This window comes from Flavobacterium crassostreae (assembly GCF_001831475.1).
GTDB classification, from domain to species: Bacteria; Bacteroidota; Bacteroidia; order Flavobacteriales; family Flavobacteriaceae; genus Flavobacterium; species Flavobacterium crassostreae.
In genome coordinates, this window is the sequence record NZ_CP017688.1 from 346,029 (window position 1) to 461,371 (window position 115,343).

The window sequence follows — 115,343 nt, forward strand, 5'->3', positions numbered from 1 at the left end:
CTCCTGCGTGTTTGGCCTTAAACTCTTCTTTGTATTGGTTACGGATTAGGTTGATTGGGGTCATGTTTACTTCATTGAAGGTAGTTAACATGGCCGTTTCGTTTTTTGCGGCTACTAAACGCTCTGCTACCTTACGGCGCAACATAGATAGTTTTGTGCGCTCTTGTCCACGGCTTCCTCCAGTTGGGGTTCCCATAGATGGTACGGCTTGGATTGCGTCTTGCTTGGTTACTCTACCGTCTTTACCGGTTCCGGTTATGGAGGCTGGAGTAATGTTTTTTTCGTCTAATATTTTTCTTGCCGCTGGGGATGGGGTTCCAGATGCATAGGTTGCTGCTGGAGCTACTGGAGCTGCTACTGGAGCTGCTTTGGGAGCTTCGGCGGCTGGAGCTGTTGCTGCTTCGGGTGCAGAACCACTTGGTTTTGCTGCTGCGGTGTCTATATGACATACTACTGCTCCTACTGCTACTGCGTCTCCTTCTTCTGCTTTTAGGGTGATTATTCCGCTGGCTTCTGCTGGTAATTCAAGGGTTGCTTTGTCAGAGTCTACCTCAGCTATTGCTTGGTCTTTCTCTACATAATCGCCATCTTTTACTAACCAAGTTGCTATTTCAACTTCTTTGATAGATTCCCCTGGTGATGGGACTTTCATTTCTAAAATCATCTTGTATAATTTTTAAATTATGAATTTTATTGTTTGGGTTGTGGATGCACAACTACTGTTTATTTGTTTTTTTTAGCCCTGATGGTAGCGGCATCCTTTTGCTTTTTTCTTTAAAAAGCAAAAGATATAGCGGACAGCAGGAATTAGCTTCTAATTAAATAGATTTTTGTCAAAAACCATTCGGATGGCATCTGCTTGTCGGCGTTTTGCTCTTGTGGAGCTTCCGGATGCAGGTGCTGAATAGGCTTTTAAGGAGGCTAATCTCCATTTTATTAGATTGAAATTCATTAGCATGTAGCTGTAGGCTCCCATGTTTTTTGGCTCTTCTTGTGCCCAAACGTAATCGTCGGCGTTGGGATATTGGGCTATTATTGCTTTTAGTTGTTCTACTGGTAATGGAAATAGTTGTTCTATTCTAACTACTGCTACGTCTTTTCGGCCGTTGTTTTCTCTTTCGGCTGTGATGTCATAGTAAAATTTACCGGTACAGAATACGAGTGTTTTTACGTCTGCTTTGGCTACGGTGCTGTCATCTATGGTTTCTTGAAAGCTGCCGTTGGCTAGTTCTTCAATACTGGAAACGCATCTTGGGTCCCGCAACAAACTCTTTGGGGTAAACACGATTAAGGGTTTACGGAAGTTTGTTTTCATTTGTCTACGCAAGAGGTGGAAAAAGTTGGCTGGGGTGGTACAATCTGCTACAAACATGTTGTGTCTGGCGCAAAGTTGTAGGTAACGTTCCATTCTTGCGGAGGAGTGTTCTGCTCCTTGCCCTTCGTAGCCGTGTGGTAGCAATAGTACGATTCCGTTTTGGTTGTTCCACTTGTCTTCGCCACAGGAAATGTATTGGTCAATCATGATTTGTGCGCCATTGGAGAAATCTCCAAATTGTGCTTCCCAGATGGTTAGGGTATTGGGGTTTGCTAAGGCGTATCCGTAGTCAAAACCTAGCACGCCGTATTCTGATAATAGGGAGTTATAGATGTTGAATTTTCCTTTTTTGTTTTCTAGGCTATTGATTAGAAGCACTTCTTCTTCGGAGTCTTCTACTTTTACTACGGCATGACGGTGCGAGAAGGTGCCTCGTTCTACGTCTTGCCCTGATATTCTGACATCGTAGCCTTCTTGCAATAAGGAACCGTAGGCTAGGTGTTCTGCCATTCCCCAGTCTAATTTATCGGTTTCAAAAAACATGGTTTTTCGATCGTTGATTAGTTTCTGGATTTTTTTGATAAATTTTTTGTCTGCTGGTAGGTTGCAAACTGCATTGGCTACTTGTGTTAACCCTTCTTTGGAGTAAGAGGTAACTACTTTTTGTAACATTTTTTGGTCTGAGACTTGTTCAAAACCTAACCACTCATTTTTCATAAATGGGGTAATGATGGTCAAGTCTTTTTTACGTGAAGCCTCGAGGTTTTGTTCCATGTTGGATTTGTACTCTACCTCTAGTGCGTTTACATAACTTGCGTCTATTACTCCTGCGGAGAGTAGTTTTTCTGCATAAAGATCCCTTGGGTTTTTATGCTTTGCTATAATTTTGTATAAAACGGGTTGGGTAAAACGTGGCTCGTCTCCTTCGTTATGGCCGTATTTTCGGTATCCAAGTAGGTCAATAAATACGTCTCGCCCAAATTGCATTCTAAAATCTAATGCAAAATTCATGGCGTGTACTACTGCTTCGGCATCGTCTGCGTTAACATGCAATACCGGAGATAGGGTTACTTTGGCTACATCGGTACAGTAGGTTGAGGAACGGGCATCAAGGTAGTTGGTTGTAAAACCTACTTGGTTGTTGATCACAATGTGTATGGTTCCTCCGGTTTTGTAACCGTCTAGTTGTGCCATCTGGATGATTTCGTACAAAATACCTTGTCCTGCTATGGCTGCGTCTCCGTGAACGGCTATTGGCAGTACTTTTGAAAAATCTTCTGGAAAATATTTATCTTGTTTTGCTCTTGTAATTCCTTCTATAACGGCACCTACTGTTTCTAGGTGGGAAGGATTTGGGGCAAGATTGATGTTTATTTTTTTTCCGGTGCTGGTAATTTTGTCTGCGGTTAGCCCTAGGTGGTATTTTACGTCTCCATCAAAGTATTCTTGGTCATAATCTTTGCCGTCAAACTCTCCGAAGATATCTTGCGTAGATTTGCCAAAGATGTTTGCCAGGATATTTAATCTTCCTCGGTGTGCCATTCCCATTACAAATTGCTCTACCCCTTTTTCGGCGGCATTTTCTATCAGGATGTCTAAGGCAGGAATAATGGATTCTCCACCTTCTAATGAAAATCGTTTTTGTCCTACATATTTGGTATGCAAGAAATTTTCAAAAGAAACGGCCTGATTTAATTTGTTTAAAATGGTTTTCTTTTGTACTACCGAAAAATCAGGTTGGTTGTCATTGGTGCCTACTTTTTCTTGAATCCATTTTACAATTTCTGGCTTACGGATATATGTGTACTCCACACCAATATGTTGGCAGTAGATGGCATCTAAGTGTTTGATGATATCTGCTAACGAACAAGGTGCTTTGCCTATAATTTTGGCTGCGTCAAAAATGGTATTCAAATCTGTGCTGGCAAGTCCAAAATTAGCAATATCTAAGTTTGGCTCAAAGGTTCTTCTGTCTCTCACTGGGTTTGTTTTGGTAAACAAATGCCCACGAGAACGGTAGCCTTCTATTAGTTTTAGTACATTAAACTCCTTTTGAAGTTTTTGAGAAATCTCAGCGTAGTCAACAGAGCTTAAAGACTCATTGGCTGGATGCTGTACCAGATTTTCGCTGTTATACGTTTCCATTCCAAAGTCAAAACCTTGAAAAAAACTTCTCCAGCTTGGCTCTACGCTATCTGGATTCTCTAAGTACTGATCGTATAGTTGTGCAAAAAATGCGGTATGTGCTGCGTTTAAAAATGAAAACCTATCCATAATATTTAGTGAATATACTTTTTGTTAAAATAGTTTCGCAAAAGTACAATAATCAACTATATTTACATTTATTTTAAGTTACTTTTATGTGTTAAAATGTTAAAAATATAAATACTTATGAGAAATAACCCGCTTTACACCTACTTAAGACCCTTTTTACTGGTTGCTATACTATTTATTTTTAATGGCGTAGTAGCGCAAAATAAAAGCACAACACCCAAGCCTAAAAGTGTTTTTTGGCAAAAAGTACAATTTGGAGGTGGTATTGGTCTTGGTTTGGGTACTGGATATACGGATATTTCTTTAGCTCCAAGTGCCATTTACAATCGCAACCAATATGTATCTCTAGGGGTTGGCGCACAGTACAGTTATGCAAGCCAAAAAAACGTGTATAATTCTCATTTGTATGGCGGCAGTATTATTGCCTTATGCAATCCCATCGAAAAAATACAACTTTCTGCAGAATTAGAGCAATTAAGAGTAAATGTTACGGTTAGTAATCCTGAAAAAATATCGGATAATTTTTGGAATACCGGTTTGTTTTTGGGCGCAGGATACCGCACCAATAATGTTACCGTTGGCGCACGCTATAATGTATTGCACGACAGCAGCAAGAGGGTTTATAACAATGCGTTTCTACCATTTGTTAGGGTATATTTTTAAAACTAATTTAGTAGTTGTTTTTAAACCATACTTTTTGCCATTCTCTCTTTAAAACCAAATAACAAACTTGTTCGGACAAGGCTACTAGATCCGAACCATCTAGTTTTTTAACCTCTTCTTCGGCCACATCTATAATATAGAGTAGGTTTAAATATTCGGCAAACTTGTACTGTAGCAGCCTATAGATTTTTTCGTGTAATTGAATTTTTAATTCCATTGGCGAAGTACTCGCTGGAAAATCAATAGCCTCATTGGCCAAATTAAAATCCTTATTAATTTGCGCTAACAACTTAACATACAACGACTGCGAAGTTGCTTCCTGGAGCAACAAATCCGTATTTATAGGAGCTACAAACATACTTTTTATTTGAATGAAAAATTACAATCAATTGTGCTATCTAAAGCAGCGATCTCTTTTGCATTGTATTGGGTTATACTTAGACGCTTCTTTGCATTAGGTTGGTCCCAAATGTTTTCAAAATTTCTTTTTTATCGCTACCAATATTCATTTTATCTAGCGTTTCAAAAGCTTTAAAAGTATATTCTTGTATGGCCTCTTGGGTAGCTTTGGAGGCACCAGAGTTTATAAAAATCTCTTTTACTTTGTTGATTTTTTCAGAATTAGATTCGGGCATAGATGCAAACCAATCTTGCAACTCTCTCCCAACGGAGTCCGAAGAAAATTCTAGAGCCTTGAGATACAAATAGGTTTTTTTGTTTTCAATAATATCACCACCTACTTGTTTGCCAAAGGTAGCAGGATCCCCAAAGGCGTCTAAATAATCGTCTTGTAACTGAAAAGCCAACCCTAGATTAAGTCCAAATTCGTAAATCAAAACAGCATTCTGCTCTGACGCTCCGGCAACAATAGCTCCCATTTTCATGGCTGCAGCAACTAGAACGGCTGTTTTATATTCAATCATTTTGAGATAGGCCGCAATTGTAACATCCGTACGTGTCTCAAAATCCACATCCCATTGTTGGCCTTCGCAAACTTCGAGAGCTGTTTTGCTAAACAGTTGCGCTAGTTGCATAAACACTACTGGCTCATATTGCTCAAAATATTGGTAGGCTAATATTAGCATGGCATCTCCAGACAAAATACCCGTATTGAGATCCCATTTTTCATGCACTGTGATGGACCCTCGTCGTAAAGGTGCCGCATCCATAATATCGTCATGAACTAACGAAAAGTTATGAAACACCTCTACCGCCATAGCCGCCGGAAGTGCTTTGACGCAATCCGCATCAAAAACCTCTGCTGCCATTAAGGTCAAAACGGGACGCATTCTTTTGCCTCCCAGACTTAAGATATACGTTATGGGATCATAGAGATTTTTGGGCTCTCTAACAATAGACTGTTTTTTTAGATAGCTAATAAAGAGGTTTTGGTATTGATCAATAGCCTGCATAAAATTAATTTTCGGCTAATTTACAGCATTCACCTTTGATTACAAATTACTTCTCTTAACTAAATGTTAAAAAAACGTAATAATACTGGAAACTATTTTGGTGTTAAAAGTTTCCTGCTTACTTTTGCAGCAGCATAATTCATTTTAGATTTAAACAACAATGATACACACCCTACCGATAGCGCCTACAAAATGGTGGATTGACCCCATTCAATCTGACGTTTTAATCAAAGCAAGACACAGCGTAGTTGCTTACATATCAGGATCTTTGAATAAATTTTCAGGTTACATTGACGTACAAGACAACCAAGTGCAAGATGCTTCTATAGAATTTATTTTGGATATAAAAAACCAAGCTATTGCACTAGAGAATGTAGATGGCCCAATGCTTTCAAACGACTACCTAGATACCGACGGGTTCCCGTTTGTTAGCTTTAAATCGTTGTCTTTTCAAAAAATAAACCCGCATATCAATTTTTTGAAAGGGGCTCTTACTATCAACAATACCACCAAAATAGTAGAGCTTGAAGCAGAATTGCTGGACATTAAAACCTGCAACGGCAGCCAGAAAGCTTTATTTGAGATAACAGGAAAGATTAATCGGAAAGATTTTCAACTCACAACCAATTCGTACAAACAGGCTGGAGGTATTGTTTTAGGTCCAGATGTGAAGCTTATTGCAAACTTAGAATTCACGGTTTAAACCACAGATTATGAAAGAGAAAATAATAGCCAAAGCAAGTGAATTGTTTTTAAAATTTGGTTTTAAAAGCATCACAATGGATGACATAGCAACCGAAATGTGTATTTCTAAAAAAACGATCTACAAATATTTTTGTAACAAAGAACTGCTCATTGAAGAAAGTACTAATTTTATACAAAAAGAAATTCATCAAATTATTGAGACCATCACCATTCAAAATCACAATGCCATTGAAGAGAATTTTGAAATACGAAAAATGTTTAAAGAAATGTTTAAATCTGCCGAGAATTCTCCGGTATACCAATTAAAGAAACATTATCCAGAAATTTATGAAAAAGTGATTCTCAATGAAATAAACCAATGCGATTCTATCTTTAGAAAAAACATACAAGAAGGCATCAAACAAGGATTATACAGAAACACTATAAATATTGACCATTACACCAAATTTTATTACAATCTTATTTTTAGCATCAAAGGAAGCACTAGCTCTGAAAAGGAGGGACAGCAATTAGAACTAGAAATATTAGAATACCACACTAGAGCCATGGCTACAGAAAAAGGAATAATTGAACTAGAGAAACACTTACTTAATTCTAACAAATAATGAAAAAATTAATTTTAATAGCTCTCTTAACTTTGGCACTACCAGCCCGATCCCAAGAGACAAAGTCTTTGACGCTAAAAGAGGCCATAAACTATGCTTTAGAGAACAAAGCCGATGCCCAAAAAGCCAAACTCAAAGTAGAAAATAGCACTTATCAAATCCAAGAAGTGCGCTCCAGAGCCCTACCACACATTAGCGCCAACGGAACCCTAACCTACAACCCCATATTACAAACTACCGTTATTGACGGAGCCAGTTTTGGCGCACCAGGAACCAACATTCAGGCTGCCTTTGGTCAAAAATGGAATTCAACAGCCGGAATTGGACTTACACAAACTCTATTTGACCAATCGGTATTTACTGGTTTAAAAGCTGCCCGAACCACCCGAGCATTTTATCAGATAAACGCACAACTCACCGAGGAGCAAATAATAGAACGCGTAGCCAATAATTATTACGGGGTTTATGTACAAAGACAGAATCTTACCGTAATAGATATCACTTATAAAAACACCGTAAAGGTTAAAAATATCATCCAAGGACAATATGACAACGGATTGGCCAAAAAAATTGATTTGGATCGGATTTTAGTAAAAATATCCAACATAAGTACCCAACGCCAACAGGTCCTGAACGCAGTACAACTGCAAGAAAATGCGTTAAAATTTTATATGGGTATGCCAATTGCTACTCCAATTGAAATTCCGCAGACGGAATTTGAAATCACACCACAAGCATTCACTGAAAACCCCAATACCGAAACCCGAACGGAATTTCAGTTATTAAAAAAACAAGAGCAGTTATTAGAGTTCCAGAAAAAATCCGTTCTAGCTGCCTACTACCCCACTTTGGCTCTTTCTGCAGGATATAATTATATTGGTCAAGGACCAAAAATACCTTGGGGAGCCAAACCTAGTGATGGCGTCTATTGGTCCGACTTTTCTTCTATTGGTTTAAACCTAAGAGTGCCTATATTTTCTGGTTTTGACACCCGTTCCAAAGTCCGAAAAGCAGACGTAGAATTGCGCTCCATCAAAGCAGATTTGACGGATACAAAGCTGGCGCTAGACTTAGCTTTTGCCAATGCAAAAACGCAGATCAACAATAGCATTAGTACCATCAACAATCAAAAAAGCAACGTGCAACTGGCTCAAGAAGTCTTAAGCAATACCAAAAACAATTACATCCAAGGACTAACCTCTTTGACAGACATGCTGGATGCCGAAAACGCATTCACAGAGGCTCAAAACAATTATACTGCTGCATTATTAGATTATAAACTAGCCGAAATTCAATTAATTAAATCCAAAGGAGAACTTAAAACACTTTTAAACAACTAACATGAAAAAGAATTTAACAATAGCACTTGTAATTATTGCCATTCTAGGGGTAATTGGTTTCGTTTTAACAAACAACAAGAAAGAAAACAAGGCAAAAACAGACATAGTAGCACAAAAAAATGCTGCCGTATCTGTAAAAACCACTGCCGTAAAAACAGAAGCAGTTACCACAGACTTTGTTGCCAACGGTAATTTTGAACCCACTCAAGAACTAACCCTTGCCGCCGAAAAATCCGGAAAAGTAGTACGTATTTTAGTAAAAGAAGGCGACTATGTGAATGTAGGACAAACGTTACTTATTGTTAGAAGTGACGTAATCAATGTAAATGCTCAAACTGCACAAGCAGCTTTTAGTAATGCACAAGCGGATTATTCAAGATACGAAAATGCTTACAAAACCGGTGGAGTTACAAAACAACAACTAGACCAAGCCAAATTAGCCTTAACCAATGCTGGAGCAAACCTAAAACAAGCCAACATTAGCGTAGGAGACACTAGAGTAAAAGCACCAATAAAAGGGTTTATAAACAAGCGATTTATTGAACCTGGATCTGTTTTGACTGGCATGCCTGCAACACCGATGTTTGAAATTGTAGATGTTTCTAAACTAAAACTACAGGTTGCCGTAAACGAAACCCAAGTTACTAGTCTAAAGATAGGTACGTCAGTAAAGGTAACTGCAAGTGTATTTCCGGATAAAGCATTTGACGGAAAAATTACTTTTATAGCCACAAAGGCAGATGAGCGTCTCAATTTTGTGGTAGAAATAGAAATAGAAAACAATGCTAATGCTAATTTAAAAGCAGGAATGTACGGTACTGCTAATTTTGCTTCTAAACAAAAACAAGAGCTAAAAGTAGTTCCAAGAAATGCTTTTGTAGGCAGCGTGAGTAGCAACAAAGTATTTGTGGTCGAAAATGGCAAAGCCAAATTAAAAACCGTAGTTGCTGGCAGAATACTAGGCAATCAAGTAGAAATTGTAGATGGATTAGCCAATGGAGAACTAGTAATTACCACCGGGCAAATCAACCTACAAGATGGTAGCTCAGTAGAAATTATAAAATAATTTAAGCGCACTCAAAACACCGCATTTTGGAGAATGCCTTAAATTAAACAAAACAAAAATATATGAAATTAGCAGAAATATCCATAAAGCGTCCGTCGTTGATAATTGTACTGTTTACAATTTTAATTCTGGGCGGACTATTCAGTTATAGCCAACTAGGCTATGAATTGATTCCAAAATTTGAACAAAATGTAATCACCATTTCAACAATTTATCCAGGAGCCTCTCCTAGTGAAATAGAAAACACGGTTACTAAAAAGATTGAAGATGGCATTGCTTCGCTAGAAAACATCAAAAAAATTGATTCCAAATCTTACGAAAGCCTATCCATTGTATCCATCACATTAACATCTAATGCCAAAATAGATGTATCGATGAATGATGCACAACGAAAGATAAATGCCCTAATTAGTGACCTACCAGAAGATGCAGAAACACCAGCATTAACAAAATTTTCCCTAAGTGATTTACCAATCATGACCATTGGGGCTAATGGCAAAATGGACGAAGCTGCTTTTTATGATTTAATTGACAAGAAGATTAGCCCAGTATTGTCCCGAGTAGAAGGAGTTGCACAAGTAAATATTATTGGAGGACAAGAACGAGAAATACAAGTAAACCTGGATGCCAACAAAATGCAAGGGTATAATCTTTCTATACCAATGGTACAACAAAGTATTTTAGCCTCCAATTTAGATTTTCCTACCGGAAATATCCAAACTCGAGAACAGAAAATTTTGATTCGTTTAGCAGGTAAGTACAAAAGCGTCGAAGAATTAAGAAACCTAGTTATTTCGTCCAAAAATGGTGTTGAAATCCGTCTAAAAGATATCGCAGACGTACAAGATGCTCAAAAAACAGCCGAAAAAATCTCTAGGATAAATCAAAAAAGTGCTATAATACTACAGATCATAAAACAATCCGATGCAAATGCGGTTGCAGTAAGTGAAGAATTAGTAAAAAGCATTCAAGAACTAGAGACAGATTACAAAGGCAGTGAGTTAAAATTAGAAATTGCAAAAGACAGCACGGTCTACACCCTAGAGGCAGCAGATTCTGTACTACATGATTTACTAATAGCAGTAATATTAGTTGCATTAGTAATGTTGTTTTTCTTGCACAGTATCCGAAACTCCTTGATTGTAATGGTAACCATACCAGCATCTTTGATTTCCACCTTTATAGGAATTTATCTTTTAGGATACACGCTAAACTTAATGAGTTTGCTAGGATTATCTCTGGTTGTAGGTATTCTGGTAGATGATGCCATTGTGGTACTAGAGAACATTTACAGGCACATGGAAATGGGCAAAAATCGCGTACGTGCAGCATACGAGGGTACCGCCGAAATTGGAGGAACCGTAACCTCTATTACTTTAGTAATTGTGGTCGTATTTTTACCTATTGCTATGAGTTCTGGATTGGTTTCTAACATTATCACCCAGTTTTGCGTTACCGTAATTATATCTACCTTGTTCTCCCTTTTGGCTTCCTTTACCATCATTCCTTGGTTGTCTTCTAGATTTGGAAAACTAGAACATATTGAAGGCAACAATTTATTTGGAAAAATAATCCTTGGCTTTGAAAGCTACCTTACGCGCTTTACCAATTGGATTTCTGAATTATTAACTTGGTGTTTAAACCATTATCTTAAAACCATTGCAGTAGTATTGATCTTGTTTTTTGGTTCTACCATAGGCTTATTGGGCGGCGGATTTATTGGAGGCGAATTTTTTGCTACCTCAGATAGTGGCGAATTTCTGGTACAGATAGAGATGCCTAAAGACGCCTCTTTGGAACAAACCAACTTCATGACCCAAAAGGCCGAAGCTTTCTTAAAAAACGAAGACTATGTACAAACCCAGATAACCACCGTTGGACAAACCAGCGAAGGATTTGGCGCCTCACAAGCTACAGCCTACAAAGCAGAAATCAACGTCAAAATGATTGAACAAAGCCAACGTTCGGACGCTGCATCTGTATATGCTGCAAAAATAAAACGCAAATTAGAAAAAGTTTTAGTGGGTGCCAAAGTAAAAACGGTGCCAGTAGGAATTTTAGGAACTGCCGAAAATGCTACCTTGGGTCTAATTGTTACAGGACCATCTGTAGAGAGCGCCATGAAATTTGCTAAACAAGCAGAAGCAGAATTGCGGACTATTGCAGGTGCAACAGAGATTAAATTGACCGTAGAGGATGGAAACCCAGAGATAAACGTACAAGTAGACCGAGATAAAATGTCTGCATTAGGATTGTCACTGCAAACTGTAGGAATGACCATGCAAACGGCCTATAGCGGAAACACCGATGGAAAGTTTAGAGCAGGAGAATACGAATACGACATCAACATTAAGTATAATGCTTATGATAGAAAAAGTATTACAGATGTTAGCAATTTGATTTTTATAAACAACCAAGGCCAACAAATTAAGTTATCCCAATTTGCCAAGATAACCGAAGGCTCTGGTCCAAGCCAATTGGAACGTAGAGACAAAACATCCTCTGTAACCGTACAAGGACAAAACGTAGGGGTTGCCTCTGGAACGATTGTTACACAGTGGAAAGAAAAAATTGAAAAAATTGAAAGACCAGTAGGAGTAAATTATATCTGGGGTGGAGATCAAGAAAATCAAAGCGAAGGTTTTGGAACACTCGGAATTGCCTTATTAGCCGCCATTGTATTAGTGTATCTAGTTATGGTCGGACTATACGATAGTTTTGTACACCCATTTGTAGTTTTATTTTCTATTCCGCTTTCGTTTATCGGAGCATTATTAGCCTTAGCATTAACCAATAATACCCTAAATATATTTACCATCTTGGGGATTATTATGCTAATTGGTCTGGTTTGTAAAAATGCCATCATGCTTGTGGATTATACCAACCAAAGAAGAGCCGCCGGCGAATCTATCCGAACCGCATTAATACAAGCCAATCATGCCAGATTACGTCCTATTTTAATGACCACCATTGCCATGGTATTTGGTATGTTTCCTATAGCATTAGCCTCTGGAGCTGGTGCCGAATGGAAAAATGGATTGGCTTGGGTAATTATTGGAGGTCTAATCAGTTCTTTGTTCTTAACATTGATCATAGTACCGGTTATCTATGAAATCATGGAAAAATTAATCCATAAATTCTCTAAGGCAGACAAAACGGACTACGAAGCAGAAATGGTTGCCGCCTACGAACCCAAAAAGCTCAGTGAAGATGGTTTTAATCCAGAACACAACCATTAAGGATCACTAAGAACACCTTTATAAACAACCAAAACCTCTCTAGTAACTCAGAGAGGTTTTTATTTTTAAAGCTACAAAAGCCCAGCATACTATTGCGATGGATTTTGTTATAAAAAGCATTCGCGTAACGTTTCCACAAAAAGACAATTACAGCAGCTCTTTTTAATGAAATAAAACCGGTTAGCTAATTCTATTGAAACAACTATTTTGATCCACTAAAAAAGGCTTTCCTAAAATTTAGGAAAGCCTTTTTGTATCAAAAAAAATAAAAAAAAACGAATTATTCTACATTTACAATTGGATCTTGTTGTTTCCAGTTTTTAACTATTGCAACACGGTTATCTGCATAATCTACTTCTGTCAAAGCGGTGTTATTCCAAAAAAACCATTTTCCTATCTTCTCTCCTTTATTATATTCTGCAACAGCAATTTTGTTACCTTTATCGTCAAAAGAAACCCATTTTCCTTGTAGTTCTCCATTTTCATAAAAACCTTGTTGTTGTACTGCACCATTTTCATGTAGGTACGTTACTTTTACCATATTTCCTATGGCTTCCAATTTTGGTTTGTTGTTTTGTGCAAATAGCATTCCTGAAACAAGTACGGCGGCAATCATTATATATTTTTTCATGGCTTAAAGTTTTTAGATTATTAAAAGTTCTATCACAAATATAAAACATATTTTTACAATTAAAAAACTATTTGATAACAATTTAGTAACATTGAAGCAAAATTTAACATTGGAGTTTCTCAAATGCAGATTTTTGAGACACTAAAAAAATCCAATTAGACAATTCATTGTTCATAAATAGTCCTAAATTTGCATCTATGTTCCTTACACGAACCAAACATCCATTTTAAAACAAATACAATGTATAGAAGTCATAATTGCGGCCAATTGAATGCCTCACATATAAATACCGAAGTAACCTTGGCAGGTTGGGTTCAAAAATCAAGAGACAAAGGATTCATGAACTGGGTAGATTTAAGAGACCGCTACGGCATCACCCAATTAGTATTTGATGAAGGCCGCACCGACACGACTGTTTTTGAACAAGCTAAAACCCTTGGTCGCGAATTTGTAATTCAAGTCCAAGGAACTGTTATTGAGCGCGAAGCCAAAAACAAAAACATACCAACGGGCGAAATTGAAATTTTGGTAACTCAATTGACTATCTTAAACACCGCATTAACACCGCCTTTTACAATAGAAGACGAAACCGATGGCGGAGAAGACATCCGAATGAAATACCGTTACTTAGACATCCGAAGAAATCCTGTCAAAAATAGCCTACTCTTTCGTCACAAAGTTGCCATGGAAGTACGCAAGTATCTTTCGGATTTGGATTTTTGCGAAGTAGAAACTCCTTATTTAATCAAGTCTACACCCGAAGGAGCCCGCGATTTTGTGGTACCATCTAGGATGAATCCAGGGCAATTCTATGCCTTACCGCAATCTCCGCAAACTTTTAAACAATTATTAATGGTAGGCGGAATGGATAAATATTTTCAGATTGTAAAATGTTTCCGTGATGAAGACCTTCGTGCAGACAGACAGCCCGAATTTACACAAATTGATTGCGAAATGGCATTTGTAGACCAAGAAGACATCTTGACTGTTTTTGAAGGATTAACACGCCATTTACTAAAAGAAATAAAAGGAGTTGAGGTAGCTAAATTTCCGCGCATGACCTATGAGCACGCCATGAAAACCTACGGAAATGACAAACCAGATATCCGCTTTGGGATGGAGTTTGCCGAATTAAATACCCTAGCGCAGCACAAAGAATTTTCCGTATTCAATAACGCAGAACTGGTAGTTGCATTAGCAGTACCAAACGGCGGAAACTACACCCGAAAAGAAATTGACGCCTTAATAGAATGGGTAAAACGCCCACAAGTAGGAGCCAACGGTATGGTGTATGTTAAATGCAATCCAGACGGAAGCTTCAAATCTTCGGTAGATAAATTTTATGATTCGGAAGATTTAGCCAATTGGGCACAAGCAACAGGAGCAAAACCAGGAGACATGATTTTTGTACTCTCTGGACCTGCCAACAAAACCAGAGCACAATTAAGTGCGCTGCGTATGGAATTAGCAACGCAATTAGGGTTAAGAAACCCCGCTGAGTTTGCCCCATTATGGGTAGTCGACTTTCCGTTGTTAGAATTTGACTCCGAAACCAGCAGATACCATGCCATGCACCACCCATTTACTTCTCCAAAACCAGAAGACATGCCTTTGCTAGAAACCGATCCAGCAAAAGTAAGAGCCAATGCCTACGACATGGTCTTGAACGGAAACGAAATTGGAGGCGGTTCTATTCGTATTCATGACAAAGCCACCCAACAATTAATGTTTAAATATTTAGGTTTCACAGAAGAGGAGGCTAAAGCACAATTTGGATTTTTAATGGATGCTTTTCAATACGGAGCTCCACCACATGGCGGCTTGGCATTTGGTCTAGACAGACTTGTGGCCATACTTGGAGGACAAGAAACCATTAGAGACTTTATTGCTTTTCCAAAAAATAATTCTGGTAGAGACGTGATGATAGACGCCCCTTCGGCAATAGATTCGGCGCAATTAAAAGAGCTACACATCCAATTAAATTAACCGAAAACACTGAAAATCAATATTTTTTATAAAAAAACGCACAATAATACCGTTCGTATGATATTAAATATTACATTTGTGTTATTATAAATTATTATTACTATTACAATGCGTACAGGTACAGTTAAATTTTTCAATGAATCAAAAGGTTACGGATTCATCACAGACGAAGAAACAGGAAAAGACATTTTTGTTCACGCTTCAGGAATCAACGCGGAAGAATTACGCGAAGGTGACAGAGTTAGCTATGAAGAAGAAGAAGGAAGAAAAGGGAAAGTTGCTGCGAAAGTAGCAGTGATCTAAGCAAAATATTTTTTGCCTAAATGTGTAAAACGTTTCGATTTATTTCGGAACGTTTTTTTTTGCTCTATATTGAAATTATATACAAAAAAATGAAAAAAAATTACACTTATTTATAATCATTAAAAATTGACGTTTATTTAGAAACCCAAAAGAACTAAATTGAACATTTGGCTTGTGTTTTAAATCCTTGAAACCTATCTTTGTTACTTATTTTAGCACCCAAAAAATAATAATTATGCAATCCGATCAATTAAGTTACATCCCAATCTTGATGCAGTCTTTGTTAGCTGTAGGATTTGTTGTAGGAACCATCCTTGTTTCTGGCAAATTGGGACCCAAAAGAAAATCTGCAACAAAAGGCAAAAATTTTGAATGCGGTATTGAATCCGTTGGTAATGCACGTATCCCATTTTCTGTAAAATATTTCTTAGTAGCTATCTTGTTTGTATTGTTTGACATAGAGGTTATCTTTTTATACCCATGGGCTGTCAACTTCAAAGAATTAGGCTTAGAAGGTATGGTTAAAATGGTAGTCTTCATGACGTTACTACTAATTGGATTTTTCTATATTATCAAAAAGAAAGCCCTAGAATGGGAATAAATTTTTATTCTAAAAAGAACAGAATTAAAAATTGTAACACAAAGGTACTTGTAATTTATAATTGAAAATTATAATTCAAAACAACAAAAAATGAGTGATTCTAATATAAATATGGTTGCCCCTCCAGAAGGTGTTGTTGGCGAAGGTTTTTTTGCAACCAAATTAAACGACGTTGTAGGACTTGCAAGAGCAAATTCTTTATGGCCGTTGCCTTTTGCGACTTCTTGTTGTGGGATTGAATTTATGGCAACCATGGCTTCTCATTATGATTTAGCCCGTTTTGGATCCGAACGCGTGAGTTTTTCTCCACGTCAGGCCGATATGCTAATGGTGATGGGAACAATTTCCAAAAAAATGGCCCCTATATTGCGTCAAGTCTATGAGCAAATGTCTGAGCCTCGTTGGGTGATAGCAGTTGGAGCATGTGCCTCTTCGGGAGGTATTTTTGACACCTATTCCGTATTGCAAGGCATCGACAAAGTAATTCCTGTGGATGTTTATGTCCCTGGATGCCCGCCAAGACCAGAACAAATAGTAGATGGCGTAATGAAATTGCAAGAATTAGTAAAAACAGAATCTGTAAGAAGAAGAAGTTCTCCAGAGTACCAAGAGTTACTCGCTTCCTATAATATCAAATAACTCAGATGGCAGTAGAAAACACCGATATACAAGAAAAATTACTTGCAACATTTAATTCTGATGTGTTTAATTTTCAACAAGAAAGAGATATTTTTTCGTTAGAAATTAATCCAGCAGTAAATACGGCCGTAATTTTATTTCTAAAAAACGACCCAAGTTTGCGTTTTCATTTTTTAACGGATTTATGTGCAGTACACTATCCCCAGAATGAAATACACAGACAATTTGCCATTGTGTACCACTTACATAATTGGTATGACAACAAACGTATCAAAATAAAAACCTTTATCCACGGACAAACCCCAGAGATAAAAACGGTATCCAACATATTCTTAAGCTCCAATTGGATGGAAAGAGAAACCTATGATTTTTACGGGGTGAATTTTATTGGACATCCACAACTAAAACGTATTTTAAACATGGATGAAATGATTTCTTTTCCAATGCGAAAAGAATTTCCGCTAGAAGATGGCGGACGTACCGATAAAGATGACCGTTTCTTTGGAAGAACAATCGATAATTGCTAAAAAGAATCTATAATTTTTCACATTCTATAAATGTCAGAACTATTATTACCACCAGAACACCGCTATGCTAAAATAGTAAAAGAGAAGCTAAATGAAGATGGAAGCGAACTTTCCATATTAAATTTAGGTCCTACTCATCCCGCCACTCATGGTATCTTTCAAAACATACTTTTGATGGATGGAGAACGAATTTTAGAAGCCGAACCAACCATTGGTTACATACATCGTGCCTTTGAAAAAATTGCCGAAAACCGTCCTTTTTACCAAATTACGCCACTTACAGATCGTATGAACTATTGCTCCTCCCCTATCAACAACATGGGATGGTGGATGACACTAGAAAAACTACTAAATATTGAAGTACCCAAGCGGGCTCAATATTTAAGAGTTATAGTAATGGAACTAGCCAGAATAACAGACCATATTATTTGCAACTCCATTTTGGGTGTAGATACAGGGGCTTATACTGGATTTTTATACGTTTTTCAATTTAGAGAAAAAGTATACGAAATTTATGAAGAAATTTGTGGAGCCCGTCTAACGACCAACATGGGAAGAATTGGTGGCTTTGAAAGAGATTGGTCTGCAGAAGCATTCCGAAAACTAGATGTGTTTTTAGAAGAATTTCCGGTGGCTTGGAAAGAATTTGAAAATTTATTTGAAAGAAACCGAATTTTTATAGATCGTACCGTAAATGTCGGTGCTATATCTGCCGAAAAAGCGGTTTCCTACGGTTTTACAGGACCTAACTTACGTGCTGCAGGAGTAGATTATGATGTCCGAGTAGCACAACCTTACAGTTCCTACGAAGATTTTGATTTCATTGTTCCTGTAGGAAAATCAGGAGACACCTACGACCGTTTTTGTGTACGTAATGCCGAGGTTTGGGAAAGCTTAAGTATTATCCGTCAAGCATTAGCCAAAATGCCCGAAGGAAACGAGTACCATGCCGATGTACCAGATTACTACCTACCCCCAAAAGAAGACGTATACACGAATATGGAATCGTTAATTTACCATTTCAAAATTGTAATGGGTGAAGTTCCTGTTCCAGTGGCCGAAATTTACCATCCTGTTGAAGGTGGAAATGGAGAATTAGGTTTTTATTTAGTTACCGACGGAAGCAGAACCCCTTACAGGCTACATTTTAGAAGACCTTGTTTTATTTACTATCAAGCATATCCAGAAATGATAAAAGGAGCACTATTATCGGATGCTATTGTTATCTTATCGAGTTTAAATGTAATTGCTGGAGAATTAGACGCATAAAGATTTCAGATTCAGAAAAAAAAATGGAAAGAACACATTACAAACAAGAAATAAATATGACTGAAGCTTTGATGTCACGCATCAATGAGTTAATCCGTCATTATCCCGAAGATAAAAGAAAATCAGCATTATTGCCTGTATTGCACGAGGTTCAAGACGCCCATGAAAATTGGTTGAGCTATGAATTAATGGATAAGGTGGCTGAAATTCTTCATATTTTACCTGTTGAAGTATACGAAGTGGTTACTTTTTATACCATGTATAATACAAAACCTGTTGGGAAATATATGTTTGAATTCTGTCAAACATCTCCTTGTTGTTTAAAAGGAACCGAAGATTTAATGGATTACACCTGTGAAAAATTAGGCGTGAAAGTAGGTGAAACAACTGCAGACGGACTTTTTGAAGTACGTGGCGTAGAATGTTTAGGTGCTTGTGGATATGCTCCTATGATGCAATTAGGTGATTTTTACAAAGAACACCTTAATGAAGACAAGATTGATCAGTTAATCACGGATTGTAGAGATAATAAAATAATATTACACGATAAATAAGATGTCAAAAAAAATATTATTAGATAAAATAAACGTACCAGGAATTAAAACCTACGAAGTATACCGCAAAGAAGGTGGCTATGCCTCTGTAGAGAAAGCTATGAAAGCAATGACTCCTGACGATGTTGTTGAAGAGGTAAAAAAATCCGGCCTTCGTGGTCGTGGAGGCGCTGGATTTCCAGCTGGATTGAAATGGAGTTTTATTGACAAAAAATCCGGAAAACCAAGGCATCTAGTTTGTAATGCCGATGAATCTGAACCAGGAACTTTTAAAGATCGGTATTTGATGGAATTTATTCCGCATTTATTGATCGAAGGAATGATTACTTCTAGTTTTGCATTGGGTGCAAACCTATCGTATATCTACATTCGTGGAGAATACATGTGGGTATACAAAATTCTAGAAAGAGCCATTGCCGAAGCCAAAGCAGCAGGTTGGTTAGGGAAAAATATATTAGGCACTGGCTATGACTTAGAACTTTATGTTCATTGTGGTGCTGGCGCTTACATCTGTGGTGAAGAAACAGCACTTATTGAATCCTTAGAAGGAAAAAGAGGCAACCCACGTATTAAGCCACCATTTCCGGCAGTTTCTGGTTTGTGGGCTAATCCAACTGTGGTAAATAATGTAGAAACTATTGCTTCGGTGCCATGGATTGTAAATAATTCTGGCGATGAGTATGCCGCAATAGGAATAGGAAGATCTACTGGAACCAAATTAATTTCGGCATCAGGACATGTAAAAAACCCTGGTGTTTATGAAATTGAATTGGGATTATCCGTGTATGAATTCATGAATTCTGACGAATATTTAGGCGGAATGAGCTCCGATAGGCCCTTGAAAGCCTTAGTACCCGGAGGATCATCGGTGCCAATTTTACCAGCCGATTTGATTTACAAAACTGCAAACGGTGAAGATCGTCTAATGACGTATGAATCTTTGAGTGATGGCGGATTTGCAACCGGATCTATGTTGGGTTCAGGAGGTTTTATTGTTTACAATGACACTTCTTGTATCGTAAGAAACACATGGAACTTTTCTCGCTTTTACCACCACGAGAGTTGTGGTCAATGTACCCCTTGTCGGGAAGGAACCGGTTGGTTAGAAAAAGTATTGTGGCGTATTGAAAATGGCCAAGGACGTGAAGAAGACATTGATTTGCTTTGGAGTATCCAGAGTAAAATTGAAGGAAACACCATTTGCCCACTTGGAGATGCGGCTTCATGGCCAGTAGCAGCTGCTATTCGTCATTTTAGAGACGAATTTGAATACCATGTTCGTTTTCCAGAAAAAATAAAAAACAGAAACCATTTTGTTGCAGAACCATTTGCTCAAGTAAAGCATTTAGTAACCAAACAAACAGTTTAAATTAGTTTCAGGTTTTAGGTTTTTTAAGTTTCAGTTGTAACAAACAGAAACTTAAAACTAAAAACTAACAAAACAAAAGTAAGAAATGAAAGTAACAATAGACGGTCAAGAAATTGAAGTGGAAGCAGGAACAACCATCTTGCAAGCAGCACGTAAGATTGGCGGAGAATCCGTACCACCAGCAATGTGTTATTACTCAAAACTAGAAGGGAGCGGCGGTAAATGCCGTTGTTGCTTAGTAGAAGTAGCCAAAGGTAGTGATGCCGACCCAAGACCAATGCCAAAGTTAATGGCTTCGTGCGTAACCGGCTGTATGGACGGAATGGAGATAAACAGCAAATCTTCGGAGAGAGTCCGCGAAGCGAGACAATCTGTAACAGAGTTTTTGCTAATCAACCACCCGTTGGACTGCCCTGTTTGTGATCAAGCCGGAGAATGCGATTTGCAGGATTTGAGTTTTGAACACGGTAAATCCAAAACCCGTTTTATTGAAGAAAAAAGAACCTTTGAACCCGAAGATATTGGTCCAAATATTCAATTGCACATGAACCGTTGTATTTTATGTCAAAGATGTGTGCAAGTTGCAGATCAACTGACCGACAACCGTGTACATGGAGTAATGGACAGAGGAGATCATGCAAACATTTCTACTTGCATATCTAAGGCAATTGACAATGAGTTTTCTGGAAACATGATTGATGTATGCCCTGTTGGTGCCTTGACAGACAAAACGTTTCGTTTTAAATCTAGAGTTTGGTTTAACAAACCATACAATGCACACCGAGAATGTACTACTCCAGGGTGTTGTGGTAAAACTACGGTTTGGATGTTTGGTGACGAGATACAACGAGTTACCGGACGTAAGGATGTGTACCATGAGGTAGAAGAATTTATTTGTAACAAATGTCGTTTTGACCATAAAGATCCTGCGGATTGGGTTATTGAAGGACCTAGAGAATTTGATAAAGATTCTGTAATCAATCAAAACAATTACACACAAAAATTAGACACTGTTCATATAGCCACCGAAGAAGGAATTCTAAAAGGGAGAGCGCAAGATCGTAAAAAAATCAGCATGCCAGACATCCCTTTGGACAAAGAGCAAGAAGAAATTTTTAAACAGGGTAATCTTTAAAAAATGGATAGTACAATTATTATAGAAAAAAGTGTGATTATCTTGGTTGTTTTTGCAATTACAATGCTAATGGCCATGTATTCTACTCTTGCAGAACGTAAAGTTGCTGCTTGGCTACAGGACCGTATAGGGCCTAACAGAGCCGGAAAAGGAGGTCTTTTGCAACCGCTAGCCGATGGTTTAAAATTATTCTCAAAAGAAGAGTTTGAACCCGATACTCCTAATCGGTTTTTGTTTTTTGTAGGGCCTGCAGTAGCCATGAGCACTGCTTTGATGGCTAGTGCGGTGATTCCGTGGGGAGATCGTTTGCACCTATTTGGCAGGGATATTATTTTGCAAGCTGCGGATATTGATGTGGCATTATTATATGTATTTGGGGTTATCTCTGTTGGAGTTTATGGAATTATGATTGGTGGATGGGCTTCTAACAATAAGTTCTCGTTGATTGGTGCCATACGTGCTGCTTCGCAAATGGTATCTTATGAAGTAGCTATGGGATTGTCTATAATTGCTTTGTTGATGATGACCGGTACGCTAAGTTTGAGAGAAATCTCTGCGCAACAACCTGGCATGCACTGGAATGTTTTTTACCAACCGCTTTCGTTTTTGATCTTTTTGATTTGCGCTTTTGCAGAAACCAATAGAACGCCTTTTGATTTGGCGGAGTGCGAAACCGAATTAATTGGAGGTTACCACACGGAATATTCGTCTATGAAAATGGGGTTTTACTTGTTTGCAGAATATGCAAATATGTTTATCTCTTCTACTATTTTGGCGGTATTGTTCTTTGGTGGATACAACTACCCAGGGATGGCTTGGGCGGTAGAAAACTGGGGAATCAATCTTGCTAACGTTATTGGAATTGCGGTTTTATTTGTAAAAATATGTGGCTTTATTTTCTTTTATATGTGGGTAAGATGGACTATTCCGAGGTTTCGATACGATCAATTGATGCATTTGGGATGGCGAATTTTAATTCCGTTGTCTATTATCAATATTATTATTACCGGAATTGTAATTCTTAGAGCAGAAATAGCCGTTTATTTGGGTTTCTAGATGGTCATAAATCTAAAATCAGAATAAATTAGGAACAAAATGTAATGTATTTAAAATTGCCTAGCCCTGATAGTAGTGAAAATCCTTTTTGTTTTTTCTTTAAAAACAAAAAGATTGTAACGGATAGCAGGAATAAGCTTCGAATAAAAATAAAAAAATGTCTATAGAAACCATATCCTTATCAGGTAGAAAAAAAGTAGTCTCTAATAAAGAGATGACTTTTTGGGAACGCATGTATCTTATTGCAATTGTCAAGGGATTGCTCATTACGATAAAGCATTTATTTAGTAGAAAAGTAACCATTCAATATCCAGAACAAGTTAGAGAGATGAGCCCGGTTTATAGAGGGCAACATCAATTGAAACGGGATGAATTGGGTCGCGAAAATTGTACTGCTTGTGGTCTTTGTGCATTGTCTTGCCCTGCGGAGGCTATCACCATGAAGGCCGAAGAGCGTAAGGCAGATGAAAAACATCTTTACAGAGAAGAAAAATATGCGTCTATATATGAGATCAATATGTTGCGTTGTATTTTTTGTGGATTGTGTGAAGAGGCTTGCCCGAAGGATGCGATTTATTTGACTAACTCTAAGGTGTTGGTGCCATCTAGTTATGAAAGGGAAGATTTTATTTTTGGAAAAGATAAACTCGTGATGCCATTAGATGTGGCAATGAAAAATGCTCAACTTAAAAACGCGAACTAATGTCTGCTACACTTATTATATTTTCTGTTTTGGCTGCCATTACTTTGGCAACAGCATTTTTGGCTATTTTTAGTAGAAATCCTATTCATAGCGCTTTGTATCTTGTGATTAGTTTTTTCTCTATTGCAGGGCATTATTTGTTGTTAAATGCACAATTTTTGGCCTTGGTACATATCATCGTATATTCGGGAGCAATTATGATTTTGTTTTTGTTTACCATTATGTTAATGAATTTGAATAAAGAGAATGAGGTTCATAAACCTAGAATTACTCGTTTGGGGGCTATTGTTTCTTTTGGTTTAATTGGGGTGGTTTTAATCTTGGTTTTTATTAATTCAAAACCTATTGTGGGAGAATATGTGGTCACTGGCGAGGATTACCAATCTATTAAAGTGTTGGGTAAGGTGCTATTGAATGAATATATGGTGCCTTTTGAATTTGCGTCTATACTATTATTGGTTGCCATGATTGGTACGGTATTATTGTCTAAAAAAGAAAAAACAGAGAAATAAAATGAACAATATTTTAAATGAAATAGGCATTGAAAACTACATCTTCTTATCGGTGATACTTTTTAGTATTGGGGTTTTTGGAGTTTTGTACCGACGCAATGCAATTATCGTATTTATGTCTATAGAAATCATGTTGAATGCTGTCAACCTTTTGTTTGTGGCTTTTTCAACTTACCATCAAGATGCACAAGGCCAGGTTTTTGTGTTTTTCTCTATGGCTGTGGCTGCCGCCGAAGTTGCTGTGGGTCTGGCTATTTTGGTTTCTATTTTTAGAAACTTGGGCTCGATTGATATCAATAATTTAAAAAACTTAAAAGGATAAATTATAATGAATACGAATTTAGCTTTACTCTTATTATTGGCTCCTTTTATAGGGTTTTTATTTAATATTTTCTTTGGAAAAAATATCGGAAAGACTGCCTCCGGAATTATAGGTACGCTTACGGTTTTGGTTTCTTTTGCGCTTTCGCTGGTTTTTTTCTTACAAATCAATCAAACGCAACTGGCTCTTAGGGTTTCAGTATTGGATTGGATACAAATTAGTACGTTTCAGGTAGACTTTGGGTTTTTATTGGACCAATTATCGGTCCTTTGGTTGCTTTTTGTTACTGGTATTGGGTCTTTGATCCATATCTATTCTATTAGTTACATGCACGATGATGAGAATATGCACAAATTTTTTGCTTACCTAAACTTGTTTATCTTCTTTATGATAACGCTTGTGATGGGTAGTAATTTGTTAGTATTGTTTATTGGCTGGGAAGGGGTTGGTTTGTGTTCGTACTTACTTATTGGGTTTTGGTACAAAAACCAAGATTTTAATGATGCGGCCAAAAAAGCCTTTATAATGAACCGTATTGGAGATTTGGGCCTATTAATTGGAATTTTTATTCTGGGCTCTATGTTTAATACTTTGGATTATACTGCCTTAAAAACAGCTATATCTGGAGCAAGTAACTTGGATCTGGGCTTGTTATCTCTGGCGGCTTTTTGCTTGTTTGTTGGTGCTTGTGGTAAATCTGCTCAAATACCGTTGTATACTTGGTTGCCAGACGCTATGGCGGGACCGACACCGGTGTCTGCTTTAATTCATGCTGCTACAATGGTTACTGCGGGTGTTTTTATGATAACCAGACTTCACTATGTATTTGATTTGGCTCCTGAGGTGCAAAATATAATTGCTATTGTAGGGGCTGTAACGTCTTTGGTGGCTGCTACCATTGCTTTGGTTCAGACGGATATTAAAAAAGTATTGGCTTACTCTACGGTTTCGCAACTGGGTTTAATGTTTTTGGCATTGGGTTTAGGCGCTTATGAGGTGGCGGTTTTTCATGTAATTACGCATGCTTTTTTTAAGGCGTGTTTGTTTTTGGGTTCTGGCTCGGTTATCCATGCGTTGCACGGAGAGCAAGATATGCGCAATATGGGTGGTTTGAAGAAAGTAATGGGAATTACCTTTGTTACCTTTCTGTTGTCTTCGTTGGCAATTTCAGGAATACCTCCTTTTTCGGGGTTTTTCTCTAAAGATGAAATATTAATGGTTGCCTTTGAGCACAATAAAGTGCTTTGGTTTATTGCTTCGTTGGCTTCCTTGCTTACTGCTTTTTATATGTTTCGGTTGTTGTATCTTACTTTTTTTAAAGAATTTAGAGGTACTGCTGAGCAAGATAAAAACCTACACGAAAGCGATGCTTTCATTACAATCCCGTTAGTAATATTGGCTGTTTTGGCTACTATTGGTGGCTTGATTAGTTTGCCATCTTCTAGTTGGTTACAAGGATATTTAGCCCCTTTGTTTGCTACAAAAGCAGCTCAAGCACATCATTTTGGCACCGTAGAATATACCTTAATGGCGGTGGCAGTATTGGCTGGTTTAGTTGGTATAGCCGTAGCATACACCAAATATATCAAGCAAAATCAAGTACCCGGCGCAGATAACGAAATTACCGGATTTTCTAAAATAGTGTATAACAAATACTATGTAGACGAGATCTATACTCTTTTGTTTGTAGATACTACCAACAACTTATCTAAGTTTTTTAGAGATTATGTAGAGACTGGTTTGTCTGCATTGGTTTTTGGTTTAGAAAAAATAACCAACGAAATAGGTTTTCAAGGAAAAAAATTACAAAGCGGAAGTGTTGGTTTTTATCTTTTTGTTTTTGTTTTAGGTCTTTGTGCCATTATAACCTATTTATTTTTAGCTCAATAATTTTATATTATGAATGTATCTCTATTACTGATTATACTTTTAGTTGGCGCAGTAGCAACGTATCTAGCTGGTAACAAATTAGCCTCGAAAGTAGCCTTGCTATTTAGCCTTGCATCTCTAGGATGTACGGTGGTTTTATTAAATCATTTCAACCTTGGTCAAAACATTAGTTTTATAAGCCAATGGATCACACAGCCTAAGGTCTCTTTTGCTTTGCAAGCAGATGGTTTAGCAATAGCAATGCTCTTGCTAACTACGGCACTAACTCCAATTATTATTTATGCCTCGTTTGCAAATACCTACAAAAATGCCAAAGCCTTTTATGCTTTGGTTTTGTTTATGGCTTTTGCAATGTGCGGCACTTTCTTGGCTTCTGATGGTCTTTTGTACTACATATTTTGGGAATTAGCATTAATACCGATTTATTTTATTGCACTAATTTGGGGCAACGCAGATCTGGAAGAACGACGAAAAGCAGTAGTAAAATTCTTTATTTATACTCTAGCTGGCTCTTTATTTATGCTAGTAGCCTTTGTGTATATGTACCAAAAAGCTGGCAGTTTTTTAATCCAAGATTTATATGCTTTGGATCTTTCGGCCACAGAACAATTATGGATTTTCTTGGCTTTTTTCTTGGCCTATGCTATTAAGATTCCGATCATACCTTTTCATACCTGGCAAGCAAATGTATACCAAAAAGCTCCTACAGTAGGCACAATGTTGCTATCCGGGATTATGCTCAAAATGGGATTGTACAGCATTATCCGTTGGCAGCTACCAATTGCGCCCTTGGCCGCCAAAGAATACCAAACTATTTTTATTAGTTTAGGAATAGCAGGAGTAATCTATGGATCTATTGTTGCTTTAAGACAAAAAGATTTAAAGAAACTATTAGCCTACTCTTCTTTAGCGCACGTTGGTCTGATTGCTGCCGGAACCTACGCACTGAATTTAGATGGTCTACGAGGTGCTGTTTTGCAAATGATAGCACACGGATTTGTGGTAGTAGGTTTGTTTTTTATAGCCGAAATAATTTTTAGAAGATACCAAACAAACGTAATTTCTGAAATGGGCGGCATCCGTTCTCAGGCAACCGGTTTTGCTTCGTTATTTTTGATCTTGGTCTTGGCATCCGTGGCATTGCCAACAACCTTTAATTTTGTTGGAGAATTTATGGTACTCTATGGCTTGTCTCAAATAAACATCTGGTTTGCCTTGCTTGGAGGAACAACCATTATTTTAGGCGCTTATTATATGTTAAAAATGTACCAGTATGTAATGCTTGGAGAAACCAATACCAAAAAATTTGCAGAGGTTTCTGTTAATGAAGCGGTAACTTTGGTTATTATTGTAGCTGTTTTGTTCTTTTTTGGAATGTATCCAAAACCAATTACAGACTTGATTACACCAAGTTTAGAAAATATTATCACTCAAATAAATAGAATTAACTAGTCAAATAAAAAAAATGAATACATTAATAGCTATAATAGGATTGGGTGTTTTATGCCTTTTATTTGAAATCTTTGAAGCAAGAAAGGCGCTTATTCCAGCAACCGTTATTGGATTGTTGGGCGTGCTTGGGCTTACCATATCCGAATTTAATACGCCACAGGCCTATTATAACAACATGATTGTAGTGAGTAAATTTTCTGCTGCTTTCTCTGCGTTGTTTATCGTTCTAACTATATTTTTAGTTACACTCGGACATAAATTTTATCAAAACAACCAATCCAAACTATCTGATTTTATTGCCATAAAAATATTTTTACTCGCTGGAGCAGTCGCAATGGTTTCTTTTGGAAATTTAGCCATGTTCTTTTTGGGGATTGAAGTGTTATCTATTGCCCTTTATATTTTGGCTTCTAGCAACCGATTGAGCATAAAAAGCAACGAGGCGGGACTAAAATATTTTCTTATGGGATCTTTTGCATCTGGAATTATTCTTTTTGGAATTTGTTTGATTTATGGCGCAATGGGAAGTTTTGATGTTATCGAAATCAGTGAATTGTCCCGATCTGCAGAGTTACCAATTTGGTTTCCTATCGGAATTGTACTGGTTTTTATAGGGATGTTATTTAAAATTGCTGCGGTACCATTTCATTTTTGGGCACCAGATGTTTATGAAGGTTCTCCGGCGTTGACTACTGCTTTAATGAGCACTTTAGCAAAAGTGGTTGCTATAGCCTCTTTGTACAAATTAGTAACTGCCATGAATGCGGATATTTCAGAGAGTTTTCAGTTAGTAATTGTTATTATTTCTATGGCTTCGATGACCGTTGGTAATATTATGGCACTGCGTCAGGTTAACGTAAAACGTATGCTTGCATTTTCGGGCATATCCCATGCAGGATTTATGCTAATGACGCTCTTGAGCACCACCAATGCTGCAGCTACACTATTGTATTATACCTCGGCGTATGCCCTAGCGGGTATTGCTGCATTTAGTGTTATATTGTATGTTTGTAAAAACCATGAAAATGAAGATATTACTAATTTTCATGGTTTAGGAAAAACCAACGCCTTATTGGCGGCCATTCTTACAGCATCCTTATTATCTATGGCGGGTATTCCTATATTTTCGGGATTTTTTGCTAAATTATTTTTATTCAATCAAACCATACAGGCTGGATATTTAGCCCTAGTAATTGTTGCGATACTGAACTCTATTATCAGTGTAGGATATTACTTTAAATTAATCCTAGCCATGTACACCAAAGAACCTAATGAAGCCCGAACTGCAACTCCTGTTGTTATTTATGCTGTGGCAATAGTTGCTATTGTATTGAATATTGCATTAGGATTGTTTCCGTCATTAGTTATGGATTTATTACCTTAAAATTCTTTTTGTTTGTATACCAAAACCCATCAAATACCTTTTTTGATGGGTTTTTTGTTTACAGATAGCTGAGGATCTCTAAGGGTTGTTTTGCCAATAAATCCTTAAAACCTATTTTAACTACTTTTTTTTGAATACATTTGTATATACAAATTTTTAAATTAATTCCTTAAAAAATGGCTACAAAACTAAAAATACAAATTTGGTCCGATGTAATGTGTCCATATTGTTATATCGGAAAAAGAAGAATCGAAGCTGCGCTTGCGCAATTTGAGCATAGGGATAATGTAGAAATAGAATGGAAGAGTTTTCAATTGGACGCCAATTTTATAGCCTCTGCTGAAGACAGTATTGTGGAGCATTTGGCCGAAAAATATCGTAAAGATGTGCACTGGGCGCAAGAAATGATGCAGAGCATGACTCAAAATGCAAAGAGTGCAGGTCTAGACTTTAGACTGGAAAAGGCTATTATGGCAAACTCCTTTAATGCCCACCGCCTATTGCATCTAGCCAAAAAATACCAGCTATCCAATACAATGGAAGAAATCCTGTTTAAAGCCTATTTGACGGATGGCAAAAATGTAAATGATTTGGTAACTCTTAAAGAGTTAGCGCTACAAGTGGGTTTGCCAGAACAGGAGGTGGATGCGGTTTTAGAAACGGATGCTTACGCGAAAGAGGTGCATGCGGATCTTGAAATGGCGCAAAACATAGGGGTAAAAGGGGTTCCATTTTTTGTGTTTGACTCTAAATATGCGGTCTCTGGTGCACAAGAAGTAGATACTTTTGTGAAAACGCTAGAAAAAGTTTGGGAAGATGGCCATTACAATATTCCACTAGAGGACTTAAGTGCTCAGGATGGTGCTTCTTGTGGTACGCAAGGCTGTAATTAAACCACTATACTCCTAGCCCCGATAGTAGCGGCATCCTTTTTATCCTGATTTTTTTCAGGATAAAAAGATATAGCGGATAGCGGGATGAAGCTCCTTAGAAAGACTATTTGTTAACAAATAAAATAATTTCAGGCTTTGTAACTAGGGCTTTGTTGGTAATTGGTTAATTTTGCAATATGTATGCTTTAGTAGATTGTAATAATTTTTATGCCTCTTGTGAACGTGTATTTCAACCAGAATACAACGGCAGGCCTATTGCCGTATTGTCTAACAATGATGGCTGCGTGATTTCGAGGAGTTATGAGGCTAAGGCGGTTGGCGTTCCGATGGGGGCGCCTGCTTTTAGAATAAAAGAGTTGGTTAAGGAGCAGGATGTTACACTATTTTCGTCCAATTATGCACTCTATGGGGATTTGAGTAATCGGGTTATGGGGATATTGGCTCAATTTACGCCGCACGTAGAGATTTATAGTATTGATGAGGCTTTTTTGGATTTGGAAGGCATATCGGTTACTAATTATTCTCAATATGGTGCTTTGATCAAAGAAAGGATTCAAAAATGGGTCGGAATTCCGGTGTGTATTGGCTTTGCAGAAACGAAAGTTTTGGCTAAACTGGCCAATAAAATAGCCAAAAAATTTCCGGAAAGAACTGCTGGTGTTTATGTTATAGATACCGACCAAAAAAGATACAAGGCGCTAAAATGGGCTGCTATTGAAGAGGTCTGGGGCATTGGGCATCGCACGGCGCAAAAGGCTCGGCTGCGCAAAATAAACACGGCTCTTGATTTTATACAGCCCCAACATGAGTCTTGGATTAAAAAAGAACTTGGGGTGGTAGGAATGCGCCTTAAATATGAGCTGGAAGGAAAGTCTGTTTTGGATTTAGAACCAGAGATGGAGCAAAAAAAGAGCATTTCTATTAGTCGAAGTTTTCCGATACAAATTGCAGATTATGATTTACTACGCGAGCGTGTTGCTACTTTTGCAGCAGTATGCGCCGAAAAACTACGCAAACAAAACTCCTGTTGTCATACTATAATGGTGTTTTTGGTGGTGGACAAACACCGTATAATAACTTCTAAATATTATTTTAATAGTGCTCTAACTCTGCCGTATGCAACAAATTCTACTCTGACAATTGCCGATGCTGCGGTAACAATTTTAAAAAGGCTGCACCAAGGCAATGCCCATTTAAAATTTAAAAAAGCAGGTGTTGTACTTACAGAACTGGTAGATGAAGATGCCAAACAATGGCAACTCTTTGAAGAAGAAAATCCAAAACACCAAGCGCTGATGAAAGCCATGGATGCCATAAATACAAAAATTGGGACTACAAAAGTAAAACTAGCCTCACAAGATTTAGGCCTAACTTGGAATATGAATCAAAACCATTTGTCGTCAAAATACACTACTAACTTTAAGGAAATACTACAAATAAATTGTTTGTGATGAAAGACCAGAAACTGACGATGTTTTGTCCGGATTTAAATAGCGCGCTAAAAATTCCATTTATTGCAGATGGGGTTTCGGCAGGGTTTCCGTCTCCGGCTACCGATTTTTTAGAAAATAATATTGATCTAAATAAGGAACTATCCCAAAATCCTTTGGCTACTTTTTACATAAAAGTGAAAGGGAACTCTATGATGGATGCGGGGATAAATGACAAAGATGTATTGGTGGTAGATCGAAGTCTGGAACCTCAAAACAACAAAGTTGCGGTTTGTTATGTTGATGGGGCTTTTACGGTCAAACGTATTTTGTTAGAAAAAGACTGTTTGTATTTGATGCCCGAAAACAAAGAATATTCTCCTATAAAAATAACCAAAGATATGGAGTTGATTATTTGGGGAATTGTTACCTATGTGATAAAAAAAATCTGAAATTAAACGTATTTAATTTCAGATTTTTAGATTTAGTAGTCTTTTATTTCCAAAAAACGGCGTAAACCACTACCAACACTAGCATAATCACAAAAGAACCAATGGTAAAAAGAGGACTGGTTTTAAAGAGTTCTTTGGTCAAAGGAATTCCTTTAGAATCGGCTTTGCCTTTATTTTGCAACAAACTAACTACAACAATCAACAACATGGTGAGTACTGCGGTATATCCCATTTGGTCCATCCATGGCAAATCCGGAAAAAATGAGCCTATACTACTTTGTGCAAGCCATTGTTTTGGTCCTATTTTAAAGAACATAGCAATAGGGATCGATAGCAAAGCTCCCCAGATGGCTGCCTTGTTGGTAGTTTTTTTCCAAAATAATCCTAAAATAAATACTGCCAAAATACCTGGACTTACAATACCGGTATATTCTTGTATAAATTGAAAAGCCTGATCGATACCTCCCAAAAGTGGCGCCATGATTACTGCTATTAGTAATGCCCCGGCTGCGGATAAACGCCCTACGTTTACGGTGGTTTTATCATCCGCGTTTTTATGGATATATTGCTTATAAATATCCATAGTAAAAATAGTAGAAGTGGAGTTCAACATAGATGCTAAAGACGATACAATTGCAGCTGCTAATGCCGCAAATGCCAACCCTTTTAAACCTGCTGGTAAAAAATGTAGTAACCAAGGATACGCCCTATCTGCGGTGGCCATTCCGGGTAAATTTTCTATGGCAGAAACACCTAACCTAGCCATTATCTCAGGATCATTAACAATTACATAAGCAGCAATCCCTGGAACTACTACAATTAATGGGATAATTAGTTTTAAAAATGCTGCAAGTAAAATTCCTTTTTGAGCCTCTTGTAAGGATTTAGCTGCTAAGGTACGTTGGATAATATACTGGTTGAATCCCCAATAATAAATATTAGCAACCCAAAGTCCTCCAACTAAAACGCCTATTCCTGGAAGGTTCTTGTATTCGGGATTGCTTTGGTCTAAAATCATAACAAAACGATCTGGCGCAGCATGGTATATTTTTTGGAGACCTTGCCACATTCCTGCTCCATTAGAAACCGTATCTAAGGCCAAATAAGTAGTAACCAATCCTCCTAACACCAAAAAAACAACCTGAATTACATCTGTCCAAGCTACTGCAGATAAACCACCATATAAAGAATACGCCGCAGAAAACAGTGCTAAACCTATAATGGCATACATCATGTCAATGCCCAAAATAGTTTCGATGGCCAAACCTCCTAAATACAACACCGTAGTTAGGTTAACAAATACATATAGAGCAATTCAAAATACGGCTAATATTGTTTTTAGGTTGGTAGAAAAGCGTTTTTCTACAAATTCAGGAATGGTATAAATTCCTTTTTCAATAAAAATCGGCAAAAAATATTTTCCGACAATTAATAACGTAAAAGCAGCCATCCATTCGTAGGAGGCAATAGCTAATCCAAGTGCAAAACCAGAACCAGACATTCCGATAAATTGTTCTGCAGATATATTGGCTGCTATCAATGACGACCCAATAGCCCACCAAGGCAACGATTTGCTAGCCAAAAAATAATCTTCTGCATTTTTTTGATGGCCATCTTTTTCGCGAGAAACCCATAAACCTACACCCAAAATCAAGACTGCATAGGCTGTAAATACAAAATAATCTAAAAACCCGAATTCTGTTATCATTTTTTTATTGTTGTTTGTAATGAATAATTGATTGTTCTTTTAAAATTTGTGCACTTCGTTCTGGGGTAATATCCCTTTGAGATTCTCCCAACATTTCATAACCTACCATAAATTTCTTTACTGTAGCAGATCGTAATAAAGGCGGGTAAAAGTGCATATGAAACTGCCATTCTGGATGTGCCAAACCATCTGTGGGCGCTTGATGAATACCCGAGGAATAAGGAAAGGAAGTTTCAAAAAGGTTGTCATATTTAATGGTCAAATGCTGTAGTAGTAATGCAAAATCGGTTACTTCATCTGCTGTAAACTCTGTGATTGTAGTCAAATGCCGTTTGCTTATAACCATGGTCTCGTAGGGCCAAATAGCCCAAAAAGGAACCAATGCCACAAAATGATCGGTTTGCATCACAATCCGCTGGTCTAAAAGGAGTTCTTGCTTTAAATAGTCTTGTAATAAATTACTGCCTTTTGTTTTAAAATAAGAAGTCAAACTAGCATGGGTTTTTTGCACCTGAGTAGGTAACGAAGATTGTGCCCAAATTTGTCCGTGTGGATGGGGATTGCTGCACCCCATTACGCTGCCTTTGTTCTCAAAAATCTGAACATGTTGGATGTAATCTATGTTTCCCAAATTAGCATATTCTTGTTGCCAGGCACGAATAATAGCTGCAATAGCTTCGAGAGACATTTCTGGCAAAGTCAAATTATGTTTGGGTGAAAAACAAACTACTCTCGAAATCCCCCTTTCGGGTTGTGCTTTAAAGAACGATTCCGTTTGGGTTTCTAAAAAAGAAAGCTCTTCTGTCTTTAAAGCCGCAAAATCATTCTCAAAAACAAATGGTCCCTCATATAAAGGATTGACAGCTCCATTTGCTCTACTATTTCCGGGACACAAGTAACAGTTTTTATCCAATTCTGGCAATGTGTCTAAAGCAATGGTTTCGTTTTGGCCTTGCCACGGTCTTTTGGATCTATGTGGAGAGACCAAAACCCACTCTTCCAGCAAGGGGTTATAGCGTCTGTGTGGGTCTTGACTGATATCAAATTTTTTCATAATTAGAGTTCGTGCAATGAAGTGCCATTGCCAATTTTTACATCATATATTTTTAATTCTATTCCAAATTGATCTAGATAGGCCTTGGAGAGCTCTTCCTTAATTTTGTCCTGAGACCCTTTTTTAATAAGATTAAGGGTGCAACCGCCAAAACCACCTCCCATAACACGGGCACCCACTACGGCGGGATTTTTTTTGACAGTAGCTACTAAAAAATCCAGTTCATCACAGCTTACCTCGTACTCTTTAGATAGTCCTTCATGGGTAGCAAACAGCAATTCTCCTAGAGTTGTAATGGCACCAGTATCTAGTGCTTCGCATGCCTTGTTCACTCTATCGATTTCTTTAATCACAAAAAAACAACGTTTATAAACAGGCTCAGGCATTTTTGTTTTTAAACTTAGTAGTTGCTCTAGGGTACAATCCCTAAAGGTATGGACTGCTGCAAAATGGTTTTTAATAATAGCCAAGCCTTCTTCGCATTCTTGTCTTCGTTGGTTGTATGCAGAGGTCATTAAGGCATGTTTGACATTAGAATCAAATAAAACCAGTACATAATCCTTAAAATCTGCATCGTGGTAGGTATACTCTAAAGTAGTGCAATCTAACTTAATTACTTTGTCTTTTCTACCCATCACACTAGCAAACTGGTCCATGATACCGCAATGAATCCCTACCCAATGTTCCGCTTTTTGTCCCATCAAAGCAATGTCTAATGGCTTTATATTTAAACCAAATAGTTCGTTTATTCCAAACAAAAAACCACATTCTAGAGCAGCCGAAGAAGACAATCCAGAACCAACCGGGATATTGCTACTAAAGACACAGTTAAATCCTTCCAATACAAAACCATTACTTTTTAATAGCTGGATTATACCCCGAAAATAATTAGTCCAAACGGTTGCCTCAAGTTGCACTTCTTGAGTAAGGTCTATTTCAAATTCTTCATCTAGATCTAAGGCTATAATTTTGCATTTTTGGCTATTGTTTTTTTCAAAAGCAAAGCAAATAATCTTATCTATGGCCGCGGGTAGAACAAAACCATCATTATAATCAATATGTTCTCCGAGTATATTTATCCTACCTGGTGAAAGAACCATTTTTTCTACTTTAGAATTAAATGTGTTCTCAAAGTGATTTTTTGTTTTAGTTATTAAATCAGTAGTCTGCATAGCTTAAGTGTTATAGCGGTTTATTTAATTGGTATTACTCGTTCTTTGGAATTAGAGCAACGGAACTCAAAATAAAAAACAAAAAGTATCCCATTAGGTATTTCAAATTTCATAAAAATTCCAGTTTATAAGTACACGTATGTTGGTACTTGTCGGATTTACGCAACACAGCATCCGGAAAATGACTCTGGTTGGGTGCGTCTGGAAAATTTTGGGTTTCAAAACAAATACCACTTAAAGCTGTATAAGCAGCCCCTTCTTTTCCTTCAATCCGATTAAAACAATTGCCCCCAACATAAATATGAACCCCAGGTTGGTTGGTATAGACACTCATTTTTAAATGGTTTTTTTTACTAAATAAGCAAGCTGCCAATACTTCATCTTGTGGCAAAACAAACGTAGTATCGATACGCTCTGGGCAAGCAGAAGGTTTTTTGTAATCCAAATTTGTACCTTGGCTATTTAAAAAACGTCCTGTGGGTATGCCATCTTTTTTAATTTCTAAAACCTTAGTAGCATTTACCATTAGCTCTTGGTTGGTAATCTCGGTAGTATGACCATCTAAATTAAAATAACTATGATGGGTCAAATTTACAACCGTATCCGCCGTGGTGGTAGCCTGATAGGTTACCACTACTTCATTCTCTTCTGTCAAACAATACGTTACGGTTACAGATAAATCTCCCGGAAAATTCTCCTCTCCAGAGGGGCTAAAATAATGCAAACTAACCGAAGGATTTGTTCCAGTATCGTTAATACTTTCAAATTGCCAAATTGCTTCACTAAAGCCTTTGTTGCCACCATGAAGGCAATTGCCTTGGTTGTTTTTATTTAAAAAAAAAGTATTTCCGTTCAAAACAAAAGTACCATCTTGTATCCTTCCTGCATACCTACCAATGGTAGCTCCAAAATAGGGAGCCCCATGTAAATCAAAAGACTGCAGATAATTCTTTAAACTAGCAAATCCCAAAACAACATCTACTACTTCTCCATTTTTTAAAGGAATTTTCAAAGATTGTAATGTAGCGCCATAATTAATAATTCGAAGTTCTAAACCGTTTTTGTTTACTAATTTAGAGCAGTACACCTCTTGACCATCTGGCATAATACCAAATAATTCTAACTCTTTTTGGTTTTTAAAATGAGAGATGTGTTTTTTTTTCATTATTTTATTACAAAAAGTGAAATTCAAAAATAAAGTAATTAAGCAACAAAACATACTAGTACCTACCAGTTTTTGTATCTTGCCAAAAAAGGTATTCTATGAAACTTATAACCATTCAAAATAATCTAGGCGTTGCTAAATACACCCAAATCATACATGCAATCGAAAAAGCAATACAACACAATAAAATACAGCTAGGAGAAAAACTCCCTTCTATAAATAAAGTAAGGATGGAGCACCAAATATCCAGAGACACGGTACTACAAGCCTATGAAGAATTAAAAAAAAGAGGGTTGATTTACGCCATTCCTGGCAAAGGGTATTATTTAAAAAGCATAGAGATTGCTATTGAAAAGAAAATATTCTTATTATTTGACGAACTAAATATTTTTAAAGAAGACATCTACAATGCCTTTCTATCAAACCTAGACAAACAAACTCAAGTAGACCTCTATTTTCATCATTTCAATATAGCCGTTTTTAAAAAACTAATTACAGAAGCAAATGGCAAGTATACCAAATACATTATTATGCCTACTGCCTTAACAGAAGCTGCTACACTATTAAAAACCCTACCAGTTAATGACGTCTATATACTAGACCAAACAAATCCAAATTTAAAACACTACCCAGCAGTATACCAAAATTTCATAAAAGACATTTATGAAGCCTTAAAAAAAGAAAAGAATAGATTAGAAAACTATAGTCAATTCATACTTATTTTTCCAGGATTTAGAGAACCATTAGGCATGAAAGAAGGATTTATTAAATACTGCAGGAAAAACACTTTAAAACACGAAATAATCACCGAGTTTAAAGACCGAAAAATTTCTAAAGGAGATCTATATATAATCCCTAATGATAGAGACTTAGTCCATGTGATTGAAGCATCCAAAGAACAGAAATTAAAACTAGGAACGGATTTTGGAATCATATCGTACAATGACACCCCTCTAAAAAAAGTAGTAGAAAATGGAATCACAACCATCTCGACCAATTTTCATGCAATGGGAAAAGAAATGGCTAAAATGGTTCAAAAAAACGAAAAAAAACAAATTGAAAATGAATGCAATGTAATACTACGAAATTCATTCTAGCTAATTTTAAACAGTTATAGCCTAAAATAGGATCAAGTCTAAAAGTTGTGGGGAAATATAAAAATAGAGATATTTGTATTTCCAAATCAGATACAAATGCAAGATTCTTTTGTCGACCTTCTCAAGTTGTTACTTCCTGAAATCATAGTTGAATACTTTGAACTGACTTCCTATAAAAAAGAGGAAGAGATACTTCATCTTTACTTAAAGGAGATTAATTCAATTCCTAAAGAACATCGACAATCTAAATTAAGTTCAAAAGGGTTCTTTGATGAAATAACAGTTCAGGATTTCCCTATCCGTGGGCATCAGGTATATCTTCATATCACTCGAAGAAGATGGCTGAATGAAGATACTGGAAAAGTAGTTTTTAGAGATTGGAATTTAGTAGCAGACGGAACTCGTGTAACCCAGGAGTTTGCGTCTTTTTTAAAAGAGATCCATAGATTCCAGCCCAAATGATTGTAATGCTATCGCCTCTTTCTATGGCGTTAGCGGTAAAAATCTACAACATCAATACAAAGATTTTCTAAGTGATTTCAAAATATGGGATCAAAAACTACACGCAAAACAATGGCTTATATTTCCAGAAAACATAGGCAAACGCTTATCAATTGACGAAACCTCCTTGTCCAATGGCGAACTCTATACTATTTTGACCAACAAAGCTGGAAAGGGAAAGAAAGGAACTATAGTGGCTATGATTGCAGGAACCAAAGCTGAAACGGTAATCGCTATCATTGAAAGAATCCCTCTTAAACAACGAAATCTAGTCACCGAGATAACCCTAGATATGGCAGGAAATATGGGGCTCATTGCCAAGAAATCCTTTCCTAATGCAACTCGCGTAATCGACCGGTTCCACGTTCAAAAATTGGCTACAGAAGCTTTACAGGAAATAAGAATTAAATACCGTTGGCAAGCTATAGACCAAGAAAATCAGGCAATAGAAAAAGCGAAGAAAAACAAGAAAAGATTTGAGCCTGAAGTATTGACTAATGGAGATACTATTAAGCAGTTACTTGCTAGAAGTAGGTATTTCTTATACAAGAATAAATCAAAATGGACGGCGAATCAATTACAACGAGCATTATTGTTGTTTGAATTATATCCCGACATAAAAGAAGCTTACAATCTATCTCAAGGATTACGGAACATTTTTGAAAACACAACCGATAAAATCATTGGTTTTGCCAGACTAGCTAAATGGCATGAAAAAGTAAATCAATCAGGATTTAAGTCTTTCAATACAATATCTCGAACCATAATCAATCATTATCAAAACATATTGAACTATTTTGATAACAGAAGTACTAATGCATCAGCAGAATCCTTTAACGCCAAAATAAAAGCTTTTAGATCTCAGTTTAGAGGTGTTAGAAACATTGAGTTTTTCCTTTTTAGGCTAACTACTATTTATGCCTAATTTTTGCTGCTCCACAGGTTTTAGGATTGATCCCAAAAAACCCTTATCCGATTAGGATAAGGGTTTTTTAAAAAGAAAGGCGACGGATCGAGGCTTTTAGCCGACACGTCGTACCTATAAAAAAAAAGAACCCCAACTTTTACAAGTTGGGGTTCCATAAAGAAAGGCGACGACATACTCTCCCACATAACTGCAGTACCATCTGCGCAGGCGGGCTTAACTTCTCTGTTCGGGATGGGAAGAGGTGAGCCCCGCCGCAATAACCACCTTAAGGTCGTTTTGCAATGGGTAAATTAGCATGGTGCTAATAAACATTACAGAATATCGTAACATACTGAGATAAAGAAAAAAATATAATTAGAAAGTTTCCCCAGCCTCTTACGAAGCTGGAAAGGGTGTACATAAGCTTACGGATTATTAGTACTACTCGACTATGACATTACTGCCTTTACATCTATAGCCTATCAACGTGGTCATCTCCCACGATCCTTAAAAGAAATCTCATCTTGTGGTGGGTTTCGCGCTTATATGCTTTCAGCGCTTATCCCTTCCAAACGTAGCTACTCTGCCATGCCACTGGCGTGACAACAGATACACTAGAGGTTTGTCCAATTCGGTCCTCTCGTACTAGAATCAGATCCACTCAAATTTCTTGCGCCCACAGTAGATAGAGACCGAACTGTCTCACGACGTTCTGAACCCAGCTCGCGTGCCACTTTAATGGGCGAACAGCCCAACCCTTGGGACCTTCTCCAGCCCCAGGATGTGACGAGCCGACATCGAGGTGCCAAACCCCCCCGTCGATATGAGCTCTTGGGGGAGATCAGCCTGTTATCCCCGGCGTACCTTTTATCCTTTGAGCGATGGCCCTTCCATGCGGAACCACCGGATCACTATGCTCTACTTTCGTACCTGATCGACCTGTATGTCTCTCAGTCAAGCTCCCTTATGCCATTGCACTCTACGCACGGTTACCAAGCGTACTGAGGGAACCTTTAGAAGCCTCCGTTACTCTTTTGGAGGCGACCACCCCAGTCAAACTACCCACCAAGCAATGTCCCCCGCAATGCGGGGTTAGGCCTCAGACAAACAAAGGGTTGTATTTCAACAATGACTCCACAACGCCTAGCGACGCCACTTCATAGTCTCCAACCTATCCTACACATCATTTGTCCAAGGTCAATACTAAGCTATAGTAAAGGTGCACAGGGTCTTTTCGTCCCACTGCGGGTAAGCGGCATCTTCACCGCTACTACAATTTCACCGAGCTCATGGCTGAGACAGTGTCCAGATCGTTACACCATTCGTGCAGGTCGGAACTTACCCGACAAGGAATTTCGCTACCTTAGGACCGTTATAGTTACGGCCGCCGTTTACTGGGGCTTCAATTCAATGCTTCTCCGAAGATAACATCTCCTCTTAACCTTCCAGCACCGGGCAGGTGTCAGGCCCTATACTTCATCTTACGATTTTGCAGAGCCCTGTGTTTTTGATAAACAGTCGCCTGGACCTCTTCACTGCGGCCAGCATTGCTGCTGGCGACCCTTCTCCCGAAGTTACGGGTCTATTTTGCCTAATTCCTTAGCCATGAATCTCTCGAGCACCTTAGAATTCTCATCTCGACTACCTGTGTCGGTTTGCGGTACGGGTACTATTAACCTGAAGTTTAGAGGTTTTTCTTGGAAGCGCTTAGGTGTACTATCTCTTTGTCCGAAGACGCCGAGTACTATCGTATTTCCCCAAGCCGCGTGGATTTGCCTGCGCAGCCTATAGGTACGTACTTCAACGAACTATTCCGTCAGTTCGCGACACTTTCATTACTCCGTCACCCCATCACAGTTAAAACTAGTACGGGAATATTAACCCGTTGTCCATCGACTGTCCCTTTCGGGTTCGCCTTAGGTCCCGACTAACCCACAGCTGATTAGCATAGCTGTGGAAACCTTAGTCTTTCGGTGTGCGGGTTTCTCGCCCGCATTATCGTTACTTATGCCTACATTTTCTTTTCTAATTAGTCCAGCAACCCTTACGAATCACCTTCAACCCCATTAGAATGCTCCCCTACCACTTACGTATTATCGTAAATCCATAGCTTCGGTAATATACTTATGCCCGATTATTATCCATGCTCGTCCGCTCGACTAGTGAGCTGTTACGCACTCTTTAAATGAATGGCTGCTTCCAAGCCAACATCCTAGCTGTCTAGGCAGACAAACCGCGTTCTTTCAACTTAGTATATATTTGGGGACCTTAGCTGATGGTCTGGGTTCTTTCCCTCTCGGACTTGGACCTTAGCACCCAAGCCCTCACTGTTATGAAACATTATATAGCATTCGGAGTTTGTCAGGAATTGGTAGGCGGTGAAGCCCCCGCATCCAATCAGTAGCTCTACCTCTATATAACTTAAACATAACGCTGCACCTAAATGCATTTCGGGGAGTACGAGCTATTTCCGAGTTTGATTGGCCTTTCACCCCTACCCACAGATCATCCCAAGACTTTTCAACGTCAACGGGTTCGGTCCTCCACTTTGGGTTAACAAAGCTTCAACCTGTCCATGGGTAGATCACACGGTTTCGCGTCTAACACTACTGACTAAAGCGCCCTATTCAGACTCGCTTTCGCTACGGATCCGTGGCTTAACCACTTATCCTTGCCAGCAACGTTAACTCGTAGGCTCATTATGCAAAAGGCACGCCGTCACCCCACGAAAGGGCTCCGACCGCTTGTAAGCGTATGGTTTCAGGATCTATTTCACTCCGTTATTCACGGTTCTTTTCACCTTTCCCTCACGGTACTGGTTCACTATCGGTCTCTCAGGAGTATTTAGCCTTAGCGGATGGTCCCGCCAAATTCAGACAGGATTTCTCGTGTCCCGCCCTACTCAGGATACCACTATCCATTATAGCACTTACCTATACAGGACTATCACCCTCTTTGGTTCTACTTTCCAGTAGATTCTAGTTCGTTTTACATGGAATATCGTGGTCCTACAACCCCAAAATTGCCGTAACAACTTTGGTTTGGGCTAATCCGCGTTCGCTCGCCACTACTTACGGAATCACTTTTGTTTTCTTCTCCTCCGCCTACTTAGATGTTTCAGTTCAGCGGGTTTGCCCACCCGTAGGTGTACTATGTCTTCAACATAGTGGGTTGCCCCATTCGGGTATTTACGGATCAATCGATGTGTGCTCGTCCCCGTAACTTTTCGCAGCTTATCACGCCCTTCATCGCCTCTGAGAGCCAAGGCATCCCCCATACGCCCTTATTTTGCTTATTGTACCAATCTTAAAATTAATTAAGACCGTTTTTTTTGTCTTTTACTACTAATAGTAAAAAACGCTTTCTACTTGTAATATTTTCTTATCTCAATATGTCAATGAACTTTTTTCCTTTCGGAATTGTGGAGAATAACGGAGTCGAACCGTTGACCTCCTGCGTGCAAGGCAGGCGCTCTAGCCAGCTGAGCTAATCCCCCATTTCTAATCTTAAATTATGAATGTTGAATTTTGAATTAAGGTATTCATACTCATACTTCTAAAATTTCCTTATATATAACTAATCCTAAATTGTTGTCTCGGACAGACTCGAACTGTCGACCCCTACATTATCAGTGTAGTACTCTAACCAGCTGAGCTACGAGACACTCTTCATTCTTAAATTATTTGTTCTTTTTTTAAATTAACAGCAAGAGTAATAAAATTTTAAGCATAATGACCAACTTCTCTTTTCGTCTCTTTCCCTAGCGTGCTTGCGCTAACACTAAGGCTCTAGAAAGGAGGTGTTCCAGCCGCACCTTCCGGTACGGCTACCTTGTTACGACTTAGCCCTAGTTACCAGTTTTACCCTAGGCAGCTCCTTGCGGTCACCGACTTCAGGCACCCCCAGCTTCCATGGCTTGACGGGCGGTGTGTACAAGGCCCGGGAACGTATTCACCGGATCATGGCTGATATCCGATTACTAGCGATTCCAGCTTCACGGAGTCGAGTTGCAGACTCCGATCCGAACTGAGAACGGTTTTGTAGATTCGCTCCTATTTGCATAGTGGCTGCTCTCTGTACCGTCCATTGTAGCACGTGTGTAGCCCAAGGCGTAAGGGCCGTGATGATTTGACGTCATCCCCACCTTCCTCACAGTTTACACTGGCAGTCTTGTTAGAGTTCCCGACTTGACTCGATGGCAACTAACAACAGGGGTTGCGCTCGTTATAGGACTTAACCTGACACCTCACGGCACGAGCTGACGACAACCATGCAGCACCTTGTAAATTGTCTTGCGAAAGGTCTGTTTCCAAACCGGTCATTCTACATTTAAGCCTTGGTAAGGTTCCTCGCGTATCATCGAATTAAACCACATGCTCCACCGCTTGTGCGGGCCCCCGTCAATTCCTTTGAGTTTCAAACTTGCGTTCGTACTCCCCAGGTGGGATACTTATCACTTTCGCTTAGCCACTGAACTTGCGCCCAACAGCTAGTATCCATCGTTTACGGCGTGGACTACCAGGGTATCTAATCCTGTTCGCTACCCACGCTTTCGTCCATCAGCGTCAATCAATTAGTAGTAACCTGCCTTCGCAATTGGTATTCCATGTAATCTCTAAGCATTTCACCGCTACACTACATATTCTAGTTACTTCCTAATAATTCAAGTCAGACAGTATCAATGGCCGTTCCACCGTTGAGCGATGGGCTTTCACCACTGACTTATCTGACCGCCTACGGACCCTTTAAACCCAATGATTCCGGATAACGCTTGGATCCTCCGTATTACCGCGGCTGCTGGCACGGAGTTAGCCGATCCTTATTCTTACAGTACCGTCAAGCTGGTTCTCGAACCAGGGTTTCTTCCTGTATAAAAGCAGTTTACAATCCATAGGACCGTCATCCTGCACGCGGCATGGCTGGATCAGGCTTGCGCCCATTGTCCAATATTCCTCACTGCTGCCTCCCGTAGGAGTCTGGTCCGTGTCTCAGTACCAGTGTGGGGGATCTCCCTCTCAGGACCCCTACCCATCGTAGCCTTGGTATGCCGTTACCATACCAACTAGCTAATGGGACGCATGCTCATCTTTCACCGATAAATCTTTAATAGTGATCTCATGCGAGACTGCTATACTATGAGGTATTAATCCAAATTTCTCTGGGCTATCCCTCTGTGAAAGGTAGATTGCATACGCGTTACGCACCCGTGCGCCGGTCTCTAGTTCCGAAGAACTATACCCCTCGACTTGCATGTGTTAAGCCTGCCGCTAGCGTTCATCCTGAGCCAGGATCAAACTCTTCATCGTATATTGTTTGCTTATCTCTAAGCTATTTATTTTTGACTGAAGATCTATTGGTTCTTTTTTATTCTTGCATTTCTATTACTCTTATTCTTTGTCTTAAGATCTCTCTTAAAACGGCTGTCAATTCAATATGTCTAGGAACGTGTCTTATCTTGTTTCTCGTTTCGTCGGTCAATTTTCGTGACTCTCGAAGCGGGTGCAAAACTACAACTTGTTTTGGTAACTGGCAAGAAAATTTTGAGGTTTTTTTAAAAAATAATTTTTTAATTTTTTCTCTATTTCTCTTAGCAGTATGTCAAATAACGTCGCTTGTTTAGCGGGGTGCAAATGTAAACTTTTGCTTTAATTCTCACAAGCTTTTGAACTCTTTTTTGAAAAATAAATTTTCGCCTTGATTTCGTCTGCTTGCCAGTATTTGAAAGAACTTGTTTCTTATTGCGGGTGCAAAACTACCGCCTTTTTTCGGTTAATCAATACTTTTTTTACCTTTTATTTACCTTTTCTTAATAAGAATCGCTAACTGCTTTGTTTTTAATTCTATACAAATGCTTCTTTTGTTGCTTTTATAGGTCTTCGCTGCTGTTTTTGTGGTTATTCTGCCGGTTTTAGGGGTTTGGTGGTTGTTTTTTGCATGTGTATCTGTTGTCTTTATATATAGGTAGGCTTAACTTTGGAATGAGATTGGTTTTGAAACGCCTCGCTCCTAGCCCTGATAGTAGCGGAAATCCTGCCGAGACGGGGTTCGGCGAGGTAGATTGTAGCGGATAGCTGGAAATAGCTCCTTTATTCCTTTTGTATATAGGTAGGGTTTGTTTTGTAAAAAAAGGAACACCAAGACACAGCGACTATAAATCAGTTGTAACGAATGGCTTTTACTGGGGAGATTTTGGTGATAATATAAGACGGTATCAGCAATACCAAAAAACAGACGGTTATGGTTAGCAAATTTAGCAATGCGATATAGCCAAAATGAAGGTATACTGGAGCTTGATCTACATAGTAGTTCTCGGGGTTTAATTTTATGATTCCAAAATTATCTTGTATCAGCAGGATAGATATGCCGATTAGGTTGCCCCAAAACAATCCTCTAAGAATAAGATAGGAGGCGTTGTATAAAAATATTTTGCGGATGCTCCAATTGTTAGCTCCCAATGCTTTTAAAATTCCGATCATTTGGGTGCGTTCTAATATTAAGACTAGCAACGCTACAACCATGTTTATGGTAGCTACCAATATCATTATAACGAGTATTACTACAATATTAAAATCAAACAATTGCAACCATTCAAAAATATAACTGTATTTTTCAATGATGGTTTTAGTATCTAACGTAGAGCCGGTTTGTTGGTAAACTTGGTTTCCGAGTTGTTGAATTTGATCAAAGTCTTTAACAAAAACTTCGAAAGCTCCTACTTGGTCCGCATTCCATTTATTGATGCGCTGTAGGTGTCGTATGTCTCCTAATATATAGGTAGCGTCAAATTCTTGAAAACCGGAATTAAATATGCCTGTGATGGTAAATCTTCGGATATTGGGTAGCTTGCCCTGCCCTTCTTTCATAAAAAAGGTATTAAAAGCGTCTCCTACTTTTAAATGCAGTCTATTGGCCAAAAATTGCGACACAACTACTTCTGGATTGAGATTTTTGGAAACATCTGGTAGTCTCCCTGCGATAAGGTACTCTTGGATCCGGTTCCATTTGTAGTCTGTACCTACGCCTTTGTATATAATTCCTTCAAAAGCATTGGCGGTTCTAATTATACCTGCCTTACTAATTATTGCTTGTACGTGTTCAATCCCTGGAACGGTGGTGAATTTGGGATAAAAATCTTGTTTTTTAGAAATAGGGCTTGTGGTTGCTTGGGATTGGTTGCTATCAAAATTTGATATTAGGATGTGTCCATTAAAAGCAGCAATTTTTTCTCGTATTTTCTGTTGCAAACCAATTCCTGTGGCTACAGAAACTAGCATCATAATCATACCAATTGCTATAGCGGCTATTGCAATTTTTATAATAGGGGTAGCAATACTGCTTTTGCGTTCTTTTGCAGTAATGAGTTTTTTGGCTATAAAATATTCTAGATTCAAGGGAAATGGGTTTGTGTTTTGGTTTCAAAAATACACCTAAAACCCCAATTACACTAATTGACTCCTAATTTAACGTATTTGCAAAAGCTATTTATTTTTATAGAAAGTAACAAAGGCTCTAAATTAAAGTGCAAGTAACCGTATCTTGTTGTTAGATTAAAGGTTTTACAACGGGTTAAAGCGGTAGGTTTTTTTTCATTTCTTCTACAATAGTAAATGCTGCGGGACAAATAGGAATATTCTTTAAGGTAATATCGGTAATTTGCTGAAACTTCTTTCTATCGGTATGCGGGAACTCTCTACAGGCTTTTGGCCTAACTTCATATATAAAACAACTGTTGTCTGTATCCAAAAAAGAACAAGGTAGGCTTTGTAGTACATAATCTTGATCTTCGTCCATACGCAAATATTGAGCTATAAATTGTTGTGGCTTTTGTCTTAAATGTTTTGAAATGCGCGCTACATCTGCGGATGTAAATAACGGCCCAGTGGTTTTGCAACAGTTGGCACAATCCAAACAATTGGTTTTTTGGAATACGGCGTCATGCAGATCTTGCATTACGTAATCTAAATTTTTGGGTGTTTTCTTTTTTAGCTTATCAAAATACTTTTTGTTTTCAATATGCTTATCTTTGGCTAGTTTTCCGAGTTCGTTTAAAGAAGGTTTCAAATGGTTTATTTTTTTTGTAAAATTAATACTTTTAAAACAATGTTCTTGGATTATGTGCTTTTGAATTTTGAAACTCCCACCATGAAAGACCTTTTTGGCAAAGCCATCCTTGATTACCAAACCAATAATTCTCCGGAAGATTTGATTACAGAAACCTCTATATCTGAAGCAGATCAAATGAGCGTAGCCTATTTATTTAGAACGTTTGAAGAAATGCCAAAAATAGAACAGCAAGCTCTAGAGTTGGCACGAGGCAATGTGCTAGACATTGGTTGCGGCGCAGGGAGCCATAGTTTGTACTTACAGAACAATCCCGATTTGCAGGTTATGCCTATTGATATTTCTAAAAATGCTATTGCAGCATGCAAACTTAGAGGATTAACTCAGGCAAGGACACTGGATTTTATGGCTATTAAAACCGAGACATTTGATACTATTTTGTTGTTGATGAACGGCACGGGCATTTGTGGCAAAATCCATAAATTACCAAAATTTTTAGGAAAACTAAAATCCTTACTTAACCCTGGAGGACAAATCCTGCTAGATAGCTCAGACCTTATCTATATGTTTGATGAAGATGAGGATGGCGGCAAATGGATTCCTTCTGAAAGGGATTATTATGGCGAAATTAGCTTTACTCTTTCGTATAAAGGAGATACTGAAATTGCTTTTGACTGGCTTTATTTGGATTACAACACCCTACAAAATGCAGCTTTAGATAATGGTCTACTATGCGAATTGGTTTTAGAAGGAGAGCATTATGACTATCTCGCAAAACTAACTCTGGCAACACCCTAAAAAAATACTACAAAAAAGATTTGGTTGGGGTGTCTTTTCGGGCATACTCAAACCGATCCAATAAAACAGGCAAACAGTAGCCGTCCAATCCATTTAACGCCACTACACCGGCTTTGTCCAATTGTAACCAACCGTCTGGGTGCGCTAATTCTGGATTATAAAAAAGCTTTTCGATACGGGCAATAACCAAGATAGTATTGTTCTCTTGGATGTAATATTCGTTGGCATATTTGCAATACAGTTGTACTGGACTTCCTTTTACAAAAGGAATTGGAATAGTGGTTTTGTACTCTTCTTCTAGATTGGTTTTGCTGAATTCGGAAATGGCTGCTTCGTAGTTTGCGGAGGTATGGTGCGCATCTGCAATCATGGATTGGCTAACGTGATTTACCGTAAAGTATCCCGTGTCTTTGATGTTTTGATATGTATCTCTAGGCACCGTAGTGGGGCGAACTACAAAGGAAAGCAATGCAGGATCACTCCCTAGGTGGGTAATGCTACTAAATATGGCCACATTAGTACTGCCTTGTAGTGATTTGGTTGCTATTAAATTGGCAGATTTGTAGCCCGTGCAAGAATTAATTAAATTGAGTCTTTGCACTCGATTCATTTTATCCATTTGTTCTGTGGTGATCTCTATCATGGTAGGTGTGTTTGGATGCAAATATACTTATTTTGTTTATTAATAATTGTAAAACAATAAACAAAATACTATTTTTACCGCTTCTTGCGTGAGGGGTTGTAGTGAAAATCCTTTTGGGAGGAACGAGAAAAAGATTGTAGCGAAAAACCCGACCGAAGCTTTTGCGTAGGGCACGCCCAGAACTAAAAACCTAGTGACTGGATGTAAACTTTATGTTATTTATAATGCTTACTTTAGAATATATACTTATTTTTACCATCTTATAATTAGATTTTTTTGATGCAAACTCCACTTAAAATTGCTGTTGTAGGTTCTGGATTGGTTGGCTCCTTGCTGGCTATTTACCTCAAAAAAGCGGGTCATATTGTACATATATATGATCGAAGTCCTGATATTCGTAAAATTACCTTCTCTGGTAGATCTATTAATTTAGCCATGTCTAACCGAGGCTGGAAGGCGCTCGATGGCGTGGGGATTGGGGATGCCATCCGAGATATTGCCATACCGATGGAAAAACGAGCCATTCATTTGGTGGATAAACTCAATTTTCAGGCGTACGGACAAGAGGGCGAAGCGATATACTCTATATCCAGAGGGATTTTAAACCGAAAGATGATTGATCTTGCTGAGGCGGCTGGTGCTGTTTTTTTCTTTGATCAAAAAATATGGGATGTTACTCTCAAAGAGGCCACGCTCCATGCTGGCGAAACCGAGCGAGGTGCTTGGGAAGAGAAAAAATACGACATGGTCTTTGGGGCGGATGGTGCTTTTTCAAGAATACGACACCGAATGCAACGCCAAAGTATGTTTAATTATTCGCAAGAGTTTTTAAATATTGGATACAAAGAGCTCAATATTCCGGCTAATGCGGACGGAACCCACAAATTGGATAAAAACTCTTTTCATATCTGGCCTCGTGGCCAATACATGCTCATTGCGTTACCGAATCTGGATGGGAGTTTTACCTGTACGCTGTTTATGCCTTTTGAGGGGGAGAACTCTTTTGATTCTTTGAAAGAAATACAGGATGTGGAACGTTTTTTTGAAACCAATTTTCCGGATTCTATTGAGGTGATCCCAATGTTGACGGAAGATTTTTTTAAGAATCCTACGAGCACTTTGGTTACGATGAAATGTTTTCCGTGGACCTTTGAAGACAAAGTAGCGCTAATTGGAGATGCCTGCCATGCTATTGTTCCTTTTTATGGACAAGGCATGAATGCTGGTTTTGAAGATATTTCGGTTTTGTACGACATGATGCAGAAATACGGAGACGATTGGGAAACGATATTCTCAGAATACCAAGACTCTCGTAAACCTAATGCGGACGCTATTGCGGAACTTTCTTACCGCAATTTTATGGAAATGAGCTCAAAAACTGCAGACGACACCTTCCTTTTGCAAAAAAAAATAGAAAAACTTTTCTCAGAGAAGCATCCTGAAAAATGGATTCCTTTATATAGTAGAGTAACTTTTAGTGATCGTCCGTATGCAGAGGCTCTAGCCATTGGAGATTTGCAGAACGAAATCATGCAAAAAGTTTTGAAAACCAAAAACATTGAAGAAATATGGGATAGCGAAGAGATTGAAGCCAAAATTCTGGCCTTGCTCTCAGAGAACTAATTTATATTTAAAAAAAAGACCAACTTATTTCGGAATAAAGTTGGTCTTTTTTTTGGTTATGCAGCTGTAGTTAGGGGTATTATTTCTTTAAAAATTTATTCAATACTCCAAAAAAACCTCTAATGAATGTAGCACTAGTTAGCACTTTGATAACCGACTTACTGACCGTTGCGGTAGTACTTGCCGTTTTGGAACTAGTGCTCTTTGTAACTTTAGCTTCTGCTTGTTCCTGGGCTTGGGTTGCTTCGTGCCGTTCTGCAAGGGCTATTTTTTGGTTTAGCATTTCGTAGGCACTCTCGCGATCCAGAACTTCACTATACTTTTTGACCAATTTAGAGTGTTGGTTGATGTCTTGAATTTCCGACTCAGACAAAATATCCATTCTACTCATGGGTGCTCGTAACATGGTTGCTACAAGCGGGGTTGGTATTCCTTTTTCATTCAAGGCTGTAACTAAAGCCTCTCCAATACCCAAACTAGTTAGAACTTCGCTGGTGTTGTAATAATCCGAAAGAGGATAATTATCTGCCGTTTGTTTGATGGATTTACGATCATTTGCCGTAAAGGCTCTCAAGGCATGCTGTATTTTTAATCCCAATTGTGCCAAAACACCGCTGGGCACATCCATAGGATTTTGGGTAATGAAATAAAGACCTATTCCTTTGGAACGGATTAGTTTTACAATGATTTCAATTTGTTCTAATAATGCTTTGCTGGCTTGGTTAAACAACAAATGTGCTTCGTCAATAAAAATAACTAGTTCTGGCTGCTCCGAATCTCCTTTTTCTGGCATTTGTTGGTATATTTCGGCCAACATACTTAGCATAAAGGTAGAAAAAAGCTTGGGTTTGTCTTGTATATCTGTTAAACGAAGAATATTGATGTACCCTTGCCCATTTTGGTCTACACGCATTAGATCTTCAATTTCAAAGGACTTTTCGCCAAAAAACAAATCCCCTCCTTGTTGTTCTAATTCAATAATTTTTCGCAGAATGGTACCAGTGGTTGCTGTAGATATTCTGCCATAGCTTTGGGTGATTTCTTCTTTTCCTTCTTCAGTAATATAATTAATTACTTTTTTGATATCCTTAAGATCCAATAAAGGCATTTTGTGGTCATCACAATATTTAAAAACAATAGACACAACACCAGCTTGGGTGTCGTTTAGATCTAAAATTCTAGAAAACAAAACTGGACCAAACTCGGATACCGTAGCGCGCAAACGGACTCCATTTTGCTCCGACAACGTTAATAACTCAACCGGAAACTTTGCTATTTGGTAAGGTAGGTTTATTTGCGCATGACGCGAAGTAATAAAAGATTTTTCTTCGCCCTCTTTGGCAATACCACTAAAATCTCCTTTTATGTCCATCATAAGAACAGGTATCCCAAAAGAGGACAATTGTTCGGACAAAACCTGGATTGTTTTGGTCTTTCCGGTTCCGGTAGCCCCAGCAATCAAGCCATGTCTGTTTAGGGTTTTTAGCGGTAGCCTAACAAAGGTATCTGGTAGGGATTGCCCATCAAGAATGGCACCTCCAAGAACAATACTATCTCCCTTGGTTGCATACCCTTGGTTGATGTGCTGGACAAAATCTTCTTTACTATTCATAATTTATGGGATCTATTTCTATTTTAAATGCAAGTTATTATTATTTTTAGACAAACCATAAAAATAACAACTCCTATTTTATCTTCTTTTTATTTACATAAATTACGAAACAAAAAATTTAACATTGAAGCAACATCCTTACAATAACAGATCAAAAACAGATAAACAGTGGTTTTATTAGCAAAAAAGAAGGTTTTGAGTTCCCAAATTGACAAAAACATAATTTTGAATGTTTTTTTGAAATTTTTTAACAACAGTTAAGTTATAATAAAATTAAAAAAAGTTTTTTTATTTCAACTAAACATATAAATTTGCGGGACTACAAGTTTATTACAACTAAAATAAATTAATTAAAACTATTAAAATTAAGAAAAATGGCGAACGTTAAAAAAGAAAGCACTTCAAACGGTGGAGGAATGGTTTCAGGAATGATTATTGTTGCATGTATTGGTGTTGGTGTATTAATCTGGAAATTTATCATGGGTAATCCTTCCAACTTTGAAGGAGGAAATCCAGAAGGACATCCATTGAACACTCTAGGACAAGTTTATCATGGTGGAGCGATTGTGCCTATATTATTAGGAATGTTATTAATGGTTCTTGTTTTTTCTATAGAAAGATATTTTGTTATCTCTAAAGCAGCTGGTAAAGCTAAATTAGATGTTTTTATGACTAAAGTGCAAGCTACCATCAAAGCAGGTCAAATTGACGAAGCTATTGCTGCATGTGACAAACAACAAGGTTCAGTTGCAAATGCAATAAAATCTGCATTAGTAAAATACCAAGCAGTTAAATTAGAAGGATTCAATAGTGAAGAAGCATCAGAAACTATCCACAAAGAGATCGAAGAAGCAACTTCTTTAGAGATGCCAATGTTACAAAAAAACATGACAATTATTTCTTCATTAGTTTCATTAGGTACACTTATTGGATTGTTAGGTACCGTATCTGGTATGATTAAAGCCTTTGGTGCATTAGCAGCAGCTGGAACTCCAGATCAAGCAGCACTTGCAAGTGGTATTTCTGAAGCACTTATTAATACTGCAACAGGTATTGGAACTTCGGCAGTAGCAATTATCTCTTACAACTTCTTTACTTCTAAGATTGATGATTTAACATACTCAATTGACGAAGCTGCAGTATCTATTGTAAACACTTACAGAAGATTCAGAGGAAGTTTGAAGCAATAATTATATTGGTATTTAGTATCAATTAAAAAAAACAAAAAGAATGGCTAAAATAAAAATAAAAAAAAATGCGGGGTCAACAGATATGACCGCAATGTGTGATGTCGCATTTCTATTGCTTACCTTCTTTGTAATGACTTCAACAGCAAAATTACCGGAGGCGTTACCCGTTGACACTCCAGCTTCTACTGTAAAAATCAAACTACCTGAAAGCGATTTGGCTACAATGACTGTAGGTAAAGGGATGGTGTTCTTTGACTTAAAAGGTAGAGAAGTTCGTAAAAGAACTCTTGAGCTCATGGGCGAAAAGTACAATGTAACTTTTACTGACGATCAAAAAAACAAATTTGCTTTGATGGATGGTTTTGGAGTTCCTGTACAAAACTTATCGCAAATCATTGAGATGAAGTCTTCAGAAAGAAACAAAGCAGGTCAAACAGGTATTCCAATGGATTCTACGGATAACCAACTTAAAGAATGGATCTATAACGCCAGAATTGCAAACATTGAAGTAAACGACAAAGAACTTCAGATTGCTATAAAAGGGGATGCAAAAGAGCGATATGATGAAATTCGTAAAGTAATGGATATCTGTCAAGAGCAAAAAATCAACAGCTTTAGCTTGGTTACTGGCTTGAGAGGAGATGAATTTTAATTAATAAAAAGACACTAAAATGGCTGAATTAAATACCGACGACGGTGGAGGCAAAAAAGGTGGTAAGGTAAGAAGTAAAAAACAAAATTCAAAAGTAGATTTAACTGCTATGGTGGATTTAGCCTTCTTATTAATTACGTTCTTTATGCTTACTACAACGTTGTCTAAACCTCAATCGATGAGCTTGGGATTGCCAGATAAAGATCCAAAAGAAGACACTGCAAACATGAAGGTAGATGAAAATCGTACGATGACTTTGATGTTAGGAGAAAACAACAAACTAGTATATTACATGGGTTTGTTAGAGACTCCAATAGCAGGGCCTAAAGAGATGATTTACGGTAAAGATGGTATTCGTAAAGAAATACTAGCTAGAAAAAAAACCGTGCTGGATTATACTGGTAACAAAGACAAAGGAATGATTGTAATTATTAAACCAAGCAAAAAATCAAGTTACAAAAACATGATTGACATCTTGGACGAAATGGTTATATCTGACGTACCTACCTATACAATCGTTAACGATTTTTCGCCTGAGGAACAAAAATTGTTAGAAGGAAAACAAGAGTAATCTTGTTTTCTTAATAACCTAATAATTAAGAAAAATGAAATTAGATATATTAAAAAACCAATGGCTGGATATTGTTTTTGAAGGACGTAACAAATCTTACGGTGCTTATGTATTAAGAAAGTCTAATAGAAGCACAACAATAAAAGCGCTTATTATTGGAGCAATACTTTTTACTATAGCCTTAGCTGCACCACTTATTGCAGATTTATTACCAGAATCTGAAAAAGACGATGTAGTAAGAAATGTAAAGATTACGGCAATAAAATTACCTCCTAAAAAGATTGAAAAGCCTAAATTAAACCTGCCGCCACCTCCACCACCACCTCCAAAAGTGGATCAAGTGAAGTTTGTAAAGCCCGTAGTGGCAAAGGCAGCAGAGGTGACAGAAGAGCCACCAAAAATTGTTGAGATCAAAGAGAAGAAAATTGGAGCAACTACTATTAAAGGAGATCCAGATGCTGTTTTAACTGTTGCCCCTGTTGGTAATGGTCCTGCAAAAGTTGTAGAAGCAGACGACAACCAGATCTACAACACTGCAGGTATTGAAGTAAAACCAGAATTCCCTGGAGGTATGGAAAAATTTTACTCGTATGTAGGTAAAAATTACCGCGCACCAGACGAAGAAGGTCTAAAAGGAAAAGTTTATGTAACCTTTGTAGTTGAAAAAGATGGATCCTTAACAGATATCAAAGTATTGAGAGATATTGGTTACGGAACCGGAAAAGAAGCAATTAGAGTTTTAAGTAAATGTCCTAAATGGAATCCTGGAGTACAAAATGGCAAGCCAGTTAGGGTACTTTATTCACTCCCAATTACTATACAAACCGCATATTAATGTTAGATACTATTATTAAAAACATTCAGAAGAAATCGCCAAAAGAGCGATTTCTTCTCGTTATAGGAATTTTGTTTTTTGTACTCTATTTTGTCTTAGGATTATTTATTATATTTATGAAAAATTTTCCATTAGCAATGGCAAGACCCTATAGGATTGCTTTTGGGATTCTTCTTATTTCTTATGCCTACATTAGATTTGTAAGGCTTATTAATGACAATAAAGATTAAATCATGAAAAAAATTAGAACGCTATCTTATCTGACTTTTTTGCTGCTATTTACTATTATTTTTGCCTGCAAGAATGATTCTAAAGCCAATAAAGAAACGGTTATAAAAGGCCGTACTACCATTTTAGTAGATGCCTCTTTTCAGCCTATTATAGAGGATCAAATTGCGATCTTTGAAAGTAAGTATGATGCAAAAATTGCCATGACTGCAAAATCAGAGAAAGAGATTGTACATGATTTTCTTAATGATTCCACTGGTATTGCCATTTTGTCTAGAACTTTAAACGAAAACGAGTTAAAAAACTTCAAGTTAAAAAAGATTATCCCCAAAATAACCAAAATTGGAACCGATGCAATTGCATTTATAACCCACCAAAATAGTCAAGATACTCTAATTGCACTACAAGACGTAGTGGATTTTATGAATGGTAAAAAGGGAACTAAAATCCAGGGATTGGTGTTTGACAATCCCAATTCTAGCACTGCTCGTTATATTAACCAATTATCTGGTTTGCAAGACTTTCCTGACACTGGAGTATTTTCGTTCAATACAAATGAAGACGTTATAAAATTTGTTTCGGAAAACGAAGGAATGATTGGCATTGTTGGTCTAAATTGGCTATACCAACCTAGCCCTACAGGAAGAGAATATACACAAAAAGTAAAAACACTTTCTGTAAAAGACATAAACGGTACTAAATATATCTCGCCTAGCCAAAATAATCTTGCTGAAGAAACCTACCCTTTGGCACGTGATTTGTATATAATAAATTGTCAAGGTCGTAGCGGATTAGGAATGGGCTTTGCTTCATTTGTCTCTGGAGACATTGGACAAAGAATTATTTTAAAATCTGGATTGTACCCAGTACGCACACCAGGACGTAAAATTATATTTAAAAACAACTCGCAAAACAAAAATGAAAATGAAAATGAATAAATCAAATATAGTTACAATGAATAAATTTAAAATTCTAGGAGTTGCCTTTTTGGCCGGAATGACCGTGAGTCAGGCACAAAGCATTGATCAAGCCAAAAAAGAAATTGACGCCGAAAAATACCAAGATGCAAAAACAACCTTAAAATCAATCGTTAAATCCGACCCATCAGAAGGTAAAGCATTCTTTCTTTTAGGAAATGTCTACTTGTATCAAAATGTTGCAGACTCTGCCAAAATAACCTATACCAACGGTCTAACTGCCAAGAAAGATGCCCATTTCAACTATATTGGTCTCGGACAATTGGATTTAAATAATGCAAAAAATGCAGCAGCCAAGACCAATTTTGACTTAGCTATAAAAGAAAAAAGAAAAAAAGATTTTGAAGAGTACCAATATGTTGCAAGAGCATATATGAACGCTACAAAACCGGACTATAAAAATGCCTTAGCTACTTTAAAACTAGCTAAAGAAAGAAATGGAGAGGAGCCTCAAATTCTTTTAGCACTTGGAGATGCACATTATGGAGACAAAAATCAAAACGAAGCCTACTCTGCATACCGGAATGCTTACCAAGCAGACAACAGCTTAATTAGAGCTAAGGTACAGTTAGGAGTACTCTTAAAAGGAGCTAAAGCATATACCGAAGCAGTGAATGCATATAATGAAGTACTGGCTACAAATCCAAATTATGGTCCATTGTATCGTGAATTAGCCGAAACATATTACCTATGGGGATTAAATGTACCGGGAAGACAAGATGAGTATTTAAAAAAAGCACTCGGGTATTATGAAAAATACATGGATTTAACCGATTACTCCTTAGCATCGCGTATGCGCCATGCAGATTTTTTAATCTTAGCTAAAGATTACAAAGCCCTAGAAATAGAGGCTAACAAAATGAAGGAGTTAGACAAAGTAAATCCACGTATCTTCCGATATTTAGGATATTCTGCTTATCAAAACGGCAATGTAGATCTTGCAATCCAATCTTTGGAAGATTTTACTGCTAATCCTGACAACAAGATCATCAACTTAGATTACTTATATTTAGGACTTTCTAAAATAAAAAAAGGAACTAATGCAGACGGAACAGCCATTGACCCAGTTCTGTTTGAAAAAGGAGTTGCTAACATCCAAAAAGCAGTTGCTCTCGAAAAATCAGTTACCAATGAATTAGGAGAAGTAGGTAAAGATCTATATGAAAAGAAATTATACAAAGAAGCTGCAGCTATTTTAGAAATTGCTACTTCAAATCCGGAAACAAACGGGTTTTTGTATGACAATTATTATTTAGGAAACGCTATCTATTTTGATAATGCTGCAGCTGGTGCCGCTAAAGACACTGTTGCACTTAAAAAAGCAGATATTGCTTACGGAAATGTAATTAAAGCATCTCCAGATACGCAAGATGTGTACCTTTCGCGCGCTAGAACAAACAGCCTATTGGAAGACGACAAAGCAATGATTATGTATTACCAACAATATATTGATATTGTAACCAAAAAAGGCCCTGAAGAACTAGCAAAACCTTCTGTTCAATCTAAACTTGTGGAATGCTATAACACTATGGCTGCAGGATACGCTAATTTTGACAAAGCAAAAGCAAAAGAATTTTTTGCCAAAACTTTAACTATTGACCCTACAAATGCTTACGCAACACAATCGTTAAAAATTCTTAAATAAGAACCCATTTATTTTATGGATACCAACCCAATAGTTCTGAACTATTGGGTTTTTTTTGTAAAAATAACTCCCTACTTAGTTTTAATGAAGTCCTATTTTAATTAGTATCTTTGCACTTTAAATTAAAAAAATGCTATCAAAAGAAATACAGTTAGAAGTAAACAAAGGAGCTATGCTGCCCTTAATGGAAGAGTTTTACACCATTCAAGGCGAAGGTTACCATACCGGAACAGCGGCCTATTTTATACGAATTGGCGGATGTGACGTTGGTTGCCATTGGTGTGACGTAAAAGAAAGTTGGAATGCAGAACTACATCCTCCAACAGCAGTAGATTTGATCGTAAACAATGCTAGCAAGTATGCCGAAACTGTTGTTATAACTGGCGGCGAGCCCTTAATGTGGGATATGTCTTTACTTACTAGTAAATTAAAACAAAACAACCGAAAGGTACACATAGAAACTTCGGGGGCATACCCATTATCTGGCACCTGGGATTGGATTTGTCTTTCTCCCAAAAAAAATAAGCTTCCTACAGAGACCGTTTATCAAAATGCGCAGGAACTAAAGGTGATCATTCACAACAAACATGATTTTATTTTTGCCGAAGAGCAGGCAGAATTGGTCCAAAAAAATGCCATTTTGTTTCTACAACCAGAATGGAGCAAAAAAGAGGAAATGACCCCACTCATTGTAGATTATGTGATGAAACATCCTAAATGGAGAGTTTCTTTGCAAACGCATAAGTATTTAAATATTCCGTAAGAGTCGGTTTACTATCCTACTGTTTCGCCTTGCTTTGATCGCTTTTTTTTAATTTCTTTATAAACAAAAAAAGTTTATTGAATTGCATTTCAATAAACTTTTCGGATTGGGTTTGTATGGTTTTTAAACCTAGTACCATACCTAATTTTAGGCTCGTAACTAATTCCAATTACAGATTCTTTTAGGTACGGTTAGCACCTATTATTTGGTGATTTCTCTAAATATAGCTTCAAGGTTTTTGTTTTTTTGGTTTAATTGTAGTGTTTTTAAGCCATTTGCTGTTGCAAAATCAAACACGCTAGGACGCATATCTTGATTTGTTTTAAAAACGAGCTCCCAAGTTGTGTCATGGGTGTTTATAAAACTGACGAGATGCGGGATTTTGGCCACTGCTTGTTCTTCGATTTTGTAATCAAACGCAACCTCAATTACTTGTTCTTGGTTTTCAGCAATTAAAGAGTCTAGTTTTTTGTCGGCCACAATTTTTCCTTTATGGATAATAAGTACCCGATCACAAATAGCCTCTACCTCTTGCATGATATGTGTGGACAGAAACACCGTTTTGTCTTTTCCAACATTTTTAATTGTGTTTCTAATTTCAATTAACTGGTTTGGATCTAAACCAGTGGTAGGCTCGTCTAGAATTAAAACATCTGGATTGTGTAGTAACGCATTGGCAAGACCAACACGCTGACGGTAGCCCTTAGAGAGTTGACTAATTTTTTTATGACTTTGGGTCGTCAATCCCGTTAGGGCGATTACCTCATCGATTCTGGATTTGGGCACATCATACACCTTAGCATTGAACGCAAGATATTCTCTCACATACAAATCCAAGTACAGGGGGTTATGCTCTGGCAGATAGCCAATAGAGCGTTGTACGGCTTTAGGATTGCTAACTACGTTTTGCCCGTTTATAAAAGCAGTACCCGAATCTGCGGCAAGATAAGTGGTTAGTATCTTCATTAAAGTAGATTTTCCGGCACCGTTAGGCCCCAAGAAACCTACAATTTCTCCTTTCTGAACAGAAAACGAAATACTATCTAGCGCCAATTGCGCTCCGTAACTTTTTGAAATAGCTGTAACTTCTATGGACATGATGAATTATTTGTAGCAAAAGTAAACAGAAAACGGTTGATTTATTATTTTTTTGGCTTCAAAGTTTGCAAACTAAAGGCCAAATAAAAAATTTAGGGATGGTGTTTTATTTTTTTTGGAAGTAAGCAACCAAAATGGATGCTGTAATAAAAAATAATTACCTGATTTTTTTATTTATTATGTAATTTAAAACCAGTTTTTTAGAGAATTCTTTGTAACGGAATTAAAAACGTAATTTTTTTTTGGTGGACTAAAAATAATTTATATATTCGCATAGTAATCAACAACCAAATCATGCTAAGCATTCGATTTTATTTTAGCAACACGTATTACTTTTTCTGGAAACAGGATAGGGATTGTTGTATGGTTATTTAATTAAAAAAATTAAATTTAAATTATAAATATACAGTCCTGATGAAAATCAGGATTTTTTTTTGGAATAAATGGAAATAAAAATTGCAATACAAGGAATTAAAGGTTCTTTTCATCATCAGGTGGCTCAAGAATATTTTGACGAATCGGTTTTAATTGAAGCGTGTTTGTCTTTTGAAGAATTGGTAGATAGTTTGCTCTCTGGAAGAGCAACCCAAGCGGTTATGGCTATAGAAAATTCTATTGCAGGTCCCATTATTCCTAATTATGCCTTGATTGACAAAAACAATTTGCACATTATTGGAGAGCATTATTTGCGTATACACCAAAATCTAATGGCATTACCGGGTCAAAAAATAGAAGACATTACCGAGGTACATTCGCACCCGATGGCATTACTTCAATGTATGGATTTTTTAAAAAAACATCCGCATATTAAAATTGTAGAAGACAAAGATACTGCCGAAACAGCACGCAGAATTGAACAAAACAAGCTAAAAGGCATCGCAGCCATAGCCAGTAAGACTGCCGCAAAGATGTATAATTTAGACATCTTGGCTCCAGAGATCCAGACCATCAATGACAACATGACTCGGTTTGTGATACTTACCAAAGAAACTATTTTGGAAGCTCCAGAAGCAATCAATAGAGCTTCTTTAAAGTTTGAACTAGACCACAAGCGCGGTAGCCTTGCTGCAGTATTGAACGTAATGAGTGATTGCAACATGAATTTAACCAAGATACAATCCTTACCAAAAATAGAAACTCCGTGGAAATATTCTTTTTTTGTAGACGTTACTTTTGAACAGTATAGTGATTACCAAAAAACCAAATCTTTGGTAGAAATCATGGCCGAATATTTTAAAGTTTTAGGAGAATATAAAAACACTAAACCCTAGATTTAAAAAAACAAAAACCTAGCAACAGTACCCACAATAATCGTTTTTTCTTAAATTTAAAACCTTAAGGATTACCCACAAAAAAACATCATGATTAAAGCAGCAAAACGTTTAGATACCGTACAAGAATATTATTTTTCTTCCAAATTAAGAGAAGTTAGACAATTAGCCTCAGAGGGAAAAGCAATCATCAATATGGGTATTGGTAGCCCCGATCTTAACCCATCGCCCGAAGTAATTGCAGCCATACAAGCAGCCGTAAATGACGAAAACGCACACCAATACCAAAGCTACCAAGGGCTACCGGAACTGCGTCAAGGCATGGCTGATTTTTATAAAAACAACTATGGAGCAACCATTAATCCGCAAACAGAAATTTTGCCATTAATGGGATCCAAAGAAGGTATTATGCATATTTCTTTGGCTTTTTTGAACGAAGGAGACCAAGTCTTAATACCCAATCCGGGATATCCAACCTATACCTCCGTGACCAATTTAGTGGGCGCCGTTCCGTTATATTATGATTTGAAAGAAGAAACTAATTGGGAACCTGATTTTGAAGCTCTAGAAAAATTGGATTTATCTAAAGTAAAAATCATGTGGATGGGCTATCCGCATATGCCTACCGGTGCAAGAGGAAGTATTGCTTTATTTGAAAAATTAGTTGCTTTTGCCCACAAGCACGAACTATTATTGATCAATGACAATCCCTATAGTTTTGTTTTAAATGACAAGCCAATGAGTTTATTGCAAGTCCCTGGCGCAAAAGAAGTCGCTTTAGAGCTTAATTCTTTAAGCAAGACATTCAATATGGCAGGTTGGCGAGTAGGAATGGTCTTAGGAAATGCCGAAGCCATCGAAGCTATTTTAAAAGTCAAGAGCAATATGGATAGTGGTATGTTTTATGGCGTACAAAAAGGAGCTGTTGCAGCGCTTAACTGTGACCAATCTTGGTTTGAGGCACAAAATGCAATCTACAAAAAAAGAAGAGCCCTTACCGAAAAACTTGCTGAAAAACTGAATTGTAAAGTATACAAAGAAGGCGTAGGCTTATTTGTATGGGCAAAGTTACCCGAATCAATAGCCTCTGCAGAAGCATTTATAGACACCATTTTGTATGACAAGCATCTATTTATCACCCCAGGCACTATTTTTGGTAGTAATGGAGAAGGCTACATCCGTTTTTCGTTGTGTGTAGAAGAGAGTAAAGTACAAGAAGCAATTGATAGATTTAATTAAATGAACATATATATAATTGGAATAGGGCTAATTGGTGGATCTATGGGGCTGGATATCAAAACCGTGCACCCAGAAGCAACCGTTTATGGTATAGATACCAACCCAAAACACGTAGAAGAAGCCCTTGCACTAGGAGTGATTGATCACGAAGGTAAGATGGCAGATTTGGCAACGGCAGATTTTGTAATAGTTTCTGTACCTGTAGATGTCGCTTTAACCATTTTGCCAGAAGTTTTAGACCAAATCGGCCCCGAAACCATCGTATTTGAGGTAGGATCTACCAAAAATCCGGTTTGCGAAGTGGTAAGCAACCATCCAAAAAGAAGAAATTTTATAGCAACACATCCTATTGCTGGAACCGAATTTTCAGGACCATCCGCAGCAATTAAAGGCCTGTACCAAGGCAAAACAAATATTATTTGTGAAGTAGAACGAACAGCCTTTAAATTACAAGAAAAAGCGTTGGATTTATTCAAAGCCATCGGAATGCGTATTCGGTACATGGACCCAAAATCCCATGATAAACATATTGCCTATGTATCGCATTTATCGCACATAAGTGCATTTATGTTAGGCAAAACCGTAATTAACAAAGAAAAACACGAACAAGATATTTTTGACATGGCAGGTTCTGGTTTTGAAAGTACGGTACGTCTGGCCAAAAGTTCGCCAGCAATGTGGACTCCTATTTTTAAACAAAACAAAGCGCAAGTTGTAGAAACATTAGAAGAATACATCTCTAACTTAAATCAATTTAAAGAATTGTTGGTACAAGAAGATTACCAAGCTATTTTTGAAGAAATGGAAAGCGTCAACAAAATAAAAGAAATATTAAATGGAATGCATCCCAAAAAATAGTCCTTTTGTATCTTATAAAATTATCCCTAAATAACAACCGAATAAAAACAATAAAGTAAAAATTAGAAAACTAAAAAAGATGGAAAACAAGAAAGAAATGAGAAATTGGTTGCAAGAATTTAATTTAAACCATCCATTTGTAATCGCTGGACCTTGTAGTGCCGAAACCGAAGAGCAAGTTCTAAAAATTGCTCATGAGTTAAAAGATTCTGATGTTAGTGTTTTTAGAGCTGGTATCTGGAAACCTAGAACCCGTCCCGGAGGTTTTGAAGGAGTAGGAGAAATAGGCTTAAAATGGTTAAAAAAAGCAAAAGAAGAAACTGGATTGCTAATGGGTACTGAAGTAGCCAATGCTGCACACGTAAAATTAGCTTTAGAATATGATATAGATGTATTGTGGATTGGTGCCAGAACAACAGTTAACCCATTTGCAATGCAAGAACTTGCAGACGCCCTAAAAGGTACCAAAAAAATTGTATTGGTAAAAAACCCCGTTAATCCAGACTTGGCCTTATGGTTGGGTGGTGTAGAACGTTTGTACAATGCCGGAATTGAAAAATTAGGGGTAATACACCGAGGTTTTTCAACCTACGACAAAACCAAATACAGAAACATCCCAGAATGGCAAATAGCAATTGAACTACAAAATAAATTTCCAGATTTGCCGCTAATTATAGATCCATCGCACATTACCGGAAATCGCGAAATGATCCTTGAAGTAACCCAAGAAGCATTGGATTTAAATTATGACGGAATGATCATTGAAACCCATACCGACCCAGATAACGCTTGGAGTGATGCAGCACAACAAGTAACCCCAACAGCTTTAAAACAAATTTTTAAAGACCTAAAAGTCCGCAAATTAAACGATGCTTCGGATGAGTTTACGCAAAAAATGTCTAAATTAAGAGCAAATATTGACGTACTAGATGCTACCTTATTAGAATTATTAGGCAAACGAATGAAAGTGGCAGACGAAATTGGTTTGGTTAAAAAAGGAGCCAATGTTGCCGTACTTCAAAATTCTCGTTGGAACGAAATCCTTGGAAAAATGATCCTTGAAGGAGAGAAAAAAGGACTAACAGAAGAGTTTATCTTAAAAATGTTCAAAGCCATACACCAAGAAAGTATTGGGCACCAAGACAAAATATTAAACGCTTAGTTACAACAACTTTGGCATTAGGCAATAACTCCGTACCTTGTTTTGAGGTTACGGAGTTTTTTTTGTTAAAGATGGTATTAAAAACTTTGCCGTTTCAAGTTCAAACTTCCAACAAAGTTTTACCTTTGCACCATGACAGGAATCGTTTATAAATCTACAGGAAGCTGGTATACCGTAAAATCGGAACAAGGAGATTTCATGGAGTGCAGAATGAAAGGGAAGTTTCGAATTAAAGGAATTAAAAGCACCAACCCTATTGCCGTAGGAGATGTGGTGGATTATCAATTAGAAGAAACCTCCGACACCGTTACAGGAACTATTTTTAACATTCACGACCGAAAAAATTATATTGTTCGTAAATCCGTTAATCTATCCCATCAGATGCACATTATTGCATCCAACATAGACCGGGTATTTTTGTTAATTACCGTCTCCAATCCCCCAACTACATTCAACTTTATTGACCGTTTTTTGATTACTGCTGAGGCCTATGGTATTGAAACCGTTTTGGTTTTTAACAAAATAGACACTTTGGATTCTGTAACACTAGACGAGCAGTTGTACATGCAACACGTGTACCAACAAATTGGGTATACTTGCTTGCGTGTTTCCTCAACAGAACACCAAGGTATTGAAGCCCTAAAAGAATTAATGCTTGGCAAAGTATCCATGTTTTCAGGACACTCTGGCGTAGGAAAATCAACCTTGGTAAATGCCTTAGAACCTTCTTTGCATTTAAAAACAAAAAACATATCCGAAGCCAGTAAACAAGGCCAGCATACCACTACTTTTGCTGAAATGTATGACTTATCTTTTGACGCCCGAATTATTGACACTCCAGGCATAAAAGGCTTTGGAATGGTAGATATGGAACCCGCAGAAATAAGCGGTTATTTTCCGGAGTTTTTTAAACTCAAAGACCACTGCAAATTCAACAATTGTTTGCACAAAGAAGAGCCCAAATGTGCGGTAAAAGCAGCTTTAGAGAAAGACGAAATTGCTTGGTCTCGTTACAATAGTTATCTAAAAATATTAGAAGGAGACGAAGAACATTATCGTACAGATATTTATACAGAAGACAGAGCCGAAAGTGATAAAACCAGAGGGCTATGAGAGTAGTTATACAGCGCGTTTTGTCCGCATCTGTAACCATTGAAGGAAAAACTATAGCCCAAATACAGAGAGGATTATTGCTCTTGGTAGGAATTGAAAACACAGACACCCCTGAGGATAGCGCCTGGTTGGTTTCAAAAATTTCTAAAATGCGTATTTTTGAAGATTCAAACAAAGTCATGAATCTATCCCTACAAGACATTGCAGCAGAGGTATTGATCGTGAGTCAATTTACACTACATGCTGCTACCAAAAAAGGAAACCGTCCTTCGTATATTAAGGCCGCAAAACCCGAAATTTCTATACCGTTGTACGAAGATTTTGTACAGCAATTTCAAAAGGAATTAAAAAACAACGTACAAACCGGAAAATTTGGAGCAGACATGCAAGTAGCTCTCTTAAATGATGGCCCAGTAACGCTACTTATGGATAGCAAAAACAGAGAATAGCACCATTGAACAAGCATTTAACTCATGCTTTTGCATGGTTACAGTCTTTTAAAACGCCTTTTGCATACCGTAATTCTTTAATTTTTGGGCAACGGTGCGCCTACTGCTAAGTCACATCGATGGTTTTTTTGGCCATGAGCAGGATTATTCTCTGCAGAAATTGCTGTTGTGCTCGTGTTGGTTGCTAAAACAGAAGGCACAGCTTGCGTGACGTTGATTTGCTTAGACACAGATCCAACTGTTTGTGTAGGACTAGCCACTACTTTGGATGATAAAGAACCCAAAGGCGCTCCCACCGCTATATCACAGCGATGGTTTTTTTGACCATGAGCAGGATTTATTCCATCCGCTTTAGACGGTTTAGTCTCCGCCAAGACAACTTCGTGTTTTGATGTTGGATTTGGTGCTGTTGGATTTGGAACCGCATCTAAAGGCGCTCCCACCGCTATATCACACCGATGGTTAGCAGCTCCATGTGCAGGGTTATTATTTCCAGACACTACGCTGGCTTGTGCAGGAGTATTTTTAGAAAATAAATTATGATTCCCAGAAGTCACCTCCGAAGCATTACTGTTGTTTGCTATAGTTGCTTGTTGCGTAAAAGGCAACACGGCATTAGAACGCTCTTTGTTGGTTTCTTTATTTTCATTTTTACAAGAAACTGTAGTAATTAGTAGTAGTAAAAAAATACGGTGATAATATTTCATGTCCAGATGGTTTTTATTGATAAACTCAAAGATAGGGTTTTAAAAATTAAGCATCCATTACTACAATAGCAATCTAAATAACAAGATAAGATGTTTTAAACAAGCGCACCAAAAGCAATCTAGTGGCGCGCTAAAACAGGATGCGTTTTAAAAAACCTGATGCGCTATTTGCCTTATATTTTCCGACTTACCCATAGAATAGTAATGCAAAACAGGTACTCCAGCAGCTTTTAACTCTAAAGATTGCTGAACAGCCCATTCTATACCCACTTGCCTTATAGCTTGGCTAGTCTTACAATCTGCTACTGCTTGTATTAAATCTTCGGGTAAATCAATACGGAAAATTTGTGGCAAAATTTGCAAATGCCTCTCTATAGCAAGGGGCTTAATACCCGGAATAATCGGTACCGTAATACCCATGGCACGAGCTTTGGCAACAAACTCAAAATATTTGGTGTTGTCAAAAAACATTTGAGTTACCACATAATCTGCTCCAGCATCTACTTTTTCTTTTAATCTTTTTAAATCCGATATCAAAGACGGAGATTCTAGATGTTTTTCAGGGTATCCAGCTACACCAATACAAAAGTTTGCTTTATTATCTATATGCATAACCTCATGCAGGTACTTTCCTTGGTTCAATAATTTTATTTGTTGTACCAAATCTACTGCATATTTATTGCCTCCGGCTGTGGCTACAAAAGATTGCTCCTCTTTCATTGCGTCTCCGCGCAAAGCCATTACATTATTGATGCCTAAATAGTGGCAATCTACCAATAAATACTCTGTTTCTTCCTTTGTAAATCCGCCACATAGCACATGCGGAATAGTGTCCACATCGTACTTGTGTTTGATAGAAGCACAGATACCTAATGTACCTGGTCGCATTCTGGTCATTTTTTTATCTAACAAACCATTCTCTTTTTTTACATAAATAAACTCCTCTCTTGAGGTAGTTACATCTATAAACGGCGGTTTAAATTCCATCAAAGGATCAATATTATCGTATAATTCTTGAATACTTTTGCCTTTTTGGGGCGGAATAATTTCAAAAGAAAACAGCGTTTTTTCTTTTGCTTTTTCTATATGTTGGGTTACTTTCATTTTAGTGTTTTAAAGGTTGAAAGTCGAAGGTCCAAAGTCAGGCGTTTGGGCTTTATGATTTTGGACTTTACGACTGGTATTAGTCTGCTATATTTGGATTCAACCATTTCATAGCCAAATCAGTAGAGATGTTTCTGCGTTTCGCATAATCAATCACTTGGTCTTCTTTTATTTTTCCGAGTCCAAAATATTTACTTTCTGGATTTCCAAAATAATATCCCGAAACAGAGGATGCGGGCCACATTGCCATGCTTTCGGTCAAGGTTACACCAATTTGTTTCTCTACGTTTAGTAGTTTCCAAATTGTTGGTTTCTCTAAGTGATCCGGGCAGGCGGGATAGCCTGGTGCCGGACGAATTCCTTTATAATTTTCTTCAATAAGGGCTTCTTTGCTTAAAACTTCATCACAGGAATAACCCCAAATTTCTTTACGTATTTTCTCGTGCAAATATTCGGCAAATGCCTCCGCAAAACGATCCGCCAAAGCTTTGACCATAATCGAATTATAATCGTCTAAATCTTTTTCAAATTCTGCAGCCCATTGATCAACCCCAAAACCAGTTGTTACGCAAAATGCGCCCATATAATCTACTTTGCCCGAATCTTTAGGCGCAATAAAATCAGCCAATGCAATGTTTGGTGCTCCTTTTGTTTTTTGGGATTGTTGGCGTAGCGTTAAGAACGTTTGTAATGGTTTTCCATCTGCGTCTGTTAAGACAATATCATCATCATTGATTTGATTGGCAGCAAAAATTCCGTAAATTCCTTTGGCGGTTAGTTTCTTTTCTTTCAAAATAACAGCCAACATTTCGTGTGCATCCGCAAAAACCGAAGTTGCTTGCTCGCCCACTACTTCATCGGTTAAAATTGCTGGGTATTTTCCGAACAATTCCCAGGTTCTAAAAAACGGAGTCCAGTCAATATACGGCACCAAAACATCTAGTTCTACCTCAATTACTTGCTCGCCAATCACATTTGGCTTCACAGGAGTAAAATTCTGCCAGTCCAGTTGTAATTTGTTTTTACGGGCTTGCTCAATGGTCAAGAAATTTTTATCCCGAGAGCGATTTAAAAACGTTTCTCTAAACGCATCATACTCGGCTCTAATAGTACTCGCGTATATTTTTTTGTCCTTATTGAGTAAACTTCCAGCCACCGTTACGGCTCTCGAGGCATCATTAACATGCACTACGGTTTCTCTATATTGAGGCGCAATTTTTACGGCAGTATGTGCCCGAGAAGTAGTTGCGCCACCGATCATCACAGGTATTTTCATGCCACGTTTGTCCAATTCTTTGGCGAGATACACCATTTCGTCTAACGAAGGCGTAATCAAACCACTCAGTCCTATAATGTCTACCTCGTGCTCAATCGCCGCAGCAATAATTTTTTCGGGAGCTACCATTACACCAAGGTCTACAATCTCATAATTATTACAGGCTAACACCACCGAAACAATATTTTTGCCAATATCATGGACATCTCCTTTTACGGTTGCCATCAATATTTTTCCATTCCCTGATTTATCACCCGCTTGTTTACTTGCTTCAATATAAGGCAACAAATACGCCACCGCTTTTTTCATAACACGTGCCGATTTTACCACCTGTGGCAAAAACATTTTGCCTGAACCAAACAAATCACCCACCACATTCATTCCCGTCATCAAATTGATTTCAATCACTTCAATAGGTTTTGTAGCTTCGAGTCTCGCTTCTTCAACATCTAGTTCTATAAAGGCATCAATCCCCTTAACCAAAGAGTGCGTAATTCTTTCTTGCACGGTTCCTGAACGCCATTCTTGAACCGCTTTTTCATTGCTCTTTACATCTCCTTTTACATTCTCGGCAAAGTCTAGTAAGCGTTCCGTAGCATCATCGCGTCTATTTAAAATAACATCTTCAACATGCTCTAATAAATCCTTGGGGATGTCATCATAAATAGTCAACATCTCTGGGTTTACAATACCCATTGTCATTCCGTTTTGGATAGCATGGTACAAAAACACCGAGTGCATTGCTTCTCTTACCGCATCATTTCCTCTAAATGAAAACGATACGTTACTCACCCCACCACTAATGTGCGCGTGTGGCAAATTCTCTCTAACCCATTTAGTACCTCTAAAAAAATCCAAGGCATTTAAACGATGTTCTTCCATTCCGGTTGCTACCGGAAATATATTCAAATCAAAAATAATATCCTGCGCCGGAAACCCTACCTTGTTCACTAATATATCATACGAACGTTGGCAAATCTCTACTCTACGCTCATAATTATCTGCCTGTCCGACCTCGTCAAAAGCCATGATAATTGCTGCAGCTCCGTACCGTTTGATCAGCTTGGCATGATGGATAAACTGCTCCTCTCCTTCTTTTAATGAAATCGAATTTACTACACTCTTTCCTTGCACCACCTTCAATCCAGCCTCAATAATATCCCATTTAGAACTATCAATCATGATAGGCACACGGGCAATATCGGGTTCGGCAGCGATTAAATTCAAAAATTTGGTCATGGCATATTGGCCATCCAACATCCCTTCATCCATATTAATGTCAATAATCTGCGCACCTCCCTCTACTTGCTCTTTGGCAATGCTGAGTGCTTCTTCGTATTTTTCTTCTTTAATTAACCTCAAAAATTTTCTAGAACCCGTCACATTAGTACGCTCCCCAACATTCACAAACACACTATCGGGCGTTATGATTAAAGGCTCTAATCCGGCTAATACCAAGTTTTTTCTAGTTTCTACTGCTGCCATTTTTATTTTTTATTTGTCCTCCAAGTTTTCCAAAACCTTGTAGGTATCTCTTTTTAATTTGTATTATTTTGGGCGTGTCCCTCCGTAAAAACTACGGGTCGGGCTATACACTGCAAGTCCTCGCACTTCCTACGTCAGGCTGTGGGCTTTCCGCTGCTATCCCTCACGCAACCCTCCAATTGTTACTCATTTAAAATAACATTGATTTTTTTATTATTCGGGCACGGATTGCAAATCCGCGCTATCTGGATCCTAATTATTTATAAATACTAATTATACTTATACAAATACCGATAATCAGAAAAAGTACATTTACTATGTATCTAATACTTTCTTCTTTCTGCAACCAATGTTTGTTTTGCATCCATAGAAACTTATTATTTTCCCAATTGTTTAACCCAATATGAATTCCTTTAGCAGGAGACTCATTTCTCCCAAAATAGTTTAGAAAATAAACATGCTTTTTTTTATATTCTAAACAATAAATTTTGGAAAAAAAACTTTCTTTTTCTGTAAAAAGCGGATGAGAAAAACCTTCTTTAATAAATCTTCCTCGCTTAATCTCAATTGTTTCCCCCGGGAACATAATTGTTAGGTGTCCTGTATTGAACTCGTTTGATCGTAATACTTCGATTTCCATATTTTTTCAGTTTAAACAATTGTTTCAAAATAGCGATACAGTCAATCATTAATTTACATCACCGCCGTCGAAACTCTTGGTTTGTAATCCTTGGCGATATCCGCAATCAACCGGATGTGTTCCGGAGTGGTGCCACAACAACCACCAATAATGTTTACTAAATTATCGTCTAGATATTCTTTTATAAAAGCTTGTGTTTGTTCTGGAGTTTCGTCATATTCTCCAAAGGCATTGGGCAATCCTGCATTTGGATGTGCCGATACATTAAAAGTGGTGTTTTGTGACAAGGTTTGTAAATATGGTTTTAATAAATCTGCCCCAAGAGCGCAATTAAAACCGACACTCAAAAGCGGAATATGTGATACAGAAATCAAAAAAGCCTCTACGGTTTGTCCTGAAAGGGTTCGGCCTGAAGCATCTGTAATGGTTCCAGAGACCATGATCGGAATAGCAATATTGCGTTCTTCTTTTACCTCCTCGATGGCAAAAAGTGCTGCTTTGGCATTGAGCGTGTCAAAAATAGTTTCGACAAGCAATAAATCACATCCGCCATCCATTAAGGCTTCTACTTGTTGTTTGTATGCAATGCGTAAATCGTCAAATGTTACGGCTCTATATCCTGGGTCGTTTACGTCTGGTGACATGCTTGCCGTTCTGTTGGTGGGACCTATAGATCCGGCTACAAAACGAGGCTTGTCTGGGTTTTTGGCCGTAAATTGGTCGGCTACTTCCCGGGCTAGTTTTGCGGATTCGTAGTTGAGTTCATAAACGTATTCTTCCAAAAAATAGTCGGCCATACCAATGGTAGTTCCCGAAAAGGTATTGGTTTCTACAATATCTGCTCCGGCCTCAAAATAAGCGGCATGCACTGCCTTTATGGCTTCTGGTTGTGTGAGAGATAATAGGTCATTGTTGCCTTTTAGAGAATGTGGAAAATCCTTAAAACGTTGTCCTCTAAAGTCTTCTTCCGAAAAATTATAGCGTTGCAGCATGGTTCCCATCGCGCCATCCAGGATGAGTATTCTGTCTAAAAGGGCGGCTCTAATTCCTAAAGGAGAAGCTGCTGTTGTTGTTGTGTTTGTTGTGTTTGACATACCGTATGATAATTAAAATCTAGACCGTTATCTAAATGTATACTTTTGATTATTTTTTCCAAAAGTTCTCTATGGCTTCTCTTTAGCCCTGATGGTAGCGGCATCCTTTTTATTTTTTCTTTAAAAATAAAAAGATATAGCGTACAGCAGGAGGGATCTTGATGCTAATGCACAGAAGATCTGCTCTAAGAAAATAATATCGATAGGTTGTCAAGAAATGGTTGGAGAAATACGCAAGACGTATTTTTATGTTATCTATCTTAGAAACTAAAAAATTGTAGTTTAAAGTAGAATGTAGCACCTTCTTTAAAGATAAAGGGTTGCTAAGGTTTCATTGGGTCTTTCCCTCCGCCTTTCGTGATAACTTTCAATAAATATAGGAACACTGCAAAGAAAAGACAAAGCGTTAATACTCACAAGTATTAACGCTTTATTTTCTAACTTTAGTAACTTATTTTGTTACACTATTGCTTTAACGACTGCTTTGGGAGCTTCTTTACGAGTTCCGTCAAATCCGTCTACTCCAGAAACGGTGGTGTATTTCAATACGTATCGTTTGCCTGGATTGATGATTTGGTAGGCCGCTTGACACATCAATGTTGCTTCGTGAAAACCACAAAGGATCAATTTTAATTTGCCGGGATAGGTATTGACATCTCCAATGGCAAAAATTCCGGGAATATTGGTTTGGTAATCTAAGGCGTTGTTTACTTTGATGGCGTTTTTCTCTATCTCAAGTCCCCAGTTTCCAATAGGGCCTAACTTTGGTGTTAAACCAAAAAGCGGAATGAAATAATCGGTTTCGATGGTACGGGTGGCACCATTTTCCTCAATAACGATAGATTCAATGTGTTCTGCTCCGTTTAATCCTACTACCTCAGCGGGTGTAATCATGCGGATTTTGCCCGCATCTTTTAGTTCTTGTACTTTTTCTACGGAGTCTAAGGCTCCTCTAAATTCATTACGACGGTGAATCAAAGTTACCTCTGAAGCTACGTCTGTAAGAAAAATACTCCAGTCTAAGGCAGAATCGCCACCACCTGCAATCACCACTCTTTTGTCTCGGAATTCTTCTGGATCTTTGATAAAATATTTGATCCCTTTGTTTTCGTAAAAATTAATGCCGTCGATTAGTGGTTTTCTTGGTTCAAAACTACCTAAACCTCCTGCTATTGCAATTACTTTAGCATGGAATTGGGTGCCTTCGTTGGAGGTTACAATAAAGCTTCCGTCTTCTTGTTTGTCAATGGTTTCGGCTCGTTCTCCGAGTGTAAAGCCAGGTTCAAATTGTTTGATTTGTTCCATTAGATTATCTACCAAATCTCCTGCTAATACTTCTGGAAATCCCGGAATATCATAAATAGGTTTTTTGGGATATAACTCCGATAATTGACCACCTGCTTGTGGTAAAGCATCTAATATGTGGCATTTTAATTTTAATAATCCTGCTTCAAAAACGGCAAATAAACCAGTTGGACCGGCTCCTATTATAAGGATATCTGTTTCAATCATGTTCGTATTAATTAGCCCTTTAACGCCTAATCCAGGTGCAAAAGGAAAGTTTTGTTTTTATTTATATTAAGGTAATGTTCACAAATAAACTATGAATTTTGATCTTTTTCAATGATAAATATCATTCTAACTACACGGTAGCAAAATGTATTTTTTAAATTATTTTTGTTTAACGCCATCTTTGGGAGCTGCCAAATGCTTCGTGGAAGCGGTATTGGTGGTCTTTTTAGAGACCCTCTAATTAAAATCTGAGGCTCGAAAAAAAAATCTTTGCGTTTTTATTTTTTTAAGGTTTCGGTAATTTCATTCATTCGCTGTACTTTTTGTTCAAAATTTCCTTTTAGAGTCTTCCGATATTCGTTCAAGTTTTCGACCATTTTGTTGATATCTTCCGGAATTATCTCCTCAAAGAGTTCTCGCAATCTTTTGGCGGTGGTTGGCGACTTTCCGTTGGTTGAAATGGCAATCTTTACGTTTCCTTTGGTTACAATTCCTCCCAAATAATAATCGCATAAATCTGGGGTGTCTGCTATGTTACAAATTAAAAAGCGTTTTCGAGACAAATCATACACTCGTTTGTTTACTTTCCAATCATCAGTACAGGCAATGACCATATGCCGTTTGCGAAGCATCCAACGATTAAACTTTTTAGGGGTTAGCTTTACAAAAGGGTGTTTGGCCGCTAGAGCCTCTAACTCTGGCAAAAAACGCGGGGCAACTACCTCAACAACTGCATTTGGGCTGGATTTTAACAAAAAAGAAAGTTTTTCTAAACCTACATTTCCGCCTCCTACTAACAATACTTTTAGTTTATGCACTTTTAGAAACACCGGATACAATTCATTCTTTTCCATAGACTAATTGTTTGTTGTGCATGGATTTTAATTCTTTATAAAATCCTGAACTTTTTTTGTGATCTGCCACCACTTCTCCTATAACTATAATTGCTGGCGAACTTAAATTAGCGTCCCTAACAATTTGTGTAATGGTGTTTATGGTTCCAATACCGGTTTTTTCTTGTGGGGTAGTACCGTCTTGAATAATTGCAACAGGGGTTTCTCCTTTGGATTCTGCCTGAAAAATAGCCACAATTTGTTCTAACTTACTCATACCCATCAATACTACAACGGTGGCCGAAGACTGTGCTGCTAATGCAACATCTTTAGACAATTGGCGCGCCGAGGTAGTTCCGGTTATTACCCAAAAGCTCTCCGAAACCCCTCTTTTGGTCAAGGAAATTCCTTGAGACGCTGGCACTGCTATTGAAGAGGATATTCCGGGGATGACAAAGGTAGGGATTCCAAAACTCTCTACATAGCCGGTTTCTTCGCTTCCTCTACCAAATATAAACGGATCCCCACCCTTGAGCCGAACTACGTGTCCGTAAGTCAAGGCGTTATCTACAATTAGTTGGTTGATTTGATCTTGGGTATAGGCATGACTGCCTTTTCTTTTTCCAACAAAAATTTTAAGTGCCTTTTTGGGAGCATAGCACAACAATTCTTCGTTTGCTAAGGCATCGTATAAAACCACATTAGCCTCAGCAAGTGCTTTTGCGCCTTTGATGGTCAAGAGATCCGGATCCCCTGGTCCTGCTCCTACTAAAGTTACTTTGGGTTTTACTATTTTATGCATCAGCGATATCTTTGGCTCTGTAGGTTTCTATGGTCTGAAAGAAAGCAATGGCTTCTTGTATGTATTTTTGGGCAAAAACCTCCGACGGTTCGTTTTGATTGATCTGGTATACCAAGTCTTTGAAAGTGGAGTCTAGAGTGACTTTATTACTTTGGATAAAAACGGTGTCAAACAAATTGATAATTCCGGCATGGTGGTTTGTTTTTTCATTTTCTGCCAATAATAACGCTTTGGCTCCGTTTACAAAGGCTGCATAGGCTAAATAAATAGCATCTGCCCAGTTTTGATCCGCAAAGGCTTCTTGTGCAAATGTCAATTTGTCTTTGGCTTCCAAAATTAATGTGGCCACTAAGTCTATCACAACTCCAGCACACTCTCCTACTCCAACGGCTTTGACGTAATTGTCTGCGTTACCCCAATCAATAAAATCTTCTGGAGTTAAATTGGTAACGTCTGCCAAGGGTTTTAATAATTCGTAAAAATATTTTTCTCCTTGGGCATCATAATAATCTAAAAATGACGTTCCGTTTGCATTGGCTTCAAAATCATTTAAAATAAAACGCAGTGCATCCGGGCCTCTACGGCTTGGTACTTTAATTACTTTGTCTGAAAAACGTCCTTTTCCGTTTCCTAGAATCCCACCACCTAGCAATACTTGCAAAGCTGGCGCTACTAATTTTCCGGCATTGATAGACATCCCTTGAAAACCTACCGAAGACATATTGTGCTGTCCACAAGCGTTCATACAACCACTAATTTTGATCGTAATTTCGCGATTGTTTTGGTATTGCGGAAATTCTAATTTCAATACTCTCTCTAATTCTTCGGCTATACCCGTGCTGCTAGCTATACCTAGATTACAGGTATCGGTACCTGGACAAGCGGTGATGTCATTAATGGTATCATAGCCTAGGGTTACAAAATCTAACTTGGCTAATTCTTGGTAAAAGAAAGGCAGGTTTTCTTCTTTTATATTTCTGAGAACAATATTTTGTTTTAATGAAAAACGCAATTCATTGGCTCCATAATTTTTAATTAATGCTGCTAATGCTCTTGCTTTATCGGTATAAAAATCTCCCAAGAGTACTTTGATACCAATAGCAACATAACCGGCTTGTTTTTGTGCAATCACATTGGATTGTTTCCAAGCTTCAAATGCGGCTGTATCTTCGATAGTTACTTTTGGTACTTCTAATAATGTTGCTGGGATGGCAGCATCAAAAGCAGTAGTGTCAATTTCGTATGATTGGTATGACAAGGCTTTTTTCTCTTGGTCAACTAAACGTAGAAATTCATCACGACCAATATCTTTGATTAAAAATTTCATACGGGCTTTTAAACGTTTGGCTCTTTCGCCATGACGATCAAAAACTCTTAAAACTCCTTCGGTGGTTGGAATAATCTGGTTTGCCGGAATAAATTCTGACAACAATTCTGCATGGTGTGGCTGCGAACCTAATCCGCCTCCTAGCATTACTTTAAAACCACGCTCGCCGTTTACAATTTTTGGAATAAATCCTAAATCATGCAAATAACTCAAGGCAGTATCTTTGTCTGAAGAAGAGAAAGACATTTTGAATTTACGTCCCATTTCTTGACAAATAGGGTTTCTTAAGAAAAACTCAAACATGGCGTGCGCATAAGGCGACACATCAAAGGGTTCGTCCACATCTACACCTGCTAATTCACTTGCTGTGATATTACGCACGGTATTCCCACAGGCTTCACGAAGGGTGATATCGTCTTTGGCAAGGTTTGCCCAAAGTTCTGGTGTTCTATCTAGACTCACATAATGAATTTGGATATCCTGACGCGTTGTAATGTGCAAACGTCCTGTTGAATACTCATCAGAAACTTTAGTAATACGCACTAATTGCTCGCTAGTCACCTTTCCAAAAGGCAATTTGATACGAATCATTTGTACGCCTTCTTGACGTTGTCCGTACACACCACGAGCCAAACGAAGACTACGAAAACGCTCGTCATCTATTTTTCCGTCCTTAAATAATGCAATTTTTCTTTCTAAATCGATGATCTCTTTTTGAACAATCGGATTTTCTATTTCGGTTCTAAAACTTTCCATTTTAATAGGCTTTTGGCCGTGGACTAATGGCTTTTGGCATTAGTTACTGACCGTGTTTATTTGTGTGTTTTTTGTGGTTTGTTTTCAACTTTTACTAAAGACCAAAAGCTTAACGTATAAACCCTACTCCTGCTGTAGCATTGGTGGTGGCGTCAATTAAAATAAAGGCACCATTGGACTTATTATCGTTATAGGCATCAAAATAGATGGCTTTGCTTAATTTGATGCTCACTTCTCCTATTTCGTTGATTGCTAATTGAGACGCCTCGGTAGTTCCAGAAAAATCTGTAGCAATTACGTTTTTCACGCGGTCAATTTTGGCCAAAACTCTATTGGTGTTGTGTTGCACAAAATATTTTGCACCCGGAACCAGCTTTTTACTATCCATCCAACAAACTGTGGTGTGGATTTCTTTTTCGACTTTAGGCAATTCCGAGGTTTTTACAATCATGTCTCCTCGGGTTACATTGATATCGTTTTCTAATTCGATGGTCACTGAAGATCCTACGGAAGCTTCATCGAATTGTTTATCGAAAAAATGGATGTTGCTTACTTTTGATTGGGTTAAAGAAGGCAGAACAGTTACGGCATCTCCAACCTTAATACTACTGCCATACAACTTCCCTGCGTATCCTCTAAAATCATGGTACTGGTCTGTTTTAGGTCTAATAACCGTTTGTACCGGAAAACGAGCTTGCCCTTTTTCGTACACATCCGCAGGTTCTAAAGCCTCAAGATGCTCTAAAATGGTTTGTCCTTTGTACCATGGCATTGCATCTGTTTTGTCTACTACGTTATCTCCCGTCAAAGCACTCAGCGGAATGTAACTTACGTTTTGTTCTTTAAAAGTGCTTTTGGCATTTAATGCTTCAAAGTCCGCTTTAATTTTGGCATAAACTTCTTCGGAATAATCTACTAAGTCCATTTTATTAACCGCTACAATTACCTCTTTTACTCTCAATAAATTATTGATAAAAAAGTGACGGTAGGTTTGCTCAATAACTCCTTTTCGTGCATCTATCAAAATGATGGATACTTGTGAGGTTGAGGCTCCCGTTACCATGTTACGGGTATATTCTACGTGACCTGGCGTATCGGCAATAATGTAACTTTTTTTGGCTGTAGAAAAATAAATATGTGCCACATCAATGGTGATCCCTTGTTCTCTCTCGGCAACCAAACCATCTGTTGCTAAAGAAAAATCCAAATAATCGTATCCTTTTTGCTTGCTGCTTTTTTCTATCGCTTCTAATTTATCGGTGGTCAAAGATTGGGTATCGTATAATAACCTTCCTATCAAGGTGCTTTTTCCGTCATCTACACTTCCTGCTGTTGCTATTTTTAAAACTTCCATTTGTTTTTTTTGTTTACGTCCTCTTTAAAACCCCATCTAAAAGTGGGGAGTCCAAGCGGTAATTTAGTATTTTATTTATTTGCGCTCCTTAGAGGCTATTTTTATATCTTAATTTTATGAATAAAACTCATTCGTAGGATATCTCTATTGAAATAATCTACACCATTTGCTCTTTCTTGAAAACTATTTAAGTATCCTAACTCTAATGCAACTGCGGGACTTAATCCCCATTGTACAGCTGCGTAAACTCTATTTTGATCAAAGCTGCTTTTGATAATTTTGTTACCGCCATTAAGCATTATTTCATCGGATAGAATTGCTTTTAGATATTGTTTTTCTTTTTTCCAAAACGCATAATCTGCTTGGATTTGGTATCTAAATCTTAAGTAAAACGTCGTGCCATCTTCTAGCTCTAATTTACTTGAATTTGCAATAAACCGCTCTTCTATTCTATACCGATGGGTCAAATTTAGGTTCCCTAAAGGCTGTTTTAAGATTGCATCTTGCTGCAAACGATATTCTGGAATAGAAAATCCAGTTTTAGCTTCGGGATTTTGTGTTGCCACAGAAGAAAAAACAAAACCAGCTCCTAATTCTAGCTTATCTGTGATTTTGCTTCTAGCCTGAACCCTACCCACAAAGGCATTTTGCACTATTGGATTTATAAAAACCCGATTATCCATCTCTGTATGAACCGACCATTTTTTATTTAATTCTAGTTGGTTATAATAGCGCATCCAGACTAAACTTTGTTTATCTACATTTTTATGTGTTTGCGCATTTAATCCCAGACTAAAAAGAAATATAATCCAAAGGATTTTAAAGGACTTCATCCTAAAAGTAGCCTTGTTGTTTTCTTTTTTCCATCGCTGCCTCAGAACGCTTATCATCAATTCTGGCTCCTCTTTCAGAAATGGTAGAAGCTCTAATTTCGCCTACAACCTCCGAGATCGTTGCTGCATAAGAATCAACTGCTGCCGTACAACTCATATCTCCTACGGTTCTAAAACGCACAATACGTTCTTCAATTTCTTCGTTTTCTTCTTGGTAAACAAAAGGAGAATGCGACCAAATCATGCCGTCTCTCAAGAATACTTTTCGTTTGTGCGAGAAGTATATGGATGGAATTTCGATTTGTTCTTGCTCGATATAACTCCAAACATCTAATTCTGTCCAGTTGGATATAGGAAAAACACGTACGTTTTGACCGTTTTCAATTTTACCATTCAATAAATCAAACAATTCCGGACGTTGGTTTTTTTCATCCCATTGACCAAAATCATCCCGAACCGAAAAAATACGCTCTTTAGCTCTCGCTTTTTCTTCGTCACGACGTGCGCCACCAATACAAGCATCAAACTTAAATTCGTCAATTGCATCTAATAAAGTTGTGGTTTGCAGACTATTTCTACTAGAATATTTCCCAGTTTCTTCTACTACCTTACCCTCATCAATGGCATCTTGCACATTGCGAACAATCAATTCTAATCCTAATTCTTTAACCAAACGGTCTCTAAATTCTATGGTTTCCGGAAAATTGTGCCCCGTATCTATGTGCAATAACGGAAATGGTATTTTGGCCGGAAAAAATGCTTTTTGCGCTAATCGAACCAAAGTAATCGAATCTTTCCCTCCGGAGAAAAGCAATACTGGTTTATCAAATTGAGCAATCACTTCTCTAAAAATGTATATTGCTTCGCTTTCTAACGCATTTGTTTTTAATATTGAACTCATATTTTTAGTTTAAAAGTTTCCGGTTTAAAGTTTCAGGCTTACTACCTTGGAACTAAAACCCATCCACTATTTATAATTTTTTTTATTCTTTGTTCTTTGTTCTAACCTCTTGAATTTATCCTTGGTGCAAACCACACTCTTTATGACTGGATTCCCACCACCATCTTCCGGCTCGGATATCTTCTCCCTCGGCGATTGCTCTAGTACAAGGCGCACAACCAATGCTTACAAACCCTTTTTTGTGCAACGTATTTTGGGGTACCTTATTTTTTTCCAAATAATCCTCTACTTCTTTTAAGGTCCACTTTAGTAAAGGGTTGAATTTGATGATTTCAAATTTCGCATCGTATTCAAAAAGAGGCAAATCATTTCTGTTTTCGGATTGCTCGGCTCTTAAACCCGTAATCCAAATAGCATTTCCTTTTAAAGCCTTGGTCAATGGCGCTACTTTTCGGACAAAACAACATTCTTTTCTATTATCAACGGACTCATAAAAACTATTAGGTCCTTTTGTGTTCAAAAGGTTTTGCACTGCTTCTGCTTCCGGAAAATACACCTCAATGTGTTGTTTGTACCTCTTTAATGTTTTATGAAAAACATCGTAGGTTTCTTGAAATAAACGCCCCGTGTCCAAAGTAAAGATGTGGATAGCCGCATTACTTTTTGCAATTAGCGCCGTTATCACTTGGTCTTCTTGCCCAAAGGAAGTTGAAAAAACCACTTTGTCTTTATATTCATTTGCCAAAAAAGCAAAAGTCTCTTCTATTGAAAAGTCTTTTGTTTTCTCTAATAATATAGGTACTGTAGTTGTGCTCATTTAATTTTTAATTTTTAATAAAAATCCATTACCCTATCGGTTTAGTAGATTACTTGGCAAAAGTACTACTTATTTCTAAATTACAAAACAAATTATGCTGTTTTATTAAAGAAATGTTTGTGCTTAGCCCCTAAGTAGATGTGTTTTAAAACAAAAAAACATATTATTTAAAAAAATTAAAATTTAACCCTGTTTTTATCTATTTTAATGCAGTTTCATTAAAAAATACGCAAAAATAGCTGTAAAAAAACTATTAGTCTACCTACCCTATAGGATAATAAAAAAATAGTGCTATTTTTGCACAAAATAATTTGACATGGATTTACAATTAGGATTAGTTATTGCAGGTTTAACAGTAGGTTTTATTGTAGGAATGACAGGTGTAGGTGGTGGCTCTTTAATGACGCCTATATTATTATGGTTTGGTATCCCTCCTAGTACTGCAGTGGGTACGGATTTATTGTATGCTGCTTTTACCAAAATGGGCGGTATTTATGTGCACCACAAAAAAAAGAACATCAACTGGACCATTACTGGCTGGCTCTCGTTGGGGAGTGTTCCAGCAGCATTAGTAACTTTATGGATTTTGGACCGTATAAAAACCGATATTAGTGCCTTGAATGCGGTTATTAAATACAGTTTGGGTTGGGCTTTGTTACTGACCTCCATAGCGGTTTTGTTCAAAAAGAAGCTTTTAAATTTTTCTCAAAAACATTCTGGAGATAAATTCCATACCGAAAGTAAAACGCAAAACATTTTAACGGTTGCTATAGGTGTTTTATTAGGCGCTACGGTTACCTTAACCTCTATTGGCGCAGGGGCTTTGGGTACGGTTACGTTGTTTTTTTTGTACCCTCTTTTGGCAACACCAAAATTGGTTGGAACCGAGATTGCACATGCAGTACCCTTAACTCTTGTAGCCGGTTTAGGCCATGCAAGTATGGGCAATTTAGACTTAGGGTTGTTAGGACAATTGTTAATAGGATCGCTTCCTGGAATATTTATAGGCAGTCTACTAAGCGGAAAAGTACCGGATTTATTGCTCCGAAATGCTATTGCAGCAATGCTGTTTTTTGTGGGGTATAAATTGGTTTTTATGGCTTAGCAGCAAAAAATATATAGCCAAAAAAAAAGGGTCTTTCATCTGTATCAACACAGAAAGACCCTTTTTTGTTTTAGCCTTTATAGCCTAAAAAGCAATGTCTGCAAGCGAATTGTTCTCTAATATTTTCAGGGTATTGTCCCGTACTTCGGTCATTAATTTATTTACGGCGCAAGTAGCTTCGTCGGTGCAATCGGCACATTTTTCATAAAAATTATGACTTGCACAAGGCAATAAAGCGATTGGCCCTTCTAAAATACGGTACACCTTGGCCATATTAATATCTTTGGGCTCTTTTATGAGATAATAGCCACCGCCTTTTCCTTTTTTGGCACCCAAAAAACCCGAATGGCGCAAGAGCAATAAAATACTCTCTAGAAATTTAACCGAAATGTTTTCGCTCTTTGCAATATCTGCAATAGCAACTGGAGTCTGGTCTTCTTGCCGAGCCAAAAAGGTCAATGCTTTGATTCCGTATTTTGTTTTCTTTGAAAGCATGGTAACTATTTTTGATTAAAGAATAAAGCAGCACAATTTATACCTCATGCAAAAGTAATGCAACTGCATGCATTAGTAACAAAAATATACTTTTTGAATGTAATCCCATAAAAAAAACGGTTTTTGATGTACAGAAAACCTGAAATCAAAAACCGTTAGCCGAAAGCTTTATTCAAAATGAAAAAGCAATCCAAAATAAAAACCCTTTACAAAAGCGCTTGTTCTAAATCTGCAATAACGTCTGCTACGGTTTCTAATCCTACCGAAACACGCACTAGACCATCGGTAATACTCACTGCCAATCTTTCTTCCACAGATAATTTGGTATGGGTTGTGGATGCTGGATGGGTTACTATTGTTCTGGTATCTCCTAAATTTGGCGAAAGCGAACATAGTTTTATTTTATTCAAAAAGGCCCGACCCGCCTCAAGCCCTCCTTTTATTTCAAAAGCAACAATATTACCTCCAGCCTTCATTTGCTTTTGGGCAATATCATATTGTGGATGGGATTTCAAAAACGGATATTTTACTAGGTTTACATTAGGGTGTTGCTCCAAAAAGGTGGCTACCTTCATGGCGTTTTCGCAATGTCTATCTAAACGAACCGCTAATGTCTCTAAACTTTTAGACAATACCCAGGCATTAAAGGGTGCCAACGCAGGTCCAGTTAGTCGGCTAAACAAATATATTTTCTGGATCAAGTCGGGATCTCCTACTGTAATTCCGCCCAAAACACGCCCTTGTCCATCCATTAATTTTGTGGCAGAATGCACCACTAAATGCGCTCCCCATTTTATGGGTTGTTGCAAATACGGTGTCGCAAAACAGTTGTCTATTACCAAAATCAAATTGTGCTTTTTGGCGATAGTTCCTAGCAACTCCAAATCGATAATATCCACTGCTGGATTGGTTGGTGATTCTGCAAAAAGAATCTTTGTATTGGGTGTAAGAAACTGTTCAATGGTTTCTGGCTTGTTAATGTCAAAATACGACGTTTTGATATTCCACTTCGGGAAATAATTGACAAACAAAGAATGGGTTGCTCCAAAAACACTGCTAGAAGAAACAATATGGTCTCCGGATTCAAGCAATGCAGCCAAGGTGGAATACACCGCAGCCATTCCGGAGGCAAAGGCAAAACCAGCCTTGGCACCTTCCATCTTGCATACCTTTTCTACAAACTCATTAGAATTTGGGTTGCTGTAACGGCTATAAATGTTACGTTCTTTTTCTTCTGCAAAGGAGGCGCGCATGTCTTCGGCATCTTCAAAGACAAAACTGGACGTTACAAACAACGGAACCGAATGTTCTAAATATTGCGTGCGTTCTAATTGGGTACGGATGGCTTGGGTTTCAAAACCAAATTGTTCTTCAGTCATTTTAGGTTGTTTTATAAAAAATGTTTCGTAGAGACTCTTAAAGAACCGGCAGAGATCCACAAAATATTTTTTTCAATTAGTAGTACATTTTGAAATTGGTTAGATTACAACTTTTCTAATTCAAAACCATTCAAAATAACTTTATAATGTATGGTTGCCGTTGGCTCTAATGTTTTAGAAACCGAACAATATTTATCAAAAGAAAGTTGGGCCGCTTTGGCAGCTTTGTCTTCTTGGATGTTTCCTTCTAGGTAAAAAACCAAATAGATGTCTTTGAAAGGTTTTGCTTCGCCAACCTGAACACGCGCTCCCTCAACATCGGCTTTGAAAGACGTGATTTGTTGGCGTTGTTTTTTTAAGATCGAAATCATATCAATGGCGCTACATCCTGCAACACCCATCAACACTAATTCCATCGGACTTGGCCCTTGATCATCGCCACCAAATTCTGGACGGCTATCTACGTTAACTACATGCCCACGTTGGTTTTTTAATTCAAAATGGAAATTGTCGTTTAGTCTATTTAATGTGATTTTCATCTTATTTTTTTTATGGTATGTTACTCTTATATCTTTTGAAAGTCAATAAATCGGCTTAAAAAATCTTAACATCTTATGTTTTTTTGTTTCTTATATAAAACTCTATTTATTTTTTGAGCTAGATTTTTTTTTAGCTGCCACTTTTATAGGCTTATTACAGTTGTTATTTTCGTACAATTCTATTAATCTGTTTATCAAAGTTGGTTTTTTAAAGTTTTCAGCATTTACTGCAGCTAAAAACTTTGGACAGTCTTTAAATAATAAATTACAATGTTTTCTTACGGATTTATCCATACCAATATTTATGGACGTCTGATCTGACAAATCAAAAACAAAAAACACCCCATCTTCAGAATCTTTCCCCATATACAAACCAGTTGATGGGCCGCTCCCCATTGAAGTCCCTGTATTTGCGTTATACGAAAAAGTAGAACTCGACCTTGCTACTGCCAATTTCATTCCCTTGGAATAGACTGTAAATAGCCATAATTTTTCTTTTTTTACTATTCCTTTGTCCCCTTTATCTACATATCTAAACAAACGTTCTGCAAGAAACTCTGTACCATCTTTATCGGCATATTCAATCTTTTTGATATCATCACTAACCAAAGACTGAACGTTACCTTTTTCGGTCTGTTTAAATTTAATCTTGGTATAAAAAGGGTCTACCAATTCGACATAACCTTTTACAACATCTCCATTTCCATAAGTTATGACTGCTTTTTCATAAATAATTTTCTGGACTAAAGCAGAGGAAGATCCAGCTGATTTACACGACAAAACCAATAGACTCAACGCAAACATTACAATAATTTTTTTCATGTTTTTTATTTTTAGATGAAACTCAAAAGTACTTTAATTTTAGTTATTAAGTATACTCTTTTAGCCTTTGTCAGACAATCGCAAGATGTCTCCAAAAACACCTCTGGCTGTAACTGCAGATCCAGCTCCGGCACCTTGGATAACAATAGGACGATCGCCGTAGGATTCGGTATAAATTTCAAAGAAAGAATCCGATCCTTTGAGTCCTCCTAAGGCGGTATCCGAAGGTACGGAAACTAATTTTACTTCCAAAATTCCTTTATCGTGTTGCAGATCTCCAGATAGTTCTCCGATGTATCGCAATACGTGATTGGGTTTTTGATCTTTTTTTATTGTGTCATAAATAGGATCCAACTCCTCTAATTTTGCCAAAAATTCAGCAGCATTGCCTTGACGCAAAGGTTCTGGAATTAAATTCTGAATGCAGATTTCTTCAAACTCGTTTTGCAGATCCAATTCTCTAGCCAAAATTAGTAATTTTCTGGCTACATCATTGCCACACAAGTCTTCTCTGGGATCTGGCTCTGTGTATCCGCTGTCTATTGCTTTTTTTAATATGGTGCTAAAAGGAACTTCTTGATCCGAAAAGGTATTAAACAAAAAGCTTAAAGATCCAGAGAAAACTCCTTTTATTTTAGTGATATTTTCGCCGGATAAATGCAGCAATTTAATGGTGTCTATCAAGGGCAAACCAGCTCCTACATTGGTTTCGTAAAGGTAATTTTTTTGGTTTTTCTCTAAGGCGTCTCGCAATTCTTTATAAAAACCATAACTCAGGGTATTGGCTACTTTATTAGACGATATTAGATCAAAACTGCTCTCTACCAAAGGAAGGTAATTTTCTACAAAGGCTACGCTAGCGGTATTATCAATGGCTATCAAATTTTCTAGATGATGGGTTTCTGCAAAGGCAATAATGTCGTTGAGTTGGTACGCAACTCCTTGGCTCTGAATTTCTTGTTGCCAGTTGGTGGTTACGCCATTTTTGTTGAGCAACACTTTTTTAGAATTTGCAATAGCGAAAACATTTAACTTAATGTCTTTTCTTTTTTCTATAGCTTGGGCAGATGCTAAAATTTGATCAATCAGTGTGCCACCCACTAATCCGTGCCCAAAAATGGCTATGTTTATTTTTTTGGCTACACCAAAAATTTCGCCATGAATAACGTTCAATGCCTTGTTTAGTTCTGCTTTTTTGACTACCAAGCTCACGTTTTTGCCCGTAACGGTATTGTTGAACAAAATGGGTACAATTTTGTTTTTGATCAGTGCGGTATAGGGTTTGTGAAACGTGCTTAGGTCTTGTCCGATTATTGAAATTACAGATACATGGTCTGTTATGGTAATTTTATTGACGTCTTTGGAGTAAAAATCATTTTCAAATTCTTTCTCTAATTTCAGCATGGCTTGTGTTGCCTTATCTGCCGCAACCACCAGACCGATACCTCTTTCTGAAGATCCCTGAGAGATGATACTCACGCTTATATCATTATCTCCCATTACTCTAAAAATCCGTGCGTCTACTCCTGTTTTTCCAAGCAAGCCTCTTCCTTCTAAGTTGACCAATGCCACATTTTCTAGAACCGATAGGGTTTTGATTCCGGTAGCGTTAGAGTTGGAGGTGATTAGGGTTCCTTTGTTTTGGTCATTAAAGGTATTGAGAATGCGTAGCGGAATATTTTTTTCTAATAACGGAATAATGGTTTTGGCGTGCAAAATTGTTGCTCCAAAATTAGCCATTTCGTTAGCCTCGTTATAAGACAAGGATTCTATTTTTTTGGCATCTAAAACCAATTCTGGATTGGCGGTATAAATGCCGTCTACATGGGTATAGTTCTGTAATTCTTCGGCATTGCTATAATTGGCTATTAAGGACGCGGTATAATTGCTGCCATTTCTGCCCAAGGTTGTGGTTTCGTGTTGGGCATTAGAGCCTATAAAACCTGTAATTACTAATACGGATTCTTTATTTTCATTAAAAACCTGTATAACATTCTTTTTAGAAAGTGCCTCTAATGGCTGGGCATCTCCAAAATTAGAATCGGTTATAATCAACTCTCTGGTATCGGCCAATTTTGCAGGAATGCCTTTTTGTTGCAATAAAAATACTAGTAATTTAGCCGAAAGTACTTCGCCTTGTGCCAGAACTTGGTCTTTGGTTTTGGCGCTATAATCTCCAATTAAACGAACCCCTTCAAAGAGTTGGTCTAGTTTATCAAATTCTTTAGAAAAATCTACCGCATCCCAACCTTCCTTTTGATAGGCTTTAAAGCTGTCCAATAACGGCTTGTAATTTCCGTTTTTGGCCGCAATGGTCAAAATATCTTCTAATTCGTCTGTAGATTTGCCTCTTGCCGAAACGACTATGGCAAATTTTTCTTGTTCTTTAATTTTAGTGTCTATTATATCCAGAACGGCAGTGATTCCTGTACCGTTTGCTAACGATTTTCCGCCAAATTTTACTATTTTCATCTGCTTTTTGTTTTTAAAAACAACTTCTAATAAATTGTCTAATTGTTGGTATTCTATCAAGAAGGCATCGTGCCCGTGTTGGGAGTCTATCTCACTGTAAAATACATTATTTTTAAATTTTTTGATCTCGTTGTAGGTTTCTTTATTTTCTTTTGCCGTAAAAAACAAATCCGAATTGATCCCCACTATATACATATTGGCCTCTACTCTGGCAATAATGGTTTCTAGAGATTCCTGATTGCGTGTGATATCGATGGTTTTCAATAATTGGTTCATCATTTTGTAGGCCGCAAGCTGGAACCTTTTTTCTAATTTTTCGCCATGATAATTCAACCAACTCTCTACCTGAAAGGTCTCTAGTTGTTGGTTGCTGTCTCTATTAAACTTCATTTTAAAAGATTCTGGCGTGCGGTAGCACAACATGGCATGTATGCGCGCATCTTCAATGGGTTTTTTGGAGTTGTTGAGTATTTGCTCTTGTAGATAACAATTGGCAATCAGCCAATCGGTGGCTTTCCAATCGGTAGCGATCACAATAAAATTTTGTGCCAACTTAGGCTCTAAAGCTATCATTTCCCAGGCAATGCCACCGCCAACAGATCCTCCAATGAGTGCAAACAAATGGTCTATTTTTAAAACCCGAAGTCCTTCGATAAAAATTTTAGCAATATCTCTTGCAATAAAATCTCTATAAGAATCGATGGTTGCTGTATGGAATCCGTTGCCCGGAACGTCCAAAGAGACAATGGTATATTTTCTGGTATCTATGGTTTTGTCAACTCCTACAATATCATTCCACCAACCAGACGCTCCAATTACTTGAGAATTTCCGGTCAAAGCATGGTTGATCAAAACAATAGGAGCTGTATGCAAAGGAGCACCAAAAATTTGATAGCTCAAATCTAAGCTAGCATAAAAAGCACCATTGTGAGTGGTGAAATTGGTCAGGGTAAGTTGTGATGGTTTATTTTCCAATGTCAAATCTTTTATGGATTTGTATTTGAAAATATTAGAAAGAAAGAACTAGTTAAAACTAGAAAAAATTTTATTGTTATCTTCCCATTTAAATTATGGTAGAATGTAGCACCTTCATGAATAAATAAATACCATTAATCCAAGGGTTGCTAAGGCTTCAACGGGTCTATTCCCTCGTCCTTTCTTTATAACATTTCAATACGTTTATGAACTTAATACTGCAAATTAACTATTATTATTTTAAACAAACAAACATTCTGAGGGTGTATTTGCTTTTTAAAAATTATGTAACAAAAAAACGCAAGAAAAGATCGAATATAACAATTCAAAACTTTCTTGCGTGTCTATCACCAGGAGCATACTGCACTGACAATTAGATAAAAAGGGTGTCGTTTTCTTTGGAGTACATCAAAAACTGCAACGAATTTGGGACTTTATGCAGCTGCTTTAAATCCGAAGGATTCATGCCAAATCTTGGATGAACCAAATCTTCTACACTGCTTGTAATTAGGTTTTTGGGACTTTTTAGTTTTTTTAAAAAACGTACTGCTCTAGTAATTCTTTCAATGGCTCTCATGTGGTGTAATTTTAAAGGTTTTTGTATTTGTTTTTGCTGTCTCAAAAAAAGCGTTGATTTTATATTTTTACCCAATTATTTTAAAACAAAAAGCCTTCCGATTAAGGGAGGCTCTTGGTGTATTACGGATATAGCATAATGCAATCAAGTGCCTAAAAAAGACTTTGAAATTATTTTAAAATTTAAAAGAAAATTTAAATTCATTTTTGTTTTTTTGTTGGTACAAATTTGCATCATTTTTGACTGTTTTCCTAATGATTTACAATGTTTTAACGTTATTTTACCTAAATAGTAAAATGTTATAAATCGAGATTATAATACTATAACTTTTGGCTTAAAATGGACTTAAAAAAAGCGATTTTTCAGCTTTACTTCTTAGGTGTTTTACAACCTATCTAAGCATTTTTTTAAATCTTCTTTTAAATCTTCAATATCTTCTAAGCCTACCGACAATCTAATTAAGTCTCTAGATACGCCCGAAGACAATTGTTGCTCCTCAGATAGTTGTTGGTGGGTGGTACTTGCGGGATGAATAATCAACGATTTGGTATCCCCAATATTGGCTAAGAGCGAAAACAAGACGGTATGATCTGCAATTTTTTTGGCTGCTTCAAAACCACCTTTCAGACCAAAGGTTACTAAGCCGTTTTGTCCTTTAGGTAGGTATTTTTGTGCCAATTCAAAATAATCACTCGATGGCAACCCGGGATAATTTACCCAAGCCACTTGTTCTTGCTGCTCCAACCATTTTGCCAGTTCCAGAGCGTTTTCACTGTGTTTTTTTACTCTAATGGATAAGGTCTCTAAACCTTGTATTATCTGAAAAGCATTAAACGGACTCAAAGCAGCACCATAATCCCGTAACCCTTCTGTTCTAACCCGAGCAATAAAAGCTGCCGCACCCAATACCTCATGATAAACCAAGCCATGATAGCCTTCATTTGGTGTTGTAAACTCCGGAAAACGCCCACTACTCCAGTCAAAAGTTCCTGCATCTACAATAACACCTCCTAAGGAAGTTCCGTTACCGGAAATATACTTGGTTAAAGAATGGATCACAATATTGGCTCCATACGCTATAGGATTCAGCAAATAGGGCGATGCTACGGTGTTGTCTACAATCAATGGCAATTGCAATGCTTTTGCTTCTTTAGAAATAGCCTCTAGATCCAAAACATCTAATTTAGGGTTGCCTAGACTTTCTACAAAAAACACTTTGGTATTGTCTGTTACCGCATTGGCAAAATTTTTGGCATCCGAAGGATCTACAAAAGTAGTGGTTATACCCAATCTAGGCAGAGTGGTCTGCAAGAGATTAAAAGTACCGCCGTACAAACTACTGGATGCTACAATGTGATCGCCAGTTTTTAACAAAACCAGCAGTGCAGTTACGATAGCAGCAGTTCCTGAGGCAGTAACCACGGCACCTATTCCGCCTTCTAGAGCGGCTAATCGTTGCTCCAAGACATCGTTAGTTGGATTATTAAGCCTGGTGTAGATATATCCCGCCTCGGACAAATTAAACAAATTAGCGGCATGATCGGAATCATTAAAAACGTAGGATGACGTTTGGTAAATAGGAACGGCTCTAGTGCCACCATGTTTGGTTACATCATGCCCGGCGTGCAATGCTTTAGTTTCAAATTTAGTAGTACGCATTAGTGTGTTATTTTTAGGGTTAGTATGCATTTAAAAATAAAAAGCCTCCCAATGTTGTGGGAGGCTCTATAAAATCTTGTTTGTATGTTGATTTAAACAATAGCGCATTCCCAGGAAAACTCCTTAAATTGGGTACACATTATGTTCTTAATTAAGCTCATTGGATATTTTTATAACCCAAATTTGCAAAATAATTGTATAACTACCAAATCTCTAATACTTAATTAACAAAAATAAGTGTTTTTGTTGCTTGAATCTAACCCAGAACCCAACTCTAAAAAACTGCATTTAATTTCAAAAAAAAGTCGTGTTTGATTTGCAATTCAAAATGGTTTCATACCTTTGCAAACTATATAAGAGGAAAAATTTGAACTGATTGCAACCTCTTCATAATGAAATAACTTCATTATGGATACTGAAGATTTCAGTAGAAAAAAATGCTAAAGCAGAAACTCTCCTTTAGCATTATGCCGTTGCAACTCCTTTTTCTCGCTTAATTTAAAAATACTATTTATTATGGCCTATTTATTTACGTCAGAATCTGTGAGCGAAGGACATCCAGACAAAATTGCAGATCAAATTTCAGATGCATTAATTGATAACTTTTTAGCCTTTGATGCTAATTCTAAAGTAGCTTGCGAAACCTTAGTAACTACAGGTCAGGTGATCTTAGCTGGCGAAGTAAAATCCAACACCTATTTAGACGTACAGCAAATTGCTCGCGAGGTAATCCGAAAAATCGGTTACACCAAAAGCGAATACATGTTTGAGTCCAATTCTTGTGGTATTCTATCGGCAATACACGAGCAATCCGCTGACATTAACCAAGGTGTGGACCGTTCTAGCCCAGAAGAGCAAGGCGCCGGTGATCAAGGAATGATGTTTGGTTACGCTACAAATGAAACCGCAAACTACATGCCTTTGGCACTGGATTTATCTCATAAATTATTGCAAGAATTAGCCTTATTGAGACGTGAGAATAAAGACATTACGTATTTGCGTCCAGATGCTAAATCTCAAGTAACCCTTGAATATAGTGACGATAACAAACCTACCCGTATTGATAGCATTGTTATCTCAACACAACACGATGATTTTGACCAAGAGGCTGCCATGCTCGCTAAGATCAAGAAAGACATCATTGAAATTTTGATACCAAGAATCATTGCCAAAAACCCAACTAGCGCCCATTTATTTAATGACAAAATTCAATACCATATTAACCCTACGGGAAAATTTGTTATTGGTGGTCCTCATGGAGACACAGGTCTAACCGGAAGAAAAATAATTGTAGACACCTACGGTGGTAAAGGCGCTCATGGTGGTGGTGCTTTTTCTGGCAAAGACCCAAGTAAGGTAGACCGTAGCGCTGCTTATGCTACACGTCATATTGCTAAAAACTTAGTTGCTGCCGGTGTAGCCGACGAAATTTTAGTCCAAGTTTCTTACGCCATTGGTGTTGCTAAACCTATGGGAATATTCATCGATACTTACGGCACCTCAAAGGTAAATCTAACCAATGGAGAGATTGCCAAAAAGGTAGAAGCTATCTTTGATATGCGTCCGTACTTTATTGAACAGCGCCTAAAATTAAGAAATCCAATCTATAGCGAAACTGCAGCTTACGGCCACATGGGACGCACGCCAGAAACGGTTACCAAAACGTTTTCTGCACCAGGCGGCCTTACCAAAACCATCGAAGTAGAGTTGTTTACTTGGGAAAAAGTAGACTATGTAGATCAAGTGAAAGCCGCTTTTGGATTATAATTACAAAAAAAACAGTGCTTAGCTACTTTTTAGAACAAAAATAACCCAAACAAAATTATACAAACGACTATCCCAAAAGGTAGTCGTTTTTTTTTGTTACTTCGCAAAAACAAAAACTATGGCACGATTTCTTTCTTTCCAAAAAATTAGCAGTACAACAGTCCACACTATTTTACGATTTCCTCTAGAAACCCTTACAGCACTTTTAGGAACCATTGCCTCTTGCTACGCCATAGCAAACCACCAAAACAAAGAACTAAACCACATTTTGATGCAATTTTTGCTATGTTGTTCTTTATGGCTAGTATTGTTTTTGTCTCTGAGTTTGTATTTTACAAAAAATCAAAAACATAGCATTTATCGTTTTGGCCTGAGTACGGTATTTGGCGCAGCTATTGCGTGGTTTGTTTTTAATTTTTCAGAACCAATAAAATCTTTTGAGCTATTTCAGTTTCTGGCATTGAGTCTTGCGCTGCACCTATTGGTGTCTTTTGCCGGCTTTATTTCCACTAAATACCAAACAGAGATTTTTTGGGAATTTAACAAACAATTATTCCTTAGAATCCTAACCGCAGCATTGTACAGCATGGTTATTTATGCCGGATTGTCCTTTGCCCTATTGGCTATAAAGCTTTTGTTTGAAGTCGAGTTAGCCGATAAAATATATTTTTATTTGTTTTGTATAATTGCCGGAATTTTTAACACGCTTTTTTTCTTGGCTGGAGTTCCAGATACAACAGCTGCCGCAACTACCCTAAAATGGAATTATCCGGTTGGACTAAAAAAATTCACCCAATACGTGCTAATGCCACTAATTAGTATTTATTTTGTTATTTTACTGGCGTATGAATTTAAAATAATTGCCACACTTTCGTTGCCTATTGGTTGGGTCTCCAATTTAATTTTGGTTTTTGCTATTTTTGGTATCTTATCCTTATTATTGATTTACCCCATAGCAAAAGATTTTGAAAACGCTTGGGTAAAAATTTTTTACAAATGGTTTTACTACTTACTCGTGCCTTTATTAGGGCTGCTATTTTGGGCCATTATTTACCGTATTAATCTATATGGTTTTACGCACGAAAGATACTTTGTTTTAATGCTAGCATTATGGCTATCGATGGTAACGATTTACTTTATCTTTAAAAAAAATCCAGAAATAAAATACATCCCTGTTAGTCTATGTATTATGGCACTAGCAACCATTACAGGCCCACAGAGCGCCAATTCTGTATCCAAAAAAAGCCAACTAAACCGTTTTGCTTCTTATGTAATAAATAACCCTAAAACCAACCTATCCATAAAAGAAGAACACGATTTAAGTAGCGTAGTTGCTTTTCTTACGGAGCACTACGGTGCAGAAGTGCTAATTCCGTACTCTGGCAAGATTAAAGAGTTAGTCCAAAAAGACAAAAACCCTACCAATTATGAGATCGTAGAAGCACTCGGGCATGTATACAGAGGGTCTTACAGAAGCAACACCAATACCAAACCCACACTTTATTACAACTATTACAACAGCCAAAACCAAGAAATTACAGCCATCAATGGCTATGATTTTGCCTTTACAATAGACGATTATAACGCCTTAGACTGCACCAATTGCATCCAACAGAACCTCAAGTCGTATTCGTTTAAAACGGCAACAACAGATTATGGCATTGCTCTAATAATTAATGATGAGGTTGTTCCTATCAAGATAAAAGACTTTGTAAATCAGACCTCTGCATTTAAATCCGCAGATCATAACTCCAAAATACTACAGCATATCACAACTCCAAAATACGAATTGGTATTGCATTACCAATCCATCACCATGCGCTATAGCAATAACGAAACACTGCTTGATACTTACCAAATCAAAGCATTATTGAAAATAAAAGAAAATTAATACCACAAAAAAAGGGCTGTCTAAAATATAAGACAGCCCTTTTTTAATTAAATATCTAATTATAATTTGTACGTAACTCCAATTTTGGCGCCACTTACTACATTACCTCCTCCTAATTGAACATTTACTCCAAACTTATCATTAAAGAAATAACGACCACCAACTTGTAAACCAATACCAAAGTTATCTGCATCATTATAATCATAAGTTTTACCGCTCATTTTAGTAGTCCAACTAAAGTAGTTTAAATTTGCTCCAGCGTAAAAATCCCATTCACTAGGAATATTTAACAATTCATTGAAATGGTAGTTTCCATTGGCTTGAATACCTAAGATACTACTTTTTAATTCTGAAGAACCCATACCAAAACCAATATTTTGGTTGTACGATTGGTAAGATAATTCTCCACCAAGGGTAAAGTTGGTTGCAATACCATAATCCAGACCTAAGTACACTGGAGTTCCCCAACCTGAGGTTCCAACCCCAGCATTTAACTGAATACCTCCTTCTTCTAAAGGAGCTTGGGCATTAGCGAAATTAAAAGCAAATACAGCTAATAAAAGAGCAATTTTTTTCATTATTTAAGTTTTAAATTAGACTTCACTTTCTGTGAAATTTACCCGTAAAAATACCCTTTTTCTGTTATAAAAATAATTTTTTAAAAATAAAAAATAGTAGGTTTTAATTAAAAAGCAACCCCATGAGGTATTAAAACCTCTAAAACACCCCTATTGTAGCTGCTTTTGTTGTAATTTAGTAGCATGAAAAAAGTATTCCTTATGCTATTTACACTTTGGTTTTGGGCTGTTTTGAGTCAAAACACAGAGGCAATTGCGCTCAAAACAGACGCTATTGCATTTGCTGGAGATGCCTTTTTGGGTTCCGACTCTTTTGGATATTATTACACCCTTGAAAACAATGTTTTTTATAAAAAAAACAACCAAACCACTCTGGAGTACAAAAATATTTATTTGGGAAAAATAACACAAGTTGCGCTACAAAACCCATTAAAAATAGCTCTCTTTTACGAAAGTTTTGCCACCATTATATTGTTGGATAACCAACTCAATGAGATCCAAAAAATCAATTTAAACCAAAACAGCACTCCAATTGCAGCTACGCATATTGGCATGGCAGCACAAAACCAACTATGGATTTATGATAGTTTGAGCCAACAGATCGTGCTTTATAACTACCTTAAAAACAGCTGTCGTTTTATTGCCACTCCTTTTGTAGATCCGTTACAACACGCCCAATCGGACTTTAATTATTTTTATTGGATTGACCCAAACCAGATTGCCTACTCTTGTGATTTATTTGGCAACATACGCCTTCTTGCCAAAATACCCGACTATGAGAAGATCCAGATACTAAGCAAACAGCAGTATATTTACTACCAAAAAGGGCGGTTTTTTTATGTAGATACGGATCCTCAAAAGAGCTTTGAATTTGAAATTCCTGAAAAATCATTCCAAAATTTTTACTACAAAGACCAAAATTTAGCTATTTTTACAACCAAAGAAATTAGCAATTATAAAATCATAATACCGTAATGCACATAGCAGTAGCAGGAAATATAGGATCCGGAAAAACCACTTTAACCCGTTTATTGGCCAAACAATTTAAATGGGAACCCCATTACGAAGACGTAGTAGACAATCCTTATTTGGATGATTTTTACCATCAAATGGAGCGTTGGTCTTTTAATTTACAGATATATTTTTTGAATAGTCGTTTTAGACAAGTGATGCAAATCCGAGAAAGCGGAAAAAAAATCATTCAGGACCGAACCATTTATGAAGATGCGCATATATTTGCTCCCAACCTTCATGCTATGGGGTTGATGACCAATCGGGATTTCCAGAACTATTCTTCTTTGTTTGAATTGATGGAATCTACGGTTAAGGCGCCGGATTTATTAATTTATTTAAGAAGCTCTATTCCTAATTTGGTAGGTCAGATACACAAAAGAGGCCGGGAGTACGAAAATTCGATCTCTATAGAATATTTGAGCCGTTTAAACGAGCGTTATGAAGCTTGGATCCATACTTATAGCCGTGGCAAATTATTGATTATTGATGTAGACAAAATGAATTTTGTGGATAATCCAGAAGATTTAGGAGCCGTTTTTAACAAAATTGATGCGGAGTTGAATGGTTTGTTCTAAACGGTAGTTCACAAGACTATTGTGTAGTTATTTTGTTCCAAAAAATATATAAAAAAAGCACTATCCTGGAGGCAGAATAGTGCTTATTTTGGGTAATAGTACGCCCAGAGTCGCTGGGCTGTGATTATTTTATACTAAACAAGCCTTCTGGTTTGTTTTCAAGCGCCTGAAAACGGGCAGCACATTCTTTGATTATGTGGTGTGCTTGGTTTACATCTCCCCAGCCGCTTATTTCAACGGTTTTGTTTTCTAGATCTTTATATACTTGAAAAAAGTGTTCTATCTCTTTGATTAAATGCGGATTCATATCCGATAAGTCATTTAACGAATTCCAGATTGGGTCCGAAACCGGTACGCAAATTACTTTTTCGTCTGGCCCTTTATCGTCTGCCATATTAAATACACCAATTGGTTTTACCTCAACTACGCATCCTGGAAAAGTAGGTTCATGAAACAATACCAATACGTCTAATGGATCTCCATCTAAGGCTAGGGTTTCTGGTATGAAACCGTAATCTGCTGGATACATCATGGAAGAATATAACATGCGGTCAAAACGCATTCTTTTTAGGTCAAAATCGTACTCGTATTTGTTTCTGCTTCCTCTTGGGATTTCGATCAACACATCGAAAGTGGTTATTTTATCTGATGTCATTTTATTTTTTTTAAGGTCTTATTTTATTTTTATGCGGTTGCAAAAGTAGTTTAAAAACCTTTTTATCACAAGAATTATCCCTTTTAAAACGCTTTTATGCCAAACCATTGTTGTTTTGTAGGTTTTGTGGAACGCTGGTTTTTTTGTTTGGTTTGCTTTTTTAGCCCAGATGGTAACGGCATCCTCTGGTGGCGGGGTTCGCCACCAGAGATATAGTGGACAGCTGGAAATGGCTCTTAAAAATAAAATCCAAAAGATCCTTTGATACTAAATCGCTGTGTATCTGGGGTGTTTAGGTAACTGCCGCGCCAGGCAAAATCTATTCGGAATACTTTGAAAATATTTCCTACTCCGGCGCTGTACTCCCAGTATCCGTTTTGGGGTGCTACATAATTCAAGCCCGAGGCGTTGATGCGGCGGTTGGCCTCTGAGATGGAGCCATAAACGCCTTTGGCGCCTATAATTTCTCTCCAGTTGAGTTTGCGCATAAACGGAATGCGGGAGAAGAGTCTGCCTCCAAAGTTATGTTCCCATTGTAGGGTGGTGTATTGGTCGGTGACAAATTCGTAAAAATTAAGGTTGCTAAAGGTGTTTTCGATGGTAAAATAGGTTTGGTTTCCGGGTATTACGCTTAGCAATCCCAGCGGAATGGTACCAAAGGTTTTTCCGGCTTCTAGGATTAGGTTGCTACGGCCTAGTGGTCCGATTATTATAGGTTGTTTGTAGTATAGTTGTAGTTTGTCATAGCTAAAGTCACTCTGTAATAGGCCTTGAAATCCGTGGCTGTAATTGACAAAAAAGTGGCTAAAGGGGCTGTCTACATTTTTTCTTTCTACGCCATAGCCTATGGTTTTTCGGTTGGGGGTGTACTCTACTTGTAGGTTTAGTTCGGATTGTTTGACTTTGCTTGCCGTGGTGGTGGCTGTGGCATTGGTGTAGTAATCTAGGCTAAAGCTTGGGGAGGCAGATTCTAATGTTCGGTAAGAAAAGCCGGTTTGTAGTGTTATGTTTTTGATGGGTTCGATGGCTACTCCTACGTTGGTGAGGTTGATGTTGGTGAGCTTGCCGTTACTGCCTGTGGTAAATAAGGCAGAGGAAGCAAAACTCCTGCCCAACACATCGTTGGTTGTAGTCAAACTGGCGCCTATTTGCTCTACGTCTCGACGGTTACCAGCCGAGAGGATGATGCGCTTTTTTTTGTCAACCATCCATTTGCCCGAGAGGCCGTATTTAAATTTATTGTCTTGAAATCCATAGGCGGTGTAGCCTTGCAAACGCCAGCTATCGTTGGGTCCAAAATAGGTTCTTCCGCCGGTTCTTAGACGGATTCCTTCTACTTCGTTGTATCCAAAACTCGAAAATATAGGCCCATAGTCTATAGGCGGAAACTCAATGTAACCACTCCCGAGTATCGAAACTAAGCTGTAGAGTTGTTTGAATTTGGTGACGGTTTTTAGGGTATCCAACATTTTGTAAACCCCGCGCTCGTCTTTGTTTAAGTTTTCAAATCTGTTTTCTTCCCAATAGGCTTCGGATCGGTTATAAACTGCGTTATCTATATAATTGACTTCTTCTTTATAAAAAGCTGCTGGTTTTTCTATATTAAATTTATGGTGGTCATATAGTGTGGTTCGTTTTCCGTAAACGCCTTTGGACTCGTCTTTTTTGTTTAAGGCAAAATCCGACATCATGTAATCTCGGGTTAACAAAAACACAGAATCATTTTGTACTTCAAATTCTTGCTCAATATAAATTTCTTTTACCCAGTTTATATTGGCACTTCGAGTAACGGCCATATTAATTTTTTTGATGGCATAGGTGGTGTCATTAACCCAAAAATCGCCCTTAAAGGTTAGTTCGTTTTTTCTTCGGGGGTAAAACAAAATATTATAACACCATTTATTGTTTATGTAAGCACTATCTCTCAATACGTAATTATAAACGTCAATTCCGGTTTTAGACAACGGACTGGTAAAACTTTTGTCAAAAAAAGTCAAATGGTTGTTATAAATATCGTAGTCCGAATAAAGATCTTTTACAAAGGATAAAATTTGTTGGTTGTTACTAAAACCAGAGTTTTTGTTTGCTTTTAGTTTTTCTTTTATTTTTTTTAACTTGTTGCTACCATAAACATCCGATAGGGTTTCGTTTATAAATATGGGCAAATACGATTTTCCGGTAACCTTAGAGGTATCTATGTGTTTAAAAACAAATTCCATGCCTTTAAAAACCTTGCTTTTCATGAAGGCACTATCAATGGTATTCATATCAAACTCCACTTTTTCGTATTTTTCCATCTGGTATTGCTCAAATTGATACAAGCCATTTTTGCGTTTTCTTTCCCAAATTTTTCTCAAAATATCAAGCGCAGGATTGTTCTTTTTGGATGTTTTACCCGTAAAAATAACTACCTCGTTTAGGGTTTGTATCTCCGAGAGAGAAACCTTCAAGTTATAGTTCACGGCATGCAATAGCGTTAGCTCTCGGTCATTATATCCCACCGAAGAGACCGTCAAAATACTGTAGTTAGAATCCGATTCTAAATAAAACCTTCCCTCTTCATTTGCTACCATTCCTTCGCTAGATCCCTTAAAGGCCACGTTGGCAAACGCAATAGGCAGGTTGTCTTTATCTACCACCACACCGCCTACTTTGGTTTGAGACCACAGCACATGGACTACAACCAGCAACAACCAACTAAAGCGTATCTTATTTTTCATAATTTATAACTTAAAAAAAAAGCTTCATCATACTAACGCATGAGGAAGCTTTTGTAGTACTAATAGCAAAGATACTATTTATACATTACTTTTTTGACTGCCTTGATCACATCCTGGGCATTAGGCAACCATTCTTTTAACAAAACTGGCGAATATGGCGCTGGTGTATCTGCAGTAGTAATACGCTGTATTGGTGCATCCAAGAAATCAAAAGCGCGTTCTTGAACAACATACGTAATCTCCGAAGCCACACTTGCAAAAGGCCAAGCCTCCTCAAGAACCACCAAACGGTTGGTTTTTTTAACCGATGTCAAAATAGTCTCATAATCTAGCGGGCGCACCGTTCTAAGATCCACAATCTCGCACGATATTCCTTCTTTAGCCAATTCTTCGGCAGCAATATGCGCTTCTTTAATAATTTTACCAAAAGAAACAATGGTAACATCCGTTCCTTCTCGTTTAATATCCGCTACTCCTAACGGAATGGTATATTCGCCATCAGGAACCTCTCCTTTATCACCATACATTTGTTCCGATTCCATAAAAATCACTGGATCATTATCTCGGATTGCAGCCTTCAACAACCCCTTAGCATCATATACCGTAGAGGGAACCACAACCTTTAGACCCGGAGTATTTGCAAACCAGTTTTCCAAAGCCTGAGAATGTGTAGCACCTAATTGCCCTGCCGAAGCCGTTGGACCTCTAAACACAATTGGCACATTAAACTGCCCACCAGACATTTGGCGCATTTTGGCTGCATTATTTATAATTTGATCAATACCCACCAAACAAAAGTTGAACGTCATATATTCTACAATTGGACGGCAACCATGCATAGCAGATCCTACGGCAATACCAGTAAAACCCAACTCAGCAATAGGAGTATCAATCACTCGTTTTGCTCCAAATTCATCCAGCATACCCTTAGATGCCTTATAAGCACCATTGTATTCGGCAACTTCTTCACCCATTAAATAAACGGACTCATCATGACGCATTTCTTCACTCATTGCTTCGCAAATGGCCTCTCTAAATTGTATCGTTCTCATATTTATATTGTATATGTGTATTTTTCGAAAAGCAAAAATAAATATTTTAAATCACTTTTTTGCATAAAACACTTTAAAATAATCCGAAGCTATCTCCGGCTATCCGCTATATCTTACTGTGGCCAAAGAAGCCACAGCAAGGATGCCGCTACTATCCGGGCTAAAAAAGAAGTAAGTGAGTATTAATATTATGCACGCATAGTATATAATTCAATAAATTACTTTAAATTTGTATAAAGAAATCACGAAAATTAAAAACATAGCACCATGAAGATATTAGTTTGCATTAGCCACGTTCCGGATACTACCTCAAAGATTAATTTTGTCGAAAGCAATTCGCAATTTGACACCAATGGCGTACAATATGTAATCAACCCAAACGACGAGTTCGGACTCACCAGAGCCATCTGGTTTCAAGAAAAACAAGGCGCAACAGTAACCGTAGTAAATGTAGGAGGCCCAGAGACAGAGCCTACTCTGCGCAAAGCATTAGCCATAGGAGCAAACCAAGCAATCCGTGTTAACGCCACCCCTACCGATGGTTTTTTTGTTGCAAAACAACTAGCCCATGTAATCCAAACCGGCGAATATGACTTAGTTATAGCAGGCAAAGAATCCCTAGACTACAATGGCGGTATGGTACCCGGAATGCTAGCCGGAATCCTTGGCTACAATTTTTTAAACTCCTGCACCGAACTAACCATAGAAGCAACAGCAGTAACGGCCGTTAGAGAAATAGATGGCGGTAAAGAAACCGTTACCACAAGCTTACCACTAATAATTGGAGGCCAAAAAGGACTCGTAGAAGAAAAAGACCTCCGCATACCTAACATGAGAGGAATCATGACCGCAAGAACCAAACCATTAACCGTAGTAGAAGCCGTAGACACACCCACTACCACCAAAGCAATAAGCTTTGACAAACCAGCTCCTAAATCTGCCGTTAAATTGATTGCCGCAGATAATTTAGACGAATTAATAAACCTATTACACAACGAAGCCAAAGTACTATAAACCGACTAAATATTAAACAGTACTAGTCCAAACACCAAAATCATACTAGTTTGACTTACTGCAATACCAAACCTTCACTCTAAACAAAAACATTATGTCCATACTAATATACGCAGAATCCGCCGAAGGAAAACTCAAAAAAGTAGCTTTTGAATTAGCCTCCTACGCCAAAAAAATAGCCGAAACCTTAGGCACCACCGTAACAGCATTAACCATAAATGCCAGCGACACTTCGGAACTAGCCAAATACGGCGTAGACAAAGTACTACAAGTAAACCAAGACAAACTAAGCAGCTTTAACGCAAAAGCATATACCGATGTTATCCAACAAGCAGCCGAAAAAGAAAACGCTCCAGTGGTTGTGCTATCTTCTACTACAGACAGCCTGTATTTATCTCCTTTAGTAGCAGTAGCCCTAGAGGCAGGTTACGCATCCAATGTGGTTGGACTTCCGGTAAGCACCGCACCATTCCAAGTAAAAAGAAATGCTTTTTCAAACAAAGCGTTCCAAATAACCGAAATTACTACTGCCGTAAAAGTAATCGGATTAGCCAAAAACTCGTATGGGGTTTTTGAGAATCCAGCAAGCACCACGCAAGAAGATTTCAACCCAACAATAGACGCCACTGATTTTGGCATCAAAGTAGTATCCGTAGAAAAAGTAAGCGGTAAAGTTTCTATAGCCGATGCAGACATTGTAGTCTCTGCAGGCCGAGGATTAAAAGGACCCGAAAACTGGGGAATGATTGAAGAACTAGCCACCGTGCTTGGCGCAGCAACAGCCTGTTCCAAACCAGTTTCGGATTTAGGATGGAGACCCCACGGCGAACACGTAGGGCAAACCGGCAAACCAGTAGCTACCAATCTATATATAGCCATTGGAATCTCTGGAGCAATCCAACACATTGCCGGAATCAACTCTTCCAAAATAAAAGTAGTTATCAATACCGATCCCGAAGCACCGTTTTTTAAAGTGGCCGATTACGGAATTGTAGGAGATGCCTTTGAAGTGGTACCGCAGTTAATCGAAAAATTAAAAGCGTTTAAAGCCCAACATGCCTAAATTTTAAATTATTTAAAATAAATTAGCTGCCAAAAAAGATAATTGTATCTTTGCTTTTGGCAGCTTTTTTTATACCATTTTATAAAAAAACAAACCGCATTTTATTCTATCCAAATTTTAAATCTAAGCACCTAAGTGCTTTTATTACCACAATTATGAGCTTAGTTAAATTGTCCATAAAAGGAATTTCTTACAGTCAAACCCAAAATGGAGCTTATGCCCTTATTTTAAATGAGGTAGACGGAGAACGCAAACTTCCAATAGTTATCGGTGCCTTTGAAGCACAATCTATAGCCATCGCTTTAGAAAAAGAAATCAAGCCACCACGCCCCTTAACTCATGATTTGTTTAAAAATTTTGCAGAACGGTTTGATATTATTGTCAAGCAAGTAATCATACATAAATTAGTAGATGGCGTATTTTATTCTAGCATTATTTGCGAGAGAGATAAAATTGAAGAAATCATAGACGCACGCACCTCAGATGCTATTGCACTGGCACTGCGCTTTAATGCCCCAATTTTTACGTACAAAAACATTTTAGACAAAGCCGGAATTTATTTAAAAGCAAACCCACAGGATCTTGAAAATGATTCACAAGAGATAGAAGACATTTTGTCCAACTCCGAAACTTTTGATACTGGAGAACAAAACACCTCATCAGCACGCACCTATCTAAAACACAGCCTAGAGGAGCTCCAAGAACTCTTATCTCAAGCCGTAGGGCAAGAAGATTATGAGAAAGCAGCACAAATACGAGACGAAATATCCAAAAGAGAGCTTTAGTTTTTGCCACAACCTACCCTATTCCCTTATTCCAAACCACTATTTAAATGAAGCAATATTTAGATTTAGTTAAGCACGTTTTAGACCACGGCGTTCAAAAAGGAGACCGAACCGGAACCGGAACCAAGAGCGTATTTGGCCACCAGATGCGTTTTGATCTAGAAGAAGGTTTCCCGATGGTGACCACCAAAAAACTACATCTCAAATCTATTATTCATGAATTGCTTTGGTTTTTAAAAGGCGACACCAATATTAAATACTTGCAAGAAAATGGCGTAAAAATATGGGATGCCTGGGCAGACACAAACGGCGATTTGGGCCCCGTATACGGACACCAATGGCGCAACTGGAACAGCCAAGAGATCGATCAAATCTCGGATTTAATTACAGAGCTCAAAACAAACCCCAATAGCCGCAGGATGTTGGTATCTGCTTGGAATCCTTCGGTATTGCCAGACACCACAAAATCATTTGAAGAGAACGTGGCCAATAACAAAGCCGCATTACCACCTTGTCATGCTTTTTTTCAATTTTATGTAGCCAACGGAAAACTATCTTGTCAATTATACCAACGAAGTGCCGATATTTTTTTAGGAGTTCCATTTAACATTGCTTCTTATGCGTTGTTAACCATGATGATTGCACAGGTATGCAACCTGAAATGTGGCGAATTTATCCACACCTTTGGCGATGCCCACATTTACAACAACCACATGGCACAACTAGAATTACAACTAACTCGAACACCCGAAAAACTACCCAAAATGGTTTTAAATCCCGAGATTCAAAATATTTTTGATTTTACCTATACCGATTTTACCCTCGAAGGGTACCAACCCCATGACGGCATTAAAGGCAACGTTTCGATTTAGACCACCAATACACTATTCTTGGCGGCGGCATGATCATTCCAGATGTCAAAATCTGCTTCTGGCTCATTGCTATAAACACCATCCACAACATACCGAAACTCATACGATTTGCCTACACATATATCAAAAACCCCCTTGAAATTTCCGTTTTTGAATTTTTTTAACGTACCTAATTGGGCATCCCAACCATTAAAATCTCCTACAACTGCTGCTTGTATGCCCGTATTTTCGGCAATAACAAAAGTAACCTTACAGATTGGTTTGGATTTCAAAAACCGCTTTTTTAAAGCCATAATTATCTCATTTTAATATAGATATCTAATTTACTACAATTTAAGCACCTTAAAAACATTTAGAAACAAATTACACAATAAATTGCCTCCAGGTTAATTTATTACGAATACAACACTACCTCAGGACTTGTTTTTACATTCAAAAAAAAATAAATCTACTTCTGCAAAACAATATCTAATCCCAATTTTGAGATTACAATTTATATTTTACCTTTATAGTCAAAAATTACACCTATGGAAAGAGAACAGCATGAATTATATGAATACGCCCGTAAAAGAATCAAACAAAAAAAAGGGCTGTATTATCATTTTGTACTTCTGTTTTTGGTTTGCATCTTTTTATTTGTTGCCACAAAAGTAATGGACTTTACAGCTGGATCCAACCTGCATATGTGGCTAATTACTATTTGGTTTTTCTTGTTTATACTGCACTTTATCAAAGTTTTTATAACCGACCGTTTTATGAATAAAAATTGGGAAAGAGAACAAATTGACCGATTGGTTGCTTTACAGCAAAAAAAACTAACCGAGCTAGAGAACCACCTACAAGAGCCCACAAAATAAACAGACCAAGGCAATGATAACAATGATTGCAGCAGCAGCTGAAAATAACGAACTAGGAAAAAACAACAGCCTACCATGGCATTTACCAGATGACTTCAAGCGGTTCAAAGCTCTCACTACGGGCCACCATATCATTATGGGCCGAAAAACCTTTGAGAGTTTCCCAAAACCGCTACCCAATAGAACACATGTAGTTATATCCAGACAAAAAGATTATAACCCAGAAGGTTGCATTGTAGTATCTTCACTACAAGATGCCATAGCAATCTGTCCAAAAAACGAAGAACTTTTTTTAATCGGAGGCGGACAAATATACGCCTTGGGGATGTCTTATTGTGACAAGATTGAACTCACCAGAGTGCACCACACCTTTGAAGCAGATGCGTTTTTGCCCGAAATAAATCCCGAAGATTGGTTGTTAAGCAACTCAGAGTACCACGCAAAAGATCCAAACCATCCTTTTGCATTTACCTACGAAACGTATTTAAAAAAATAACTAATTTAGCCATCAAAAAAAAACACCTCAAAAAAGAAGATTTCTTTTTTGAGGTGTTTTTGCATAAGGCAACTTAAAGCGCGCTTTTTTACTTAAAAACAATGATCAGGAAAAAACAACTCACTCTTGGAACAAGATCTGATAACATAACAGAATAATTACAAATGTTAAAAAAACTCCAGAAGTGAAGGTAATAACATTTGCTATTTTTTGAGAATACATCTCAAAAAAACCTTTAATACCAAATACCACGAAGGTACTAAAGACAAAGAAAATTAAAATTTCCAAAAACAAATTTAATCCTAAGAACGTATTTTGCGCTAGGGTTACGCTACTGGCATTTAAGACAGCTCCATCAAAACAGTACACAAGAACAAGCGATATCGTTAACGCAAGAAACAACCACTTGATTTGAGCTATTAATCCCTTTTTGATCATTGAAAAAACATGTTGTATTTTTATTTTGTAAAATTCGTAATAAAAAAGCACCCTCACAATACCCACTTTTAGTGATATTCTAAATATATCAAAAAAAACAACAAAACAGCTCCATTTATAGCTTTTAAAAAAATCGGATACCTCTATAAAATAGAATATAATATTATATTTGTGAAAACTAAAAAAAATGTCCAAAAAAATCACTCCATATAAAGACTCTACGTTAGGCAAAAAAGAACAAGTTGCAAAGATGTTTGATACCATATCCGGAAATTACGACAATTTAAACCGGGTTATTTCGTTTGGTATTGATGTAAAATGGCGCAAAAAAGTATTGCAATTAGTTGCTAATACTGCCCCAAAAAAAATTCTGGATATTGCAACAGGCACAGGTGATTTAGCCATTTTAATGGCGCAGACTGATGCAGAAAAAATCATAGGTCTAGATATTTCATCGGGAATGCTGGCCGTTGGCGAAAAAAAAATAGCCCAACAAAACCTATCCAAAACCATCGAAATGGTTCTTGGAGATTCTGAAAACATGCCGTTTGAAGACAGTTATTTTGATGCCATTACGGTAGCATTTGGTGTCCGAAATTTTGAAAATTTAGAAAAAGGGCTTGCCGAAATTTTGCGTGTATTAAAACCTGGTGGAGTATTTGTAATTCTAGAAACTTCGGTTCCAGACAAAACGCCATACAAACAAGGCTATACCTTTTATAGCAAAAACATACTCCCACTAATCGGAAAATTATTCTCTAAAGACAATGTAGCCTATGGTTATTTGTCCGAATCTGCCGCTGCATTTCCTTATGGTGTGGCTCTGAACAATATTTTGACAAAAATTGGGTTTATAGATGTTGTAGCTATGCCCCAAACTTTTGGAGTGGCTACTATATACTCGGCTTCAAAAAAATAACCAGCACAGAACTATGATACAATTTCTAAAAAAAACCATTCTATTATTCTTTTTCTTTTGGGCATGCCAGACAAAGGCACAGTTCCAAAACGGCATTTTTGGCAAAGACCCAATAGTGAATTTAGAAAACTTTCAGGAACAGCGGGTTTATTTTGGTTTTTTTCTGGGTTTTAATAGCTTTGATTACAAAATTGACTACAAAACAGCAGGGCCAGATATTGAAACCAAAAAAACAACTGGTTTTAACGTGGGTATTGTAGGCGATTTAAGGTTGCAGCAATACATTAATTTACGTTTTGAGCCAGGGCTTTATTATTCTAAAAGAGATCTGCGGTATCCTGGTTTTGAAAACCAAGTGGATGCTTTAAGAGAAGTAAACAGCACTTATATTCACTTTCCGTTATTGGTAAAACTTTCGTCATTACGAGCTGGCAACATTCGTCCTTATGTTTTGGGCGGTTTATCGGCTACACTTAATTTATCTAGTAACCAGAAAGCACAAGATGATAATAAAGAACAAAATTTTAGAGTAAAATCTTGGACTACTAATTATGAACTTGGGCTTGGTATCGATATTTTTTCGGAATATTTTATTTTTTCTCCTTCTATCCGAGGAGTTTTTGGGCTTGGAGACGAGCTAGTACGAGATAAAGATCCTAACAGCCCTTGGACTAGCAATATAGAATCGATAAAAAACAGGGCTATTTTAATTAATTTTACTTTTCATTAAAATTAGTTATTTCTCCTAAATTCACTCAGTACAATTGCCGTAGCTGTAGCTACATTAAGACTTTCTGTTTTTTGGATAGAACCAAAACGCGGAATGGTTAATTTATTTTTAATGGTTTTTTGAATTGCTTTCGAAATCCCATTTGCTTCATTGCCCATCACAATAATTGCTTCTGGAGGCAAGCTTGTTTTGTAAATATTAACTCCCTCCATAAAGGCACCAAAGACTGGCAATTGGGTTTGGGCAAGGTATTGGTTCAAATCTACATAATTAACATTCACCCTACTGATAGACCCCATGGTAGCCTGCACTACTTTAGAATTATAAACATCTACCGTTTCTGGGGAGCAAAGCAATTGCTTTACGCCATACCAATCACAAAGTCGTAATATGGTGCCCAGGTTGCCTGGATCTCTAACCGAATCTAGGGCAACAATAAGGCCGGAGGTAAGCATTTCTTTTTCGGCAGGTATTTTAAAAACCGCCAAACAAGTATTTGGAGTAGTTAAGGCACTTATTTTTTTAAGATCGTTTTCATAAACAAGTGTCTTTTTTGCGGCAGCTACTGCATCAAAATCATTTTCTGTGGTGTACAAATGCTCTAATTCTAGGTTAGAATTTAACAATTCTTGAATTACCTTTACCCCTTCGGCAAAAAACATTTTGTGTGCAATGCGATACTTTTTTTGTTGTAAACTTGTTATGAGTTTTATTTGGTTTTTACTAACCATAAAAATATGTACTTTTGAATTAAATATTTAGGACACTTGAAAAAAATTTCAACAAAAATATCACTATTTATTCTAATAGGAATACTAATCGCTGCTTGTAACACGCAAAAAAGAGTTCCTGAGGGCAAAATGCGTTTGGTAAAAAACAATATTACAGTCAACAACCTTCTGACCAACGAAGAAAATGCTTATAACCAATTGTATCAAAAACCCAACAGTAGCTTGCTTCTGGGCTATCCATTGCGATTAAATTTATACAATTTAGCGAATCTAAACCCCGATTCTACCTACCAGGCCACGTTTGAAAAACATCCTAAAAGATATGCCCGCCAATCCAAATTTTTGTCTGCAAAACAAGTAGATCGGCTCGGGAAGTCTTTTTTATACCACGGTATTCATGATTTTTTAAAAAAAGTAGGAGAACCTCCTGTGCTTTTAGATAGTGCGAAGACTTCTAAATCGGTGATGCGCTTAAAATATTATTATTTTAACAAAGGTTTTTTTGATGTAAAAACGAGCTATACGGTAGACACCATTAAAAATAAAAAAGCAAAAGTAACTTACCACATTGCCACCCAAAAACCATATTTCATTGATTCTTTAAAAACCAGCATTACAACCCCTGCTTTGGACTCTTTGTATCAGGTACAAAAAAAACAAACGCTAATTAAGACTGGAGAGCAATACTTGACCATTAATTTTGAGGAAGAAAAAAACAGAATTAGTACTCATTTTAGGAACAACGGCGCCTATTATTTCCAGCCAACCAACATTAGCTTTGACATTGATACCATCAGCAAAGCCAATAAAGCTAATGTAAATGTAATTATTAATGATTATACGTACCAGGATAAAGATTCGTCCAAAACGGCCCCCTTTAAACTATACCAAATAAGCAAAGTAGCCATTTATACGGATTATGCTGCAAACAAAACCAATCTAAAAATTACCGATAGTACCCGTTACAAAAATTTTGATCTATATAGCCATCAAAAATTAAAATACAAACCCCATGCCATCACGGATGCTATTTTTATTACAAAGGGCACTCCCTTTGCAGATTATAAAACCGTACTGACCACCCGTTATTTAAACAATCTTAAAATATTTAACTACCCTAGTATTCAATACGAAATGGATCCCAAGGATAGCACAGCAACCTCACTCATTGCAAAGATATATCTGACGCCCAGAAAAAAATACAGTTTTGCTACTTTTCTTGATGTGACCCACTCCAATATTCAAGAAGTAGGGGTTTCTATTAGTCCATCTATTACCATTAGAAATGTTTTTAATGGTGCCGAAACATTGGAACTCTCTGGTCGTGGTACAATTGGATCTTCCAAAGATTTAGCCAACCCGAACAACCAATTTTTTAACGTTTCGGAATACGGAGCAGATTTAAAGTTAAATATTCCGAGGGTTTTTCTGCCTTTTTCAACAGAAAGAATTATCCCAAAGAGCATGATTCCGTCTACACTTATGGCTGTAGGTATCGCAAGGCAAACCAATATTGGACTAGACAAAGAAAACTTCACTGGAGCAGTAACCTACAACTGGACCCCAAAAAAGAACACTACCGCTCGGTTTGATCTATTCAACGCTCAGTTTGTTAGAAACCTAAACCCTACTAATTATTTTAATGTGTATCGCTCTTCTTATAGTGCCTTGAATACCATAGGAAAATCCTACAATACCAATCCTCTTTATTTTGATAACGATCAAGACCGAAACCTTTTGATTCAATCAGGAACCTCTGGATTTACCAATGAAGCGCTCTATGGAGGCAACAGCATGAATCTTAATGCTACGGATTTTCAAGCTGTAAAAAGTATTGAAGAACGAAGAATGCGTTTGACCGAGGATGATTTTATATTTGCCACTAGTTTTACCTTTTCAAAAACCACCAAAAAAGACCTGCAAGACCGGAGTTTTTATCAATTTAGAACCAAAATTGAATCTGCTGGATCCATACTCTCGCTACTGGCTAGCACCATCAAAAGCCCTAAAAACGCCAATGGCAACCACGAAATATTTAATCTAGAATATTCCGAGTATATCAAAACCGAATTGGATTACATCAAACACTGGGATCTAAATCACGAAAAAGTTCTAGCTTTTAGAAGTTTTTTTGGCATCGCAATTCCATTTGGAAACTCCGACAACATTCCTTTTTCTCGGAGTTATTTTTCGGGCGGATCCAATGACAATAGAGCTTGGCGTCCGTATAGTTTAGGCCCTGGAAGTAGTGGAGCGGTCAATGATTTTAATGAAGCCAACATGAAAATTGCGTTAAGCACCGAATTTAGATTTAAGATCTTAGGCGATTTTAAAGGGGCTTTATTTGCCGATGCAGGAAACATCTGGAACATCTATGATAATGTAACGGATGAAAAAGCGACATTCACTGGCATCAAAAGCCTAAAAGACATTGCATTAGGCTCTGGATTTGGTCTGCGCTATGATTTAACCTTCTTGGTAGTTCGGTTTGACTTTGGATTTAAGACCTATGACCCCGCTAATACTACCGGCAAAAAATGGTTCCGCCAATACAATTTTGCAAACAGTGTTTTAAATTTTGGAATAAATTATCCGTTCTAATGCTAATTAATTCTTATTTTTGTCGCCTTGAACTAAACAATTACAACCACCTAAAAAAATTACTATGGCACACAACATCCAACCTGGAGTAGCTACAGGAGATCAAGTACAAGAAATTTTTAACTACGCTAAAGAGAAAGGCTTTGCTTTACCTGCAGTAAATGTCACTGGTTCCGCTACAATAAATGGGGTTCTTGAAACAGCTGCAAAATTAAACGCACCCGTTATTATTCAGTTTTCAAACGGAGGAGCGCTCTTTAATGCCGGAAAAGGACTTTCTAACCAGAACGAAAAAGCCGCTATAGCAGGAGGTGTTGCTGGAGCAAAACATATTCATACCCTTGCTGCTGTCTATGGTGCAACAGTAATTTTGCACACAGATCATTGCGCTAAAAAACTCTTGCCTTGGATCGACGGACTATTGGATGCCTCCGAAGCGCATTTTGCCGAAACAGGAAAGCCGTTGTTTAGTTCGCACATGATTGATTTATCCGAAGAGCCAATAGAAGAAAATATTGCTATTTGCAAACAGTATTTGGCCCGAATGAGTAAAATAGGAATGACATTAGAAATTGAACTTGGAATCACTGGTGGTGAAGAAGACGGTGTAGATAACTCTGATGTTGATAGTTCCAAATTATACACCCAACCCGAAGAGGTGGCCTATGCTTACGAAGAGTTATCTAAAATAAGTCCTCGATTTACTATTGCAGCTGCATTTGGGAACGTACACGGGGTGTACAAACCAGGTAATGTGAAATTGACTCCAAAAATTTTAAAAAATTCTCAAAATTTTGTTCAAGAAAAATTCCATACCAAAAACAACCCAATAGATTTTGTTTTTCATGGCGGATCTGGCTCTACTTTAGAAGAAATAAGAGAAGCTATTGAATATGGTGTTATCAAAATGAACATTGATACCGATTTGCAATTTGCTTTTACCGAAGGCGCCAGAGATTACATGATTAAAAACATTGCTTACTTAAAAACACAAATTGGTAATCCAGAAGGAGAAGAATTACCAAACAAAAAATACTACGATCCAAGAAAATGGATGCGTGAGAGCGAAGTGACTTTTAATACCCGATTAGAAAAAGCATTTGCTGACTTAAACAACGTGAACACATTATGAGATTAAAAATTAGGAGCTATAAGGCAGAAGCATTTTTCTGTCTTATAGCTCCTACTCTTTAACTCCTAACACCTAATTATTAAATATGGCTTGGTTTAAAAGAAAAGAAAAAGGAATTACAACGGCTACCGAGGACAAAATGGATGTCCCAAAAGGACTTTGGTACAAATCTCCAACAGGTAAGGTTATTGATGCCGATGAATTAGAACGCAATTTATTTGTAAGTCCCGAAGACGGATTTCATGTACGAATTGGTAGCGCCACCTATTTTGAAATTTTGTTTGATAACAACGAATTTATCGAATTAGACAAAAATCTAACCTCCAAAGACCCTTTGCATTTTGTAGATACCAAAAAGTACGCAGACAGACTAAAGGACGTTATGGAAAAAACCAAACTTAAAGACGCAGTGCGTACTGGAGTAGGGAAATCCAAAGGAAAAGAAGTAGTAATCTGCTGCATGGATTTTGCGTTTATAGGAGGATCCATGGGAGCAGTAGTTGGAGAAAAAATTGCACGCGGAATTAACCACGCAATCAAAAACAAACTTCCGTTTGTAATGATTTCAAAATCCGGTGGTGCACGTATGATGGAAGCCGCGTATTCCTTAATGCAATTAGCCAAAACATCGGTAAAACTAGCACAATTAGCAGAAGCTAAATTGCCTTACATCTCCTTATGTACCGATCCAACAACTGGAGGAACCACAGCATCCTATGCAATGTTGGGAGACATCAACATCTCTGAACCAGGAGCTTTAATTGGATTTGCAGGACCACGTGTGGTTAGAGATACCACTGGTAAGGATTTGCCAGAGGGATTCCAGACTTCAGAATTTTTGTTAGAACACGGATTTCTGGACTTCATAACGCCTCGTAAAGAATTAAAAGACAAAATCAACCTTTATATTGATTTAATTCAAAACAATCCCGTTAGATAAAATACTACTTTTTTTATGTAACAAAAAAGTCCCATCCGTTATCGATGGGACTTTTTTGTTTGTACCAAACCTAGCTACTACATTCCGGTTCGGATAGCCTCTACCGGATCTAATTTAGAAGCACTAATTGCCGGAAGAATACCAGAAATCAAGCCTATTAATGCTGCCAAACTGGTTCCGAGAACAATATTACTCATGCTCAAAACAAATTCAAAATCCATAACATTGGTTAGAATAATGGCAATAATCCAAACCAAAAACAAGCCTATAATGCCCCCTATTAACGACAGAATTACTGCCTCAAACAAAAACTGAAATAAGATAAACCTGTTTTTGGCCCCTAACGATTTTTGAATCCCAATTAAATTGGTACGCTCTTTTACGGATACAAACATAATATTGGCAATTCCAAAACCACCAACCAATAACGAAAATCCACTAATAATCCAGCCCACAACATTCATCTGCCCAATAATGCCATCAATAAAATCGGTAAAACCAGAGAGTACATTTATAAAAAAAGTATCCATCTCGCCTGCTTTAAGCCCTCGTAGGTTTCTTATTTTTTGAGACACCATCGCTTTGTAGGCGTCCATATCGATGCCTTTTTGGGGTTTTAAAATAATAACAGGAGTCATGGCCTCGTTATTGTCTCCATATCGTTTTCGGATAAAGTTTACCGGAAGATACACCGAAGTATCGTTACTATCTCCAAACAAACTTTCTCCTTGTTTTTTTAAAACACCAATAACGGTAAGACGTTGCCCATAGAGCCGAACATTTTTGCCAATAGCGTAACTATTCCCAAAGAGACCCTCTGCAATTTCGTTACCCAGAACAATTACAGCCGTACCCGAATTTGACTCGGCTGCGTTATAAAACCGACCACTAGCAAGCTCCAATCCTTCAATAGCTACTAATTCATTAGTA

At 37.5% G+C, this 115,343-nt stretch carries 100 protein-coding genes, 2 tRNA genes, 3 rRNA genes, 1 pseudogene and 2 riboswitches (2 of these 108 cut by a window edge); of the genes and pseudogenes, 60 read left to right on the forward strand and 46 right to left on the reverse strand.

All coding sequences use genetic code 11. The annotated features are described in order from the left end of the window. Both odhB and LB076_RS01545 read right to left on the reverse strand, forming a co-directional pair. A protein-coding gene (odhB, locus tag LB076_RS01540; RefSeq protein WP_066335832.1) for a 2-oxoglutarate dehydrogenase complex dihydrolipoyllysine-residue succinyltransferase crosses the window boundary here: on the reverse strand, positions 1 to 664 show its 5' portion. Its footprint begins 554 nt before the window's first position; the window shows 664 of its 1,218 coding nt (coding positions 1-664); it begins with the start codon at positions 662 to 664; its stop codon lies off the left edge, out of view. 150 nt (positions 665 to 814) lie between these two features. After that, positions 815 to 3,589, reverse strand: coding sequence for a 2-oxoglutarate dehydrogenase E1 component (locus tag LB076_RS01545; protein ID WP_066335829.1), 2,775 nt, complete (start codon positions 3,587 to 3,589; stop codon positions 815 to 817). Positions 3,590 to 3,706: 117 nt separating this feature from the next. Here LB076_RS01545 and LB076_RS01550 point away from each other — a divergent pair, with 117 nt between their 5' ends. Beyond that, positions 3,707 to 4,252 carry a hypothetical protein gene (locus LB076_RS01550; RefSeq protein WP_066335826.1) on the forward strand — a complete coding sequence of 182 codons (546 nt, stop codon included), beginning with the start codon at positions 3,707 to 3,709 and terminating at the stop codon, positions 4,250 to 4,252. 7 nt (positions 4,253 to 4,259) lie between these two features. Here LB076_RS01550 and LB076_RS01555 read toward each other — a convergent pair whose 3' ends face one another. Together LB076_RS01555 and LB076_RS01560 are read right to left on the reverse strand one after the other, a co-directional pair. Beyond that, positions 4,260 to 4,610, reverse strand: a complete 351-nt coding sequence (locus LB076_RS01555) for a hypothetical protein (protein WP_066335823.1) — start codon at positions 4,608 to 4,610, stop codon at positions 4,260 to 4,262. A 79-nt stretch (positions 4,611 to 4,689) separates the two neighbouring features. After that, positions 4,690 to 5,664, reverse strand: a complete 975-nt coding sequence (locus LB076_RS01560) for a polyprenyl synthetase family protein (RefSeq protein WP_066335821.1) — start codon at positions 5,662 to 5,664, stop codon at positions 4,690 to 4,692. 160 nt (positions 5,665 to 5,824) lie between these two features. On the opposite strand from LB076_RS01560, the gene LB076_RS01565 reads away from it, so the two are divergent. The 5 genes from LB076_RS01565 (at position 5,825) to LB076_RS01585 (ending at position 12,619) form a co-directional block, all read left to right on the forward strand. Then, positions 5,825 to 6,367 carry a YceI family protein gene (locus LB076_RS01565; protein WP_066335819.1) on the forward strand — a complete coding sequence of 181 codons (543 nt, stop codon included), beginning with the start codon at positions 5,825 to 5,827 and terminating at the stop codon, positions 6,365 to 6,367. Positions 6,368 to 6,377: 10 nt separating this feature from the next. Next, the gene (locus LB076_RS01570; RefSeq protein ID WP_066335818.1) at positions 6,378 to 6,974 is read left to right on the forward strand and encodes a TetR/AcrR family transcriptional regulator; all 597 of its coding nucleotides are present in this window, start codon (positions 6,378 to 6,380) and stop codon (positions 6,972 to 6,974) included. Beyond that, entirely contained in the window at positions 6,974 to 8,314 is a 1,341-nt protein-coding gene (locus LB076_RS01575) for a TolC family protein (protein ID WP_066335817.1), read from the forward strand. Before LB076_RS01570 ends, LB076_RS01575 begins: the two co-directional genes overlap by 1 nt. A 1-nt stretch (position 8,315) precedes the next feature. Then, on the forward strand, positions 8,316 to 9,380 hold the full coding sequence (locus tag LB076_RS01580) for an efflux RND transporter periplasmic adaptor subunit (RefSeq protein WP_066335816.1): 1,065 nt from the start codon (positions 8,316 to 8,318) through the stop codon (positions 9,378 to 9,380). Positions 9,381 to 9,442: 62 nt separating this feature from the next. Next, positions 9,443 to 12,619 (forward strand): efflux RND transporter permease subunit, encoded by a 3,177-nt coding sequence (locus LB076_RS01585; protein ID WP_066335815.1) that lies wholly within the window; start codon positions 9,443 to 9,445, stop codon positions 12,617 to 12,619. Positions 12,620 to 12,899: 280 nt separating this feature from the next. On the opposite strand, the gene LB076_RS01590 is transcribed toward LB076_RS01585, so the two are convergent. Further along, positions 12,900 to 13,250: a toxin-antitoxin system YwqK family antitoxin gene (locus tag LB076_RS01590; RefSeq protein WP_066335814.1), complete on the reverse strand. Its 351-nt coding sequence runs from the start codon at positions 13,248 to 13,250 to the stop codon at positions 12,900 to 12,902. A gap of 240 nt (positions 13,251 to 13,490) precedes the next feature. Between LB076_RS01590 and aspS the strand changes: the two genes are divergently transcribed. The 19 genes from aspS to LB076_RS01685 all read left to right on the forward strand — a co-directional run bounded on the left by aspS (position 13,491) and on the right by LB076_RS01685 (position 31,727). Beyond that, on the forward strand, positions 13,491 to 15,236 hold the full coding sequence (gene aspS / locus LB076_RS01595) for an aspartate--tRNA ligase (protein WP_066335812.1): 1,746 nt from the start codon (positions 13,491 to 13,493) through the stop codon (positions 15,234 to 15,236). A 108-nt stretch (positions 15,237 to 15,344) separates the two neighbouring features. Further along, positions 15,345 to 15,539: a cold-shock protein gene (locus LB076_RS01600; RefSeq protein ID WP_007137066.1), complete on the forward strand. Its 195-nt coding sequence runs from the start codon at positions 15,345 to 15,347 to the stop codon at positions 15,537 to 15,539. 235 nt (positions 15,540 to 15,774) lie between these two features. Then, positions 15,775 to 16,140 (forward strand): NADH-quinone oxidoreductase subunit A, encoded by a 366-nt coding sequence (locus LB076_RS01605; protein ID WP_066335809.1) that lies wholly within the window; start codon positions 15,775 to 15,777, stop codon positions 16,138 to 16,140. 90 nt (positions 16,141 to 16,230) lie between these two features. Beyond that, positions 16,231 to 16,779, forward strand: a complete 549-nt coding sequence (locus tag LB076_RS01610) for an NADH-quinone oxidoreductase subunit B (RefSeq protein ID WP_066335808.1) — start codon at positions 16,231 to 16,233, stop codon at positions 16,777 to 16,779. A gap of 5 nt (positions 16,780 to 16,784) precedes the next feature. Further along, the gene (locus LB076_RS01615) at positions 16,785 to 17,306 is read left to right on the forward strand and encodes an NADH-quinone oxidoreductase subunit C (protein WP_066335807.1); all 522 of its coding nucleotides are present in this window, start codon (positions 16,785 to 16,787) and stop codon (positions 17,304 to 17,306) included. Positions 17,307 to 17,336: 30 nt separating this feature from the next. Next, complete coding sequence (locus LB076_RS01620; protein WP_066335806.1) at positions 17,337 to 18,575, forward strand: NADH-quinone oxidoreductase subunit D; 1,239 nt, start codon at positions 17,337 to 17,339, stop codon at positions 18,573 to 18,575. 23 nt (positions 18,576 to 18,598) lie between these two features. Continuing rightward, on the forward strand, positions 18,599 to 19,129 hold the full coding sequence (locus LB076_RS01625) for an NADH-quinone oxidoreductase subunit NuoE family protein (RefSeq protein ID WP_066335805.1): 531 nt from the start codon (positions 18,599 to 18,601) through the stop codon (positions 19,127 to 19,129). 1 nt (position 19,130) lies between these two features. Next, positions 19,131 to 20,498, forward strand: a complete 1,368-nt coding sequence (nuoF, locus tag LB076_RS01630) for an NADH-quinone oxidoreductase subunit NuoF (RefSeq protein ID WP_066335802.1) — start codon at positions 19,131 to 19,133, stop codon at positions 20,496 to 20,498. Between the two features lie 85 nt (positions 20,499 to 20,583). Next, positions 20,584 to 21,633: an NADH-quinone oxidoreductase subunit G gene (locus LB076_RS01635; RefSeq protein WP_066335796.1), complete on the forward strand. Its 1,050-nt coding sequence runs from the start codon at positions 20,584 to 20,586 to the stop codon at positions 21,631 to 21,633. 3 nt (positions 21,634 to 21,636) lie between these two features. Further along, on the forward strand, positions 21,637 to 22,689 hold the full coding sequence (nuoH, locus tag LB076_RS01640; protein WP_066335793.1) for an NADH-quinone oxidoreductase subunit NuoH: 1,053 nt from the start codon (positions 21,637 to 21,639) through the stop codon (positions 22,687 to 22,689). A gap of 157 nt (positions 22,690 to 22,846) precedes the next feature. After that, positions 22,847 to 23,392, forward strand: coding sequence for a NuoI/complex I 23 kDa subunit family protein (locus tag LB076_RS01645; protein ID WP_066335791.1), 546 nt, complete (start codon positions 22,847 to 22,849; stop codon positions 23,390 to 23,392). Continuing rightward, positions 23,392 to 23,904 carry an NADH-quinone oxidoreductase subunit J family protein gene (locus tag LB076_RS01650; protein WP_066335789.1) on the forward strand — a complete coding sequence of 171 codons (513 nt, stop codon included), beginning with the start codon at positions 23,392 to 23,394 and terminating at the stop codon, positions 23,902 to 23,904. Before LB076_RS01645 ends, LB076_RS01650 begins: the two co-directional genes overlap by 1 nt. Before the next feature lies 1 nt (position 23,905). Then, on the forward strand, positions 23,906 to 24,226 hold the full coding sequence (gene nuoK / locus LB076_RS01655; RefSeq protein WP_026707820.1) for an NADH-quinone oxidoreductase subunit NuoK: 321 nt from the start codon (positions 23,906 to 23,908) through the stop codon (positions 24,224 to 24,226). A gap of 6 nt (positions 24,227 to 24,232) precedes the next feature. Beyond that, entirely contained in the window at positions 24,233 to 26,116 is a 1,884-nt protein-coding gene (nuoL, locus tag LB076_RS01660; protein WP_066335783.1) for an NADH-quinone oxidoreductase subunit L, read from the forward strand. Positions 26,117 to 26,125: 9 nt separating this feature from the next. Next, on the forward strand, positions 26,126 to 27,568 hold the full coding sequence (locus LB076_RS01665) for a complex I subunit 4 family protein (RefSeq protein ID WP_066335778.1): 1,443 nt from the start codon (positions 26,126 to 26,128) through the stop codon (positions 27,566 to 27,568). 13 nt (positions 27,569 to 27,581) lie between these two features. Further along, complete coding sequence (locus tag LB076_RS01670) at positions 27,582 to 28,952, forward strand: NADH-quinone oxidoreductase subunit N (RefSeq protein WP_066335777.1); 1,371 nt, start codon at positions 27,582 to 27,584, stop codon at positions 28,950 to 28,952. Between the two features lie 176 nt (positions 28,953 to 29,128). Beyond that, entirely contained in the window at positions 29,129 to 29,845 is a 717-nt protein-coding gene (locus LB076_RS01675; protein WP_066335774.1) for a DsbA family oxidoreductase, read from the forward strand. Between the two features lie 176 nt (positions 29,846 to 30,021). Further along, positions 30,022 to 31,296: a Y-family DNA polymerase gene (locus LB076_RS01680; RefSeq protein ID WP_066335773.1), complete on the forward strand. Its 1,275-nt coding sequence runs from the start codon at positions 30,022 to 30,024 to the stop codon at positions 31,294 to 31,296. Continuing rightward, complete coding sequence (locus LB076_RS01685) at positions 31,296 to 31,727, forward strand: LexA family protein (RefSeq protein ID WP_066335772.1); 432 nt, start codon at positions 31,296 to 31,298, stop codon at positions 31,725 to 31,727. The genes LB076_RS01680 and LB076_RS01685 overlap by 1 nt, the downstream gene beginning before the upstream one ends. A 43-nt stretch (positions 31,728 to 31,770) precedes the next feature. On the opposite strand, the pseudogene LB076_RS01690 reads toward LB076_RS01685, so the two are convergent. The 4 genes and pseudogenes from LB076_RS01690 to LB076_RS01705 form a co-directional block, all read right to left on the reverse strand. Next, positions 31,771 to 33,435 (reverse strand): annotated as a pseudogene (locus LB076_RS01690) (sodium/sugar symporter). A 4-nt stretch (positions 33,436 to 33,439) separates the two neighbouring features. Then, positions 33,440 to 34,489, reverse strand: coding sequence for a UDP-glucose--hexose-1-phosphate uridylyltransferase (locus LB076_RS01695; protein WP_066335769.1), 1,050 nt, complete (start codon positions 34,487 to 34,489; stop codon positions 33,440 to 33,442). A gap of 2 nt (positions 34,490 to 34,491) precedes the next feature. Beyond that, positions 34,492 to 35,661 carry a galactokinase gene (gene galK, locus LB076_RS01700; RefSeq protein ID WP_066335767.1) on the reverse strand — a complete coding sequence of 390 codons (1,170 nt, stop codon included), beginning with the start codon at positions 35,659 to 35,661 and terminating at the stop codon, positions 34,492 to 34,494. Between the two features lie 109 nt (positions 35,662 to 35,770). Further along, positions 35,771 to 36,826 carry an aldose epimerase family protein gene (locus tag LB076_RS01705; RefSeq protein ID WP_066335765.1) on the reverse strand — a complete coding sequence of 352 codons (1,056 nt, stop codon included), beginning with the start codon at positions 36,824 to 36,826 and terminating at the stop codon, positions 35,771 to 35,773. 98 nt (positions 36,827 to 36,924) lie between these two features. On the opposite strand from LB076_RS01705, the gene LB076_RS01710 reads away from it, so the two are divergent. The 3 genes from LB076_RS01710 (at position 36,925) to LB076_RS01720 (ending at position 39,349) form a co-directional block, all read left to right on the forward strand. Beyond that, a complete protein-coding gene (locus tag LB076_RS01710; RefSeq protein WP_066335763.1) occupies positions 36,925 to 37,923 on the forward strand; it encodes a GntR family transcriptional regulator in 999 nt (332 codons plus the stop codon). 96 nt (positions 37,924 to 38,019) lie between these two features. Continuing rightward, positions 38,020 to 38,385, forward strand: coding sequence for an ISAon1 family transposase N-terminal region protein (locus LB076_RS01715; protein WP_066334588.1), 366 nt, complete (start codon positions 38,020 to 38,022; stop codon positions 38,383 to 38,385). Positions 38,386 to 38,395: 10 nt separating this feature from the next. After that, entirely contained in the window at positions 38,396 to 39,349 is a 954-nt protein-coding gene (locus LB076_RS01720; protein WP_198402046.1) for an ISAon1 family transposase, read from the forward strand. Between the two features lie 161 nt (positions 39,350 to 39,510). On the opposite strand, the gene rrf is transcribed toward LB076_RS01720, so the two are convergent. The 7 genes from rrf to LB076_RS01755 all read right to left on the reverse strand — a co-directional run bounded on the left by rrf (position 39,511) and on the right by LB076_RS01755 (position 47,392). Next, a 5S ribosomal RNA gene (rrf, locus tag LB076_RS01725) occupies positions 39,511 to 39,620 on the reverse strand. 126 nt (positions 39,621 to 39,746) lie between these two features. Beyond that, a 23S ribosomal RNA gene (locus LB076_RS01730) occupies positions 39,747 to 42,629 on the reverse strand. Positions 42,630 to 42,753: 124 nt separating this feature from the next. Further along, a tRNA-Ala gene (locus LB076_RS01735) sits at positions 42,754 to 42,827 on the reverse strand. Between the two features lie 94 nt (positions 42,828 to 42,921). Continuing rightward, positions 42,922 to 42,995: transfer RNA gene (locus LB076_RS01740), tRNA-Ile, on the reverse strand. A gap of 128 nt (positions 42,996 to 43,123) precedes the next feature. Further along, positions 43,124 to 44,637, reverse strand: a 16S ribosomal RNA gene (locus tag LB076_RS01745). Together the 16S, 23S and 5S rRNA genes with 2 tRNA genes alongside form the textbook arrangement of a ribosomal RNA operon. A gap of 849 nt (positions 44,638 to 45,486) precedes the next feature. Next, positions 45,487 to 46,722, reverse strand: coding sequence for an ABC transporter permease (locus tag LB076_RS01750; RefSeq protein WP_066335193.1), 1,236 nt, complete (start codon positions 46,720 to 46,722; stop codon positions 45,487 to 45,489). Between the two features lie 175 nt (positions 46,723 to 46,897). Beyond that, positions 46,898 to 47,392 (reverse strand): YkgJ family cysteine cluster protein, encoded by a 495-nt coding sequence (locus LB076_RS01755; RefSeq protein ID WP_066335471.1) that lies wholly within the window; start codon positions 47,390 to 47,392, stop codon positions 46,898 to 46,900. An 81-nt stretch (positions 47,393 to 47,473) separates the two neighbouring features. Between LB076_RS01755 and LB076_RS01760 the strand changes: the two genes are divergently transcribed. Further along, a complete protein-coding gene (locus LB076_RS01760; RefSeq protein ID WP_066335199.1) occupies positions 47,474 to 48,190 on the forward strand; it encodes a class I SAM-dependent methyltransferase in 717 nt (238 codons plus the stop codon). Between the two features lie 7 nt (positions 48,191 to 48,197). Here the strand turns inward: LB076_RS01760 and LB076_RS01765 are convergent, their stop codons facing one another. Beyond that, a complete protein-coding gene (locus tag LB076_RS01765) occupies positions 48,198 to 48,833 on the reverse strand; it encodes a flavin reductase family protein (RefSeq protein WP_066335202.1) in 636 nt (211 codons plus the stop codon). A 279-nt stretch (positions 48,834 to 49,112) separates the two neighbouring features. Here LB076_RS01765 and LB076_RS01770 point away from each other — a divergent pair, with 279 nt between their 5' ends. Continuing rightward, entirely contained in the window at positions 49,113 to 50,456 is a 1,344-nt protein-coding gene (locus LB076_RS01770) for an FAD-dependent oxidoreductase (RefSeq protein ID WP_066335204.1), read from the forward strand. 79 nt (positions 50,457 to 50,535) lie between these two features. Here the strand turns inward: LB076_RS01770 and LB076_RS01775 are convergent, their stop codons facing one another. Further along, positions 50,536 to 52,068, reverse strand: a complete 1,533-nt coding sequence (locus LB076_RS01775) for a helicase HerA-like domain-containing protein (protein ID WP_066335207.1) — start codon at positions 52,066 to 52,068, stop codon at positions 50,536 to 50,538. Positions 52,069 to 52,442: 374 nt separating this feature from the next. Here LB076_RS01775 and LB076_RS01780 point away from each other — a divergent pair, with 374 nt between their 5' ends. From LB076_RS01780 to LB076_RS01815, 8 genes are all read left to right on the forward strand, one after another. Further along, entirely contained in the window at positions 52,443 to 53,258 is an 816-nt protein-coding gene (locus LB076_RS01780) for a MotA/TolQ/ExbB proton channel family protein (RefSeq protein ID WP_066335210.1), read from the forward strand. Positions 53,259 to 53,298: 40 nt separating this feature from the next. After that, complete coding sequence (locus LB076_RS01785; RefSeq protein ID WP_066335214.1) at positions 53,299 to 53,910, forward strand: ExbD/TolR family protein; 612 nt, start codon at positions 53,299 to 53,301, stop codon at positions 53,908 to 53,910. A gap of 19 nt (positions 53,911 to 53,929) precedes the next feature. Then, entirely contained in the window at positions 53,930 to 54,481 is a 552-nt protein-coding gene (locus LB076_RS01790) for an ExbD/TolR family protein (RefSeq protein WP_066335216.1), read from the forward strand. A gap of 34 nt (positions 54,482 to 54,515) precedes the next feature. Further along, positions 54,516 to 55,316, forward strand: coding sequence for an energy transducer TonB (locus tag LB076_RS01795; protein ID WP_066335219.1), 801 nt, complete (start codon positions 54,516 to 54,518; stop codon positions 55,314 to 55,316). Then, positions 55,316 to 55,546, forward strand: a complete 231-nt coding sequence (locus tag LB076_RS14025; RefSeq protein WP_066335221.1) for a hypothetical protein — start codon at positions 55,316 to 55,318, stop codon at positions 55,544 to 55,546. The genes LB076_RS01795 and LB076_RS14025 overlap by 1 nt, the downstream gene beginning before the upstream one ends. Positions 55,547 to 55,549: 3 nt before the next feature. Beyond that, complete coding sequence (locus LB076_RS01805; protein ID WP_066335228.1) at positions 55,550 to 56,482, forward strand: PstS family phosphate ABC transporter substrate-binding protein; 933 nt, start codon at positions 55,550 to 55,552, stop codon at positions 56,480 to 56,482. A gap of 16 nt (positions 56,483 to 56,498) precedes the next feature. Beyond that, positions 56,499 to 58,166, forward strand: coding sequence for a tetratricopeptide repeat protein (locus tag LB076_RS01810; protein ID WP_066335474.1), 1,668 nt, complete (start codon positions 56,499 to 56,501; stop codon positions 58,164 to 58,166). Positions 58,167 to 58,296: 130 nt separating this feature from the next. Then, the gene (locus LB076_RS01815; protein WP_066335230.1) at positions 58,297 to 58,929 is read left to right on the forward strand and encodes a 7-carboxy-7-deazaguanine synthase QueE; all 633 of its coding nucleotides are present in this window, start codon (positions 58,297 to 58,299) and stop codon (positions 58,927 to 58,929) included. 201 nt (positions 58,930 to 59,130) lie between these two features. Here LB076_RS01815 and gldA read toward each other — a convergent pair whose 3' ends face one another. Continuing rightward, positions 59,131 to 60,027 (reverse strand): gliding motility-associated ABC transporter ATP-binding subunit GldA, encoded by an 897-nt coding sequence (gldA, locus tag LB076_RS01820; protein ID WP_066335231.1) that lies wholly within the window; start codon positions 60,025 to 60,027, stop codon positions 59,131 to 59,133. Between the two features lie 443 nt (positions 60,028 to 60,470). On the opposite strand from gldA, the gene LB076_RS01825 reads away from it, so the two are divergent. From LB076_RS01825 to dtd, 6 genes are all read left to right on the forward strand, one after another. After that, complete coding sequence (locus LB076_RS01825; RefSeq protein WP_066335232.1) at positions 60,471 to 61,298, forward strand: prephenate dehydratase; 828 nt, start codon at positions 60,471 to 60,473, stop codon at positions 61,296 to 61,298. A 90-nt stretch (positions 61,299 to 61,388) separates the two neighbouring features. Beyond that, entirely contained in the window at positions 61,389 to 62,537 is a 1,149-nt protein-coding gene (locus tag LB076_RS01830) for a pyridoxal phosphate-dependent aminotransferase (RefSeq protein WP_066335233.1), read from the forward strand. Beyond that, entirely contained in the window at positions 62,538 to 63,395 is an 858-nt protein-coding gene (locus LB076_RS01835) for a prephenate dehydrogenase (RefSeq protein WP_066335234.1), read from the forward strand. Positions 63,396 to 63,474: 79 nt separating this feature from the next. Further along, entirely contained in the window at positions 63,475 to 64,557 is a 1,083-nt protein-coding gene (locus tag LB076_RS01840) for a bifunctional 3-deoxy-7-phosphoheptulonate synthase/chorismate mutase type II (protein WP_066335236.1), read from the forward strand. 132 nt (positions 64,558 to 64,689) lie between these two features. Continuing rightward, complete coding sequence (rsgA, locus tag LB076_RS01845; RefSeq protein WP_066335239.1) at positions 64,690 to 65,670, forward strand: ribosome small subunit-dependent GTPase A; 981 nt, start codon at positions 64,690 to 64,692, stop codon at positions 65,668 to 65,670. After that, positions 65,667 to 66,119, forward strand: a complete 453-nt coding sequence (gene dtd / locus LB076_RS01850) for a D-aminoacyl-tRNA deacylase (RefSeq protein WP_066335241.1) — start codon at positions 65,667 to 65,669, stop codon at positions 66,117 to 66,119. Before rsgA ends, dtd begins: the two co-directional genes overlap by 4 nt. Before the next feature lie 77 nt (positions 66,120 to 66,196). On the opposite strand, the gene LB076_RS01855 is transcribed toward dtd, so the two are convergent. The 13 genes from LB076_RS01855 to LB076_RS01915 form a co-directional block, all read right to left on the reverse strand. After that, positions 66,197 to 66,826: a hypothetical protein gene (locus LB076_RS01855; RefSeq protein WP_066335243.1), complete on the reverse strand. Its 630-nt coding sequence runs from the start codon at positions 66,824 to 66,826 to the stop codon at positions 66,197 to 66,199. A 147-nt stretch (positions 66,827 to 66,973) separates the two neighbouring features. Next, positions 66,974 to 67,930, reverse strand: a complete 957-nt coding sequence (gene metF / locus LB076_RS01860) for a methylenetetrahydrofolate reductase [NAD(P)H] (protein WP_066335246.1) — start codon at positions 67,928 to 67,930, stop codon at positions 66,974 to 66,976. A 79-nt stretch (positions 67,931 to 68,009) separates the two neighbouring features. Further along, positions 68,010 to 70,691 (reverse strand): methionine synthase, encoded by a 2,682-nt coding sequence (metH, locus tag LB076_RS01865; protein WP_066335248.1) that lies wholly within the window; start codon positions 70,689 to 70,691, stop codon positions 68,010 to 68,012. 256 nt (positions 70,692 to 70,947) lie between these two features. Continuing rightward, a complete protein-coding gene (locus LB076_RS01870) occupies positions 70,948 to 71,331 on the reverse strand; it encodes a hypothetical protein (RefSeq protein ID WP_066335251.1) in 384 nt (127 codons plus the stop codon). 53 nt (positions 71,332 to 71,384) lie between these two features. Then, positions 71,385 to 72,332, reverse strand: coding sequence for a homocysteine S-methyltransferase family protein (locus tag LB076_RS01875; protein WP_232505677.1), 948 nt, complete (start codon positions 72,330 to 72,332; stop codon positions 71,385 to 71,387). Between the two features lie 341 nt (positions 72,333 to 72,673). Beyond that, a riboswitch (SAM riboswitch) is annotated at positions 72,674 to 72,792 on the reverse strand. A gap of 92 nt (positions 72,793 to 72,884) precedes the next feature. After that, positions 72,885 to 73,937 (reverse strand): NAD(P)/FAD-dependent oxidoreductase, encoded by a 1,053-nt coding sequence (locus LB076_RS01880; protein ID WP_066335256.1) that lies wholly within the window; start codon positions 73,935 to 73,937, stop codon positions 72,885 to 72,887. 278 nt (positions 73,938 to 74,215) lie between these two features. Beyond that, a complete protein-coding gene (locus LB076_RS01885) occupies positions 74,216 to 74,791 on the reverse strand; it encodes a precorrin-2 dehydrogenase/sirohydrochlorin ferrochelatase family protein (protein ID WP_066335257.1) in 576 nt (191 codons plus the stop codon). Beyond that, positions 74,778 to 75,572, reverse strand: coding sequence for a uroporphyrinogen-III C-methyltransferase (gene cobA, locus LB076_RS01890; RefSeq protein ID WP_066335259.1), 795 nt, complete (start codon positions 75,570 to 75,572; stop codon positions 74,778 to 74,780). Before cobA ends, LB076_RS01885 begins: the two co-directional genes overlap by 14 nt. Further along, positions 75,565 to 77,655 (reverse strand): HEPN domain-containing protein, encoded by a 2,091-nt coding sequence (locus tag LB076_RS01895; RefSeq protein ID WP_066335261.1) that lies wholly within the window; start codon positions 77,653 to 77,655, stop codon positions 75,565 to 75,567. The genes cobA and LB076_RS01895 overlap by 8 nt, the downstream gene beginning before the upstream one ends. Positions 77,656 to 77,764: 109 nt before the next feature. Further along, entirely contained in the window at positions 77,765 to 79,009 is a 1,245-nt protein-coding gene (locus LB076_RS01900) for a sulfate adenylyltransferase subunit 1 (RefSeq protein ID WP_066335266.1), read from the reverse strand. Between the two features lie 101 nt (positions 79,010 to 79,110). After that, positions 79,111 to 79,842 (reverse strand): DUF2490 domain-containing protein, encoded by a 732-nt coding sequence (locus LB076_RS01905; protein WP_066335269.1) that lies wholly within the window; start codon positions 79,840 to 79,842, stop codon positions 79,111 to 79,113. 1 nt (position 79,843) lies between these two features. After that, a complete protein-coding gene (cysD, locus tag LB076_RS01910; RefSeq protein WP_066335272.1) occupies positions 79,844 to 80,743 on the reverse strand; it encodes a sulfate adenylyltransferase subunit CysD in 900 nt (299 codons plus the stop codon). Between the two features lie 115 nt (positions 80,744 to 80,858). Further along, positions 80,859 to 81,560 carry a phosphoadenylyl-sulfate reductase gene (locus LB076_RS01915; protein WP_066335273.1) on the reverse strand — a complete coding sequence of 234 codons (702 nt, stop codon included), beginning with the start codon at positions 81,558 to 81,560 and terminating at the stop codon, positions 80,859 to 80,861. Positions 81,561 to 81,876: 316 nt separating this feature from the next. Here LB076_RS01915 and LB076_RS01920 point away from each other — a divergent pair, with 316 nt between their 5' ends. Then, positions 81,877 to 82,665, forward strand: a complete 789-nt coding sequence (locus LB076_RS01920) for a sulfite exporter TauE/SafE family protein (protein WP_066335275.1) — start codon at positions 81,877 to 81,879, stop codon at positions 82,663 to 82,665. An 84-nt stretch (positions 82,666 to 82,749) separates the two neighbouring features. On the opposite strand, the gene LB076_RS01925 is transcribed toward LB076_RS01920, so the two are convergent. From LB076_RS01925 to LB076_RS01955, 7 genes are all read right to left on the reverse strand, one after another. Next, positions 82,750 to 83,160 carry an RrF2 family transcriptional regulator gene (locus LB076_RS01925; RefSeq protein ID WP_066335277.1) on the reverse strand — a complete coding sequence of 137 codons (411 nt, stop codon included), beginning with the start codon at positions 83,158 to 83,160 and terminating at the stop codon, positions 82,750 to 82,752. 206 nt (positions 83,161 to 83,366) lie between these two features. After that, complete coding sequence (locus LB076_RS01930; RefSeq protein ID WP_066335280.1) at positions 83,367 to 84,539, reverse strand: trans-sulfuration enzyme family protein; 1,173 nt, start codon at positions 84,537 to 84,539, stop codon at positions 83,367 to 83,369. A 104-nt stretch (positions 84,540 to 84,643) separates the two neighbouring features. Beyond that, positions 84,644 to 85,078, reverse strand: coding sequence for an OsmC family protein (locus LB076_RS01935; RefSeq protein ID WP_066335283.1), 435 nt, complete (start codon positions 85,076 to 85,078; stop codon positions 84,644 to 84,646). Positions 85,079 to 85,180: 102 nt separating this feature from the next. Further along, complete coding sequence (locus LB076_RS01940; RefSeq protein ID WP_066335287.1) at positions 85,181 to 85,900, reverse strand: hypothetical protein; 720 nt, start codon at positions 85,898 to 85,900, stop codon at positions 85,181 to 85,183. Positions 85,901 to 85,960: 60 nt separating this feature from the next. Continuing rightward, positions 85,961 to 89,347: a bifunctional aspartate kinase/homoserine dehydrogenase I gene (gene thrA, locus LB076_RS01945; protein WP_066335293.1), complete on the reverse strand. Its 3,387-nt coding sequence runs from the start codon at positions 89,345 to 89,347 to the stop codon at positions 85,961 to 85,963. Between the two features lie 73 nt (positions 89,348 to 89,420). Continuing rightward, positions 89,421 to 89,541, reverse strand: a riboswitch (SAM riboswitch). 179 nt (positions 89,542 to 89,720) lie between these two features. Continuing rightward, a complete protein-coding gene (locus LB076_RS01950) occupies positions 89,721 to 89,969 on the reverse strand; it encodes a hypothetical protein (RefSeq protein ID WP_176699281.1) in 249 nt (82 codons plus the stop codon). Between the two features lie 339 nt (positions 89,970 to 90,308). Further along, positions 90,309 to 91,583, reverse strand: coding sequence for an O-acetylhomoserine aminocarboxypropyltransferase/cysteine synthase family protein (locus tag LB076_RS01955; protein ID WP_066335295.1), 1,275 nt, complete (start codon positions 91,581 to 91,583; stop codon positions 90,309 to 90,311). Positions 91,584 to 92,099: 516 nt separating this feature from the next. Here LB076_RS01955 and metK point away from each other — a divergent pair. Together metK and LB076_RS01965 are read left to right on the forward strand one after the other, a co-directional pair. Next, positions 92,100 to 93,350, forward strand: coding sequence for a methionine adenosyltransferase (gene metK / locus LB076_RS01960; protein WP_066335296.1), 1,251 nt, complete (start codon positions 92,100 to 92,102; stop codon positions 93,348 to 93,350). Between the two features lie 118 nt (positions 93,351 to 93,468). Continuing rightward, entirely contained in the window at positions 93,469 to 95,241 is a 1,773-nt protein-coding gene (locus LB076_RS01965) for a DUF4153 domain-containing protein (RefSeq protein ID WP_066335299.1), read from the forward strand. 59 nt (positions 95,242 to 95,300) lie between these two features. Here the strand turns inward: LB076_RS01965 and LB076_RS01970 are convergent, their stop codons facing one another. Next, positions 95,301 to 95,819: an outer membrane beta-barrel protein gene (locus LB076_RS01970; RefSeq protein WP_066335304.1), complete on the reverse strand. Its 519-nt coding sequence runs from the start codon at positions 95,817 to 95,819 to the stop codon at positions 95,301 to 95,303. Between the two features lie 201 nt (positions 95,820 to 96,020). Between LB076_RS01970 and LB076_RS01975 the strand changes: the two genes are divergently transcribed. Continuing rightward, positions 96,021 to 96,794 (forward strand): hypothetical protein, encoded by a 774-nt coding sequence (locus LB076_RS01975; protein ID WP_232505669.1) that lies wholly within the window; start codon positions 96,021 to 96,023, stop codon positions 96,792 to 96,794. Beyond that, positions 96,794 to 97,408, forward strand: coding sequence for a deoxynucleoside kinase (locus LB076_RS01980; protein WP_066335306.1), 615 nt, complete (start codon positions 96,794 to 96,796; stop codon positions 97,406 to 97,408). Before LB076_RS01975 ends, LB076_RS01980 begins: the two co-directional genes overlap by 1 nt. A 124-nt stretch (positions 97,409 to 97,532) precedes the next feature. Here LB076_RS01980 and LB076_RS01985 read toward each other — a convergent pair whose 3' ends face one another. The 3 genes from LB076_RS01985 to LB076_RS01995 form a co-directional block, all read right to left on the reverse strand. Next, the gene (locus tag LB076_RS01985; RefSeq protein WP_066335308.1) at positions 97,533 to 98,063 is read right to left on the reverse strand and encodes an inorganic diphosphatase; all 531 of its coding nucleotides are present in this window, start codon (positions 98,061 to 98,063) and stop codon (positions 97,533 to 97,535) included. Between the two features lie 236 nt (positions 98,064 to 98,299). Next, the gene (locus LB076_RS01990; RefSeq protein ID WP_066335311.1) at positions 98,300 to 100,783 is read right to left on the reverse strand and encodes a DUF5686 family protein; all 2,484 of its coding nucleotides are present in this window, start codon (positions 100,781 to 100,783) and stop codon (positions 98,300 to 98,302) included. Between the two features lie 74 nt (positions 100,784 to 100,857). Next, positions 100,858 to 101,835: a pyruvate dehydrogenase complex E1 component subunit beta gene (locus LB076_RS01995; protein ID WP_066335313.1), complete on the reverse strand. Its 978-nt coding sequence runs from the start codon at positions 101,833 to 101,835 to the stop codon at positions 100,858 to 100,860. 267 nt (positions 101,836 to 102,102) lie between these two features. Between LB076_RS01995 and LB076_RS02000 the strand changes: the two genes are divergently transcribed. The 4 genes from LB076_RS02000 (at position 102,103) to LB076_RS02015 (ending at position 105,569) form a co-directional block, all read left to right on the forward strand. Continuing rightward, entirely contained in the window at positions 102,103 to 102,849 is a 747-nt protein-coding gene (locus tag LB076_RS02000) for an electron transfer flavoprotein subunit beta/FixA family protein (protein WP_066335316.1), read from the forward strand. 94 nt (positions 102,850 to 102,943) lie between these two features. Then, positions 102,944 to 103,912, forward strand: coding sequence for an electron transfer flavoprotein subunit alpha/FixB family protein (locus LB076_RS02005; RefSeq protein ID WP_066335320.1), 969 nt, complete (start codon positions 102,944 to 102,946; stop codon positions 103,910 to 103,912). A 155-nt stretch (positions 103,913 to 104,067) separates the two neighbouring features. Next, positions 104,068 to 104,697, forward strand: a complete 630-nt coding sequence (locus LB076_RS02010; RefSeq protein ID WP_066335478.1) for a bifunctional nuclease family protein — start codon at positions 104,068 to 104,070, stop codon at positions 104,695 to 104,697. A 47-nt stretch (positions 104,698 to 104,744) separates the two neighbouring features. Further along, positions 104,745 to 105,569: a thymidylate synthase gene (locus LB076_RS02015; RefSeq protein ID WP_066335322.1), complete on the forward strand. Its 825-nt coding sequence runs from the start codon at positions 104,745 to 104,747 to the stop codon at positions 105,567 to 105,569. Here LB076_RS02015 and LB076_RS02020 read toward each other — a convergent pair. Further along, positions 105,566 to 105,862, reverse strand: coding sequence for an isoamylase early set domain-containing protein (locus LB076_RS02020; RefSeq protein ID WP_066335324.1), 297 nt, complete (start codon positions 105,860 to 105,862; stop codon positions 105,566 to 105,568). The genes LB076_RS02015 and LB076_RS02020 overlap by 4 nt on opposite strands. A gap of 234 nt (positions 105,863 to 106,096) precedes the next feature. On the opposite strand from LB076_RS02020, the gene LB076_RS02025 reads away from it, so the two are divergent. The 4 genes from LB076_RS02025 to porT all read left to right on the forward strand — a co-directional run bounded on the left by LB076_RS02025 (position 106,097) and on the right by porT (position 109,009). Continuing rightward, entirely contained in the window at positions 106,097 to 106,426 is a 330-nt protein-coding gene (locus tag LB076_RS02025) for a 2TM domain-containing protein (RefSeq protein ID WP_066335330.1), read from the forward strand. Positions 106,427 to 106,439: 13 nt separating this feature from the next. After that, a complete protein-coding gene (locus LB076_RS02030) occupies positions 106,440 to 106,922 on the forward strand; it encodes a dihydrofolate reductase (RefSeq protein WP_066335335.1) in 483 nt (160 codons plus the stop codon). Between the two features lie 625 nt (positions 106,923 to 107,547). Continuing rightward, the gene (gene ubiE / locus LB076_RS02040; RefSeq protein WP_066335338.1) at positions 107,548 to 108,279 is read left to right on the forward strand and encodes a bifunctional demethylmenaquinone methyltransferase/2-methoxy-6-polyprenyl-1,4-benzoquinol methylase UbiE; all 732 of its coding nucleotides are present in this window, start codon (positions 107,548 to 107,550) and stop codon (positions 108,277 to 108,279) included. A gap of 13 nt (positions 108,280 to 108,292) precedes the next feature. After that, positions 108,293 to 109,009: a type IX secretion/gliding motility protein PorT/SprT gene (porT, locus tag LB076_RS02045; RefSeq protein WP_176699282.1), complete on the forward strand. Its 717-nt coding sequence runs from the start codon at positions 108,293 to 108,295 to the stop codon at positions 109,007 to 109,009. A 2-nt stretch (positions 109,010 to 109,011) separates the two neighbouring features. On the opposite strand, the gene LB076_RS02050 is transcribed toward porT, so the two are convergent. After that, a complete protein-coding gene (locus LB076_RS02050; protein WP_066335342.1) occupies positions 109,012 to 109,740 on the reverse strand; it encodes a TrmH family RNA methyltransferase in 729 nt (242 codons plus the stop codon). Between the two features lie 36 nt (positions 109,741 to 109,776). On the opposite strand from LB076_RS02050, the gene tamL reads away from it, so the two are divergent. The 3 genes from tamL to accD all read left to right on the forward strand — a co-directional run bounded on the left by tamL (position 109,777) and on the right by accD (position 114,413). Beyond that, a complete protein-coding gene (tamL, locus tag LB076_RS02055; RefSeq protein ID WP_066335343.1) occupies positions 109,777 to 112,341 on the forward strand; it encodes a translocation and assembly module lipoprotein TamL in 2,565 nt (854 codons plus the stop codon). 64 nt (positions 112,342 to 112,405) lie between these two features. After that, positions 112,406 to 113,473 carry a class II fructose-bisphosphate aldolase gene (fbaA, locus tag LB076_RS02060; protein WP_066335352.1) on the forward strand — a complete coding sequence of 356 codons (1,068 nt, stop codon included), beginning with the start codon at positions 112,406 to 112,408 and terminating at the stop codon, positions 113,471 to 113,473. 85 nt (positions 113,474 to 113,558) lie between these two features. Further along, positions 113,559 to 114,413 carry an acetyl-CoA carboxylase, carboxyltransferase subunit beta gene (gene accD, locus LB076_RS02065; protein ID WP_066335354.1) on the forward strand — a complete coding sequence of 285 codons (855 nt, stop codon included), beginning with the start codon at positions 113,559 to 113,561 and terminating at the stop codon, positions 114,411 to 114,413. A gap of 77 nt (positions 114,414 to 114,490) precedes the next feature. Here accD and LB076_RS02070 read toward each other — a convergent pair whose 3' ends face one another. Then, on the reverse strand, positions 114,491 to 115,343 hold the 3' portion of the coding sequence (locus LB076_RS02070; protein ID WP_066335356.1) for an ABC transporter permease. Its footprint extends 398 nt past the window's final position; 853 of the gene's 1,251 nt are visible here — the last part of the coding sequence; its start codon lies beyond the right edge, outside the window; it ends in the stop codon at positions 114,491 to 114,493.

Excerpts from the sequence above, each read along its gene's own strand:
- LB076_RS01545 (WP_066335829.1), bottom strand. The coding sequence starts at position 3,589 with ATGGATAGGTTTTCATTTTTAAACGCAGCACATACCGCATTTTTTGCA.
- LB076_RS01550 (WP_066335826.1), top strand. The coding sequence starts at position 3,707 with ATGAGAAATAACCCGCTTTACACCTACTTAAGACCCTTTTTACTGGTT.
- LB076_RS01555 (WP_066335823.1), bottom strand. The coding sequence starts at position 4,610 with ATGTTTGTAGCTCCTATAAATACGGATTTGTTGCTCCAGGAAGCAACT.
- LB076_RS01560 (WP_066335821.1), bottom strand. The coding sequence starts at position 5,664 with ATGCAGGCTATTGATCAATACCAAAACCTCTTTATTAGCTATCTAAAA.
- LB076_RS01565 (WP_066335819.1), top strand. The coding sequence starts at position 5,825 with ATGATACACACCCTACCGATAGCGCCTACAAAATGGTGGATTGACCCC.
- LB076_RS01570 (WP_066335818.1), top strand. The coding sequence starts at position 6,378 with ATGAAAGAGAAAATAATAGCCAAAGCAAGTGAATTGTTTTTAAAATTT.
- LB076_RS01575 (WP_066335817.1), top strand. The coding sequence starts at position 6,974 with ATGAAAAAATTAATTTTAATAGCTCTCTTAACTTTGGCACTACCAGCC.
- LB076_RS01580 (WP_066335816.1), top strand. The coding sequence starts at position 8,316 with ATGAAAAAGAATTTAACAATAGCACTTGTAATTATTGCCATTCTAGGG.
- LB076_RS01585 (WP_066335815.1), top strand. The coding sequence starts at position 9,443 with ATGAAATTAGCAGAAATATCCATAAAGCGTCCGTCGTTGATAATTGTA.
- LB076_RS01590 (WP_066335814.1), bottom strand. The coding sequence starts at position 13,250 with ATGAAAAAATATATAATGATTGCCGCCGTACTTGTTTCAGGAATGCTA.
- aspS (WP_066335812.1), top strand. The coding sequence starts at position 13,491 with ATGTATAGAAGTCATAATTGCGGCCAATTGAATGCCTCACATATAAAT.
- LB076_RS01600 (WP_007137066.1), top strand. The coding sequence starts at position 15,345 with ATGCGTACAGGTACAGTTAAATTTTTCAATGAATCAAAAGGTTACGGA.
- LB076_RS01605 (WP_066335809.1), top strand. The coding sequence starts at position 15,775 with ATGCAATCCGATCAATTAAGTTACATCCCAATCTTGATGCAGTCTTTG.
- LB076_RS01610 (WP_066335808.1), top strand. The coding sequence starts at position 16,231 with ATGAGTGATTCTAATATAAATATGGTTGCCCCTCCAGAAGGTGTTGTT.
- LB076_RS01615 (WP_066335807.1), top strand. The coding sequence starts at position 16,785 with ATGGCAGTAGAAAACACCGATATACAAGAAAAATTACTTGCAACATTT.
- LB076_RS01620 (WP_066335806.1), top strand. The coding sequence starts at position 17,337 with ATGTCAGAACTATTATTACCACCAGAACACCGCTATGCTAAAATAGTA.
- LB076_RS01625 (WP_066335805.1), top strand. The coding sequence starts at position 18,599 with ATGGAAAGAACACATTACAAACAAGAAATAAATATGACTGAAGCTTTG.
- nuoF (WP_066335802.1), top strand. The coding sequence starts at position 19,131 with ATGTCAAAAAAAATATTATTAGATAAAATAAACGTACCAGGAATTAAA.
- LB076_RS01635 (WP_066335796.1), top strand. The coding sequence starts at position 20,584 with ATGAAAGTAACAATAGACGGTCAAGAAATTGAAGTGGAAGCAGGAACA.
- nuoH (WP_066335793.1), top strand. The coding sequence starts at position 21,637 with ATGGATAGTACAATTATTATAGAAAAAAGTGTGATTATCTTGGTTGTT.
- LB076_RS01645 (WP_066335791.1), top strand. The coding sequence starts at position 22,847 with ATGTCTATAGAAACCATATCCTTATCAGGTAGAAAAAAAGTAGTCTCT.
- LB076_RS01650 (WP_066335789.1), top strand. The coding sequence starts at position 23,392 with ATGTCTGCTACACTTATTATATTTTCTGTTTTGGCTGCCATTACTTTG.
- nuoK (WP_026707820.1), top strand. The coding sequence starts at position 23,906 with ATGAACAATATTTTAAATGAAATAGGCATTGAAAACTACATCTTCTTA.
- nuoL (WP_066335783.1), top strand. The coding sequence starts at position 24,233 with ATGAATACGAATTTAGCTTTACTCTTATTATTGGCTCCTTTTATAGGG.
- LB076_RS01665 (WP_066335778.1), top strand. The coding sequence starts at position 26,126 with ATGAATGTATCTCTATTACTGATTATACTTTTAGTTGGCGCAGTAGCA.
- LB076_RS01670 (WP_066335777.1), top strand. The coding sequence starts at position 27,582 with ATGAATACATTAATAGCTATAATAGGATTGGGTGTTTTATGCCTTTTA.
- LB076_RS01675 (WP_066335774.1), top strand. The coding sequence starts at position 29,129 with ATGGCTACAAAACTAAAAATACAAATTTGGTCCGATGTAATGTGTCCA.
- LB076_RS01680 (WP_066335773.1), top strand. The coding sequence starts at position 30,022 with ATGTATGCTTTAGTAGATTGTAATAATTTTTATGCCTCTTGTGAACGT.
- LB076_RS01685 (WP_066335772.1), top strand. The coding sequence starts at position 31,296 with ATGAAAGACCAGAAACTGACGATGTTTTGTCCGGATTTAAATAGCGCG.
- LB076_RS01695 (WP_066335769.1), bottom strand. The coding sequence starts at position 34,489 with ATGAAAAAATTTGATATCAGTCAAGACCCACACAGACGCTATAACCCC.
- galK (WP_066335767.1), bottom strand. The coding sequence starts at position 35,661 with ATGCAGACTACTGATTTAATAACTAAAACAAAAAATCACTTTGAGAAC.
- LB076_RS01705 (WP_066335765.1), bottom strand. The coding sequence starts at position 36,826 with ATGAAAAAAAAACACATCTCTCATTTTAAAAACCAAAAAGAGTTAGAA.
- LB076_RS01710 (WP_066335763.1), top strand. The coding sequence starts at position 36,925 with ATGAAACTTATAACCATTCAAAATAATCTAGGCGTTGCTAAATACACC.
- LB076_RS01715 (WP_066334588.1), top strand. The coding sequence starts at position 38,020 with ATGCAAGATTCTTTTGTCGACCTTCTCAAGTTGTTACTTCCTGAAATC.
- LB076_RS01760 (WP_066335199.1), top strand. The coding sequence starts at position 47,474 with ATGAAAGACCTTTTTGGCAAAGCCATCCTTGATTACCAAACCAATAAT.
- LB076_RS01765 (WP_066335202.1), bottom strand. The coding sequence starts at position 48,833 with ATGATAGAGATCACCACAGAACAAATGGATAAAATGAATCGAGTGCAA.
- LB076_RS01770 (WP_066335204.1), top strand. The coding sequence starts at position 49,113 with ATGCAAACTCCACTTAAAATTGCTGTTGTAGGTTCTGGATTGGTTGGC.
- LB076_RS01775 (WP_066335207.1), bottom strand. The coding sequence starts at position 52,068 with ATGAATAGTAAAGAAGATTTTGTCCAGCACATCAACCAAGGGTATGCA.
- LB076_RS01780 (WP_066335210.1), top strand. The coding sequence starts at position 52,443 with ATGGCGAACGTTAAAAAAGAAAGCACTTCAAACGGTGGAGGAATGGTT.
- LB076_RS01785 (WP_066335214.1), top strand. The coding sequence starts at position 53,299 with ATGGCTAAAATAAAAATAAAAAAAAATGCGGGGTCAACAGATATGACC.
- LB076_RS01790 (WP_066335216.1), top strand. The coding sequence starts at position 53,930 with ATGGCTGAATTAAATACCGACGACGGTGGAGGCAAAAAAGGTGGTAAG.
- LB076_RS01795 (WP_066335219.1), top strand. The coding sequence starts at position 54,516 with ATGAAATTAGATATATTAAAAAACCAATGGCTGGATATTGTTTTTGAA.
- LB076_RS14025 (WP_066335221.1), top strand. The coding sequence starts at position 55,316 with ATGTTAGATACTATTATTAAAAACATTCAGAAGAAATCGCCAAAAGAG.
- LB076_RS01805 (WP_066335228.1), top strand. The coding sequence starts at position 55,550 with ATGAAAAAAATTAGAACGCTATCTTATCTGACTTTTTTGCTGCTATTT.
- LB076_RS01810 (WP_066335474.1), top strand. The coding sequence starts at position 56,499 with ATGAATAAATTTAAAATTCTAGGAGTTGCCTTTTTGGCCGGAATGACC.
- LB076_RS01815 (WP_066335230.1), top strand. The coding sequence starts at position 58,297 with ATGCTATCAAAAGAAATACAGTTAGAAGTAAACAAAGGAGCTATGCTG.
- gldA (WP_066335231.1), bottom strand. The coding sequence starts at position 60,027 with ATGTCCATAGAAGTTACAGCTATTTCAAAAAGTTACGGAGCGCAATTG.
- LB076_RS01825 (WP_066335232.1), top strand. The coding sequence starts at position 60,471 with ATGGAAATAAAAATTGCAATACAAGGAATTAAAGGTTCTTTTCATCAT.
- LB076_RS01830 (WP_066335233.1), top strand. The coding sequence starts at position 61,389 with ATGATTAAAGCAGCAAAACGTTTAGATACCGTACAAGAATATTATTTT.
- LB076_RS01835 (WP_066335234.1), top strand. The coding sequence starts at position 62,538 with ATGAACATATATATAATTGGAATAGGGCTAATTGGTGGATCTATGGGG.
- LB076_RS01840 (WP_066335236.1), top strand. The coding sequence starts at position 63,475 with ATGGAAAACAAGAAAGAAATGAGAAATTGGTTGCAAGAATTTAATTTA.
- rsgA (WP_066335239.1), top strand. The coding sequence starts at position 64,690 with ATGACAGGAATCGTTTATAAATCTACAGGAAGCTGGTATACCGTAAAA.
- dtd (WP_066335241.1), top strand. The coding sequence starts at position 65,667 with ATGAGAGTAGTTATACAGCGCGTTTTGTCCGCATCTGTAACCATTGAA.
- LB076_RS01855 (WP_066335243.1), bottom strand. The coding sequence starts at position 66,826 with ATGAAATATTATCACCGTATTTTTTTACTACTACTAATTACTACAGTT.
- metF (WP_066335246.1), bottom strand. The coding sequence starts at position 67,930 with ATGAAAGTAACCCAACATATAGAAAAAGCAAAAGAAAAAACGCTGTTT.
- metH (WP_066335248.1), bottom strand. The coding sequence starts at position 70,691 with ATGGCAGCAGTAGAAACTAGAAAAAACTTGGTATTAGCCGGATTAGAG.
- LB076_RS01870 (WP_066335251.1), bottom strand. The coding sequence starts at position 71,331 with ATGGAAATCGAAGTATTACGATCAAACGAGTTCAATACAGGACACCTA.
- LB076_RS01875 (WP_232505677.1), bottom strand. The coding sequence starts at position 72,332 with ATGGGAACCATGCTGCAACGCTATAATTTTTCGGAAGAAGACTTTAGA.
- LB076_RS01880 (WP_066335256.1), bottom strand. The coding sequence starts at position 73,937 with ATGATTGAAACAGATATCCTTATAATAGGAGCCGGTCCAACTGGTTTA.
- LB076_RS01885 (WP_066335257.1), bottom strand. The coding sequence starts at position 74,791 with ATGGAAAAGAATGAATTGTATCCGGTGTTTCTAAAAGTGCATAAACTA.
- cobA (WP_066335259.1), bottom strand. The coding sequence starts at position 75,572 with ATGCATAAAATAGTAAAACCCAAAGTAACTTTAGTAGGAGCAGGACCA.
- LB076_RS01895 (WP_066335261.1), bottom strand. The coding sequence starts at position 77,655 with ATGGAAAGTTTTAGAACCGAAATAGAAAATCCGATTGTTCAAAAAGAG.
- LB076_RS01900 (WP_066335266.1), bottom strand. The coding sequence starts at position 79,009 with ATGGAAGTTTTAAAAATAGCAACAGCAGGAAGTGTAGATGACGGAAAA.
- LB076_RS01905 (WP_066335269.1), bottom strand. The coding sequence starts at position 79,842 with ATGAAGTCCTTTAAAATCCTTTGGATTATATTTCTTTTTAGTCTGGGA.
- cysD (WP_066335272.1), bottom strand. The coding sequence starts at position 80,743 with ATGAGTTCAATATTAAAAACAAATGCGTTAGAAAGCGAAGCAATATAC.
- LB076_RS01915 (WP_066335273.1), bottom strand. The coding sequence starts at position 81,560 with ATGAGCACAACTACAGTACCTATATTATTAGAGAAAACAAAAGACTTT.
- LB076_RS01920 (WP_066335275.1), top strand. The coding sequence starts at position 81,877 with ATGGATTTACAATTAGGATTAGTTATTGCAGGTTTAACAGTAGGTTTT.
- LB076_RS01925 (WP_066335277.1), bottom strand. The coding sequence starts at position 83,160 with ATGCTTTCAAAGAAAACAAAATACGGAATCAAAGCATTGACCTTTTTG.
- LB076_RS01930 (WP_066335280.1), bottom strand. The coding sequence starts at position 84,539 with ATGACTGAAGAACAATTTGGTTTTGAAACCCAAGCCATCCGTACCCAA.
- LB076_RS01935 (WP_066335283.1), bottom strand. The coding sequence starts at position 85,078 with ATGAAAATCACATTAAATAGACTAAACGACAATTTCCATTTTGAATTA.
- LB076_RS01940 (WP_066335287.1), bottom strand. The coding sequence starts at position 85,900 with ATGAAAAAAATTATTGTAATGTTTGCGTTGAGTCTATTGGTTTTGTCG.
- LB076_RS01955 (WP_066335295.1), bottom strand. The coding sequence starts at position 91,583 with ATGCGTACTACTAAATTTGAAACTAAAGCATTGCACGCCGGGCATGAT.
- metK (WP_066335296.1), top strand. The coding sequence starts at position 92,100 with ATGGCCTATTTATTTACGTCAGAATCTGTGAGCGAAGGACATCCAGAC.
- LB076_RS01965 (WP_066335299.1), top strand. The coding sequence starts at position 93,469 with ATGGCACGATTTCTTTCTTTCCAAAAAATTAGCAGTACAACAGTCCAC.
- LB076_RS01970 (WP_066335304.1), bottom strand. The coding sequence starts at position 95,819 with ATGAAAAAAATTGCTCTTTTATTAGCTGTATTTGCTTTTAATTTCGCT.
- LB076_RS01975 (WP_232505669.1), top strand. The coding sequence starts at position 96,021 with ATGCTATTTACACTTTGGTTTTGGGCTGTTTTGAGTCAAAACACAGAG.
- LB076_RS01980 (WP_066335306.1), top strand. The coding sequence starts at position 96,794 with ATGCACATAGCAGTAGCAGGAAATATAGGATCCGGAAAAACCACTTTA.
- LB076_RS01985 (WP_066335308.1), bottom strand. The coding sequence starts at position 98,063 with ATGACATCAGATAAAATAACCACTTTCGATGTGTTGATCGAAATCCCA.
- LB076_RS01990 (WP_066335311.1), bottom strand. The coding sequence starts at position 100,783 with ATGAAAAATAAGATACGCTTTAGTTGGTTGTTGCTGGTTGTAGTCCAT.
- LB076_RS01995 (WP_066335313.1), bottom strand. The coding sequence starts at position 101,835 with ATGAGAACGATACAATTTAGAGAGGCCATTTGCGAAGCAATGAGTGAA.
- LB076_RS02000 (WP_066335316.1), top strand. The coding sequence starts at position 102,103 with ATGAAGATATTAGTTTGCATTAGCCACGTTCCGGATACTACCTCAAAG.
- LB076_RS02005 (WP_066335320.1), top strand. The coding sequence starts at position 102,944 with ATGTCCATACTAATATACGCAGAATCCGCCGAAGGAAAACTCAAAAAA.
- LB076_RS02010 (WP_066335478.1), top strand. The coding sequence starts at position 104,068 with ATGAGCTTAGTTAAATTGTCCATAAAAGGAATTTCTTACAGTCAAACC.
- LB076_RS02015 (WP_066335322.1), top strand. The coding sequence starts at position 104,745 with ATGAAGCAATATTTAGATTTAGTTAAGCACGTTTTAGACCACGGCGTT.
- LB076_RS02020 (WP_066335324.1), bottom strand. The coding sequence starts at position 105,862 with ATGGCTTTAAAAAAGCGGTTTTTGAAATCCAAACCAATCTGTAAGGTT.
- LB076_RS02025 (WP_066335330.1), top strand. The coding sequence starts at position 106,097 with ATGGAAAGAGAACAGCATGAATTATATGAATACGCCCGTAAAAGAATC.
- LB076_RS02030 (WP_066335335.1), top strand. The coding sequence starts at position 106,440 with ATGATAACAATGATTGCAGCAGCAGCTGAAAATAACGAACTAGGAAAA.
- ubiE (WP_066335338.1), top strand. The coding sequence starts at position 107,548 with ATGTCCAAAAAAATCACTCCATATAAAGACTCTACGTTAGGCAAAAAA.
- porT (WP_176699282.1), top strand. The coding sequence starts at position 108,293 with ATGATACAATTTCTAAAAAAAACCATTCTATTATTCTTTTTCTTTTGG.
- LB076_RS02050 (WP_066335342.1), bottom strand. The coding sequence starts at position 109,740 with ATGGTTAGTAAAAACCAAATAAAACTCATAACAAGTTTACAACAAAAA.
- fbaA (WP_066335352.1), top strand. The coding sequence starts at position 112,406 with ATGGCACACAACATCCAACCTGGAGTAGCTACAGGAGATCAAGTACAA.
- accD (WP_066335354.1), top strand. The coding sequence starts at position 113,559 with ATGGCTTGGTTTAAAAGAAAAGAAAAAGGAATTACAACGGCTACCGAG.